Raw genomic sequence first — 115,343 nt, 5'->3', positions numbered from 1 at the left:
GCGCACCCAATCGAAGCCGAACTCGCCGCTCCAATGGCTATGCGGCCTGAAGTTGACCAGACAGCGGGCGGCCAGCTCTTCCGGCGGGCGCAGCGGCGTATCGCCGATCAGAAGGTCGACACCTTTTTCTCCTTTGCTATTGACCCTCCCCGCTGCCTGTAGCTGTGCGTCGCCCTCTTCGGCGATCCAGGTGATGGCCGGCGCCTGCTCTACGATTTTTTTCCCGGCACTGAAAATAATATTACCCATTACGGCATCCTGTCTTTTGCCTAAAAGTAGGATGCCCGGCAAAACCGAGACCGGCGAGATCAATATCCGTCGCCATTCTTTTAAAATCCGCAGGTCATTTGATTTGGCGCCCACGAAGCAAGACTATATTTTCTTATGATGCTACAACATTCGGCTCCTGCTGAGCCTTTATAATATAGATAATAATATGACCATCCGCCAAGCGCGCTGTCTTATTAGGAGCTTGGCACCTGAGTATAAGTCATGCAGTAACCGGTACTGATGGTCCTTCTGATCCTATGATTTCCCTGCCCGGGCATAAACATCCTTTCCAAAAGAAACACAACCAAAAAGGGCTGACCTTATGGTCAGCCCTTTGGATACATTGCAAACAGAAAGTATTTAATTTACTTTGATCGAAAATACATAGTCTCTCATTTTCTTCACCTGTTCGGTACGGTCTATCTTGTTCATCCTGTTGTGCTCGGGCAGGTACAGGCCTGTCGATTTCGGGAGGGATTGTACCAGCTCAATCAGGGCGTCGGCATGTACCGCGAATGTCGTTCCGGTCGTATTGCTTTGCTTGCCGGTAATAAGACCAATCACCGAACCGTATTTATCCAGCACCGGGGAGCCGCTCTGGCCGGGGTTAGCGGTCATTTCCAGCTGGTAAGAGCGTGTATCGCCATCATAGCCATTCTCACAGCTCACATAGCCTTCATTATAGACCACCTCATCCTTGGGATAGCCGATGGTAAACACCCGCTGGCCCAATCCGGCCGCAGGCTTGGCAATATTATAGGGTAAGGGTGTTTTTCCAAAGCGGTAGCTCTTGTCCTCCAGCTTCAGGATCGCGATATCGGCATTGGGTTCCCAGGCAACTTTGTAGGCCCGCATATCGCCCTTCCGGGTTTGCACATAGATTGCATTGGCATCCTTTACCACATGGTAATTGGTAGCAATATAGCCGTCGTTGGACAGCGCAAAACCCGTACCGCCATAAACAGCTATCTCTTCTTCCGTCGTTTCGGCCGGTTTATTCTTGTTCAGGCTATCGATGATCTTGGATTGGGAATGCTTGATATTGTTGATCTCCCTGCGCAGCTCACGGTAAGTATTCTGATCGGTCTTGTTGTCTTTCTTATTGAGGAAAAACATGGTACCCAGGGAAGAAAAAAGTACCAGCGCTGCTGCTGCCGATACGGTACGCAGGTATTTGCCGAAGGGGATGACGCGTACCGGCTTCGTTTCCGGAACGGATTCCCGCCACTCGGAAGGATTGGCCGCCACCGAACCGATCAGGTTACGGATCTCCTTCCTTTGTGCATGCGTATCAAAGGTCCTTAATATATCCAGGGTCTGGGCCCAGTGCCGGTACAGCTGCGGGTCGGCATCCAGCGCCCTGTTCATTTGCGCCAGCTCGGCCTCGCTCAGTTCCTGTTTCAGGTACCGCTCGGCCCACTCGCTTATATTGTGCTCGGTAATCATGATCTTATCCTCCGTTTTCGGGCGGCTATGGAAATAGCCGTGGGTCAGGTTAGTTTTTAATCTTTACGCCGGCGGCAAAGAAAATCTTCCGCAGGCGGGTAAGGCATTTATACTTCTGGGTTTTCGCATTTTCGGCATTGGTATAATGAAAGGCCGCTGCGATCTCCTGCATATTCTTCTTTTCTTCGTAGAAGGCTTTGAGCAAGGCCGCACAGGGTTCCCCCAATTGCGTCATGGCCAGCGCCAGCTGCTCATACTGCTCTTCTTTTTCCAGGTAGAGCCGAAGGTCTTCATCGTAAGTGCCGGGCTCATTGCCCTCATCGTCTTCTGCCAGCTGGTAATAGGTTGCCGACCGCTCCATTTTCTTGAACCACAATCGTTTGCATATCGCGAAAAGGTAAGTGCTCAGCTTACAGGTGAGGCAGAATTCTGTTGAACGCGCTTTTTCAAACAAAACGACCAACGCCTCCTGGAACACATCTTCCGCATCTGCTTCCAAGCCCCCACGGCTCAGTATCCATTTGGTTAGCACCGTATGATATAGCTTATATATCGCCGCTACCGCTTCCCTGTTACCGGCCGCCAGGCCCGTTAGTAATTCCGTATCCGTATAAAACACCTTCGTCACTTATTAATCCGATTAATATGGAAAAGTAACCCAAAATTGCGACAAAAATATTTTTTTGAAAAATCGGGTTACCTTTTTTCCAAACGGGTATAAATGGTCAAATAACTTTTCAAAAAAACTAAAAAATTCAACAAATGAAAGCTGTTAAACTGGGCGTTTTTGCTCTTGCTCTGGGTTTCTTCGCTGCTTCTTGCGGTAATTCTACTGAAAATGCTGCTTCTGGCACTGACACTACTGCTACTCAAGAGGCTCCTGCTGAGACTCCTGCTGCTACAGAAACTCCGGCTACTACTGCCCCCACAGATACTACTGCTACCAGCACTACCACTACTACAACTACTACTGATACAGTAAAAAAATAATTAAAACGGCCAATTGTTTTAATTTTACTACAAGCCGCTTTTCATAAGCGGCTTGTTATTTTCCCCCTTCTTCCGTTTCCTCCTTCGTCCCCCAACAGGAAACTTTCTTCTCGTTTTGCTTTCAGGTCTTTTTTCATATTTCTGCTTCACAGGATCGCTCTATTGATTTGTTAGAAAACATTTAATTTAAAAAATATGAAAACCCTTCCCATCATGGCTGCTACAGCCATCACCCTCCTTATGTCCGGCTGTGCCCGGTACGATGCTCAGAAAGAAGCAGCGGCTCTGTCCGAAACTGCAGCTGCGGAAACCGCCGCTTCTGCAGACAGCGCATTGACGACAGCGCCGCAGCGGCAGTTTATCCGGACTTCCAACATGAAATTCCGGGTGAAAAATGTGGCTCAAACCACCTATCAGATCGAAGAACTGACACGAAAGGCCGGCGGCTTCGTGACGTACACGCACCTCGAGAGCACCACAGACGCAAGAAATGTAAAAGCGGTGAGTGCCGATTCCGCCCTGGAAACCCTGCATTATACAGTAGTCAATAACATGACACTGAGGGTGCCCAATATGCTCCTCGACAGTACGCTCAATGCGATCGCCGCCCTTGTTGATCACCTGGACTACCGAACCATTAAGGCCGATGATGTCGCCTTGCAGATCAAAGCCAACCAGCTGGCCCAGGCCCGTGCCACCAACTATGGCAGCAGAACCAGGACAGCGATCAATAACCGGGGACGTAAGCTGCAGGAAACTGTCGCTGCGGAAGAAGCCGCTACCGTGCGACGCAGGGAAGCTGATGAAGCGGGCCTGGCCAACCTGTCTCTGCAGGACCAGGTCAGCTACAGTACGGTAAGCCTTTCTATTTACCAACGCACCGAAACGAAACGCTGGATCATTCCCAATGATGATAATGCCGACGATTACCGGCCGGGCTTCGGCCTGCGCCTGGCGGAATCACTGAAGGGAGGCTGGCATTTGCTGCAGGATGTAGTGATCCTATTCAGCCGCTTATGGATCTTTCTCTTGCTGGGTAGCATTGCTTATTTCCTGTACCGCCGGTACCGGCCGCGGAAAAGTGGTTGCTAAATAAATCCTATTGCGGTCGCTGTGCATTGGGCTTCTGCTCCAGGTAATCAGTTTGCTGCAGAGAACCGAGCCGCAACCGCAGCGGCACCTTCGTAGCTTTTTCCAGCTTCCATTCAACCTTGCAGGCCGCGCCGAGCTCGCGGTAATAATTGTACTTCAGGCCCGCCGGCCTGGACTGGGGCGCCCGGGTAGCAAGAGAATCGGCATGCTGTATTTTCTGCACAGGCGGTACATACTGCGCCCGGCTGGTATTGACCATGCAGAGGAATAGCAACAGTATAGCATAGATTCTGTATAACATGACCGTTCCGTGACTTCAAAGTTACTTAGAAAAGGCGCTGGGATTTCCTGATGTCTTTTTTAATATCCGGCCATCTTGCTTGCCCTTTCTCAAGAAGCATAGAAAATTTCCATTTGCATTTTTTATGTATTGTTCTTACCTTTAGGCCAATGCGCTTTTGCAGACCATTCTAAATTCAACGACGAATGAAAAAGGTGCTCTTGACTACAGCATTGGTGTTCGGTAGTATATTAAGCACTCTCACTGAGATATCTCTTCCCTATAGCATCTCGGAACAATACGCTTTACCTAACGGTTGTATAATGACACTCTCCGGCAACGGCACGATTACAGTTAATGGAGACAACGTTGCAGTGCAACTGTTTCATTCAGTGACGGCTGTGGTGAGGTTTCAAATGGCTCTATAAATATTACGTAGATGGCATCTGGTGAGAATACCCCCCGATATCAATGGACGAAACGAAGAAAGTAAACGCTATTTGCTAGCTCATGCTGATGTAGTGCAGGCTTGCCAGGAGCTTATAGAGAAAATACACTCCACCTCCGGCCATAATTCATTTCATTCCAGGGATAGAGCTCATCAAGTAGAAATTATTTTCTATACGTTACATTCTCCTTCTCTGCTTTATGGGTTGCCTGACATCGAAAGGCCAGCACTATTACTTCAAATACAGGACCAGCGCGGATTCCACTTATCCTGCAAAGGCAAATGGCATAAGCGATAATTTCACCACGGTTTGGGCCGCTCATTTAAGGGAACGTATTGATACAAATTTGTACGCGGAAGGATACGCTTCTAAAGATACCCTCTTTAATGATATAGATGCAGCTGGATAGAAGGCATCATAAAAAAGCGCCGCAGGAAATTCCCTGCGGCGCTTTTATCTTTTTAACAGATGCGGCTAGCATTTTTCTGTGGCACAGTCCTTGGTCACCGGACCGCAGGCAATATTGGTGCAATGGTTGCTGCCTACGCAGCCGGGATCGGTAGCGGTGGCCCCACCCTGGATGACTTTTTGACGGCTTTGGTCCAGCGCAGCGATCATGTCTTTGTTCAGGAGGAGCTTTTTTCCCAGCGTGATTTTCTTTTTCATCAGCGTGTTTGGTGTTGAAAGTGAAGAAATATTTTATCTCTTCAAAATTAACCGCGGCCCCTGTCTGCGCCAATCCCGCCTTCCCGGTAATTTTCGGCTACCGTCTTTCTTTGAAGAAGCGCTTCATCAGCTGCGCGCACTCTTCGGCCAGCACACCCCAAGTCAGCTGGGTCTTGGGATGAAAAACATGCTCCGGCTCATGGTCGGACTTCTCCTTTACATAACGGCGATAACCGTTCTTATCATCACGCGCGCCGTAAACGATGCGTCCTATTTTGCTCCAGTGCAGCGCGCCGCAGCACATAAGGCAAGGCTCTACGGTTACATAGAGCGTCCCTTCGGGCAGATATTTGCTGCCCAGCTCGCTGAAAGCGGAAGTCAGCGCAATCATTTCGGCATGAGCTGTGCAATCGTTCAGCAGCTCAACCTGGTTATGCCCCCGGGCAATCACCCTGTCGTTCCATACCACTACCGCGCCTACCGGCACTTCGCCTATATCATAGGCCTTTTGTGCTTCCCGCAGCGCCAGCTTCATATAGTGTTCGTCGGTCATGATCTTCGGCTTAAAAGGAGAAGGCCGGCAAGCGGCCGGCCTTCGGTATTCTTCAAAATTACTTATTTCTTTTGTTTCAGCTTTTGTGCCTGGGCCTTCTGCATTTCCTCCAGGCGTTGCTGCCATTTGGAAGTAGAAGCCGGCTTGTTTCGGTTTTCCTGGATCTTCCTGTGGATCTTCTCTTCGTTGATCACAAATTTCTGGATGATAAACTGCTGCAGGATGCTGACCAGGTTGGAGAAGGTATAATAGAAGGTCAGACCGGAAGCCATGCTGTTGAACCAGCCCAGGAAAAGGATGGGCATGATGTAGGGCATATACTTCAGCATTTGCGCATTGGCATCATTAGCGCCCGGCGCACCGGCGGTCATATTCTTGTTGTATACCGCCAGGAACAAGCTGGAAGCGGTCATCAGCAGGGTAAACAGGCTCACGTGATCGCCATAGAAGGGGATATTGAAGCCCAGATTCAGGATAGAATCATAGGTCGAAAGATCCTTGGACCACAGGAAGTGCGACTGGCGCAGCTGGATCGCGGTAGGGATAAAGTAATAGACTGCCAGCAGGAAAGGCATCTGCAACAGCATGGGCAAACAACCGCCGAGCGGGTTAACGCCCGCGGTACGATAGAGCTTCATCTGCTCCATACCCATCTGCTGCTGGTTGTCGCCATACTTGGCCCGCAGCTCGTCCAGCTCGGGTTTCAGCACCCGCATCTTTGCCGAAGACAAATAGCTTTTATAGGTAAAGAAAGAGGTGAACAGGCGAATGATAAGCGTAAGACAGATAATGATAAGGCCGAAGCTGCTGATAAAGCGGCTGAGGATGTCGAAAATAGGAATGATCATCCACTTGCTGATGTACTTCACGAAGAAGAAGATACCAAAGCCGAGGGGAATCATTTCCTCCATATCGATCTTATAGGACTTCAGCACTTTGTAGTCGTTCGGCCCCATATACCAGCGGAAGCCGAATGAGAAATCGTTTGAGGCCTTTACCGGTATGGTGAACCCGCTGGCATTGGTGGCTACGATATTGGTATCGGCTGGCTCTTTGCCATCAAAGCTTCCGGTCTTAAAGCCCTCGTCTGCGATCAGCACCGAACTGAAGAAGTGGCTGCGTACAGCCATCCACTGCACCGGCTGATCCAGGCTCTTGGTGGGCGTACGGGATACGGTAAAATAATCATGATCGCCGTCTTTCATGCGGTAGTGCACCTGCATGTTCATCCGCTCGTTCTTCAGGTCCTTTTCGGTGTGCAGCACTTCGGTATGCCAGCTCACAGGGATGTTCTGTATCCCCGAAAGGTCCTGCTGCAGGCCGATCAGGCGCAGATTGGCGGTCATCATATAACCTTTGGCCGGCAGGGCATAGTCCAACACAATGCTCTGGCCGTTGGCGACGGTGGCGGTCATCCGCAATTGCTTGCCGCCATCGGGCAGGGCGCTGATCTGCGGTGTAAAATAAAGCTGATCGGTCAGCAGCGTTTTGCCGTTGACCGGCACGCTGAAAGAAAGCTTGTTGCCTTTATTGCCTTTAAAAATGGAAAGCTGGCCGCCGCTGTAGGTTTTGAAACTATCGAGACTGGCTTGCACCGGGTAGCCGCCTTTGGTGCTGAACTGCAGGCTCAGCTCACCGTTGGATAAGGTTACCAGCGATTCGCTGCCTCGGAAAGCGGCGGGCAAAGTGCTATCTACCACGCGGGATGCGCTGTCGGCAACTGCTGCTTGTTGCGGCAGGGGGGTAACCGGCTTACGGTTGGCTGCCATTGCTACCGAGTCGGCATGTTTTTGCTCGAGGTATAATTTCTGCTCGTGGTTGTTCCAAAAGATGTAACCGGCGCCCAGGGCAACCAATAACACAAACCCGATAATTGAATTACGATCCATGAAATATTTTACTGCAAATTTGTGCGCAAAGGTAGGTAATATTCGTCAGGCGTACTGTATTTTTCGGTGACCGGCAGGGACATAGAGGCAGACGAGGTCTGCGACCCGGTAAAAAAACAGCCCGCGCGCTGTTTTGAACTACAGCCAAAGCCGGATAGCGGGGCTGCTTTCAGGGCTTTACATTTTTTGCACGCTGCGGCAATACCCCGTGCATATATCAATCCGACGTAGTACCTTTGACCCCGCAACCAAAAAAAAATTAATGGGAAAGATTCATGCAGCCATTACAGCTGTGGGAGGCTATGTGCCGGAGTACATTTTAACCAACCAGGAATTAGAATCTATTGTGGACACCTCCGACGAGTGGATCACCAGCCGCACGGGCATAAAAGAACGCCGCATTCTCAAGGGCGAAGGGCTGGGCACCTCTTATATGGCTACCCAGGCAATAAACAACCTGTTGCAGAAGAAAAATATCGACCCCGCATCTATCGACCTGCTGATCTGTGCTACGACAACACCCGACATGCAGTTTCCTGCAACGGCCAACCTGATCGCGGCCAATTGCGGCATGACCAATGCCTTCAGCTACGATATCAGCGCTGCCTGCAGCGGCTTCCTCTACGCGCTCAATACAGGCGCTCAATTCATTGAAAGCGGAAGAAATAAAAGAGTGATCGTTGTCGGCGCCGATAAAATGAGCTCGATCGTAGACTACCAGGACCGTACCACCTGCATCATCTTCGGCGACGGCGCCGGCGCTGTATTGCTGGAGCCTTCGGAAGAAGAAGTAGGGGTGCTGGATGCTATCCTGAAAAGCGATGGCAATGGCTGGGTACACCTGCACCAGAAAGCAGGCGGCTCTGTAAAACCGGCCTCGATCGAAACAGTGATGGCCAAAGAGCACTATATCTACCAGGAAGGACAGACCGTATTCAAATTCGCGGTGAAGAATATGGCCGATGTATCGGCGCAGATCATGGAGCGCAACGGTCTTAGCGGCGACGATGTGGCCTGGCTGGTACCGCACCAGGCCAACCTGCGCATCATCAGCGCTACGGCAGACCGCATGAACCTGCCCGAAGAAAAGGTAATGCTGAATATCCAGCGCTACGGCAATACGACCAGCGGAACGATACCTTTGTGCCTGTGGGAATGGGAAAGCCAGCTGAAAAAAGGCGACAACCTTATCCTGGCAGCCTTCGGCGGCGGCTTTACCTGGGGCGCCACCTATGTCAAATGGGCCTACAACAGCTAAAAGTATTTTAAACGCATAACAAAGCCGGCATTGATCTGATCAATGCCGGCTTTTGTTATAAAACAAGCTTCCTGTTAATCTTTCTTCATGTCAATCCCCTCCAGTGCACAGAAGAAGGCATAGCGCAGGGCAACATCCTTCAGGTAATCGAAGCGGCCGCTGGCGCCGCCATGACCAAAGTCCATATTGGTCTTCAGCAGGATCACATGCTTGCCGGTATTGTTGACCCGCAGCTTTGCCACCCATTTGGCCGGCTCGAAATACTGGACCTGGCTATCGTGCAGTCCTGTAGTGACCAGCAGGTTGGGATAATCCCTGGGAATCACATTGTCTACCGGCGAATAGCTTTTCATATAATCGTAGGCTTCCTTATTCTTCGGATTACCCCATTCATCAAATTCATTAGTGGTCAGTGGAATGCTTTCATCCAGCATGGTGGTCACCACATCGACAAAGGGCACGTCGGCTACCACACCGTTGAACAGGTCAGGACGCATATTCACGATCGTACCCATCAGCAGCCCCCCTGCGCTGCCACCGCTGGCATACAGGTGCTCCTTGCTGGTATAGCCCTGCGCGATCAGGTATTCGGCGCAGTCGATAAAGTCGGTAAAGGTATTTTTCTTCTTCATCAGCTTCCCGTCCTCATACCATTGACGGCCCATTTCCTGGCCGCCTCTTACGTGAGCAATGGCATAGGCAAATCCCCTGTCGAGCAGGCTGAGGCGTGCGCTGCCAAAGGAAGCATCGAGACTGTTACCATAGCTGCCATAGCCATACAGCAGCAAAGGCTGCGTACCGTCTTTTTTAAATCCTTTTTTATATACCAGCGAGATCGGTACTTTGGAACCATCTTTTGCGGTAGCGATCAACCGCTCCGTTACATATTGTGTCTTGTCGTAACCTCCTAAGACTTCCTGTTCCTTCAGCAATTTCTTTTGCCGGGTATTCATATCGTAATCGAAAACGCTGGTTGGCGTAGTCAGGGAAGTATAATTGTAGCGCAGCACTTCGCTGTTGTAGTCCGGGTTAGTACCGACGTAGGCGGTGTAGGCAGGCTCTCCGAAATCCAGGTAATAGCTGTCATTATTCTTCAGGTTACGGATATTGAGCTGGACGAGGCCGCCTTTCCTTTCGCTGATCACCAGGAAATTGCGGCAAACATCCACACCTTCCAGCAGCACATCTTTCCGGTGCGGGATCAGCTCCTTCCAGTGGCTTACGTCCGTCTGATCCAGGGGCGTTTCCATCAGCCTGAAATTCTGCGCGTCTTTATTGGTCCTTACCAGGAAGTGATCGTTCTGATGACTCACATCATACAGCACATCCTGCATCCTGGGTGCGAATACCTTAAATTCCGGCCGGAACACATCGGCTTCGGCATAGCGTACTTCAGAAGACATTGTCGCTTCCGAAGTGATGAAGATATATCGCTCCGATTTACTTTTACCGACATTGATGTAATTGCTTTTATCCTTTTCCTCATACACCAGCTCATCGGGCGCCATGCTGCCCAGCGTATGTCTCATGATCTTTTCCGACAGCAGGGTCACCGGGTGCTTGGCTGTATAGTAAATAGTCTTATTATCGTTGGCCCATACCCCATAGCCTTCGGTATTGGGTATTGCGTCAGTGTATATTTCTCCGGTCTCCAGGTTCTTGATATGCAGCGTATACTGGCGGCGGCTTACCGTATCGACACCGTACAGCAGCAGCTTATTATCGGGGCTCACCGAGGTGCTGCCTATAGCATAATACGGATGTCCCTTAGCCAGCTCATTCACATTCAGCAGTATTTCTTCCGGTGCGCTCATAGCACCCTTCCTGCGACAGAGAATGTAATATTGCTGTCCTTCTTCAAACCGGGTATAATAGAAATAACCCTTTTTGAAATAGGGCACGCTTTCGTCCTTTTCTTTGATACGGCCTTTCATTTCCTGAAACAGCTTCTCCTGGAAACCACTGGTACCGGCCATCATCGTGTCGGTGTAAGCGTTCTCGGCCTTAAGGTAGTCGACTACTTTGGTACTGTCGGGGCCTTTGAAGAAATAGTCGCCCATCCAATAGTAATCGTCGATTCGTTTGTCGCCGAACCGGCCGACATCTTTAGGTTTTTTTTCGGCTACCGGCGGTTGAACCGACGGCCAATGATAAGGTTCTTTATGCACAGTTGACGTGTTTTTGCAGGATGGAAAAAGCAGCGCTGCAGCGCCGGCCAGGATTAACGATCTCATACATGGGTTCAGTTAAAGATGATAACGAGATAACAATACAAACTGGAGTCAAAAGGGAAAGTTAGGCAAACAACGCGGAATATTGCAGCCCTGGCCGGGGGATAATAAGGGGGAATTTGCCGAAAGTCGCATAAAAAAATGCCCGCCTTTTGAAAGGCGGGCAGGAAGTATCAGGTCAATTGATCAGGCATTGTCCATTTTGGCGGCGATCAGCTTCTCCAGGTAAGTGCGCAGCGCCGGTATCTTTACTTTTTCCGTTACGTCGAAGGCGAAAGCGTTGACCATCATATTTCTGGCCCTCTGCTCGCCGATACCACGGGTCTGCAGGTAGAAGAGCGCATCTTTATTGATCTGCCCTATCGTGGTACCATGGCTGCATTTCACATCGTCGGCAAAGATCTCCAGCTGGGGCTTGGCATTAACCGAGGCCTTTTCGCTGAAGAGAATATTATTGCTTTGCTGGAAGGCGTTGGTCTTCTGCGCATCCTGGTATACATAGATCTTACCGTTGAACACCGCTTTGGACTGGTCCAGCAGCACTCCTTTGTACAGCTGGTTGCTCTCGCCGTGCGGATACTTGTGATGCACTTCGGTATGGTTGTCGACCAGCTGCCGGTCTGCTGAAAGGTACAACCCGTACAGGTGACTTTCCAGTTCAGGTGCGTTCAGGTGCAGCACCAGGTTGTTGCGTACAAGATCGGTGCCCGGCAATGTGAAGGTATAGTTGCTGTAATTGCTGTGCTTTTGCTGAGTGGCTTCCACACGCTGTACAAAGCGCATGCCTTTACGGCCGGTCTGTATATCGTAATGATGGAAGTGTGCATTTTCACCTACCGCGATCTCGGTCACCCCATTTACAAAAAGGGCATGACCGGCGTCATCGGAGATTGTCGTCTCTATGATCTCAACGGATGCATTGGGTTGGATCACCACCAGGTGGCGGGGCTGCACGAAGACAGGGCCGCCGGCCAGCAGCACGTTCACCAGGTGCAGCGGCTTATCCAGCACGCTTCCTTTGGGCGCTTCGATGTAAAGACCGTCGTTATACAGCGCGGTATTGAGCGCAACAAGGGCATTGTCCTTTAAGGTAGCGATCTTTCCGAAATTCGCCAGGAAAGCGGGTTCCTGCTCTGCCTGGGCAAAAGGCAGGATGCGCAGCAGCTCCGGCGCCGGCAGTACCGATAGCTCGGCATTGATCTTCCCGTTTACGGTAACCAGGCGGTAAGCTCCTTTCTGTTCGCCTTTCAGCGATTGCTGCAATTCCTCCAGGTGGTGTGCTACCAGCGCTGCTGTTTTACCAAACTCTTCAGGGGTAAGCTCCTGGGGGATCACGTCCAGTTCATAATCCTCTTTCAGGAAAGGCAATATATTGGTATACTTCCATTCTTCGTTGCGGATAGAAGGGAAGCCCAGCGTTTTGAAAATATTGAAAGCCTCACGGCGCAAAGCCTGCAAAGCTTCGCTGCTGCTTTGCAGCGAGGCAATTTCAAACTTCGCTGCGATGCTCTCGTATAAAGGCGTTTCCAATTGATTGATCATTATCATTATTGAAATTTTTCAGTGCTGCACGAATATCCTGCCCGGGCAGAACCTTCCGGCAAACGCCGCATTTAATGGATGGCTTCTTCCCGGATCCAGTCGTAACCTTTTTCTTCCAGCTCCAGGGCCAGGTTCTTATCGCCGGTCTTGACGATCTTCCCATCGCTCAGCACATGCACAAAGTCGGGTACTATATAGTCGAGCAGGCGCTGATAGTGGGTGATGATGATAAAGGCATTCTTATCACTGCGCAGCTTGTTCACACCGCGGGATACAATACGCAGGGCATCGATATCCAGGCCCGAATCCGTTTCATCGAGGATGGAGAGCTTGGGCTCCAGCATAGCCAGCTGGAAGATCTCGTTGCGCTTCTTCTCGCCTCCGGAAAAGCCTTCGTTCAGGGAACGGTTCACCAGCTTGGCGTCAAACTCCACCAGCTTCTGCTTTTCTTTGGAGAGGGCAAGGAATTCCTTGGCGCTCAACGGCTCCAGGCCTTTATAGGTCCGGATTTCGTTCAGGGCTGTTTTCAGGAAGTTGATATTGGATACACCTGGTATCTCGATAGGATATTGAAAAGCCAGGAATACGCCTTCACGGGCACGATCCTCCGGCGACATGTCGAGCAGATCTTTACCATCAAGCGTAACGCTGCCCTGGGTCACTTCGTAATTGGGTCTGCCGGAGAGCACGGAAGCCAGCGAGCTTTTACCCGCGCCATTGGGTCCCATGATCGCATGCACTTCGCCCGGTTTCACTTCCAGGTTCAGGCCTTTTAAGATTTCTTTTTCTTCGACTCCGGCGTGGAGGTTTTTGATCGATAGCACTTACTTTAATTTATGGATTAAGTTTCAGTTTCAAATTCAGACAGAGGACAGTCTTCCGCAAAATTTAGCCAACACTGCCTTCCAGCGATATCGCCAGCAGCTTTTGCGCTTCCACGGCAAATTCCATGGGCAGCTTGTTCAGCACTTCTTTGGCGAAGCCGTTTACGATCAGTTCTACTGCTTTCTCGGTATCGATACCCCTGGCGTTGAGGTAGAAGATCTGGTCTTCGCCTATCTTGGAGGTGGTGGCCTCATGTTCCAGGGTTGCGGTATTGTTCTTCGATTCGATATAGGGAAAGGTGTGTGCACCACAACGATCGCCGATCAGCATGGAATCGCACTGGGTAAAGTTGCGCGCGTTTTCCGCTTTGGCGCCGATCTGCACCAGGCCACGGTAGCTGTTCTGCCCGTTGCCAGCCGAGATGCCTTTGGATATAATGCGGCTACGGGTGTTGGCGCCCAGGTGGTACATCTTGGTACCGGTATCTGCGATCTGTTTGCCCTTGGCTACGGCCACACTATAGAATTCGCCATAGCTGTTGTCGCCTTGCAGGATCACGCTGGGATATTTCCAGGTAATGGCCGAACCGGTCTCTACCTGGGTCCAGGAGATATGGGAGTTCGCCCCTTTGCACACGCCGCGCTTGGTCACGAAATTATACACGCCGCCTTTACCTTCTTTATCGCCGGGATACCAGTTCTGAACGGTCGAGTATTTCACCTCGGCGTTGTCCAGCGCCACGATCTCTACCACGGCGGCATGCAGCTGGTTCTCATCCCGCATCGGCGCGGTACAGCCTTCCAGGTAGCTGACATAAGCGTCCCTGTCGGCAATGATGAGCGTGCGTTCAAACTGGCCGGTATTGGCCGCGTTGATACGGAAGTAGGTGCTCAGCTCCATAGGTGAGCGTACACCAGGCGGAATGTATACAAAAGAGCCGTCGGAGAACACAGCAGCGTTCAATGCCGCGAAAATATTGTCGGAATGCGGTACTACAGTACCCAGGTATTTCTTTACCAGCTCGGGATGCTCCTGCACCGCTTCGCCGAACGAGCAGAAGATGATGCCCAGCTTTTTCAGCTCTTCCTTATAGGTGGTCGCCACCGATACGCTGTCGAATACTGCATCTACAGCCACACCGGCCAGGGTCTTCTGCTCGGAGAGAGGAATGCCCAGCTTTTTGAAGGTTTCCAGCAGCTCGGGATCTACCTGGTCGAGGCTTTCATATTTGGCTTTCTGCCTGGGTGCAGCATAATACGAGATCGCCTGGAAGTCCATTTCCGGCATCTTGAAATTTTGCCAGGCAGGTAATTCCATCTTCTGGAAGGCGCGAAAAGCCTTCAGCCGCCATTCCAGCAACCACTCGGGTTCATTCTTCTTTTTGGAGATAAAGTGAATGGTTTCCTCGTTGAGGCCGGGCGGCAGGATATCCATCTCAATGTCGGTAATAAAGCCATGTTCGTACTCTTTACCGGCAATTTCCTCTAAAAATTCAGTACTGTTTTCCATAATTACTAAGCCCGAATCAAGGTGTCCCCTGATTTAGTCTGCAAAGGTACGATCAAAAAGCCGCAATGCGAAAGACTAATGATAAAAGGTTTCTATGCGGAAATTAAGATAACAGTAGATATCAAAGAATAAAAGAAACACATCTAATGCAAATAAAAATGAATTAAAATACTTAACATTGTGATCTGTTATCCATATCTATCCCATGAATTACCACCGCTTTCTGCGGCCGTTTCTGTTTGCTTTGGGCTACGGCATTTTGTTTTACGGGCTGCAATTCTTCCTGGTAAGAAGCCGGGTCTTTACGGTAATGCCCGGAGCGTCGAACCTTCTCTCCTGGGATGCCGTGTTCTATGACCGGATACGGCAACATGGGTATCAACCCGGTAATGACAGCGGCGGCTTCTTCTTTCTTTTTCCCCTGTTGTGGCGTATCAGCATGCTGAACACTTGGGGGGTCATATGCCTGAATATCGTCCTGTTCGCTACCGGTTTTTTCCTTCTGACCAACCTTCTGCGTGAGCGCGACAAACAATTCTGGCTTTTATGGCTCACCTTACCTTCCCTTTATTTTGTGTTTGTGCCTTATACAGAGGCTTTATTCTTCCTGCTAGGGGTATCGCTGCTCTATGCGCTGCAACAGCAACGATACAAGCTGCTGGCCTTGCTGCTTGTCCTCATCACGGTGACAAGGGCCGGGGGCTTGTTGTTGCTGCCGGCTTTTTTTATTATGGAAATAGCGCGCCGTCCCCGGCGGGAATGGTGGTGTAGCCTCAGGCTGGCCTTGCTTCGTTACGGATTACCAGGACTTATCGGCCTGTCACTGTTTGTGTGCATTCAATTTTACCAGACGGGTGTCTGGTTTTATTACTTCAAGGTGCAATCTACAGTATGGTACCATGTGCTCTCTCTTCCCCGGCTGCCGTTTAATAATATCGAGCAGGGCGACTGGCGCTACCATTGGCTGAACGCCCTAGCCATGCTGGCCGCCACCACAGGCTTTATATGGCTGCTCGTGCAGGCCCGGCGCTGGTATTGCAATATACCTCCGGCATCGCCGCCGATATTGGTCAGCTGCGGCTACCTGGTCGTCGCCGGACTTACTTTGCTGTTCACCAACCCTAAGTTTGGTAGCGCCGGCACCAATATTATGGGCGCCAATCGCTACATTGTATCCTCACCATTCTTCCTTGTTTTCCTGCATCATTTTGCCCGAAAAACCCGGAAAGCAAGTACTATAGCAGGTTTCCTGGCACTGGCCCAGATCTTCTGGGCTCTGTTCGGCGCTTACGCCGGATGGAGCCGCTTCCTCGTCACTGCTGTCCCCGGCAATATGTTGATCCTTGCGTTTATGCTGTACACCGGCAGGAGGCAGTCTGCCTGGCTATTGACCCTTATCGTGGCTTTTGATATGTTGATGCAGCTATGCCTGTTTCAACAATTCATCGCCCCCTTATACATGGATTGAAGGGCTTAGCCGATCGCGTTAGGCGGCACAGGGGGTAGGTTATCAGGAAAATACAGATCTGACAGCCGGATAAATTCGTCGCCGCGCATAAAGATGCTCATATCCACTTCATCGAAATTCTTCTTACCGCAGGCGGCCAGCAGCTCCATTGCGGCGTGAAGTGTATTGTGATGAAAATGGCGTACGCGGTCCTTCTTCTCTCCGACTACCAAACCCTTCATCAGCATCTTATCCTGGGTAGCTACACCTGTAGGACAAACATTGGTATTGCAGCGCAGGGCTTGTATACAGCCCAGCGAGAACATAAAGCCCCTGGCGCTGTTGCACATATCGGCGCCCAAAGCCAGGGCGCGCAGCAGGGAAACAGCCGAGAGTATTTTACCGCTGCAGATGAGGTGCAGCTTATCCCGTATACCCAGGCGAACGAGGGTTTGCTGCACAAAAATGAGCGCAGGCTCCAACGGCATGCCCACGGCGTCGGAAAATTCGAGCGGCGCCGCACCGGTACCGCCTTCTGCGCCGTCAACCGTGATGAAGTCGGGATAAATACCCACACGGTTCATTTCTTCACACAACTCTGTAAACTCGTCGACCTTACCGATGCACAGCTTAAAGCCCACCGGCTTGCCGCCGCTCAGCTCGCGCAGCCGGGCAATGAAAGCGACCAGGCCTGCGGCATCGGAAAAAGCAGTATGACCTGGAGGAGACAGCACATCCACATGCGGATCGATGCCCCTGATACGGGCAATGGCCTCGGTGTTCTTGGCAGCTGGCAGCACGCCGCCATGGCCGGGCTTGGCGCCCTGCGAGATCTTGAGCTCGATCATTTTCACCTGCGGTAATGCTGCTTTTTCCCGGAATTTTTCGGCATCGAAATTTCCCTCCGCTGTCCGGCAGCCGAAATAGCCGGTGCCGATCTGCCAGACTACATCGCCGCCCTGCAGGTGGTAATCCGTAAGACCACCTTCGCCGGTATTCTGGTAGAAGCCGCCTTCCTGCGCTCCTTTATTAACGGCCATCACAGCATTGGCGCTCAATGAGCCGAAGCTCATTGCCGAAACATTGAACAAGGAGGCGGAATAAGGCTGGCTGCACTGCGGTCCGCCCACAGTAGTGCGGGGCAGCTCCTTCAGCACGGGCGCGGGATAGATGGAATGCCGCAGTCCTTCATAGTCCGCAGTATTAACCTCCAGCTGGGTGCCGAAAGGTGTAGTGGCATCTATGTTCTTGGCGCGTTGATAAGCCAGGGCTCTTTGCTGGCGGGAAAAGGGCCGCCCGTCGGTATTGCGCTCGATAAAATACTGCTGCAGCTCGGGGGAAATAAATTCAAAGAAATACCGGAAATAACCCAGCACCGGGAAGTTGCGCAATATAGTGTGGTGTGGCTGCGAAGCATTGGCAATGCCGATCAGGAGCAGGATACACAGCACCACCGGCAACCACAGCCAGGCGGGATAAAACCAGCACAGCACAACCGATGCCAGGCAGAGCGGGATCATTACCCGGAAAAAGAGCGTTCTCATAGGCCATATCTTTAGCTAAAGATAAAAAATACAATTGCTAACGAAAAGTGATACCACATTTCCTAATAGATTAATACCGGGTTGAGGACATTGACTACGGCATATACCGGGACTATCTTCGTTACAGGCCTGACTGTGTTATGGGATCAAGCGAAAAAGTTGGTGGATTGGGAAAAAGAATCAAGCGTGAAAGTTGGGGGATACAATATAGGTGTGTTCCTGATGAAAATCCGGAGCATCAGTTCAGAACCCAGAGGATGGAACGCTTCAGTGCTTATGGGTGAGCTTGTACTGCAGCTGTGCGGCCAGGCCGGTCGGGACGCGTAGCGACCTGAACGGCGGCTGGATGTATATTCTTAGCAACCCTGGTTTTGCTCCTACGGAGCAATTTATGTTTGTTCCTATTGGCGCTACAAACGTTCGGCTCCTAAGGAGCCCTATATCGCGGGTAGCTACAGGATCACCTGTAAACCTTCCCGATCCTATGGGACCGGGAAAGTTTGAGTATAAGCAGTATGGGCCGGACTGCGCTATCTTGTCCTTTTGTAATGATTGAAGCCCTCATAGTCTCCTTCCCGTACACCTCTTGTAACCCCCAGATTTTCCGCTTGATCCTGCATTATGATTATGCAACATTAAAACGGCATCCAGGAAGAGGAGCCCTTCGTATTAGCCACTCTGATCACGGAATAGGCGAATCGCTCAACATTCCCAAACATAAAAATGCCCGGGCCTATTTCCCGGGCATTTTCAATTTCTTTCGGATGCGGATCAGAGCTTGATCACTTCATCAGTCTTCTTATCGAAGAAGTAGTATTCGGTAAGCTGATAATTGTTGTCTATGTGCAGCTCCAGCCATACCCCATGTTTACGGTACCATTTCCACTGCAGCGAGCGCCAGAAGCCTTTATCCTTCAGGTAGGCGATCAGCATGGGATGCGCGCTCAGGCGCAGCTTGCGGTGCCCCTGGTTAATGAGGTACTGGAAATCCTTTTCCAGCTCATCGGTAATGAGAATGGAAGGTCCGATCTTACCGGTGCCTTTACAGCTGGGACATACCTCAGCAGTGCTGATGTGGATCTCGGGACGCAGCCGCTGGCGGGTGATCTGCATCAGACCAAACTTCGATACCGGCAATATGGTATGCCGGGCCCGGTCATTGACCATGAGCTCGCTCATGGCGTCGAACAGCTTACGCTTGTTGTCGGGCAGCTTCATATCGATAAAGTCGATGATGATGATACCGCCGATATCGCGCAGGCGCAGCTGGCGTGCGATTTCCTCAGCCGCTTCGAGGTTGGTCTTCAGAGCACTCTCTTCCTGGTTACCATCAGCTGCCCGGGTGCCGCTGTTCACGTCGATCACGTGCATAGCCTCGGTATGCTCGATAATAAGGTAAGCGCCGCTGTTCAGGTTTACAGTCTTGCCAAAGGCTGCTTTTACCTGGCGGGTAATGCCATAATGATCAAAAATAGGTTGACCGTTATGATAAAGATTGACGATTTCTTCTTTTTCCGGGGCTATGCGGGAAACATATTCCTTGGTTTCCTGCAGAATACCCTTTTCGTTGACTACAATGCGCTGAAAGCTTTCGTTCAGCAGGTCGCGGAGGATGGAGGTGGTTTTGGCCTGCTCGCTCATAATACGCTTGGGCGGCTTGGCATCTTTAAGATTTTGCTGGATCGTCTTCCACTGGTTAGCCAGGTCGGTAAGATCGGCATGCAGCTCGGCGGTATTTTTGCCTTCGGCTGCAGTACGCACGATAACGCCGAAGTTTTTTGGCTTGATGCTTTCCACGATCTTTTGCAGGCGCTTACGCTCTTCTCCCGAATGGATCTTGCGCGATACCGATACAAAATTATTAAAGGGGGTAAGCACCACGAATCTTCCCGGGAAGGAAAGCTCGCAGCTGAGGCGGGGGCCTTTGGAGGAAATGGGCTCTTTCAGGATCTGGACCACGATCTCCGGCTTCTGGTTGAGCACGTCGGTGATCTTGCCTGTTTTGAGTATCTCCGGCTCGTTTTGAAATTTACCGAAATCAAAGCCTTCAGGGTTATTGTTCCTGATGGCTGTCTGGGTAAACTTCAGCAACGACTTGATGTAGGGACTCAGGTCGGTATAATGTAGAAAAGCATCTTTTTCGTATCCAACGTCTACGAAAGCAGCGTTCAATCCCGGCATCAGCTTTTTTACCTTGCCGAGATACAGATCGCCGACAGCAAATGCCGAATTATTATGTTCGTAATGAAGCTCTACGAGTTTTTTATCTTCAAGAAGCGCAATTTCCACACCATCAGCCGACGCATTGATTATCATTTCTTTGTTCATGATATCTTTTTTGTCGTTCTGTCAAAATACTGTCGCCTGTCTTTACTGGAAAGTAACAGGCGCAGGGTTAGCTATTGGCACGCTACTGCATAACTTTATGGTCTCCCGGCCGGCGTCGGCTTCTGAAGAAGTCTGATCCGCGATAGGCGGCCGGGCAGGTTATGACTAAAAAAATGTAAACCCGACATCAGGCTCGGAAGAGCCGGAAATCCGGGTTAGCATTTTATATTCAGCATAAAACCAGCTGTTGGCAACGGGTTCGTCCCAACAGCGCTTTATGTGGCGTACTTATTTCTTCTTGCTCTTATGGCGGTTCTTCCTCAGGCGCTTCTTGCGTTTGTGCGTTGCGATCTTATGACGTTTCCTTTTTTTACCACTTGGCATAGCTCAAATAATTTTTTGTTGTTAAAAAAATGATTTTTATAAAGTACTTTTTACAGTCTTTCCGTTTTCATACTTCCGGGCACGGGCCTAGAAGGTTTTCATGTACTCATCCACTTCTTTGCTGAAAGCGGGGTTGCTGACAATCCTTTTTGCCTCGGTCAGCAGCTCTTTCGCCTTGGCTACATCGCCTTTACGACGATAGGCTTCGGCCATAAACCAGTAGGCTTCGACGTTCTCCTTGTCTACACCGAGGATGGTTTGTCCTCTTTGTATGGCTTTATCCAGCTGCCCCGATTCTACCGCCATCCGGCCCAGGATCAGGTTGGCAGGAATGTTGGTGGAATCTTTCCGTACGATGGTCAGCAGCTGCTCGATGCCTTTCATCGTTTCTCCGGTACCGGCAATATAAATCTCTGCAAGATCAATGCGGGTGGTATCGTTGTCGGGATTCAGCCCGATCGACTGCTGATAACAGGCGATCGCTTCCTCAGCCATCCATTGTCTTACATGCGGATCGCGTTCTTCATGCAGCTCCTCTGAAAACAAATGGGCGGCAAAGTTCAGCTTTTTCTGTGAATTTTCCAATTTTCCCGATTTTCCGAAGTAATGAGCAGCGATGGCACGGTTTTTATACTGCTGCCACAGCTTGCCCAGGGCCTCGTAAGCCAGGATCTGCTGTTCTTTCACATCACCCCTGGTAACGGCATTTTCCTGGCGGACGATATCGGCTTGCGCTGCGGGCGACAACTTCCGCTTGGCCGCAACAAGCAGACTGTCGAAGTTAGCCGGTGTGGGGATATTGAGACCAGCGGCCTGGCGTTCGCCGGGTGTGCCGCCTTCCGCCATGGGGCCGGCCGACTTTTCTTTTTTGGGGGCAACGGTATTGCCGCCGAAGTAAAGCAGCCCGGTAAGCGCCAGGGCAGCTGCGATAACGATATAATGTAGAGGCTTCAAATGCAGAAATTTGCCGCGAAGTTACGGAAGCAAATCGGTCTGCCGGCGGAGATCAGCCGGTTTAGCTAATTATTTACGGCCGGTATAACCCTATAAGGGTTTGAAACCCTTATAGGGTTATACCGGCTGCCTTCGCTGCCAGGCTCATTTCCTTAATCAGCGAGGGATCCTTTTCGATGGCATTACCGACAACGACTACCTGTGCGCCGGCCTGGCAGTTTTCGTATACTTTCTCCGCCGTACGGATACCGCCGCCGATAATCAAGGGGATATCGATATTGCTGCCGACCTTTCTTATCATTTCGCTGCTGATGGGGTATTGCGCGCCGCTACCGGCATCCATATAGATCACATGCTTGCCTTGCAGCTCCCCGGCCCAGGCGGTGCACAGGGCCACATCGGGCTTATTGGCGGGGATAGGCGCCGAGTGGCTCATATAGGAAACCGTGGTGGGTACGCCGCCGTCAATTACCATATAGCCGGTGGAGATCACTTCGAGGCCGCTGGCCTTGATACTGGGCGCCGACACTACATGCTGGCCGATCAGCAAGTCGGGATTCCGTCCCGAGATCAGCGAGAGGTACAGCAGCGCATCGGCGCTGGGCGATACCTGCGCGGGACTGCCGGGGAACAGTACTACAGGAATGTCGCTTTCCTCTTTGAATTGGCGGATGCATTGATCTACATGCGCCGTAACCATAATGCTGCCACCTACAAAAATGAAATCGACTGCCGCTTCATTGCATAACCCTGCAGTGCGTTTTATGGCATCGGGCGTAATGCTATCCGGATCGATCAGTACGGCAAAGGCATGACGATGGTCTGCTTTTAATTGTTGTAAGCGGGGATAAACCGTACCTGGGCGCATGGGCATAACATATTGAGCAGACCCCGGAGAAATCCCCGGGGTCATTCTTTAAAGATTTACTGCAAACTTAGCTCTTCTTTTTCAACTCATCCCTTATTTCTGTCAGCAGAACATCGGTAGAAGAGGGCGCAGGCGGCGCTGAAGGCTGGGCTTCTTCTTTGCGTTTAAGACTATTGATCCCTTTAATCATAAGGAAGATCACAAAGGCCAGGAGCAGGAAATTGATGGCTACCGTAATAAAATTACCGTAGGCAAAAATCGAGGCATCAGGTACTTTCCGGGCGTCGGCCAGTGCCATTCCGGGCGTTACGCCCGGGGCGCCCTTTCCAAAGGCGAGATACATGTTGCTGAAATCCGGCTTGCCGATAATGGTAGCAACTAACGGCATGACCAGGTCGTTGACCACGCTGTCGATAATTTTGCCGAAGGCGCCGCCGATGATCACACCGACCGCCAGGTCCATAACGTTGCCTTTTACGGCAAACTCTCTAAACTCTTTAAAGAATCCCATAGTTTTTTATTTTTGGCGTCAAAGATAAAATATGCATTGAGAAATAATTTATTCTCAAAGATTTATTTTACGAAGAAACTGCCTTTACCGGGCGTGTCTTCAGTTCCTAAAGATAAAAAATATATCTTCTTCCGCCTCCTATAGGGGTAAAAGCATCAAAAGTTGTCTTGATATAAATGCAAACATTACCGCAAGCGGCTATCTTTGAGGGGCAAAGCGCACAAATGTACATGGATATAAACCCTACCGGAATTTCAGAGGCAGCGTTTGAACAGGTTTTTAAATCTCATTTTAAGGCCCTGCATGCTTATGCCTGCACTATACTCCAGGAAGAGGCCATGGCCGAAGAGATCGTACAGCAGGTCTTCTTCAAGCTATGGGAAAAAAGGGACCAGGTCAACATACAGCAATCGCTGAATGCCTACCTCTATCGCTCGGTGTATAACGAATGCCTGAATTACCTGAAACATAAAAAAGTGAGAAAAGCACATCAATCGCATACCCTGTACACCGCCGGCACCGCTTCGGACCAGGTATCGCGCAAGGTAATTGCCCGTGAGCTGGAAGAGAAGATCGCCGATGCGCTGAACCAGCTGCCGGAACAATGCCGCACCATTTTCCAGATGAGCCGTTTCGAAGAGCTGAAATACCGCGAGATCGCCGACAAGCTGAACCTTTCGGTAAAGACGGTGGAGAATCAGATGGGCAAGGCGCTCAAGATCATGCGCATGCAGCTTGTCGAATATTTACCGGTGTTGCTGCCCCTGATAACGGGTATTGCCATTATGATGAAGACTACCATTGCCTTATAGAAATGAGGATCAAAGTATAAACTGTGAAGGCTGATAATTAATTAATAACATGGATGAACTTTTGGTGAAATATCTTTTGGGTGAAACTTCGGCCGATGAAGAAAGAATGGTGCTGGAGTGGATCAACGCAAAAGAAGAACATAAACGGTACTACGACCATTTCAAAATGATATGGGAGCAGAGCCGGACGCTTGCCGCCACAAGCACCGTAGATGAAGAGCAGGCCTGGATGCGCTTCAAGGCGAAGAGAGAAAGCCTGCAGCGTAACGAGGAGCAGATATACGAGGAGCAGGACAATAATAGCCAGGATAACACCGTTGTCTTTATGCCGGCCAGAAAACGCCGCTGGACAAGCATAGCGGCAGCCGTGGCCTTATTGATCACCGGGAGCCTTGCAGCCTATTACTTTATAGGGTTGCAACCAAAGGAGATCGTGCTGGCCTCGTCCGACAAAGTGCGTACAGACACCTTGCCCGACGGCTCGGTAGTTACCTTAAACAAAAACTCTACATTAGCCTATGCAAAGGACTTCAACACCAATACCAGGGCAGTAAAGCTAACCGGCGAAGCATTTTTCAACGTGGCGCCCAACAAGCAGAAACCTTTTGAAATTAGTGTAGATGAAGTAAAAGTACAGGTAGTGGGCACCACCTTCAATGTGAAGAACGGTGCCGAGCAAACGGAAGTCGTAGTGGAGACCGGCATTGTTAACGTGGGTGTTTCGGATAAAAAAGTAAGGGTGCTCCCGCAGCAGAAAGTGGTCGTGCATAAAAAGGAGAAAGCCCTGGATGTGCAAAAAAGCCAGGACGATCTATACAACTATTACCGGACCAAAGAATTTGTATGCTATAAAACGCCTTTGTACAAGCTCGCGGAAGCGCTCAACAGCGCTTACGATGTGAAGATCGTGATCCCTGAGGAACGGGTACGCAATCTTACGCTGAGCACTACCTACAGGAATATTTCGCTGAACGAGATATTGGGCCTGGTGACCAAACAATTTAACCTTAGCATCGAACAGAAAGACGGGGAGATTATCCTGAAATAAAGGAATACGTGGCGAGAGAAAAAGGATTGGCACAGCGCAAGCGGTGCCCGTCTTTTTGCTGTTATACCGGTGCCCTTTTCCGGCGGCATGTCTGCCCGACGGGAAATTAACAATAGCTTTGCCCCCATGATCAAACCCTACAATGCTTTATTTCTCTTTTTACTTTGCACTATCCTGGCAACAACAACCTACGGACAAGGGATGCTGCAGCGCCGCATCAGCCTTCAGCTGCGGAACAAGCCGGTAGCCGAGGTGCTGAAGCAGGCGGAAAAACAAGCCGGCTTTTATTTTTCCTACAGCAATGATATGGTGAAAAGCGACAGCATGGTTACCGTGTCAATAAAGAACAAACCGATAGCCTCCCTGCTGGAAAGTCTTTTCGGTAATCGTTACCAGTATATTGAAAGTAACGACCATGTGATCATTCAGCCAGCGCTTTCTTACCAGTATTGGTATGTAAGCGGCATGGTCGTCGACAAGAATACAGGAGAACCGGTAAGCTATGCCACGGTATACGAGCGTCAGCAGCTTATTTCCACCATGACCGATGAGCACGGCCGTTTCCGGCTGCAGCTAAAGGAACGCAAACCCATTGCCAGCATCAGCATCAGTAAGGTTTCCTACGCCGATACGCTCATTATGCTTTCCGGCGATCAGCCGCAGGACATACAGATCAGCATCCAGCAGATACAGTACACGCTTGATTCCGTCGTGATCTCGGGTGTCGAAAAAAACTGGCTGGCCAATATCATGCTCTCATCCAAGCAAACGATGAACAGCCTTAACCTCAATAATTTCTTCGCCAAGCAACCCTTCCAGTTCTCGCTTACACCCGGCCTGGGCTCCCATGGCCGCATGGGTGCACAAATGATCAATAAATTTTCCTTCAATGTATTCGGGGGCTATACTGCGGGAGTCAATGGTTTCGAGATCGGTACCTTGTTCAACATTGTCAAGCATGACATGAAATATGTCGAGATCGCCGGCCTGTTCAATATCGTCGGTGGCAGGGCTTCAGGCGTTCAGGTAGCAGGTCTGTACAATTCAGTGCTGGACAGCCTCAGCGGCATACAGGTGGCGGGCCTTTCGAATATCGTGGCCCGCGACGCAAAAGGCATCCAGGTTGCTGGCATCTATAACCATGCCCTGAACAGCAAAGGCATCCAGATCTCCGGCATCGGCAACATTACGGTAAAGCACGCCAGGGGCGTCATGGTGGGCGGTATCTTCAACAGCACGCGGAATATGGATGGTGTGCAGATTGCGGGCATTGCCAATGTGAATGTCAAGCGGAGTTCGGGCGTGCAAATCGCGCCTATAGCCAATGTTACAGCCCGCGAAATGAAAGGCATCCAGATCTCGGCCATGGTCAACCTGGCGCAACGGCTCAAAGGCACCCAGATCGGCATTGTCAATATCGCCGATACTTCCGATGGCTATAGCATCGGCTTTTTCAACTTTATCCTCCATGGCTATCACAAGCTGTCGGTCTCTACCAGCGAGCTGCAGCATGTTACACTGGCTTATAAGTCGGGCAACCGGAAGCTGTACAGCATTCTTATCGGCGGCTTCCAGCTGGACAACAAGCAGAAGGCCTATTCTGTCGGCTATGGGCTGGGCAGCGATATGCCCTTTGGCAAAAAAGGCTTCTTTCTCAATCCCGAACTGACGCACCAATACATCTATGCCGGCAACGATGAACAGCAAAGCCTGCTGGCAAGGCTGCAGATCAACATCAAATACCGCATCGGCAAGCTCTGCTATATTTATGCCGGACCGGCCTTCTCGATCCTATATGCCAAACAAGTGGCCATACCGGAAGGCTACCGGTCGGATTTCATTAACGGCTACCCTTCCGTATCCTTCGGCAGGGAAGTGACGGGATGGCTGGGCTGGAATATAGGCGTGGACTTGTTTTAAGCAACGGCGCGGTTCAGGTTTGTGCTAATCCAAGCTTGATGGCTTTTGCGATAAGAGCAGCTGTGTTCTTGACATTCAGCTTGAGCAAAAGATTGTTACGGTGGTGATCTATGGTCCGCTTGCTCAGGAAAAGGCTTTCCGCTATTTCCTTGCTGGTCAGGTTGCTGGCGATCAGCTGCAGCACTTCCTGCTCTCTTTTGGTGAGCAGCAGCTGGGGATTGCGCTGTACGCCGTCTGTCAACGATGCTTGCAGCACCAGCTCTCTCAGTCCTCCTTCCATGAACCGTTCGCCGTTGTATACCTTCTGTATCGCTTCAACGATCACCTCTTCCGGCGCTGTTTTCAGCACATAGCCCCTGGCGCCCGCCTTGAACATTGACCGGATGTAATACACATTATCCAGGTTGGTGAGCGCAATAACACCGATAGCAGGATGGTCTCTCGATATAAGCCTGGCAAGGGTTTCTCCTGAATGATCGGGTAAGTGGATATCGAGCAGGAGGATATCGGGCTGCTGCTCCTTCAGGCCCTCGAGAAGGCTGCGGCCATCGGCATAGGTTGCCGTAAGCTGTATATTGTCAAGGTACTGGAACATATTATACAGGCCTTTGCGGATCAGCGGATGGTCGTCTACTATGGCTACTCGGATCGGATTCATCGTCTTGTTTTTGGATCAGGGCTATTGCAGCCTGCTTCTGGTATTTCAAGCTCTATATAGACAGAGGCGCCTTTACCGGGCTGGCTGTCGATGGAAAAGGAACCATTAAGATACTTCACACGCTCGGCCATGCTCTTCAGTCCAAGTCCTTTATCCGTCACAGCTTCAGGATCGAAGCCAACGCCGTCATCTTCTATGGTGATGCTCATTACCGGCTGCTGAAACATAAGCTGTACCAGCACCGAGACCGCGTGCGCATGTTTGACCACGTTATGCACCAGCTCCTGCACCATGCGATAAATAGCGATCTTATAGCTGTCGGGCAGCAAAGCAAAATCGCCGTAGCATTGCAGATCGAAATGCAGGCTCTTGTTCTGTCGGATATAATTGCAAAAGATGCTGATAGCCTCCTCCATATTACGCTGCAGCAGTACGGAGGGCATCATGTTATGCGCCGTTTTGCGAAGTTCGCTGCCCACTTCGGTAAAGATACGGCTGGTGCTCAGGTACACTTCCGAATCTTTAAGGTATATATGTTCTTTTTCCAGGGCACGTATATTCAGCTGTGCAGCCGAGACCAGTCCGCCGATCCCGTCGTGCAACTCTCTTGCAATGCGCGCACGTTCCCGCTCTTCCACTTCAGTCTCTGCCTTCAGCCTTTCTATCTCCTTTTGCTGGGCCATATTGTCCATCTGGTGTTTCAGCAATTTTTGCCGGGAGCGGTATCCTTTAACGATCAGCAACAGCAGCAGAAAAGCGATAATAATGGCGCCAACAACGATCGCGATCCATCTGTTCTTGCGCTCCAGGTCTTTTTGCTGCCGCTCGATCTGTACCGTTTTGCGCAGCAAATCCTTGTCCTTCTCTGCCGTACGGAAGCGGACTTCTTCCTGGTTGACATGCCTAATGATCTCATCGCCGCTTAAAGAATTGTTGAGATCTATATAAGCCTGCGCATTTTCATAAGCCTTGCGGTAATCTCCCCTGCTGCCATAAAGCCTGGCCAGGTAATAGCGCGCCGCTCTTACATTACCCGCCTGCTGCTGCCTTTCCGCTTCGCGGTATTGTTCCAGCAAAATCTTTTCCGCCCGTTTGTAATCTTTCAGCAAAAGATAAGCATGTCCCAGTGCCGCCGTATTCAGGTTGCGATTATAGCCGGGCACGCCTGCATGGATGCTATCCGCAGCCAACAAGTAAGGCAGGGCCTCAGCCGGCCGGTTCTGTTCCAGGTAGGTGATGCCGGTATTGGTTAGAGCCAGGTGCTCGGTAAACGGCAGGCGGGCGGTCTGCGACAGCGCGAGCGAAAGGCCAAAATAATAGCGGCTGCTGTCCCATGCTTTACGGGTATTCCAGGCAAAGCCCTTATTGTTGTATACTTTGGCCAGCAGCAGATCATCCTTACGCTGTATAGCCGAATGTTCCGCCTTATCAAGGTAATCCCATACCCCTTCCGTATTGCGGCCGACCTGCGTCAGTATGCCCGCAAGGTTGTTGTAGACATAGTCCATATTAGCTCCCGGCGTAGCGGCTTCGGCCATAGCTATGCTTTTATAGAAATAGCGGATCGCATTCTCATAGTCGGATTTTACCGCGTAGCGCTTGCCCAGTCCTGCAACGGCATGGGGAATATACTGCCGGCCTTCAGGAGCCAGCAGCAGGTAAGCGATAGCTTCCCGCAAGGCCCGTTCGCCCTCCTCCACCCGGCCGCCCAGCGTCAGTATATTTCCTTCTTCCAGCAGGGCCCTTCCATTGACAAGCGCGGACAAGCGGCTCTCATTCCCTGCTCTGACTGTATGGAGTAGCTCCAGCGCCTGGTCCGGCGCCCTGGCGGCAAGGGCTACCGCCGAATCGATCTGCCGCATAGCCGAGGCGGCGCCTGCAGCCGAAGATATACCGCTACGCAGCAAGCCTGTTCTTTCCTGGGCATAGCTGCCGCAGGACAGGAGCAGAAATCCGGTAACGATAAACGGCAGCTTCCACATACTCTCTAAAAATAACAAATTCGCCTCTATAGCCCATAGCGATCCGGTGAAATTGGGTATAAATACCCAATTTCAGAATGGGTATTTGTAACAATATATAGCATCGGTATTGAAAATAGCTTTGTTACTTCATTTTAAAACTTAACTGCGACTATGAAAAGATTTTACATTGCAGGGGCCATGCTACTACTGGTCCTGCTGGCCGAGCAGCTGAAAGCACAGTGTAGTTTTACACCTACCGTCACCCCCAACAATATGGTTCTTTGTGCAACGGACACCGATACTCTGTGGACACAGGTGTACGACAACTATCAATGGTACCGTGATGGCGCTCCTGTTGCCGGTGCAACGCAACAGTATCTCGTAGTGGACGGATCGATGGCAGGCTCCTACTTCAAAGTAAGCGCCACACAAGCTTCCTGTACCGAAATGTCCGACTCTGTGCTGGTGGACGGGTGGATGTACCTGCCGCCTTTCGCAGTGCACGACGGCAACTACCAGATCAATCCCAACGACGGCAGCTCCCTGCTGTGCGAAGGACGTGATACCATGCTCATGCATTTTTCTTATCCCATTTCGGTACAGTGGTATAAAGACGGATCGCCTATACCCGGCGCCAACAGCCCCGACTTCTACATCTACGAGCCGGGCAGCTATTCTGTTAGTGGTGCGCCCGCTATTTGTCCCACACAGATCGCCTTCCTGGGTGTAACGATCGACGTGGCTTTTATCAGAGCGCATATCATTCCCGAAAACCCGATCCTTTGCCCTGGTGCGCTGGACACGCTTAGCGTCGATTCGGGCAGTAATTTCGAATGGTACAAAGACGGCGTTATGATACCCGGCGCCACCGCACAGGAACTGCCCGTATCGCAAGTTGCCGATGCCGGCAGCTGGTTCCATGTTACGGCCACAGTAATGGGCTGTAATACGCGTTCAGACAGTGTGCTGGTCGACAGCTGGGTATTTGCACCGATAAGCGTATCCAGCTCGGGCAATTTCACTACAGGCGAAAATGGTGAGGCCATTCTCTGCACCGGCGATACTCTCTTCCTTGAAGTGCTTTCGCCTTATACGGAATCGGTGCAGTGGTTCCGCAACGGCACAGCTATACCTGGCGCCAACAGCTCTACTTTTACGGCACTTATACCGGGCGAATATACCGTAGAGGCAGCGCCCATGCAGTGTCCCGACTTCCTCCAGAACAATTTCGGATTGCCGCTTACGGTGGCGTTCCGTCCGCAGCCCGATCAGCCCGTGATCGTACAGACTGGCAGCCAGCTTTCGGTAAGCCCGTCAGTACCTACAGTTACTTATCAATGGTATAAAGACGGCGAGTTGGTTCCCGGCGCCACCGGCGCCACTTACGATCCCGCAGGGGTTACCGGCAGCTATACGGTGAAGGCTACCGACGGTTCGGGATGCAGTAACCTGTCCGCAGCGTTCAACTATAATACGACGGCCATTCACGACCCGAACGGTATCGCTTCGCACATACAGGTATATCCCAACCCGGCAAAGGAAACCGTATTCATCCAGTCCCCTGTTAAGCTCAGCCTGCTGCTGCTTGGCGCCGATGGTGCTAAAGTAATGGAGCAACGTAGCGGATCATCGCTCGATATCAGCCGATTGCCCGCAGGCTTGTATATTCTTGAGCTCCGCGATAAGGACAACAATTTTATCAAGGCGGAAAAGCTGATCAAGCTCGATTAACCGCAACCAATAAGTCAGACAATGACCGGATGCCGCCTCCATACAGGGCGGCTTTCCTGTTTGGGCAGGTCTGTTTTTAAAGAACAGCCTGTAGGGGTATCCTTTCTTATCGGTGTCCTATTCGAAAGCACCTTTTATGACACGCAATTTTTTCAGCAGCTTAATTCTTTGGATCCTTTGCAGCTTCCTCGTTTTCTTTTGTTTTATCGTCGCTGCATCGGCCCAGGGTACTAAAGCCCGTCCTGCCCACGTCGGCTTTATCTACCCCTTAAGCACCAACGGCACCGAAGCGCCACAACTGACCAACAACTTCTCTATGCATGTACTGGCGGGCGTTTCCTGGCAGGAGAATGCCTTTTGCCTCTCCGGCATCAGCTCCGTTGTCAAGCATGAAGCCCACGGGGTAATGATCTCCGGCATCCTTAACCACGTACAGCACAAAGCCCGCGGTGCACAGATGGCAGGTGTCCTTAACTATATCAAAGGAAATGCAGAAGGAGCACAGCTAGCAGGCCTGGCGAATATCAGCGGCAGCGCCGACGGCGCGCAGCTGGCCGGCCTGGCCAACATTACGAAGGACGCCCGCGGACTGCAGATGGCGGGCTTCGCCAACAAGGCCGGCAACAGTGATGCACAGGTAGCCGGCTTCGGCAACATCGCCAGGAACAGCGATGCCGTGCAGGTGGCCGGTTTTATCAATGTAGCGAAAGATGCGCATACACAAGTAGCCGGCTTCATTAATGTGGCAAAGAAAGTAAGCGGCGTACAGGTGGCCGGCTTCATCAACATTGCCGAGGAAAGCAATTATCCTATCGGCCTGGTCAACATTATCAAAAACGGGGAGAAGCAGATCGGCGTATCCATTGACGAAAGCGCCAGCACAATGGTCACTTTCCGATCGGGCGGTAAGGTCTTGTACGGCATTCTTGGCGCGGGCTACAACTTCAAGGATGAAGAAGCCCGTTATGTGCTCGAAGGCGGCCTTGGCGCGCATATCGCCATCAGCAAATCCTTCCGCATCAATCTTGAAACCGTTACTATGGCCATGAGCGATCTGCAGCACGATGTGTATATGAAGTCGGCCCTTCGTATATTGGCCGCTTATAAAATAGCCAACCGCCTGGAGTTTTTTGCCGGCCCCAGCTTCAATCACCTCAACTACGAAAGAGGACAGACGGATATCCGCGACGACCATTATTTATGGAAGAATAGGGGTAAAAACCATATCAATGGTCTTTACTTCGGAGCCATCGCCGGTGTACAATTCAACCTGTGACGGCATACCCCTTTATCAATTTATTAACCTAATGAATCCCTGCCGTTCGTCGTCTATATACAATGAAATGGCAGAATACTAAGAAAAATCACGTTTAACAGCGCAACTATTCAATCATCTTAGCCATATGAAAAAGTTAAGTATTCTACTCATTTTCAGCTTATTGATGCTTGCCCTCCTTCCCTCCTGCCGCAAGGTCGACGGAAAAGGGCCGGTAGTATCGGAGACACGGAACATTTCCGGTTTCAGTGAGATCAAATCCGATTTTACCGGCGACGTGTATGTAAGCCAGGGCAATACTTACAACATACGTATCGAAGCGCAACAAAATATTATTGACGTCCTGGAGACAGTGCTCAATGACGGAATCATGACCGTACGGGTCAAAAGCAACACCGTCATCCGTCCCGATTCCCGGGTAAGGGTATATGTGACAGCACCGAGCATAACCGGCTTAAGGGTAAGCGGCTCCGGCAGCATGACGGTCCAGGAGCCCATGAATACTGCTAACTTATATATCAGGGTAAATGGTTCGGGAGACGTCAATATAACCAAACTGACTGCGGGCAGCCTGGATGCCGACATTAGCGGCAGCGGGGAGATCAATATCTTCAACGGTACTGCCGATTTTGAAGATATCGACATCACCGGTAGCGGTTCAGCCGATTGTTCCGGGCTGGCGGCCAATAGTGCGGATGTCAGGATATCCGGATCGGGCGATGCCAGGGTATATGCCCTGAATCACCTGAAGGTGCGGATAAGCGGCAGCGGCAATGTCTATTACAGGGGACTTCCGGCTATAGACGTGAGCATCAGCGGCTCGGGTAAGCTGCGGCCGATGTAGACAATACAAACGTTAAAATCAAGAAGAATATGCCCGGCGCGGAAATAATTCAACAGACAGGCCGTTAATGGATAAACAGACAGGTAGCGCGGGCATATTTTTCCTTTAATTATCTCTTTATGCAACAATGTTGGTTCCTTACTGAATTGATCTATCGTATCCACGACAAAAATTGTCCAACCGTACACCAATTTGATAAACAAATGCGCCTGATCAAAGCCGATTCCGCCCGCGAAGCCTACCAGGCCGCGCTTGTAATGGCCTCTCACGAACTCGATAAGCGCAATACAGCGGACAATCAGGAGCTGACCTGGGAGTTTGCGGGCATCGGTATCCTGCAAACGATCGACAAACCTGAAGAAAGCGTAGACAATATGGAGTTACATTATACTATAGACACGGCAGGCGCGGCAAGAGAGTACATGCACTCGCTGCGTACCCGCCATGCCAGCCTGCAGATGCAGATCGCCCTTACGGCCTGACCTTACTTGTTTTCCGTGCAGCCTGAGCCCCTCGCGGGAGACATTTCTTTTCGCAGCTGTCCAATCTCATGGACAGCTTTTTTATTGTTCCTAACAGAGCGCAGCTACCCCGCCCGACTTGTCCCCGGATGCCATGTTCATTTTATTTCCTAAGTTCGCGCCTGAATTTACGGCAAAACCTGTCTTCAGGGCCGGCTCACTCTCATTGCTTATGCAAACGCTCGCTCACGTTTCCCTGCTTTCCTGCAATACTTTCGGCATGGAAGCCTACGCTGCACACTACTCCGAATTGCACCGGGAAGAAGAACTGCTCTCGCTGAAAGACAATCCTGCCTATAGCTCCGGGCTTTTTATACTGGGTGGCGGCAGCAATATCCTGCTGACGGCCGATGTACCGCAATGGATCCTGCACAATAAGATCGGAGGCATTGAAAGGATAAAAGAAGATGACAGCCATGTATGGATCAGGGCGGGCGCAGGGGAGGTATGGCACCGCTTTGTGCTGTATTGCGTGGAGCAGGGCTATGCCGGGGTAGAGAACTTATCGTTGATACCCGGGACCGTTGGCGCCGCGCCCATACAAAACATCGGCGCTTATGGCGTAGAGGTGAAGGATGTGCTGGAGCAGGTACGCTTCTTTGACCTGGAGCAGCAGGCCTTCCGCAGCTTTACGCAGGCAGAGTGCCGTTTCGGCTACCGTGACAGTATTTTCAAAGGCGCCATGAAAGGTAAGGCAGTAATCACTTCCGTAACTTTCAGGCTGGACAAAGTGCCTGTATTCCACACCAGCTACGGTAATATCCGGCAAGAGCTTGAGGCGATGGGCATAACAGAGCTATCAATAAAGCATATCTCGGATGCCGTGATCCGTATCCGCAGCGCCAAGCTTCCCGATCCCAAAAAGATCGGCAATGCGGGCAGCTTCTTTAAGAACCCCGAAGTGCCCGACGCCGTCTACTTATCGCTCAAAGAGCAATATGCTTCGCTTCCGGGCTATCCCCTGGATAACGGAAAGACCAAGATACCTGCGGGCTGGCTGATCGAGCAATGTGGCTGGAAAGGCTACCGGGAGGGCGACTACGGTGTGCACAAAGATCAGGCCCTGGTGCTGGTGAATTACGGGAAAGCCAGCGGCGCCGATATTGCAGCGCTTTCAGTAAGGATAATGGACTCCGTAAAGCAACGTTTCGGCATACAGCTGGAAAGAGAAGTACAAATTATTCAGCCCGCATAATAATTCCGTCCCGGCAACGTTCATTCCGCGGAATGCGCGCCGGACCGATCGTTGCGCCTGTCAAGCATTTGCAGCAAGCCCCGGCCGGCTACCTGGATATCGGTAGCATTCCACTAAAATCAATGAATTTATAAAGCGAAAATATTCCATAGGGGTATCTTTCATTACCGTTGTCTTACATTTCAGAACGCAAATCGTATTCCTGATTTTTAAATTTTCTCATGAAAAACTATTGTTTCATTCTGCTCCTTACCTGCAGCGCTTTCATGGCATCAGCACAAAAGAAAGTTACCGTAGGCGGTGTAGTCAAATCCAAATCCAACGGCGAAACGGTGATCGGAGCATCCATAAAGGTAGATTCCGTAGCCGGTACCCTCAGCAACGAGTACGGATTTTATTCGCTGACGCTTCCTGAAGGCGAGCACACCATCGAGATCACCTCGGTAGGCATGCAGCCCCAGTACTTCGATGTGGCGCTTCATCGCGATACCACAATGAACCTTACACTTGATGATGAAAGCCACGATCTCAAAGAGGTGACCATTACCGAGAGCACCGGTGGCCGCAGCCTCAGCAGCGCACAGACCAGCGTCGAAAAGCTCACTATGAAAGAAATCTCCAACATCCCCGTGCTGTTCGGCGAAAGGGATGTGCTGAAAGCCATACAGCTGCTGCCCGGTATCAAATCGGCCGGCGACGGCAACAGCGGGATGTTTGTACGCGGCGGCGCAGCCGATCAGAACCTGATCCTGCTCGACGAAGCGCCGGTATACAACGCTTCACACCTGCTGGGCTTCTTTTCTACCTTCAACTCCGATGCGGTAAAAGACATTACCGTATATAAAGGGGGAATGCCTGCACAGTATGGCGGCCGTTTGTCTTCAGTGCTCGATATCAAAATGAACGATGGTAACAACCAGGACTTTAATGTGAGCGGCGGTGTAGGCCTTATCTCTGCCAAGCTGAACGTAGAGGGTCCTATACAGAAAGATAAATCTTCTTTCCTCATTACCGGCCGCCGTACTTATGCCGATATGTTTCTCAAACTTTCGGATAAGTACAAAGACAACTCTCTTTACTTCTACGACCTGAATGCCAAAGTAAATTATATACTGGGTGAAAAAGACAGGCTGTACCTGTCCGGCTATTTCGGAAAAGATAAGCTGGGCGCCAGCCTGGGCGACGGCCAGGGTTTCGGCATGGACTGGGGCAATGCAACAGCGACCTTAAGGTGGAACCACATCTTCAGCAGCAAGCTGTTCTCCAATACCTCTTTTGTCTTCAGCAATTATAACTATAAGATATCGATCAAGACCGGCGCTTACGATTTCCGGATCTTCTCACAGATCCAGGACTTCAACTTCAAGGAAGAGCTGCAATGGTATGCCGGCGACCGCAATACGCTGCGCATCGGTATCAACAGCATTTACCACACCATCCGTCCCGGCGAGGTAACCTCCGGCGACGAAAGCACGATAAGCTCCACAGCGCTGCAGAAACGCTACTCCTGGGAGAATGCTGCCTATGTGACCAACAACTGGAAAGCGCTGGACAACCTGAACATCACTTACGGCCTGCGCCTGTCGGCCTTCACCATCCTCGGCAAAGGAGACTTCTACGACCTTGCGCCCGATGGCACCGTGGCTGATACTACGCACTATAACAGCGGGCAGGTGGTGAAAACTTACATGAACCTGGAACCCCGCATCGCCGCCAGCTGGCAGTTCAACAAGAACTCATCGGTTAAGGCTTCTTATGTGCGCAATGCGCAGAACCTGCACCTGATCTCCAACTCCACTGCTGCAAGCCCTACCGACAAATGGCTGGCGAGCACCAATATCATCAAGCCCGAGATCTCCGACCAGGTATCGCTGGGCTACTACCGCAACCTGGCGGATAACAAATATGAGCTGACCGTTGAAGCCTATTACAAGACCATGCAGAACCAGGTGGATTATCGCGATGGCGCCAATGTGTACTCATCCAACAATGCCATCGAATCCGAGCTGCTGTTCGGCAAAGGCAGATCTTACGGTCTTGAAGTATTGCTGAAGAAAAAAGTAGGCCGCCTCTCCGGCTGGCTGAGCTATACCTTGTCCAAAACAGAACGCCAGATCGACGGCATCAACAACGGCGAATGGTATAACGCCCGCCAGGACAGGACCCATGATATCGCGCTGGTGGCTACCTACCAGCTGAACAAGAAATGGACCCTGAGCGCTAACTGGGTGTACTACACAGGCGATGCCATCACCTTCCCTGCCGGCAAATACCAGGTAGACGGCCAGACCGTATACTACTATACGCAACGTAATGCTTACCGCATGCCTGACTACCACAGGCTCGACTTAGGCGCCACCTGCAAGCTGAAGGAAACCAAAAAATGGAGCCATGAGCTGGCCTTCAGCCTGTACAATGCCTACGGCCGCGAAAACGCTTACACTATCTACTTCCGTGACAACAAGGATGATGCCAGCAAGACTGAGGCCGTTAAGGTGGCCCTGTTCAAATTCATCCCTTCTATTTCCTATAACTTTAAATTCTGATCCCGCTCATGCTCTCCTGTAAAATAAAACATATCAACCGCCTGGGCATTGTTGCCGCCGGACTGCTCCTGCTGACCGGCCTGAGCTCCTGCGAAAAAGTAATCGACGTAAAGCTGAACGAGGCTGATAAAAAGATCGTCGTCGACGCTGTATTGACCGACCAGGAAGGCGGTTGTATGGTGAAGCTGTCCAAGACCAAAAAGTTTGAGGAAGACAACAGCTTTAACGGCCTTGCCGGTGCTGCCGTAAGCATAAGGGACGAGAACGGCGCCGTAACCCAGCTTACGGAATCCCAGGCCGGTGTATATAAGCACGCGACATTGAAAGGAATGCCGGGAAAAACCTATGAGCTGACGATAAGCGTGGAGGGACAAACCATCAAAGGCAGCTCCACCATGCCGGAGCCGGTGCACCTGGACAGCGTTTATATCAAAAAGCAGAAGTTCTTTGATGAAGACGAGATCTTTGCCAATGTCATGTTCGTCGATCCCGGTGGCATCAAAAATTACTACCGCGTGGTGCAGTTCATCAATGGTGTGAAATCCAATGTGAACTTCCTGCTGGACGATGATCTGAGCGATGGCAAGCAGTTTAACTCCACGCTTTACTTCTTGCCCGATGACGACAAGAAAAAGATCAAGCCCGGCGATGTCGTTACCATCGAGATGCAGGGCATCGATGCTGCAGTGTACAAATACTGGTTCAGCCTGGATCAAAGCGCCAGCGGCTCCTCTTCTTCCGCCGCGCCTTCTAATCCTGTAAGCAACCTGTCGGGCGGTGTCCTCGGCTACTTCAGCGCGCAGGTGGTGCAGCGCCAGACCGTTACGGCGCCTTAATGAATTTGTTTTTGTTTGTTTGTTATAGAAATGCCGCGTCACGTCTGTGACGCGGTTATTTTTTCCGCGTGGGCATGACAAAGAAATCAATACAACATGGCGGAATCGCCCGGTCCTGCATCAACAGCAATGGCCGCGAAATGATCGCGGCCATTGCTTGTATTTCTTAAAGCATTTTATCAGCGGTTGTAACCCAGCTCGGTTTTCAGCTGCTGCGGCAGCTCCGGCAGTTCGTGCCGTGGCAACAGGAAGGAGGTCAGCTCAGCAATCTCTTTGAAGATGGCATGACTGTCGGCAGCGGCTTTAAGATAACCGGCGCCAGTGCTGCCGCCGGTACCTACGCGCTTGCCTATCGTGCGCTGCACCATATGGATATGGCGATGACGCCACAACGACAGCAGCTCATCGATCTCAAGCAAGGTGCTCAACAGCTCATAAGGCAGCTGCAGCAAAGGGTAATCGCGGTACAGCATAATGAAGAAAGCGCTACGACTGGCCAGGCTGCTAAGCCGACGGTCGGCAGGATATTCCGCTTCATTCATAAAGATGCGGTCGAAAGTTTCCAGGTTTTGTTGTTCCATGGGAGAAAGGCCCCCGGCGTAGATCTTACGGTAAGCAGCCCAGAAAGGATGCGTTCCGCCCTGCTGCTCCCAGTAGGCCGTTTCCCTGCTGAAAGGCATACGCTCCAGCCAGCGGTTCAGCAGCACCAGCAGCGACTCCTCCGCTTCGGCCTGCTTTACCCTGTCGATATCTTTCTCATTCAATTGCGAGAGGTAATATTCCTGTCCGAACCGTTGCTCGTAGCTCAGGCCCAGCGCCGCTTCGATCATTTTGAACTGGATGCTCTGGAAGCCTGAAGCGGGGCGTAGCAGGTCCCTGAAGTCGAGAAAGTCCAGCGGCGTCATGGTCTCGATCACGCTGATCTGGTCTACCAGCACCTGCAGGATACTGCAGATACGTTTTAGCCGGTGTACGGAATTATAAATATCGGGCGAATTGTCCGGCACATTGGGCTGGCGAAAAACATTACGCACGATATCCAGCTCATGCAGCACCTGCTTGAACCAGAGCTCATAGGTCTGGTGGATGATAACAAACAGCATTTCATCATCGGCCCTGATGCCTTCCTTCGCGCTTTCGGGCTGCTGCGCATTCAGTATTTTGTCGAGCTGCAGATATTCACTGTAATAAACAGGCGGTCTTTGTTTTTTTTCCATATCGAATAATAATATGCAGCGCCGGGCGCTGCTTTGTTTCTATTTACTGGGCGTATTTTTTCTTCCGTACAAAAGAGAAGACGGCGCCGAAAATAAGAATGGCGGCAAGCGGTATGCCGATATTGATGAACTGCCATTTTCCTCTCTCCCGGGCTACAAGCTTGGGGTCCAGGATGCGCGTGTCGAAGCTCTTGGACCGCGCTGCCAGCAGGTTGTCATCGTCATTCATATACTCCATCCCATTCAGCAGGAAGCTTTTATTATCATACTTGATAGCGGGATCGAAGCGGTAAACACCCATATCGGCAGGTCCGTTTGCGTCCGAATATTCATTGGCCAGCATGTCGGCATCGCCTGTCACGATCATTTTACCGGCCCGCACAGCTTTCGTCTTCACCGTAAGCTTCAGGGAATCGATCAGGTTGGCCACGGGTATCGGCCGTCTTTCTGCATAAGCCGAGCTGAAGCTGCCTTCGAGCAATACAGCCGCCATGAGGTTGGCTTTGGGAAAGGCTGCAGGGTTAGGCGGCTCTATCGCTGATTGCAGGATAACGGGCAAGGGCGCAGCTTCGGTCCTGGCGTATTTGCCGGAGGTCAGCAAAGGCGTTTTCCGGATAGCAGGATCATTGGTATTGGTATCAATGCTGGAAACAAAGCGACCCAGCACACCGTTCAGGTGCTTCACCACAGGATGCTCGCTGCCCGCATTCAGTACCGGAAAATAGATCCAGGGCAACATGGTCGCTTCAGCATCGGGACCGGATTGTACCGGGATATAAGCATAGCTCACCGCATCCTCGATCATATTGGCATTGATCCGGACACCATAATGGAACAGCAGGTCGGCGAGGTTCAGGTCCAGGGGCATAGCGTTGAAATGCCCGTTCTGCAAGCTATCCACCGTCCCGGTTACCATGTTGATGCTCCAGAATACGTTGCCGCCGTTCATCACATACTGGTCGATCTTGAATTTATCCTGATCATTGAAAGGTATTGTAGGCCTGTTGATCAGTATGGTCTTATAACGGGTGGGAATAGCTGCTTCTCCTCCCAGATTGAACGTATCTACCTGGTAAAACTGCTGCAGGGTTGCCAGCGCCGTTCCGATATGAGGATCGAATTGTTCGCCGTTGCCCATAAGATAAGCGACAGCCGGCCGTTCTTTCCGGGTCAGCTGGTGAATACCGTTAGCCAGGTTGTATTCCAGGAGCATTTCCGATTTCAAAAGGATCTTTTTATTAAAGATCATCGAATTGACTTCCTGCAGGAATACGGGATAGCCGATGATCCGTCCGCTGTCGCCGGGCGTGGTCGCCAGCGCCCAGGGAAAGATCATTTTCTGCGTCATGCCCTTTTTTCCCGAGCTGATATTGACCGGTATGCCCTGCATGCGGTATTGCTTCAGCACGTTGATCGCAGTGCTGTCGCTGCCGAGGGGATCGATCACGCGGAAGGTCACCTTGTTGTCGCTGATATCGCGAAAGTGCCGCAGCATTTCACGGGTGCTGTTCGACAGCTGCTGGAAGGCTGCCGGCATATCGTCGCCATCCAGGAATACCAGCACCTCAATTTTCCGGTCCAGGTGCTTCAGCATATTGCGCGTGGCATCGGTAATCGTATATCGCTTGTCCCCGGTAAGGTCGGCCTGGGCATGAAAAAACCAGGCGGCGATATTAGCGGCCACAAGTATTGCGATGACCGCTATAAGCCTCCTGGCAGATTGTTTACGGGAATTCTTTACTGTCGGTAAGGTATCAGCCATTTTTACGGTTCAATGACTGCAAAAATATTGAAACGTAAGGGTAAATGCTAATTTTTACTTCGCTGCCAGAAAGCGGACAAGCGCGGCCTGCAGGTCAGGATGAAGGGGCAGGTTGGGCTGGGTATAGCTTACACCATTACCGGCGGCATCAGGTGGCGCCAGCTTTAGCACATGATTCATCCCTTCCACCACCAGCAGCTCGGCCTGGGGCGCTCCCTTCTTCAGTCTTTCGGCATCGGCTACCGGGACCTGCAGATCGGTGGTGCCGCCTACGATCAGCATTGGTATCTTCAGCTTTGCGATCTCCTGCTGAGGCTCGTACTTCATCCAGGAGATAAGGTAGGGCTGCACTGAAGGGCGGAAAACGATCTGCAGGCTGGAAGGTACATTATTGGTGAGGTTGCCCTGCCTCAGTTCGTCCAGTATAGCATTGGCCTCAGGGTTGGCGATCTGCCTCCGGAGTACGTTGGCAATATTCTCACCGGCGCCGCAAAGAGAAACAAAAGCGTCCACCCTGGTCCGCTCCGCCGCCAGTATCCCGATCAGCGAGCCTTCGCTATGCCCGATGATAAACACCTTCTCGTAACCTTTCTGCCGTAGATAACGCACCAGCTGCACAGCATCCTGCACATAGCTGTCAAAGCTGAGCTTCGATTCATCCTGGTCGAAGCCGGTGCTCTCCCCAATGAGGCGCTTGTCGAAGCGCAGGCAGGCAATCCCGCTTGCAGCAAGGGATTCGGATATCATTTTGTAGGCGTTGGTATTCAGCGTAGGACCACCATTCCCGTTACGGTCGGTAGCGCCGCTGCCTGCCAGGATAAGCGCCACAGCCGGGTGTTCGCTCGTTTGATCCGGCAGCATGAGATTACCTTTCAGCATGCCGCCCGCAACCGGTATTGTTTGCGGCTCATCCCTGAAGCGCGAAGAAGGCACTTCTGTTTTTTCCCGGTGTTCTGCCGGCGCAGGCGCCAGCACAAAACCCAGCAGCTGGTGCTGCTCGTTGAAATTACAGGCAAAGCCTTGCGTGCTGTTGGCAAAGCTGACACCCATGGTAATGGAAACAGCATTCTGATCCACGCCCTCCGGGATATAATAGGATTTATAATCGCCGAACATACCGGTAATCTGCTTCCAGCCACTGGCCAGCACCTCCGTGGTTACGGTCGGCATTGAGGGGTCAAATAGCTTTACCGCTTCATCGTAGCGTTCCTGGCTCAGGGCTTTCACGAATTGTCCCGCCACTTCGGCATTGGTCGGCTGGGCCTGGGTCTTGCAGGAAAAAAAGAATAAGGCTACCGCCAGGAAATAGGAAAGTTGTTTCATAGTTTATCGATCGGTTTTAAGAAGAAGACTCAGCTGGCAGCAGCTTTTAGCCGGCGCCATACCACATAGGAATAGATAAAGGGAATAATAGCCATTCCCAGCACCAGTGGCAGGAAGACCCGGTCTATGGGAAACGAGGCCGGCGCAACAAAAGCCAGCAACAGGATCAACAGACCGCCAAATACCCATAACCGTCCACCGAACTGATGCGTCTTTTTCCATACATGCTCATTTTCCAGCGCCCAGGGCGAACGGATACCGATAAAATAATTGGGTTTAAGCGAAGGAAAGAAATTGCCGAGTACGGCAAAGAACAGGCCCAGGAGGGCAAACATGAATTTGTCCAGGTGTTCCATGCTCTGGTTTTTCATCACATACAATAAGAAACAGGATAGTCCTGTCATGAATAAAACAAGAATGAAGCGGATGTGTTCGAATTTACCGGTATTGCGACGCAGCTTTTGTTTGGGATCGATCAGCGGCAACAGCAGCATCAGCAGGTAGAAGAAAAGAGACAATCCGGCCGGGATAAGCCACAGGCTGCCCTTCGCGCTCCAGTCATCCGCTTTACCTTTGACGTTGAAATGGGTCGGAACGATATCAGGCAGGCTGCTGTAGATCAGCGCCAGGTAGGTGTAAGGAACAAGGGCAAGCAACAGGTAGAACAGTTCCCTGGCGATATTTTTTTTCATAGTCAGGTATTAGAAGGTTGAATAGATCCGGGCGGCAGCGTAGCAATGACAGCGGCGAGCTCATCGGGTTGCTGTGTACCGATCAGCAGCTTGCCGCCCTTAGCGAGCACCAGCTGCAGCCCCTGGTCGCCGGCGATATTCAACGCCCGGTTACTGACAGGGCCGCGGATACCCCAACCGCCGTATTCTTTTAAGGGCCTGTATTGCCGGATAAAGATCCGGCTGATGCTTTCCCAGGGATAGTGGCGGTAACGGATCTGGAAGGGATATAGACGAACATAAATACCGTTTATCCTGATTTCCGTATCCAACCGGACAATGAGAAACAGCAGCAGCAAAGCCAATGAAGGCAGGCTTACCAGCACCGGCACATAGTAAGGCGTATCGCTGTCGCACTGTGTCCAAAGCACGATGAGCACAAAGACATTGATCAGGATCAGCATGGCCCAGAGCCACCATTGGCGGAATCGCTGTCTTTCACGGAAAAGAACATTCGGGTTCATCGGTTTAACCTTTTAAAGAAATAATCCATTCCAGCACTTCATCCAGAACGGTGGTATTGATGCTGTACATGATAAATTGCCCCTGCTTCTCCGAACTGACCAATCCCGCATGGCGCAGGATTTCCAGGTGATGGGAGATACTGGGCCTGGAGATATCGAACAGCCCGGCAATCTCACCCGCAGTAAGGTCCTTTTCCCTGAGATGTTTCAGAATATCCCTTCGTATCGGATCGTTCAGCGCTTTGAAGAGGCTATTCACCTGTTAATTTAGATATTTAGACAAATGTCTAAATATTTTTCCAAAAAACAAAGCCGGAACGCTTTAAAAGTGCTCCGGCAAATAGTGCAATCATGATGATGACTCCTGAAAGTCTTTATGCTTATAGTTTACAGCTTGTCGATGCGTACATAGGACATCCCTGCCGCGATAGCCGCCTGCACACCGGGCTCACCATCTTCAAACACCATACAGTGCTCCGGCGCCACATTCAGCGCCGCTGCAGCTTTCAGGAAAGGGTCGGGAAAAGGTTTGCCCTTAAGTGTTTCGCTTGCGCAAACGATCGTATCGATCAGCCCGGCGATACCCAATATATTCAGGGTCCTTTCCACCGTTGCCCGGCGGCCGCCCGAAACAACGCCGATCTTCACGCGGCCGGCATGCTGCTTCAGGTGATCAACCACATAAGATACCGGCTGTGTATGGGCAATGTATTCGTCGAAGAAGATGCGCCCCTTTCTCGAACCGAAAACATCGGGATCGAGGGCGACATTGTAGCGCCGGCCGATCTCGCTCACCACTTCAACAGTCGGCCATCCGGCCAGCTCGTCGATCACCGCCGGGTCCAGTGTAAATCCGAATTCAGCAGCTGTTTTGACATAGCTGTCTTTATGCGCCTGCATATTGTCGGCCAGCGTGCCGTCGCAATCGTATAAAAAGGCTTGGTAGTCGCCCCTGGTCAGTAGGTTGAGCTTATCCAGCTTATGCTCGTCAGTCATTTTTCTTCTTTTCTTGCTCCCGCTCCCATTCTTGCCGATGCTTCCTGAGAGGATGGTCCTTGGATTTATTAAAGATCTTGATCCCGTTTTCCCGGCCTGCACGCAAAGACCGCTGTTCCTCTTCTGGCAGCCGGTATTCTGTTACGCAGGCTTCGCTGCAGCAACCTTCATATTGCGCCGCGCATTCGGTGCATTGTATAAAGAGCAGGTGGCAGCCATCATTTTTGCAATTGGTATGTGTGTCGCAGGGCTTTCCGCATTGATGGCAATGTGCGATCACATCGTCGGTGATCCGTTCGCCCATCCGTTCATCGAACACAAAATTTTTACCGATGAACTTCATAGGCAGCTCCTGCTCCTTTGCTTTCCGGGCATATTCAATAATGCCACCTTCGATATGAAATACGTTTTCAAAACCATGATGCAGCATATAGGCGCTGGCTTTCTCACAGCGGATACCTCCTGTGCAATACATGACAATGTTTTTATCCTTCTTGTCTTTCAGCAAATCAAGCGCCATAGGCAGCTGCTCACGGAAGGTATCGGAAGGCACTTCTATGGCACCGTCAAAATGCCCGACTTCGTATTCGTAGTGATTACGCATATCGACAAACACCGTATCAGGATCGTCGATCATGCGGTTCACCTCAGCCGCTTTCAGGTATTGTCCTACATGTGCCGGGTTGAAGGTAGGATCCTCGATACCGTCGGCCACGATCTGCTGGCGCACTTTCATGCGCAATACCCAAAAGGATTTACCATCGTCTTCAACAGCAATATTGAGGCGGATATCATTGAGCTCGGCAGCCGAGGTGAATAAAGCCGTTTTAAACGCTTCAAAATGGCTCTCGGGCACGCTGGCCTGTGCATTGATCCCTTCGTGGGCAATGTAGATACGGCCAAATACTTTCAGGGGTTCAAATCGGCGGTAAAGCTCATCCCGGAACGCCTGGGGTGCTGCGATGGAAAAATATTTGTAGAAGGAAACTGTAATACGCGGCTCCGTTTCGGCCAGCATACGGGCTTTCAGCTCCTCGTTGGAAATGCGGTTGTGTAACACTGGCATGGTGTACCTTCCTTTTCTTTTTTGAGGTTTGTAAAAAATGCGCCGCAAAGTTACGACAATAAAAAGAAACGACGTGAAGGGGCCTGCATATACTGGCTTCTCCCGTAGGTCCATGGGCATTGCTGTAAACGTCGTAGCGTTATAGCAGTATCACCGGATTACAGGTAGAAACGTAGCACAGCAACATATATGGTAATTTATTTTTTCAGGCGTTTCAGACCTTCAGCCGCATCTTTCAGCCCGGGATCAAAGATCAGCGCCTGCCGGTAGGCCCCTCCTGCGCTGTCTGGCTGCCGCAGTTGCTCCCAGGCGGCTCCTTTCCGGCAATAGGCTTCAGCATAAGAAGGATTGGTGATCACTGCCAGGTTAAACTGCCGCAGGGCTTTCTCTGCCGAATCCTGCTTCAGCAATATTTGCCCTATGTGCAGGTAAGCTTCGCTGAAGTCGCGATCTTTCGAGAGACAGAGGCGATAAGCATTCTTTGCTTGCTGCCAGTCTCCGCGTTGCTCGTAAAGATCACCGATCTCAAACAAAGGATCGGCATAATTCGTATCGAGCATAAAAGTATATTGATACTGGGCAACAGCCTCCTGCTTGCCTGAGGCCTTGTACCAATCGGCCAGCTGGTAGGAAGCATCGTAATTGCGCGGCTCCGTAGTAAGCACTGCTTTCAATGTGGCGACTGCAGCTGCTGTATCCTTAAGCTCAGCTTTGATTTTGGCCTGCATCGTCAGGGCGCCGGTATGGCCGGGCGCAGCGGCCAGCACTTTATTGATCTGCTCCTGGGCTGCTCCTGTGTTGTGCGCTGCCAGGTAAGCCCGGCACAGCAGGATACGTGTATTGACATTGCCCGGAGACTCTTCCAGGTTGCGCAGCAGGGCTTTAGCGGCTTCCCGGGGCTTATTCATTTTGAGCAGCAGGTACCCTATCGTAAAATTGTATCGTGGGTTCCGGGCATCTAGCTGCTGCGCCTGCCTTACATCTTGCAGGGCCAGGCTATCCTTATCCATATCAGCCAGAGCTTCGGCACGTTGAAAATAAAAATCTGCCTGGCCCGGATCGGCGGCAATGGAATCGGTAAGCGCCTGGGTCGTAGGTGTGTGATAGGCAGGATGATCTATCGGCGTATTGCGGTGGCCACAGGAAATGGTCAGTACCATCAGGAAGGCAACAATTACAGCGTATCGGGTCATGAACAAGTGCCGCTTCGGGCGAGTTAAATTTTTTCTTTCTAAAGCAAAAATAAGGCAACTCCGCCTTATAGCGGCGTGGCAATGAGGCGCGGGTCGGGCTTACAGAAAACAATGTATGCTGCACTTCCCTTGAACCGAGCGTTGGCATTGGTCTCTGAAATCCTGCAGATAGTGACTGATGAACTTATGTCCCTTAAATGGCGTATTATAAGCAAAGGGGATGAAAAGCAGGGCTGGTTTTACCGGCCGGAGAAAGGATTTTAGCGTTTCCTTTTGCTCCGTTTCCTCTTCTTAATTAATAACTTAGCACGATAAATCAATTGAAAGAATGGAAAGGGTAAAAAATGTAATGCAACGATTGCATGATCTATATTTCGCCAGGCATCAGAAGTCAGCTATTGATGTGGATCTTATGCTGGACTATACGCGGGTGATGTATGCCGACCTCCTGGAATGGCGCAAAACCTTTGGCGAAGCGCCTCCGACAACAGAAAAGGCTGACGTGAATACGGAAGTAACAACCTCTGAGACACCCGGTACAGCAAAACAGGAAGCACAAGCCGGCAAACCTGCTGCTGAACCGGCGACAGCACCTGCAGCCGCAGCACCACAGCTAGAAGCCACAAAAGAATCTGCTGCACCAGAAGCACAGCCCGAACCGGAGCCTGCCGCTCAGACGACCCAATCTCCACCGGCAGATAAGCCACAAGATAAGGTCTACCAGCCCATGGTACGCGATGAACCTGCGCCGAAACCCGCGCCGGAAGCAGAAACAGCGCCCATAATACAAACAGCGCCTGAAAAAGAACCGATGAACGCTTTGCAGCAAGAAGCTTCAGGCATCAGCTTTGAGCCGCCATCCCCTCCCGATGTCAGGAACGAGGTTAATGAAGAGTTGCTTGTAGAAGAACCGGCAGTTAACCCCGTAGTAGAAGAAAAACCGGCTCCGCCTCCGGCTGAGATACCCCTGCCGGAACCGGCGCAGGCTGCTAAACCAGCAGCAACCAAACCCCAGGGCCATTTATTCCATACCGAAAAGGCGCCTCGGGATATCCGCAGCCTCATCGGTATTAACGACAAATACCTGTTTCTGAACGAGCTGTTTAGCAACCACAAAAGCAATTATGAAGAAACGCTGGATCAGCTGAATCTGCTCTCTAATGCACAACAGGCAGAAGACTGGATCAGGACCAAGGTGGCGCAGGCCCGTAAATGGGATAAGGAAGATGCGACCGTAGAGAGTTTCTATTCAGTGATCAGAAGACACTTTTCAGAGATGTAGCGCATGATCTTTTCCGTTGCACCCAACTGGCTTTGCACATAAGCCGATGCCCTGTTACCCATCCGCAGCAGGGCATCTTCGTCAGACAAGGCCTGCAGCAAGGCTTCCGGCCGCTCCAGGCTTGCGGCAGCGCCGGCGGCGATCAATTCTGCAGCTTCCCGGTAACGTGCATAGACAGGTCCCCAGAAGAGTGGCTTTCCGAACACTGCCGGCTCTATGGCATTGTGGATGCCGCTGCGGGTAAAGCCTCCGCCCACCCATACCACATCGGCATACCGATACAGGTAAGCCAGCTGGCCTACTGTATGCACAATCGCAACGCGGCTTTGAGCAAGGCGCTCCTCGTCATCGGTCCAGAGGCAATGCTCGGGGAATAGCTCCTTCACCTTATTGATGTCACTCTCGCCCGTATTGTGCGGCGCAATCAGCAGCTTATAGTGTGGTGGCAGATTACGTAAAACACCCGCCAGGAGCACTGCATCTTCCTGCCAGGTGCTGCCGGCAACAATCAGCCGGCTGTTCGCGCCGAATCGTTCAACGGAAGGAAAGCGTTTGTCTTGTCCGAGCACACGGGCAGCCCTGTCAAAGCGGGTATCGCCGGCAATCTGTACCTTGCGGATCTGCAGTTTTTCCAGCAGGCGCATCGAAGCTTCGTCCTGTACAAACAGCTGCCGGTAAAAGGTCAGCATTTTCCGATATAACCCGCCATACCATTTAAAAAAAGGATGACGCGGCTGAAAAATGGCCGAGAACAGGATTGCCGGGATCGCTCTTTTGTGCAATGCTGCAAGGTAATGGTACCAGAATTCATATTTCACGAACAAAGCGCAACGAGGCTGCACGATATCCAGGAAAAGCCGGGCGTGACGCCTGCTGTCGAGCGGCAGATAAAAGACGTGGTCGGCGCAGCTGTCATTTTTTTTCACTTCATAGCCTGAAGGGGAAAAGAAAGTGAGCACCAGGCTCAGCGAAGGATATTGCTGCCGGAAGGCTTCCATTACCGGCCGTCCCTGCTCAAACTCGCCCAGAGAGGCGCAGTGTATCCATACTTTCGGGCGCGGATCCCCGGCCAGCTGATGCTTTATTTTGTCAAGAAGCTGCTTCCTGCCGGTAACGAACAGCCGCGCCTTGGCATGAAAAGGCACAGCCAGGCGAAGAACAAGGCCGTACAGGAATAGACCGGTATCGTAAAGCAGCAGGTTAATAATATTATTGTTTTAAGGTCAGTAACGGGCATCTACGACCAATCCGTCGTAGGCCATATGCATCCCCTCTGGCAGCTCCCCTTCCAGCTCTTCATGCAATCCCAGCTGATGGCTGGCATGGGTGAAGAAAGTCTGCGCTGCACCGATCTCTTTCGCTAATGCTATGGCTTCCGGCAGGCTGAAGTGAGAGATATGCGGCTCACGCCGCAAAGCATTCAGCACCAGGATACGGCTGCCTTTGATCTTTTCCATCTCTTCGGGTGCAATATAATTGGCATCGGTGATATAGGTAAAGTCGCCGATGCGATAACCATAGACCTGCAGCTTATAGTGCATCACTTTTATAGGCTGAAAGGGAATATCGCCAATGGTGAAAGGCTGTCCGTCCAGGGGAATGATATTCAGGACCGGGATGCCGGGGTATTGAACATCGCTGAAGGCATAACGGAATTCCCGGCGCAATACTTCTTCCGTAAAGGCGTCGGCATAAAGATCGATCGCGCTGTTTTGCCAGTAATTATAAGCCCGTACATCGTCCAGCCCTGCGACATGGTCCTTGTGTCCATGGGTAAATACCACACTATTAAGTGCGGGCACTTTGGCACGAAGCATCTGGTAACGGAAGTCGGGACCGGTATCAATCACTACGCTGGTCGTTTCGCTTTGTACCCAGAGCGCCGTACGCAGCCGTTTGTCTTTGGTATTGGTCGAGGTGCATACCCGGCAGCTGCAACCGATAAAGGGTACTCCTTGCGAAGTGCCGGTGCCGAGAAAGGTTATTGTTGCCACGTGCTATAGATCCATTTGGGTTTGAACGGATTGATTGCCCCCTCCGTTGGGATTATCCAAAAGCTGCTTATACCATTTCAGCATATCGCCGCTCAGCTCCTCTTCGTTCACCCCGATGGTAGGCAATATCTCCAGCAAGGCGTTGATCCGGCCTTCCACATTGAGAAAGCGGTTGATCACGGCAATGCGTTTATCTTCCAGAACACAAAAACCGGAATTGAAGTTCCCTTTTTCGTAGCGGACCCTGTAACGGGCCTCTTCAAAGAGCTGTTCCAGTTTTTTTAGCGTGTTTGGTGTATATTTGAAGCTCATTTTTAACGTTATTCAGTTGGATACTCTGCCGGCAAAGGTACCGGGTTACGCAGATATTCCGATTTAGAAAATTCTTTCAGCTGTAAAACTATGATGTTGTGCTTCCCCAGGCGCGGACAGACCGGGCAAGGTCGGCTAAAGCCGGCTAAAGTTAAGCAAATCGTGACAATCCTTACGGGGCTGCTCTCTTTATGGGTCTCCGGGGCGCGGGCGCAGGAGTACAACGACGAGTTCCATGTGCTTACCGGCGGGCTGGTCGGCGGGATCAACTTCTCCCAGGTAGACGGCGATGGCTACAAGGGCTATGATAAGATGGGCTATGGCGGCGGCGGCGTGCTGTTCCTGCCTTTCGGCGATATGGAAATGCCCATCAAAGATGCTACCATTGCGTTGAGCATGGAAGTATTGTTTACCCAAAAAGGCTCTAAAGGCCGCGGCGACATCGGCGGCCTGGTTAGCCAGGACATGAAGCTGCAATATGGTGAAGTGCCCATACAGATCAACCTGTACCGGGGTACCCGCAAAAGCGGTTTCGGCGCGGGGTTCTCCATCGGCTACCTGGCTTCCAGCGAAGAGACCATAGATTATGGCAATGGTACACCGGTATTGAAAAACGGCTATCCTTTCAAGAAATTCGACCTCAATTTCGTGCTTACCGGCAACCTGCATCTCTGGAACGGCTTTTTCCTCAGTCCCCGCTTCCAGTATTCTATGCTGTCGATAAGAGATAACAACAGCCGCTTCGGTGGCCGCGACCAGCAGTTCAACAATGTCGTTTCCCTGCGGCTGATGTACCTGTTCCGGAGGACGATGCGCTGATCCTCTTCCGGCGCTCATTTGTTAAGCGCTTGCTGTTTTCCATTTTCTTAGGAATATAAGGGTTTAATTTTAAGGATTAGTCATTCCTAAACAAACCAAACTGATGAAAAGGAAACAACAAAGCACCCCAAGGCTATTGCTGAAAAAAACGGCTATCGCGGCCCTGGACAGCGCCAGCATTAAAGGCGGCGCTACATTTGCCGGCTGTGTGCAGCCGACCACTACGGTACAGCATACTTACATCTGCCCCTCGGTACGCATGGTATGTCCCACTACGGAAACGCTGCACTGCACAACAGAATAGCCCACTATCAACTTGTCCATTGTTATTGAAGCTACCCGCCAGACGGGTAGCTTCTGCTTTTGGCTTGTCTGCGTGATTGTTAAACTCTTTGCAAGAATCGGATCAGGGCTGCCGGGAAGGGTTAACTTTAGATCACCAAACTCATTTTTTCATTTTTAATAACCAGCTTATGAAAAAGAAAAACGGAAAACAAAAGCTATTGCTGCAGAAGACGGCGATCGCCAGACTAAGCACTGATGCTGCCGGCCATATCAAGGGCGGGCTCACTACCTTTAACCAGGGCTGCCCTACCATCCCCCAGACCTTCCACACCTGCGCCAGCTTCGATCGCAGCTGCTGACAAAACAATAGACTTCTCTCCGGGCGGAAGAGCTTATGCTTTTCCGCTCTTTTTTGTCCTGCATGATGCCATCGCAACAAGTTAATAGCGGTTCTTAAGCATTTGCCTAACTTTGCAATGCCTTTCGCTGGAGAAGGCTTAAACAAGGAAGAAATGCAAGATTACGCGGCATCGCTGACGCAATATAAACGACTGAAGACAAGGGAAGTAAATGTGGGAGGGCTGCTGCTCGGCAATTACCACCCGATACGGCTGCAGACCATGACGACCACAGATACCATGGATACAGAGGCTACCGTAGCGCAAACGATCCGCTGTATCGAAGCCGGGGCCGAGCTGGTGCGCATTACCGCGCCCTCAAAGAAGGAGGCCGAAAACCTGCTTCATATCAAGAACGAGCTGAACCGTCGTGGCTACCATGTACCCCTGGTGGCCGATATCCATTTCACGCCCAATGCTGCGGAGATCGCTGCCCGTATTATTGAAAAAGTACGGGTCAACCCGGGCAATTATGTCGACAAAAAGAAGTTTGAACAGATCGATTATACCGATGCGGAATACCGCGAGGAGATTGACCGTATACGGGAACGTTTCACGCCGCTGATAAAGATCTGTAAAGAATATGGAACAGCCATGCGGATCGGTACCAATCATGGTTCACTCAGCGACCGTATCATGAGCCGCTACGGCGATACGCCTATCGGCATGGTGGAAAGCGCCATGGAATTTCTACGCATTGCACGTGACGAGGATTATCACAATATCGTGCTGAGCATGAAGGCCAGTAATCCACAGGTGATGGTACAGGCCTACCGCCTGCTGACCAGGACCATGTTCCAGGAGTTTGGCGAATGCTACCCCCTGCACCTCGGGGTAACTGAAGCCGGCGACGGCGAAGACGGCCGCGTCAAAAGCGCTGTGGGTATGGGCACTCTGCTCGAAGATGGGATCGGCGATACCGTACGGGTAAGCCTTACGGAAGAGCCCGAAGCCGAAATCCCTGTTTGCCGCGACCTGGTAAAACGTTACCCCCTGGCAATGGTGGTACCGGAGGAAACAACAGAGACGCCCGTACGCATACCTGCAGCCGGCAAGGCTTTTGCTATAGGCAATATCGGCGGAGGACAGGTACCGGTAGTGATAGCAGACCTGAGCAAGCTGCCGGAGATCACCCCGCAAACACTGGAAAGCATTGGCTATACTTATGATGAGATCACCGACAAATGGACCATCAGCGACATGGCTGCCGATTATATTTTTACCAATAAACCGGAATTGCCTTTTGCATTGCCCGGCATGCTGAAAGTGATTACCAACCCTTCTTTTTGGGAACAGGCAACTGACAAGACCAAGTATTTCCCTATATGGAGCGCTGACGAATACAGCAAAGCACAGGAAAAGAGCATCACGCAAAACTTCGTGATGCTGGACTGCTATAACGGAGACACGCTTCCGGATGCAGGTCTGCTACAACAGCTGGGCGCCGACAATACGGTGATCCTTTGCCTCAGCTCCACCAATACCAATGCTTTACAAAGCGTACGCCGCATGTATGCTACCCTCGCCGAGACAGGCGTGCATAATCCTTCGGTAATCATAGTCGATAGCCGCTGGTCCACCGCCGATGAGCACCTGATACACTATGCGACCGAGGCCGGCGGCCTCCTGCTCGACGGCCGGGGCAACGGGGTATGCCTGGGTATGGATAGCAAGGCTTACACGCATTTTCAAACGACATTTTCCAATAAAGAGACGCTGTCGGGCCGTAACTACAATACCAATACGAGCATCGAGCAGTTTGTGAACACAACGGCATTTTCCATATTACAGGCCACCCGCACCCGTATTTCCAAAACCGAATACATCAGCTGTCCTTCCTGCGGTCGTACGCTTTTCGACCTGCAGGAAACCACAGCCATGATCCGCAGCCGGACGCATCACCTGAAAGGCGTGAAGATCGCGATCATGGGCTGTATCGTTAATGGTCCGGGAGAAATGGCCGATGCCGATTTCGGTTATGTGGGCAGTGGCGTGGGTAAGATCACGCTGTATAAAGGTAAAGAGGTGGTGAAGAAAGGGGTTGACAGCGAAGTAGCCGTAGACGAGCTGATCAACCTCCTGAAAGAGAGCGATGCCTGGGTAGAGCCGTAGGTTTCCCTTCCTTAACTCTTATAAGGTTTGAAACCCTATAAGAGTTAAGGAGAAGCGAGAAAATAATAAAATATGCACACCTTAAGAATGAATTACTTATTTTGGTGCTAAACACCAGGATATGGCACGACCTCCCTTTACGGATCTTTTTCAGCCCGGCCGGTTCTATCATATCTACAATCATGCGGTTGGTATGGAAAATCTATTCCGGCGCCGGGATAATTATTGCTACTTCCTCAACCGTTTCCGGGATTACGTTACTGATGTTTGCCATTGCTTCGCCTATTGTCTGATGCCCAATCATTTTCATTTCCTGATCCGGGTAAAGGAAAAAGCAGAGATCGAACGCTTCTGGGCCGGCTACAAACCAGGCTATACTGATCATCCGGGCCATCATCATATCGTCATGAATCCCTTCAGCCGTATGCTGAATGGCTATACACAGGCCTACAACAAGATGTTTAACCGGAAAGGCGCGTTATTCCTAGATTACATGAGAAGGAAGCAGGTTAGCAGCCAGGCTTACCTGATCAACCTAGTGTCTTATATTCATTACAATCCGGTACATCATGGAATTTGTTGCGATATTGCAGATTGGGAATTCTCCTCTTACCGCTCCCTCTTCAGCGCATCGCCCACGCATATTGCGCGTGATGCGCCGCTTGAACTGATAGGACCTGTGGACCGTTTACATAAAACCAACCGGCACTATGCCGGCCTGAACACCGAATTTGAATTTTAAAATGCTGAAGATCGCCCATTTTCTTTTTGTCGATGAAACACCCGGAAAGGGCCGCGGTGTTTTTACGCGGGAGGATATTCCCCCAATGAAAACGATTGAAATCTCGTCTGTACTGGTGATGGATGCTGCGGCACGGCAACACCTGGATCAGACAACGCTCCATGATTATATTTTTGAATGGGGGAGTAACGAGGATCAATGCTGCGTAGCCTGGGGTTACATTTCCTTGTACAACCATAGCTATCGGGCTAACTGTGAGTACTTTATGGACTTTGAAAAGCAGGTCATTCAAGTAAAAACAGTACGCAGGGTCTTACAGGGAGAGGAGCTGACCATTAACTATAACGGCGACTGGGATGACCCCAAACCGGTTTGGTTCGAAACCGTTTAACGCTGGCAATGCAATAAGTAAATCATTTATTCAGTTATATTATTTGTATGTTCAAGAAGTTTGGAGCAGTAGCCCTGGCCTTATGCCTTTATGCAGGTCCCGTTCTGGCCCAGAACGGCGATCAGCCTGCTACCGATCCCTTACCCGATCAGCAATATAGGACCAATATCGCCCGCATTGCCCCTACGACCGCTATGGATGTAGGTGTCGGCTTCGGCATTGGCTACGAAAAGATCCTGGGTAAGGCTCAGATGATCGGGATCGTATTGCCGGTATATATGCTGCTCGAAAAAAAGAACAACTATACCTTCGACGTTCCCTACAAAGGCTCCAAGTACTACACCTACGTTTATTTTACACCCGGGATCAAGATCTACCCGATGGGGCAGCATAAGGTAACCTACGCGGTAGGGCCTAACCTGATGCTCGGCTACGGCGGCGGCAACGACTGGCAATACCAGGTAGAGGCGGATGGCAGCGAACATCTTTACAGCGTGAAAACCACCCGCTGGCGGCTCGGCTTCCTGATCAATAATTATGTCAATTTCCAGGTGAGCAAATCGTTCAACCTCGGCCTGGAGGGTGGCCTGGGCATCCGTTATATGGACCGCGTTACCTATAGCGGGTCTAATGCTTACGCCGCCTACGCCGGCAACGGGGAGTTCAACTATGGCCTCGACATCACCGGCCAGTTTTCCCTTACCCTGGGCTACCGGTTTTAGCCATTTATACTTTCCGCTTATTGCCGGCGCTGCCCGGGCGGTACGGGAATCTACACATTGATAAAATAAAATATACAAAGACTATGTTGAAAAAGATTTGTTCCGTGGCTTTCCTTGCATTCCTGGCTACCACATCGGTAACGGCGCAGCAAAGACGGGATTTTCGCAAGGAGCGGCAGGAGTTGGCCAGGGAAGAAAGAGAAGAAAGACGCAGGATGAGAGACGAACGCACGGAACGGCCTGCTATCGCCTATGGCACCAATATCCTGCGGCTGGCGCCCCTGACCATCATGGATGTAGGCGTGGGTTTCGGGTTGAGCTATGAAAAGATCCTGGACAAGCACCAGATGATCGGCCTCATCCTTCCGGCTCATTTTCTCATCAGCAACAGCAACGACGATTTCTTTTCCGGCAGCAACGGCTATATGTCCAATACCCAGACGTATTTCTATTTTACACCGGGCTTAAAGGTTTATCCCTTTGGCCAGCGCAGGGTGACTTACGCTGTAGGCCCCAGCCTGATGCTGGGCTATGGCGGCGGCCAGGACTATCAATACGATTACCGCACCGGCTATACCACCAATGTAGATGTGCGCAGATTCCGCCTGGGCATGCTGGTCAACAACTATGTCAATTTCCAGCTGGGACCTTCTTTCAATCTGGGCCTGGAGCTCGGCCTGGGTGTACGCTACCTGGACAGGGAGCGTGTTGAATTCAGCAGCTACACACGCACCGACAACAAAGACCTGGATGCTACCGGCCAGTTTTCCCTTACCTTGGGCTACCGTTTTTAACCTTCCCTCATCAGCATAAAAACAACGGGTATTTGCAGCGATGCAGATGCCCGTTTTTTCTAATTTCACGGCGATGAAAACGCTATACCTCTACCAGGAGCAGCCGGAGTGACCGACGCAGCTATGATCAGACCAGCAACACAAACCCATTCTATCGGCTCGCTACACGCCATTTCTTCATCATCATAGCGCTTTGCGGCGTACAGCTTATCTTTTGTTCCCTATTTTGTCCGGCATTTTACGCCGGATTCGCCGCAGAAGATAGTACATTTGTGACCCGGCAACCTATTTTTAATGTTAAGCATTTACTTTAAAGAACTCCGATCCTTTTTCAGCTCCATAGCAGGCTATGTTGTGCTGCTGGTGTTTCTTACTGCCTGCGGTGTATTCCTTTGGGTACTGACCGATACCAGCATTCCCGATTATGGCTATGCATCGATGGAACAATTTTTCAGCATTGCTCCCTGGCTCCTGCTGTTCCTGATACCGGCCATCACGATGCGGTCTTTTGCAGATGAGTATCGTGGCGGTACTATCGAATGGTTATCAACCAAACCGGTCACGCCGGGGCAGATCATCTTTGGTAAGTTTCTCGCGTCCTTTACCCTGGTATGCATTGCCCTGCTGCCCACGTTGATCTACGTGTTCAGCATTCATTATCTCGCTATGGACGATGCTGCGCTGGATGCCGGCGGCATTTTAGGATCCTATATCGGCCTGCTCTTCCTGGTAGCTACATTTACCGCCATCGGCATCTTCGGTTCTACCCTTACCGATAACCAGATCGTAAGCTTCCTGGTGGCGCTGTTTCTCTGTTTCCTGCTGTATTCAGGGTTTGAAGCCCTCAGCCGCGTACCTGCTTTCAGCGGTGGCGCCGACTACTACCTCGGCCTCCTCGGCGTGGACGAGCACTACCAGAGCATGAGCCGCGGCGTGATCGATACCCGCGATGTGATCTATTTCAGCAGCCTGGTCGCCCTGTTTATTGCCCTTACCCGCTTTACCCTTGTCAGGAAAAAAGCCTGATCTGTTTCAATCATTTTACTTGACAGCAACTATATACAAATCCACCGGCAGCTTTTACCTGGCATACGATGATGCCGGCATCAAATGGAATTGCCGTATCCGCGGACGCCTGAAGATTGACGAAGAGATCTCTTCCACCAACCCTATTGCCGTAGGCGACAAGGTAACCTTGCTGACCGAATCAGCAGAAGACCGCACCGCTGTGATCACGGGCATAGGAGACCGCCACAACTACATGGTGCGTACTTCGCCGCACAACAAGCACCAGAAGCATATTGTAGCAGCCAATATCGACCTCGCGCTGCTGGTGGCTACCATCAAGGAGCCCAGGACCTCCAACGGCTTTATCGACCGCTTCCTTATCACCTCGGAGGCTTATCATATACCTGCCCTTATCCTGTTCAACAAAGCCGACCTGCTCCAGGGGCGGCACCAGGAAGAATGGCTGCAACGGAAAGCGGTTTATGAAGCTGCCGGCTACGAAACCATAACGGCAACGGCCATCAATGGCGAAGGACTGGAAGCGCTCAAAGACAAGCTGAAGGATAAGACAACTTTGTTCAGCGGGCATTCGGGCGTAGGCAAAAGCACACTGATCAATTACCTGATCCCCGAGAAGAACCTGAAAGTGCAGGAAGTATCGGGCTGGAGCGGCAAAGGCCAGCACACCACCACCTTTGCCGAGATGTTCGATCTGCCCGGCGGCGGACGTATTATTGATACCCCTGGCGTTAAAGAGTTCGGGATCGTAGATATGGAGCGGGAAGAGCTCTCGCATTATTTCCCTGAAATGAGAACACTCATCGGCGATTGCCGCTTCAACAACTGCATTCACATCAACGAGCCGGGCTGTGCGGTGAAAGCCGCTGTGGCTGCTGGAACCGTAAGCCTGGAGCGCTATGAAAGCTATATCGCCATCCTTTCCAGTCTCGACGAGGGTTTCGCTTAACATTCACTTACCAAATTTATCCTTACCCCGCTTGTAACTTTGCGCTTTCATCTCATTCTTTCTATGAAGCGTCAAAGGATCACCGTTATTCTGGTCACCTTTTTTATCCTGTTGTCTGCCGGCTTTTCATTTTACTATTACTCCCTCAGTAAAAAAATGAAGCAGCCCGACCTGGCTATCGTGGGTGAAGCAGGGCAAAGCATTCGCCCCTTTGCCTTTCTCAACCAGGAAGGCGATACCATTACTAATAAGCATATCAAGGACAAGATCGTCGTGGTAGAGTATTTCTTTACCACATGCAAAGGCATCTGCCCTAAAATGAACGAGAACATGTCGAAGGTGTACCAGGCTTATCGCAACGACAATGATGTGCTGATCCTGTCGCATACCGTAGACCCGCAGCGGGACTCCGTACCGGCGATGAAGGCTTACAGCCTGCGTTTCGACGCGGACCCCAAGCACTGGATGTTCCTTACCGGCGACAAGCAGGCCCTGTACGACCAGGCTTATTACAGCTACCTGGTAACAGCTGTGGAACAACGCAATCCCAATATAGACGAGGATTTCATTCATACCGAAAAATTTGTGCTGGTCGACAAACAGGGACGGCTGCGGATGCGGCTCGATAAAGAAGGTAAACCTGAAGCTTACGACGGCACCAACGAAAGATCAGTAGCCCAGCTGATCAGCGATATCAAAACACTCGAAGACGAAAGCAACCCTTAGGCCATGCCGGAACTAACACTAAAAGCCGCCCAAAAACAGGTGGACGAATGGATACAGACGCTGGGCGTCCGCTATTTTGCTCCGCTCACCAATCTCGGTATCCTGATGGAAGAAACCGGCGAGCTGGCCCGGCTGATGGTGCGCCAATACGGAGAGCAATCCTTTAAACCATCGGATGAAGGCCGCAACCTGGGCGACGAAATGGCCGATGTGCTGTGGGTGCTGCTATGCCTGGCCAACCAATGCGATATAGACCTGACCGAAGCGCTGCGGAAAAATTTTGCAAAGAAAACAGGAAGGGATGCCGCAAGACATCAGCAAAATGAAAAACTGAAAGGCCCTTCGGGTAGCTGATTCTCCCATACAGACGAAAGATATCCGGTACCTGCCTGTTCCAACAGCGCAGGTATCGTTATTTTTGCAGGAATCCAATTTCTCAGATTCATGATGCCTACTTATCCGCGCCTTTTTTCATTTATCCTTTCCTTCGTTTTACTCGCCTGTACGACCGTCCGCGCGCAGAACCGCCTGCATACCCACAATACGATTGTCTGGCTCAATACTTTTCACACCATCAATCTTAACAACCACTGGGCCGTGCTGGCCGAATACCAGTGGCGCCGCACCGAAGGCCTTAAATCCTGGCAGCAGAGCCTGCTGCGCGGTGGCATTCAGTATAAATTCAATAACGGGGTGAGCGTGCTGGCCGGCTACGGCTGGATCGAAACCTTTCCCTATGGCGACTATCCGCCTGCGGCGCCCCAACCCTTTCCCGAGCATCGCATTTATGAGCAGGTGATCTGGAACGACAATATCGGCCGGCTGCAGCTCAACCACAGGGGCCGTCTGGAACAACGTTTCCTGGGTGTGCTGGATCCGCAAAGCGACGGCGGCCGTGTGATCACCCGCTGGAATTACCTGAACCGTTTCCGTTACCAACTACGCGCCACGCTTCCGCTTAATCATCCGGGGATGACAGACAAAACGGTGTATGCCGCTGCTTTCGACGAGATCTTCATCGGCTTCGGCAAGAATGTCAACGCCAATATCTTTGATCAGAACCGGCTGGGCATCCTGCTGGGCTATAAGCTCAACAAAAGACTGAGTCTCGAGGCCGGCTATCTCAACCAGACCCTGCAGCAACCTCAACCAGTTGGTGGCAAGCCGGTATTCCAGGCCAACAACGGCTTTATCCTCAATTTGCTCTGCAACTGGAACTAGGCATATGCTTTATAAAAAACATTATACCTTAGCGTTCTAAACTAAAAACACGTTATGAAAACAAAATTAATGACCTTGTTTGCCCTGCTGAGCCTGGCAGTATTGCAGCCGGCATTTGCCCAGAAGATCAAAGTAACGGAAGGCAGCACCGATGTGCTGAAAGGTGTGAGCAAGCTCAACCTTACCTTCGACTACAGCGATATGAGCGTGGGTAAATTCAAAACGGAAGCGGAATACATCGACAAAAAGAAAGGAGAGTATAACAAAAAGGAAGCCGGCAAAGGCGATCAGTGGGAAAAAGACTGGAAGTCCGACCGCACCGAGCGCTACGCGCCGCAGTTCACCGAGCTGTTCAATAAAAGCAGCGACAACCTTAAGGTAGGCGAATATTCCTCAGAGAAGTATACCATGACCGTAAAGACCACTAGGACAGAACCTGGCTTCAACATTGCTATTGCACGCAAAAATGCAGAGATAGCGGGAGAGATACTGATTACCGAGACCGCCAATCCTTCGCATGTTGTGCTGCGCCTCAGCTTTGAAAAAGCACTCGGACGCAGCTTTGGCGGATATGACTACGATACCGGTTTCCGCATACAGGAAGCTTACGCCGACCTGGGTAAGGCTTTGGGCAAGTATCTCAATAAATAAATTCAGTATCTTGATCACTTATTAAAGCCCCCGGCAATCCCGCCAGGGCTTTTCCTATAATTGCATACGATCAAATTTATAGGGGGCCGCGTTTGTCCTGGCCATCACTGAAAACGATTTGCAGTAGCAGGATCTACCTTTGCTGTTCACATAAAAAGCAGATCAATTATGAAAAAGAAGAAAATTTCATTGGAGAGGAAGCTATTGCTCAACAAAGAGATTGTAACAGGATTGGGCACGGTGCAGGGCGGAGGCGCAACCGATACTTGCCCCGTTAATAGTAACCCATGCAATTGCGTGAATACACTTCACGTTACCTGCGGCAACTCCTGCTTTTGCACAGATCTTACTTTGTGCGCACCCGGAGAGACGAACTGCTAAACGAATAAAGCAGCAAGCACTTCAAGCCGCCCTTAAAGGGCGGCTTTTTAAAAGGCTCCGAAAGAAATTCGCAGCAGCGGGTGTTGGATTTGTAGTTCATCAAAATTTATCTTTACATTGCTCAATGCCCGGTAAACCTCCAGCCCTCGGAATGGAGAAAAGGATTATAGCAAAAGCCGCCACGGGGGCGGCTTTCTGTGGATGGACGGAGGTCCCCCCGGATGCTCCTGTCCACTATCTTAACAGGGTCACCTGCCCTTTCCGGAACAGTTCGTCTGCCTGCCCGCTGGCTTGTATGCTCACCGTATAATGATAAACACCGGTCTCTGTAGGACGGCCGTTCATGCTGCCGTCCCAGCCCTGGTCCAGGTGATGACTGATAAACACTTCCTGGCCCCAGCGGTTATAGACCCTCAGCTCATACATCAGCAGTTCTTTTGTGCAGGGATAACGCGGCAGAAAGATATCGTTGGTACCATCGGCGTTGGGGCTAAACGCAGTCGGTACAAAAAGGTAATCACAGGCACAGGCGCCGTAAGCCACAAGCATGGAATCAATTGCGTCTTCACAGGCATTTTGCGCCCTTACCGTTATGGCGCCGGCCTCCCTTACCGTATAACGATTACCCCGGCTGCCATCGCTCCAGGTATAGCTGACGCCCGGGATTGGCGGCAGATCAACAGTCCATTGCTGGCCACGGCAAATGCTGGTATCGCCCGGTAACGGATGAAGCGGCAACGGCGCCGGCGCTGCCAGCTGGAAGGTATCGGTATGCCTGCCGCAGGCTTCGATGATCTGTACCCAGTAAGTGCCGGCATTGCCGGCCGTAATTGCAGAATCGGTTGCACCATTATTCCACAAATAGCTTCCGCTGCGGCTGGCGCCGATCAGCAGCGGTGTCCCGCACCAGGGCAGGTCCGTCGCTGCGGCTGTAGCCGGGTCCTGGAATTCAGGATTGGGTACGGGAAACAAGACCGGGAATCCGCTTTGCATCAATGGCGAAGCGATATCGGTTTCCATATCTGCAGCCGCACCGGGAGCGTTAGGGATATTGATTCGCGCCAGGGGGATAGCATCACCCGAAGACAACGGGAAAATATCGCCGGCGGCCAGGTAGATCCTGCCGTCCGGCCCCAGGCGCATATCGGAGAGAAAGGGCGAGCTGATAGCTCCTGCCGGCGGTATGGCACCCACCAGGGCTTCTGATGCACGTATCGCCGCAATGGAAGGCAGGCCGAGGTCATACTGCACCACCTTATTCCAGGTAGCAACATCATAGTCCTCACGCCGCACCATGTAGAGCCTCCGGCTATCGGGCGAAAAGCTCATAGGGAAGAAGCCATACATAAAAGGGCTGAAGTCCAGGTTCTCGTACAAGCTAACAGCATTGGAGAAGCGGCCGGTCGCCCGGTCAAAATCAAGCAGCTCCAGCGAAGCATAGCTTCCCGGATCGACAGGCATCGCCAGGGACCGCCGCCAGGAAAACAAAGCCATACGGCGGGCATCGGGCGATAGCTTGCCATAGTAAAACCCATAGCCCGGACGGTTATCGCCCAGGTAATCCGCACCGGCGACCGAATGCACCGGCGCACCCACGCCGGCAGCGGTAACGGGATAGCTGAGCAAAGCAGGGCTGGTCGCTTCATGCACAGCCACCCACATATCCGAGCAGCCGGGGCCAGGGGCCGCCAGGAGAAAGCAACGCATCAGCCCGCTCTTCAGCAGAATCTTCTTCTGACCCGGGACGATATCGCCGTTGCCGCCGTTCAGGTTCATATCGATCACGGAATAGTACAGCGAAGGCTGGATCATGGTATCGGCTGCACCGGGCGGCAGATTGACAGCCTGGCTGTCGGGCAGCAGCGAGAACAGGTAATATTGCCCTCCGCCTTTCGGTACCGCCACTGCACTGCAGGGCTGCCGGTCGAAGCGTACCGGGTCGCCGTTCAGCAGCACACCACCAGGCATAGGCAGGTGATCACGGCCATAAACGATGTTTCCATTGCTATAAAAAAGCAAAGCGCCGGCAGCATCGCAAACGGATACCGGCTGCCCGTTGGCCGGCATAGCCGGCGGCGCCAGGAAAGCGGGCCCCGGGCCGGTATTGAAGTCCAGCGACAAAAAAGGCGCCATCCAGATATGGTTGCGGCCATCCTGGGCCCGGCCGAAGACGGGAAGCAGCAGGATGCAGCAGAGAACAAACACGAATACTTTCCGCAGCATAATTGTCGTCTCCCGGCGGGCAAAGTTCAGCGTCGGAGACTTGTATTAACAGACGTTGGCACTCCCGGTCATTCTTAGAGCGGCGGCAAAATTCCGGGTATTCCGGTAGCCTGACCGGACCGCCGCTTTTTGCATCAGGATTCGTGATAGCACTATTGCCGGCAGGGAAGCTGCTTTGAAGCAAAAACCGAAAAAAGGTGCCTGCAATGTTTAAATCTTGTTTTACTTTTACGGCCTTAAATAATTGATTGTAATATGATGAGTAACCATCCTGAAGGATATGTACATACCTCCATCGAAAATGGAATAGGCAAGATCGAGTTCTATCACCCTGCGAGCAACTCCCTGCCGGGTGCGATCCTTACCGACCTGGCTCATGCCATCAACGACGTGGGAACAGACGATCGCGCCAAAGTGATCGTGCTGCAAAGCGGAGGAGAACGTTCCTTCTGCGCCGGTGCTTCGTTCGACGAGCTGCTGGCCATCAGCAACGAAACGGAAGGCAAAACCTTTTTCAACGGCTTTGCTCTCGTGATCAATGCTATGCGTAAATGCCATAAGTTCATCATTGCCCGCGTACAGGGTAAGGCCGTAGGCGGTGGTGTGGGCATTATCTCTGCAGCCGATTATGCAATTGCGGTAGAAAGCGCTTCCATCAAGCTGAGCGAGCTGGCTGTAGGTATCGGGCCTTTTGTCGTAGGACCGGCCGTACAAAGGAAGATCGGCGTAGCCGGCTTCTCGCAGCTGGCCATCGACGCTACCGAGTGGCGCAGCGCCGACTGGGCCCGCAAGCACGGCCTGTATTCTGAAATACATGCGGATATTCCTTCCGTAAACGAGGCCGTAGCAGCGCTGGCTACCAAGCTGGCGCATTCCAACCCGGAAGCCATGACCCAGCTGAAGAAGATCTTCTGGGAGGGCACTGAAAACTGGGACGAGCTGCTGACCAAACGCGCCGCCATCAGCGGTAAGCTGGTGCTGAGCGAGTTCAGCCACAACGCCATTCATTCATTTAAGAGAAAAAGCTAATTTTTATATTTTGATTTTAGTTTAAAGCCTATCTTTGCTTACTATCTAACACTAAAAGATTTAATGCAGAAAAGAGTAAAACCCAGATTACCTCTTAAAAAGGAACCGGAACACCGGATCAACCAATTTATCAAGGCACAGCAGGTACGTGTCGTCGGCGAGAACATTGAGCCTGGTGTCTATTCGCTGGAAGAGGCCCGCAGAATGGCTGCCGATCTCGAAGTAGACCTTGTAGAGATATCCCCCAATGCAGATCCCCCCGTTTGCCGCCTGGTAGACTACAATAAATTCCTTTACGAGAAAAAGAAAAAGGATAAAGAACAAAAGGCAAAGGCCAAACAAACGGAAGTGAAAGAGATCCGTTTTACGCCCAACACCGACGATCACGATTTCGATTTCAAAGCCAAACATGCTGAAAAATTCCTGCAGGAAGGCAACAAAGTAAAATGCTTTGTGCAGTTCAAAGGACGCTCCATCCTGTTCCAGGATCGCGGGCAGCTGCTGCTGCTGAAATTTGCGGAACGTTTGTCTGAGTGGGGCACGCTGGAAGCCATGCCGAAGATGGAAGGCCGCAGAATGCTGGCCATGTTCACCCCTAAAAAGAAGAAGTAAGTAAGGCCTGGATGAATTCAATTTATCCTTAACATTACCTTATTAAAATATTTTTTGCGGATAATTTTTTTGCCGTAATTTTACACTTTGTTTTCATGGTGATAGGGTTTATAGGGGCTGGCTCATTCTTGGGCCGGCTTTCCTTTTTTAGCCCTGTCTCTTTTTGTTAAGTTGCTGCAACTATGCTGCTTTCCTGCATGGCTTTAAAAAGCAATGCTTATTTTTAGGACTTTGATGGTCCTGCACTCCAGCAATCGCCTGCCGCCATCAGCATCATTTACCGGAAAAATATCCTCATGAAATTAAAACAGCTACTCTTTTTTTCCTTTTTACTCGCTGCTACTCCCGGTCATGCGCAGCTTTCGGCTTACACCAGCTTCCAGAACCAGTTTATGGTATGGGATAACGGCATGATCCGCAAGATCGAATACCTGGTACCCCTGCAATACAAGATCGGCCGGGCAGCAATCCCCTACCTGGACAATTCACGCAGCTTTAAGATCTACGCCAATGGCGGCGCCACCAAGATCAATGACGGCTTTACGCAGAATTTCCAGGTGACGGATAACCTGATCACCTACCAGAACGCCCGCGCCTTAAATGTATGGGACCAGGGCAAGATCACCAACCTGTCCAAGTACTGCGAACAGTTTTTTACCGGCGATAGCCTGGTAGTGTATTTTGAAGGCGTCCAAAAGGAATTCCGGGCTTACTACAATGGTGAAGTACACCAGATCGAAGGCTTCCTGGCTGCCACCAATACGACTAACCTGTTCAATACCGACCAGAACACGATCCGTATTTCCAGCGAAATGGATATCGCTTCGGGGGCTTTGCCCAGCGTGAAGGTCTCCGATAATATTGCCGCCTACGTCAACTATGCCAATCAGTTCCGTATCTTTTACCGGGGCAGTATCATCGAGCAGGAAAACTACCTGGTGACCAGCTTCGATGTAGGCCGCAACAATGTCGCCTATGTGGATGTCAACCGGGAGTTCAAGGTCTTTCATGATGGCGTCACCCGCCAGCTCGACAATTTTCCGCCCTATAGCTATGCTGCCGGCGACAACCTGGTGGCTTTTGTCGGCTATGACAACTATTTTAAGGTCTTTTACCAGGACTCCGTGTACAATATCGGCTTCTTTCAACCCGACTTCGTGGTGAAAGATAATGTTGTGGCCTTCCAGGATGCCACCGGCTACTTCAAGGTTTTTTATAAAGGACAGATCTACACCTTGGAAAGCTATTATCCTGACAACTTCCAGGTGGCCTACAATTCTGTAGCTTATGTGAACCGCGCCAAAGTCCTGCGCCTGTTCAGCGAAGGCGATACTTACGATGTGACCAATGCCGATATCGCCGACTGGCGGCTCGACTATGATGTGATTCAGTACCGCTTCGGCGCCAATATGTTCAAGGTATTTTACAAGGGGAAGACCTACTAGCTCTCATGCGCTTCAAGCGCCTTGCTGATAAAGGCCAGCAAGGCTTCGGATTCCCATGGCGAGTACCAATGATAGTCCTTATCCTTCCGGAACCAGGTGAGCTGCCGCTTGGCATAATTGCGGCTATGCTGTTTAATGAGCGCTATAGCTTCCGACTTGCTGATGCGGCCGTCGAAGCAATCGAAGAGCTCGCTGTAGCCTACGGTCTGCAGGTTTTTCAGGCGCCGCATCGGGTAGAGCGTCTCCGCTTCTTCCCATAACCCATCGATCATCATCTGGTCTACCCTCCGGTCGATCCGGTGATACAATTCCTGCCGGGGCAGCTCCAGGGCAATTTTCAGGATACCGAAAGGCCGTTCTTTGATTGTTCCGCTGCGGTAATGCACGATAGAGCTGCCGGTGCTGCGCCTGAAGGCCAGCGCACGGATCAGCCGCGCGGGGTTCTGCTGCTCGGCTATGGCAAAGAATTCCGGATCTTCAGCCGCTGTTACCTGCTGCAGCCAGCCGATACCTTTTTGCTCATATTCCTGCTGCAAGGCTTGCTCGATAACACGATCCGTTGCCGGCATGCTGTCAATGCCTTCGCAAAGCGCCCTGATGTACAATCCTGTACCGCCGCAAACGACAGCTACATCCTTATCTTCAAAAATGGCGGCGCAGTAACCCAGCGCCAATTGCTCGTAATCGGCAGCGTTCAGCTCCTCGGCAACACTATGTGAATCGATGAAATAGTGCTTCACCCTTGCCTGTTCTTCTTTCGTAGGCTTGGCCGTACCGATGCTCATTTCACGATAGCATTGCCGCGAATCGGCCGATATGATCTCCGTACCGAAATGCTCCGCCACACGGATAGCTATATTCGTTTTACCCACAGCCGTGGGCCCCGCAATAATCACCAGCTGTTTTTGTGCCATAGCTTTTCCTTCAAAAAAAACCTGGCAGACGGGATGCTGCCAGGTCTGTATTACAGGTTGCTGTTTCTTTTTAAAAATCGTCCGATCCTTCTGCCTCGGTGCCATAGCTTTCTTCCTCTGAAGAGGAGCCGCCATCGTCATCACCTTCTTTCCCATAGCCTTCGCTCATATCTTCCGAGCTCAGGTCGTATTTTTCCTCGATCTCCATCAGGCGTTCGTTGGCCAGGCCTTTGATGCCGGTTTGCGCCGGCGCCACACCCTCTTTCTTCACACACAAAGGATATTCTTTTTTGCTGTCCTCTTCCTTATCAATACCGATCAGCTCTACCAGGAAGGTCCATTTTTTTGCGGGATCGTAGGTATAAACAAATTTCTCATCCGGCTTTTCCACCAGGGCCGATACGGGCGTTTTGATCATGGATAAAGCAGGCGCATCTTTTTTATTGACCAGCACGTCGGAAGCGATTTCGCGACCACGTCCCCAGTTATCGTTGCTCGCAAAAAACGAGGCTTTATGTTTATGATCGAACTCAAAAGCAGTCAGTATCGCTTCGTGAAACGAGTGAAAGGTCTGGCCTGTTTTCAGCACAATATCACGATAAATATTATCATCATCCTCCCAATAGACCCTGAACTTAAATAACGGCATAGGTTTAATTTTTTCCGGAACAAAAGTAATTAATAATCAGTACAGCGAAAAACCGCCGGGCACATGTTTTGCCCTCGTTAAATTATTTGCTACTCAGTTGCATTTACAAAAAAAGGCTACCTTTGTGGTTTCCACTATGCTGAAACGTGTGCTGCATATAAGCCTGTCCCTTACAATAGCTGCCCTGCTATTGCTGAACGGCATTTCGCACGAATTCCTGCATAGCTTTACAGGACACGAGGATACCATCGACTGCGTCCATCACGAAAAGGGTGACCATGCTTCCTTTGAGCAGATGCACCATCACTGCGATTTTCTTGATCTGCAGACGCCTGTGTTCCTGACCAGCACTTTACATTTTCACTTCTATACCCCTTTTACGCACAACGACTTTTTTGTGCTGCAAACGCAGAAAGGCCTGAGCCCGGAAGCCGGGCATACAGCGCTGCGTGGTCCGCCTGCCTGCTGATGACTCATTGATCGAACAGTGCAGCTCCATAGTGGAGCGGCGCTATATGTCATTGTTTACAGCAATTTTTTATCCATGTATTTTTTGAAGCAAGCAGGCTTGTGCTGCCTTGCCCTATGCTGTACCGTATCCTTGAAAGTGCGGGCGCAGCAGGATTGCCGTGATGTCCTGCCGCTGATCATTACCGACGAAAAAACAGGCGAAGGCATTCCCGGCGCAGCAATCGGTACCGGATCGCTGCAGGCCCTCACTGATGCCGATGGCCATGGGCTGCTGGAAGGCCTTTGCACCGGTAAGCTGCACCTGCACGTCGAGGCCCTGGGCTTCGTTCCTCTCGACAAAGACCTTGCTTTCAGCAAGGGCGATACGCTGCGGCTCAGCCTAAAGACGGCCGACCAGACCCTGGATGCAGTTGAGATCACAGGCCATAAGCAGGTCCTGAATACGACCACTTCTGTAACCACCTTGCACCAGGAGGAGCTGGACCGGCTCAAAGGCGGCAACCTGGCAACCATACTTACCGCCATACCCGGCGTGAATATGCTGCAGACCGGCGCTACCATCGGCAAGCCCGTTGTGAACGGCATGCACAGCAACCGCCTGCTGGTGCTCAACAACGGCATCCGGCAGGAAGGTCAGCAATGGGGTTCGGAGCATGCGCCCGAGATCGACCCTTTTATTGCACAAAGCATTACCGTGGTCAAAGGCGCCGAAGCGATCCGTTATGGCGCAGAGGCTATAGGTGGTGTAGTGCTGATAGAGCCGCCGGCCTTGCCCACAGATAAAAGCATCCATGGCGAGCTGAATCTTGTCGGCGCCAGCAATGGCCGTGCGGGTACCGTATCGGGTATGCTGAGCGGCAACCTGGCCAAATTGCCTGCACTCTCCTGGCGCGTGCAGGGTACGCTGAAACGCAGCGGCAACCTGGAAACTGCCGATTATTTTCTCGACAATACCGGCAGCAAAGAGCTCAACTACTCGGCCGCACTGGGCTACAGCAAGGAGCATTTCGGCTTCGACCTGTTCTACAGTCATTTCGACACAGAGCTGGGCATCTTCAAAGAATCACATATCGGCAGCATCGAAGATCTGCAGGCACATATCGCCAATGGCCGGCCCTTCGACAACGGCTCCTTTTATTATTCGATCGACGCCCCCCGGCAGCAGGTGAAGCACAACCTGCTTAAGGCCAACGGCCATGTCCACCTGAACGATTACCTGCATATCAATATGCAGTACGGATTCCAGACGGATAACCGCCGGGAGTACGATATCCGTCGTGGCGGCCGCAGCAGCATCCCTTCGCTTAACCTCACCCTGTACACACATACGCTGAATGCTTACCTGGAATACTTCAACGGCAGGCAGTGGAAAGCGATGTTCGGCGTAGACGGCATCTACCAGCAAAACAGCTACGACGGCGCCAGCGCCACCCGCCAGCTGATCCCCGACTACAACACCAACGGGCTCGGCGTCTATGCCATCGGCAAGCTGATCAAAGAGGCTTACCAGGTGGAAGCTGGATTACGCTACGATTACAAATACCTGACCGCGCTGGGCTATCGCGACAAGCAGCTGTACGGCGGCCGGCACACCTTCGGCAGCTTGAGCGGCAGCCTGGGTATTGTGCTGCCCTTCAGCGACAAGTGGAACCTGCGCTCCAACATTGGCACCGCCTGGCGGCCGCCCACAGTGAATGAGCTGTACAGCGACGGCCTGCACCATGGTGCAGCGGCTATCGAATATGGCGACAGCACGCTAAACCCGGAGCGCAGCGTTAAATGGATCAACTCCCTGGCGGCGACACCCTTGCCCTGGCTCAATGTGAATCTTGATGTGTATGCCCACTATTTCAAGGATTATATTTACCTGTATCCTACCGGGCAGTTTGAAGACCGGCTCACCGGCGCTTTCCCCACTTTCGTAACCAAGCATACCGATGCCCGTTTCCTGGGCGCCGATCTGAGCGCCGGCATACATTTCCTGAAACATGCCGACTATACGATCAAAGGTTCGATGGTGCGGGCGAAGGACATCAGCGCCGGCAAGTACCTGCCGATGATCCCGGCCGACAGGCTGTCCAATGCATTGAAATGGTCCTTTAACCCAGGCAAGGTGGCACAGGAAACTTATGTTCAGCTGGAGCATGTGTATGTGGCCAAACAAACACGCTACGAACCGGGCAGCGACTATGCACCACCGCCCGACGCTTACCAGCTGCTGAACCTGAGCGCCGGCACACAGCTGCAATGGAAACGCCACCAGCTGGGCATCAACTTTGCCGTCGATAACCTCACCAATACTTTGTACAAAGATTACATGAACCGCTTCCGCTACTATGCCCATGACATAGGCCGGAACTTTATCCTGAGGCTGACCTACAGGATATAGGCGGCCGACTACTATTTCATCTCTTTTAAAAAAACAACAAGCAAAAACATATGAAAAAAGCCATCTACAGCCTAGCGCTGCTCGCACTCACTACTGGTATCGTTACTTTTAGCTCCTGCTCCAAAGATCCTACACCCGACCCTGTAGTAGAGCAGGAAGAGTTTGACCACGCCCTCATCCAGTTCATCAAGCTGAATGCAGACGGCAGCCAGACCATCGATACCACTTCGGTCAACTTCGACAAAAGCGGCACCCCTACGCCGCAGCAGACGATCCTGAGCAACGGGGCACATTACCGCATGCTCATTACTTTGTCCCTGAAAGGGGAGTCGATCAATAACGAGATTGTTGAAGAAGGCACCGAGCATAAATTCTTCCTTAACCCCAGCCAATCGGGTATGCTGGATTACACCTACAGCGACGCCGATGCCAATGGCAGGGGTATTGGTCTGGACGGCAAGCTGAAGGTAACCGGCGCCGGTACTTTCGACCTTAAAGTAGTGCTGCGTCATGCGCTGGACAAAAGCAAACCTGAAGCGCAGGACTGGAACAGCACCACTTATCAATCTGCCGGCGGTGAAGATGATCTCAATATCACCTTCGGGATGAAAACACAGTAACAGCAAATTGCTATGGTGTGAATAGAGGGGGCTGCCGGGAAACCGGTGGCCCTTTCGCTTTTGAGCGCCAGGACACACATTCTATTTTTTAACATTATTCTGTTTGAAAAATGAAAAACGGGCTATCTGCATCATTATATTTGTAATATAAAAACAGATTCCGGCGCTGAACAATCACTCCAGGGCGCTAAAGACAGGAGTGCTAACCGCTTAATGTAACCAAACATGAAAAAGAAGAAAGTGGCCCTCGGCAGGAAGCTGACCCTGACCAAAGAAATGATTACAGGCCTTAACGACAAATTGCAGGACGCCATTCTCGGCGGAGCTACAGGCAAGGGATGCGCCGTATCCGGGACCGGCTGCGGCTGCGATCCGCAGGCTTCCTGCGGCATCGTGCTCTGCACTGCTTATGCCGGCTGCCAGAGCAAAGAATGTCCCGAGATGTGATCGTAAGCAGGCGAATACAATAAAGCCAGGCGCAGCGCCTGGCTTTGTTTATGCTAAGATCGTGAGGCTAAAGCAGCCTTCAGGCATGTGCCTTGTTTAAGCTGTCTGCCGTACGGTGAAGGAAATCTTCGATCATTTTGCTTACTGCGATGGCTGCCGTTTCCCTGGGGAATTTTACGGTGACCCGCTCCTCGCTGAGCAGCCACTGGTGCACTGCCCTGAACGACCTGGCCGAAAGGGAATCGATCACCGGCACGCCCAGACGATGGATAGCAGCCGCATTGCATTGCTGCTCATATTGCCGCTTCATCGGGACCACCATCAGCTTCTTATTGAGATAAAGCGCTTCTGCCGGGCCTTCAAAACCCGCTCCCAGCAAGGCGCCTGTACATGAAGCCAGGCTCTTCAGAAAGGTGTCGTTCTCAATAGGTGATATCTGTATCTGTTCGAAAGTAAAAGCTTCCTTATTGTGCTTGGAAAAGACTTCCCAGGTCACACCTTTGAAGCGATGCAGGAAACGGATGAGCGCTGCATCGTCGTAAGCAGGAAGATAAACGGTATAATGGCTTCCTTTTTCGGGCACCAGCGCCTGCACTTCCCTACGGATAACCGGTGTAAAGATCCTTGCATTGTACCGCTCGAAATGGAAGCCGAAGTAAGTCGAAAAAGGGGCATAATAGCGCAGGATGAATCGCCCGAACCAACCCGATACCACCGGCTTAGGCGTGCAGGGCTGCACTACGGCCGACTGATGGCTTAAGGCGATGCAAGGCACTTTGCGCAGCTTGCAGGCCCAGGCCGATACGGGTTCAAAATCGTTAACGACCAGGTCATATTCTTCGACCGGCAAATGATAGATATCTCTGAAAAAGCGCCAGGGATGCAACTTACGGAAGGTTTGCCACAGCGAAACGCCGCCATGTCTGCCGAAGATAAAGCTCAGGCCTTTGAACCGGTACTTTACCGGGTAGGGCAGGCTGAGATCGGCCTGGTAGCCGCTGACCAGCAAGTCGACCTCACCGTATTTCTTCAGTTCGGGATATACATCCTTCGCCCGGCTTAGATGGCCGTTGCCTGTACCTTGTACCGCAAAAAGTATTCTCATCTGGGATGCTGATGTGGGAATGGTCAGTAATGTAACATGAAGCAAAAGGTCATTTCTGAACCAGCTTCATTTCGGCAAGCAGGCTATCGAACAGTTCTTTGGTCGATTCCTTGCGGATCTGGCTGCTCTTCAGCACCACCGATTGCGCTACAGGATCGTCCTGGTAGCGGTAGAGCTTCCAGTCTCCATCGGTATATTCCAGCGAAGACAGGTTCTCGATCCAATCGCCGGAGTTGAGGTAGCGGATTGGGCCTTTCTCGGTGACCATAGTCTTCATGGCGGGTTCGTGTATATGCCCGCAGATCACATATTTGTAATCGTTCGAGGCCGCGATCTCACAAACGGTAGACTCAAATTTATTGATAAAGGCTACAGCGCTTTTCACACCGTTCTTGATCTTTTTAGAAAAGGAGATCTTACCTCTGCCCATTTTCTCACTGATGAAATTGACAAAGCGGTTGATCAGTATCAGCGTATCATAACCGATAGCCCCCAGCCTGGCCAGCCATTTGGAATGCTGCATTACCACATCGAAAACATCTCCGTGGAAGATCCATACTTTTTCCCCGCCCAGCTTTATGGAGAGCTTATTGCAGATCTTCAGCGTACCCAGCTGAAATCCTTTGAACTTCCGCAGCATCTCATCGTGGTTGCCGGGAATATAATAGAGCGGCACTCCTTTGGTGATAAGTCCTATCAGGTGCTTGATCACCATCATATGCGTGGGTGGCCAGTAGCGCTTGCTGAATTGCCATACGTCGATAATATCGCCGTTAAGAATCACTGCCTTGGGCTTAATGCTTTTCAGGTACTGGAGCAGCTCTTTGGCATGGCAGCCATAAGTGCCCAGGTGTATATCAGAAAGTACAAGCAGGTCTATTTCTCTTTTTGCCATGGCAGGAGCATAATGATTGGTTCATGCGTTTCTTTTACGCTTCCTGCAAAAAGAAGAAACAGACATTGCTTAATTATTAAATGGAAGTAAACTAATTATTAAAAACCGCACTATACATGGCATTTCATAAGCCAGAACCGACCGGGTAAGGGATCAATTACACTCCGGCATGCCATTAAAAAGCGGCTGCTCTTATAAGAACAGCCGCCGGCTACCGGAACGATCCGGTTTAAAGATTATAGCTCAGCCCGATCGTAAGCGTGCTGAAAGCGTCCTTGCTTTTGTTGGGATAGCCCACAGGATTATAGCCGTCAAGCTTTTCGGAGAAAGAAAGGTTGTGACGGTAATTGATATTGAGCGAGAGCTGGGATCTGCCATATACCCGCCCCGTATAGGCTTTGTTGAGGTGTGCTACAGGCAGGTAATAACCCACCTCGGCGGGGATTGCGATCTCGGCGCCGTCGGGATCGGGTATCACACCGGCATCGGGGCTTGCCGTTGCCTTCGCTTTTACCTTATTGATGATAAATCCCGCGCCCACACCGGCGTACAGGCCGCCAAGGTATTTGATATTGGTCTGTACATCAGCATCGGTCTTGCCGGTCAAGGCGAGCCTCAGGGGATAAAAACGTGCCGTTACTGTGCCATAGAAAAAGCTGTTGCTGAATTCCATGTTGTAAACGCTGGCGTCGTTCCGGTCACCGGCCTTCAGCTTGCCCATCTGCAGCTCGAGGTTCACGCCCAGCCAGGGCAATGCGGCATACTGCGCGCCAATGCCGAACACAGGCTGCTTCGACTTTTTCTTTACATCGGTAAAGGGAAAGGTAATGCCGCCATTAACGGCAATGCTGAACTGGTTGGGCTGATTGGGCGTTTCATCCTTAGGCAGGGTTTCAGCCTGGTCTTGCGCCATTGCCCATAAGGGGCAGAGGAGGAGTACAGTCGATATCGTTTTACGTATCATAGGGTGCTTATTTACTGGGACTAAAATATACAATAAAGGATTTCTAAAGAAGCCGGGGCAGAAATTTTCGGACAAATTTGGCAGCAGCCGCTAAAGAATGCTTAATCTTCCTGCCGCGGCCTCAAGCGTCGCTTCTTTCTTTGCAAAGCAGAACCGCACCAGGCGTTGATTGTCCGGCGCCGAGCCATAGAAGGAGCTGAGGGGAATGGTGGCAACACCGTGCTCCTGCGTCAGCCATCGCGCAAACTCCTGGTCGGGCAGGTCGGACAAGGCCTCATAGCTCATGACCTGGAAATAGCTGCCGCTGGCGGGCCGGCGGTACCGGAACCGGGTATCCTTCATCTGCTCCAGGAAAAAATCGCGCTTGTCCTGCAGCAGCCGGGTCGTGGCGGCAAGCCTGCCCAGATCTTCCAGGTAAAGCGCCAGCGCCTGCTGCATGGGTGTATTGACGCTGAAGGCCAGGTACTGGTGCAGTGCTCTGAAGGCATCGGTCAGCGACGGAGGGGCAATGCAATATCCCAATTTCCATCCCGTACTGTGAAAAGCCTTTCCGAAAGAATATACCGCAAAGCTACGGTCGCGCAGTTCGGGAAAGCGCAGTACGGAAAGGTGCGCTTCATTATCGAAGACCAGGTGCTCATACACCTCGTCGGCGACCACATACAAATCGTACTCCTGCACCAGCTTGATCAATTGCTGAAAATCTTCCGGCGCCCAGGTGCTGCCACAGGGATTATGCGGGTTGTTGATAATGATCGCTTTGGTACGCTGCGATGCTGCGGCAAAGACCCTTTCCCAGTCGACGCCGAAGTCTTCCTTATTTAACGGAACCCGTACAGGAACCGCTCCATTGGCATAGATATTGGGTACATAGCTGTCGTAGGCGGGCTCCAGCACGATCACTTCGTCGCCGGGCTGTAGTATGGTGGCAAAAGCAGTGTAGATGGCATAAGTAGCGCCGGGGGTGATGGTGACCTCGGTAACGGGATCGATCGCTACCTGCTGAAAGTGTTCCACTTTGCGGCTGATGGCCTCCCGCAGCACCAGCAGACCCGGCATAGGGGCATACTGGTTGTAGCCTTCCTTTATCGCCTTCGCCACCAGGTCGCCCAGCGCTTCATCTATCGGGAAATCGGGAAAGCCCTGCGACAGGTTGATCGCCTGGTGCTCCTGGGCCAGGGCGCTCATGACACTGAAAATGGTGACACCGGTTGAGGGGTATTTAGGGATGATCATGGCTGTAATTTACTAAGGAAATAATATCGGTGTATACCGGGGCGCCTTCATTGGCAAAGATTTCACTGCCGAGCTTGCTTATGCGCGCTAAAATGAGATGGCCGGCGCTGTATGCACCGGCCATCTCATTTCTTTTTCGCACCGCTTTAATCGATGCCGAAATAATCGAGGATATATTCTTTAAGCAGGATCTCCTGTGCGGCCAGCGTATTCTGGTCGGTCTCTACTTTCTTCAGCTCCCTGAAATGCGGCCAGCCCTCGTCGTCATAACCTTCCGGCGCATAATAACCGCCGCGGCTCAGCAAGGTACATACCGCGATATGCATCAGCTCCTGCTTCTGCTCTTTCGAGAACTTGATCTTCGGGATCCGTCCACGGTATTCGTTCACACCGATGAGGAACAGTATCGCTTCCATGTTCGGTTTCTTGCCGAAGCGCTCCACCAGGTCTGCCTCTAATATGATCCAGCGCTCAAAGAGCGACTTTTTTTCTTCCATTACCATTGATCTGCTATTTAGCTGCCGGCAGCAATATCGATACCAGCCTGCTGCAAAGGTATGTCAAGATCTGCTTACAGCATTCTGCCGATCACTTCGCTGATCGCGATCCCCTCGGCTTCGGCCTTATAGCTTCCGACCACACGATGCAGCAATACGGGCAAAGCCATCGCTTTTACATCTTCGATATCGGGTGAAAATTTACCGTGCAGCAGCGCATAGCATTTGGCAGCCAGGATCAGGTTCTGGGATGCGCGCGGCCCCGCACCCCAGGCCAGGTATTGTGTTGCCAGGCTGTCCTTGTTCTTCTTATCGGGGCGGGTTTGCTGCACCAGGTGTACAGCGTATTCCAGCACATTGTCGGGTACCGGCACCTTGCGCACCAGCTGCTGGAAGTACAGGATCTCTTCGGCGTGCAGCACCTTGGGCAGATCGATCTGCTGCGGGCTGGTCGTCTGACGTACGATCTGCACTTCTTCGGCGAAGGCGGGATAGCTCACAATGATCTGGAACATAAAGCGGTCCAGCTGTGCCTCGGGCAAGGGATACGTACCTTCCTGCTCGATGGGGTTCTGCGTAGCCAGTACGAAAAAAGGCGCCGGCAGCTTGTATTCTTCGCCTGCAGCGGTAATGTTCCGTTCCTGCATGGCTTCCAGCAGGGCCGCCTGTGTCTTGGGCGGTGTACGGTTGATCTCATCGGCCAGCACAATATTGGCGAACACCGGTCCTTTCATAAATTTGAACTTCCGGTTTTCGTCCAGTATTTCCGCGCCGGTAATATCGCCGGGCATCAGGTCGGGCGTAAATTGTATCCGTTTGAAAGAAAGATCGAGCGCATCCGCCACCGTCTTTACCAGCAGCGTTTTGGCCAGGCCGGGAACACCCACCAGCAGGCTGTGGCCGTTGCACAAAATAGAGATCACAAGCTTTTCCACCACATCCATCTGCCCTACGATCACCTGTCCGACCGCCTTGCGCAGCTCGTCGTATTTCTGTTGTAAAGCTTTTACCGCTTCTACATCCGATGCGTAATGTACCATAATGTCAAAGTAAGGAGATAATTGCCACATCTGCAAATGAATTCAGGGATAGATGAACGGGCGCTTACCGAATTGGCAAACTCCCTGAAAAGACATACATTCGTAAAAATATTCATTCGTATCCGCCTTTCCTGAAGATGAAGCTACCTTATCTACCATCGCGGGGACCGCAGGATGCCAATGATCTTTTTACCCCAAACCCAAACATTTATCATGAACACAAAAGCAGCGCTGACCTGGTTCAGGCAGCAATTCGGCGCACAGCTCGACGCCGCCGCACAAGACACCCCATACACTACCGACCTGCTTTGTGCAGTCGCTTACCAGGAAACCGGCCACATCTGGAGTCGCATGGTGAACAAGCTTCCGCTCCCCGATATTGTGCGTCTCTGCGTCGGCGATATTATTGATGCTCCCGGCCGGACGGCCTTTCCCAAAAACAAAGCCGATCTGCTGAGCGCGCCCAACGGCCAGCAGATGTTTACGATTGCACGGCAATGTTTCGAGGAGATGGCGGTCTACATTACGGAATACAAACCTTACCTCAGCAACAAGAATAAATTCTGTCGTGGCTATGGTATTTTCCAGTACGACCTGCAGCACTTCAAAAGCGATCCGCAATACTTCCTGCAGCAAGGCTGGACGGATTTCGGCCTTTGCCTGTCGAAATGCCTCGGCGAGCTGGAAGCTGCACAGCAACGGCAGGGTTGGAGCAGCAAGAAGAAGCTGAACGATGAGGAGCTGGTATATGTCGCCATTGCCTACAACAAAGGCAAAGCCGATCTCAGCAAAGGATTCAAGCAGGGCTTTTACGATAAGGACAGCAAAAAATATTATGGCGAATACATCTTCGAATACCTGATGCTGGCGCGCTCGCTGAAGGGCAGCGACAGCCCGGGCGCACCGTTGTCCGATCCCACACCGGTGGCTACCGGCAGCCGCGTGTATCGCGTTAACGTAACCGACAGCACGCTCAACCTGAGGCGCGAACCTGCGATCCCTGCGCAAGGCAAGCCTTCGAATGTGCTGACCCGTATGCCTTCCGGGCAATTGGTCAACTGGCTTGGGGGCAAAAAGACGGACGGCTGGTACCTGGTGGAAACAACCATCAACGGCGCTTACTTCAAGGGCTATGCTTCGGCACAATACCTGGCGCCGGTAAAGGAATCGCTGCCCGACGTGCTCGAGCCCTCGGCACCCGATCCGGTGAGCGGCATCACCGCGGCACATCTGCCTCCAAAGCCGGGGCTGGTTACCCGGAGAGCCGATCCGGCCAATGCCCGATCGCTCAATGAAGCAGGGCAGCCGCAGCGTAGCAGCCATGGAACGCCCTCTGAACTATCGGCGTCCTTGCTGCAGATCATCAGCTGGCTCGATGTGACCAACCCGAAACATACGCGTTATCAGCCGGCAGATGGAAAGACTTTCTGCAACATCTATGTGCACGACTACTGTCACCTGGCAGGTGTATATATGCCCCGGGTATGGTGGACGCCGGGCACTATAGCGCGCCTGGCTTCAGGCGAGCAGATATCGCCGGTATATGGCAATACTGTGATGGAAATGCAGGCCAATGCGCTGCTGGTATGGTTCCGTGATTTTGGCCCACGCTTCGGCTGGCGCCAGACAGCCACGCTGAACGAGCTGCAGCATGCTGCCAACCTTGGCGGCGTGGCAATCATTGTGGGCAGGCGCATTGCTGATAGCGGACCGGGACATATGACGGCCATCGCACCGGAGGCCTCTGTTAAAGCGAAACGGGATACCAATGGCGTGGTAACGCTGCCGGTACAAAGCCAGGCTGGCGCCAGCAATATCAAGCTCGGCAACGGTACGGCCTGGTGGCTCAACAGCACGAAGTTTGCGGAATATGCTTTCTGGATACATGCCTGATTCCTGCGGCCATCACCAGCGACCCACGGCCTTTGTAGAGAGACGTGCATCCTTGCGGAGACGTTGCATTGCCTTGTAGAGACGTTGCATGCAGCGTCTCTACAAGGCAATGCAGGTTTAATAGTTGATCACTTGCTGTTCCAGCTCGGGCATCTCCCTGAACTCGTATTGCTGGTTGCGCAGCTGCGGCTCAAAGCCCGCTTCCCGTATGGCTTCCTGTATGCCGGCGGCGGTGAAACGATGCGGAGCTCCGGCGGCGCTCACTACATTTTCTTCGATCATGATAGAGCCGAAATCATTGGCGCCGGCATGCAGGCACAACTGTGCTGTTTGCTTACCTACCGTAAGCCAGCTGGCTTGTATGTTCTTCACATTGGGCAGCATAATACGGCTCATGGCGATCATGCGGATGTATTCTTCGGGCGTGGTGTCGTTCTTGGCCCTGCGGATGCGGCGCAGCAGCGTATCCACATCCTGGAAGGTCCAGGGAATAAAGGCGACGAAGCCTTTAGCCTGCTCCGGCTTTTTGGCTTGCACGGTGCGCAGCTTCACCAGGTGCTCGAAACGTTCCAGGATGGTCTCTACATGACCGAACATCATCGTGGCGCTGGTCGTAAGCCCTATCTGGTGAGCCACTTCCATAATGTCGAGCCATTCCTGCGCGCCGCATTTACCTTTGGAGATCAGACGGCGCACCCTGTCATCGAGTATCTCTGCACCCGGGCCGGGCATACTGTCCATACCGGCTTCCTTCAACGCCAGCAGAGCTTCCTTATGGCTGACGCCGCTTACCTTGCAGATATGTGCTACCTCGGGAGGGCCCAGGGCATGCAGCTTAAGGCGCGGGAACAATTGCTTCAGCTCGCGGAACAAGCCGGTATAATAATCCAGGCCCAGATCGGGATGATGACCACCCTGCAGCAACAATTGCTCGCCGCCATAGCGAAAGGTCTCTTCAATCTTGCGCTTATAGGTTTCAATATCGGTCGTATAGCCTTCGGCGTGGCCGGGAATACGATAGAAATTGCAGAATTTACAGTTGGCCGTGCACACATTGGTCGTGTTCATGTTCCGGTCAATGATCCAGGTTACCTTGTTATAAGGCACCTGTATTTTGCGCAGCTCATTCGCTACATAGGCCAGCTCCGAAAGGGGTGCATTTTCAAAAAGAAAGACGCCTTCTTCAGCCGAAAGGAACTCGAAGTTCAGCGCGCGGTCATACAGTTGGGAAAGATTCATCGTTTACACTATCAGGATCCGAAATCAGGCGGCTATCGCCGCTTATCAACAAGCAAAGTTAGCACAAAATGATACCCCAACCTTTGGCCATACTATCTTTTCGCACAGGAGGGCCTGCTGGGAAAACAAGGCTTCCGCCTTCGCTCCTGTTCCATCAAACAATAGCAACAATAAAAAATAAAAATTCTCTAAAAACAGCCACCAGGCTGCGTTACGACGGCTTCATATTTATGTGTTATACCTGGCTTTTAAAAATAAATTTGGTAATTTAAAAAAGAGGATTCTATCTTTGCAACGCAAAAAATAATTCTTAACAACTAACGATATGCAACGTTACGCAACACATCTCATCAACGAAGCAGGCTTCAGTCCCTTGTGGAGAAGTCGCGCGTGCGGGGCATACGCACAGTTGTCTTAAAACGATCAGAAAAAGACGAATCATACAGGCCCCGCAACAAAGCGGGGCTTTTTTAGGTAACAAACGAAACGAAAGAAAACACAGCATGTACCAACCGTCACAACCCCAGGGATACTTATGGACCGCACCGCGACCTGCGCTGCTGCCCGGGATAGGTATGCCCGTCCATAGCGGTATCATTGGCAATAGTGGGGAAAGTGTGTGCCTGTTTAGCAGCCAATACAAATATTTCCGACTGAGGAGCGTCGTCTGGCAGGATTGATCCTGCGCACGAGTGTAAAGCCCTGCAGTCTGTCCTGCGGGGCTTTTTTATTACCCCTGTCGGACCCTGATTATTGAAAAGGAAAGAACGATGAACACAGCCCCTTACCCTATGCTGTTGCGGCTTTATGGCCGGCCGCAGCGGCGCCCTGAATGATCTGTAACAGGATCATTCCTCTTATCGGATGGTGCAACGGCAGCACACCGGTTTTTGACACCGGCGATACAGGTTCGAGCCCTGTTCCGATAACCTTACGTTGTCTTTAGCTTACCAGGTAGAGCGCCACACTGTGACTGTGGAGAACAGGGTTCGAGTCCCGGAGACAACCAGTATACTCCTGCCTTCAGGGGCTGGGCGGTACTCAGGCAAGGAAGCATCACCCATGCGCCGGCTATGCCGGTTACGCGGTTCGAGTCCGCGGAGTACCCCAAATGGTAGATTACTCAAGAGGTCTAAGAGAGCCGCCCGCTAAGCGGCCAGGGTGTAACAGCCGCATTGGTTCGAATCCAATATCTACCGCAGCAAAAACAAAGGTATCCTGGCAGAGCTGGTCTATGCACCGGATTGAAGATCCGGCAAACGCGGTTCGAGTCCGCGGGATACCACAGGAACACAATCACCGGATAAAAACAAACCATGGAAACACAGACTTTACATTGGAGAAAGCTTGCCGGACACCAGGTCCGGCGGCCCATTGAAGAAGAAGTGCGGCAAGCCATCCTACGGGAGCATGCCGCCGGACACAAGCTCAAGGCCTGTATCGGAACCGATAGCCAGGTCAAGGGAAAGCATATCGAATGCGCTACCGTGATCGTGCTGCTGCGTGAAGGCCGGGGCGGCTTCATGTACATTCAGAAAGAGATCCTGCAGCAAAGCATGAGCATCAGGGAAAGGATGCTGCACGAAGTATCGCGGAGCGTCGAGGTTGCCTACCGCTTATGCGATCTTTTCACCGAGCACGATGTGGCGATGGAGGTGCATGCCGATATCAATACTGATCCCGGCTTTAAAAGCCATGTAGCGCTGAAGGATGCTATGGGCTATATCACCGGCATGGGCTTTGCCTTCAGGGCCAAGCCGTACGCCTTTGCCAGCACCAGCTGCGCCAATAAGATCGTACACTAAGGTTTATAATGTAAAGCCCCATTGTCTTCACAACGGGGCTTTACATTTAATGGCGATTGTTACACTTTCTTTTTCTTCCAGCGTCCTCTCTTGAATAAGATAAAAGCCGCAATGGTGATGGCCGTCTCGGCAACCGGTATCGCTACAAAAACGCCCCGGGGTCCCCATTCCAGGTATTTGGCCAGCAGGTAAGCCAGTGGCACCTGCAGTGCCCAGAAGCCGAAAAGGTTGACCCAGGTTGGCGTCCAGGTATCCCCCGAACCGTTGAAGGCATTGATCATGACCATACCGATGCCATAAAAGATAAAGCCGGTGCTCATGATCATCAAAGCGGTTCGGGCCACCGAACGGATCGCCTCGTCATTGGAGAAAAAGGACACGAGCCAGCCGCCGAGCAAAAAGAAAATAATGCTCACAGCCAGCATAAAGAGCACATTGTACTTAACGGTCTTCATCACCGATTCTTCCGCGCGTTGCACATTCTGCGCGCCCAGATTCTGTCCTACCAGGGTAGAAGCCGCGTTGCTGAGGCCCCAGGCGGGTAGCATAAAGAACATCATCAGGCGCAGGGCCGTCTGGTAGCCAGCCGAACCCGCATCGCCGCCGGTGGTAGCCACCAGCTCGGCCAGGAAGATCCAGCTGCAGGAGGCGATTACAAACTGGAAGATGCCCGGTGTGGCGATACCGACCAGCGCACGAATCACCTTGAAGTCCGGCAGGAAATGCGACAGCCTGATCTTCAGCTGATGCTTGCCTTTAAACAGGTGATACACCTGGTACAGCACGCCTATGCTTCGTCCCGTAGCGGTAGCCATAGCCGCTCCGGTAAGGCCGAAGGCCGGCACAAAGGCAAAGCCGTTAATAAACACAGGGCAAAGGATAATGTTACAGATATTAGCGATCCACAGGCTTTTCATGGCAATGGCCGCATTGCCTGCGCCACGGAAGATACCATTGATCAGGAACAGCAACATGATCGCCATGCTGCTGCCCATCATGATACGGGTAAAAGTGCCACCTTGTGCGGTAGCTTCCGCCGAAGCGCCCATGAGACGCAGGATGTCCGGCGCAAAGATGACGCCGGCTATGCTGAGCGCCAGTGTAACCACCGACGCAATCAATATGGCCTGAACGCCGCTATGGCCGGCCTCTTCTGGATTCTTCTCCCCTATACGGCGGGCAACGACGGCGGTAGCAGCCATACTCATGCCTATAGCAATAGAATACATAATGGTGAGCACCGATTCCGTAAGGCCTACGGTCTGTATGGCTTCACGGCTGTTTTCCAGGTGGCCCACGAAATAGAGATCCACAAGGGCGAAAACCGACTCCATGGCCATTTCCAGCATCATAGGGATCGCCAGCATGATCACGGCTTTGCGGATGCTGCCTTGCGTATAGTCCATTTCTTCGCCACGCAGGGCTTGCTTCAATAAAGTGAAGTAACTGGTCGCCTTGGAGGCGCCATTTATAGTAGAGGGCATAAAAGGGGTTGTAAAAGATGAAAAATAGACCAACAGGACGGCTGGCGTCCATCCATTTGTTTATTGTCTGTTCGGGAGTATTGGCCAGATCCGTACTAGTGTACGAGGATCATAGCCCCATAGATTTTCATCGTTCGGAGATTGAGGGCTCAAAGGTATTGCTTTTTTATCAATGAAAAGTTAGGATTTTCAGAAAGCTCAATGCTGGTATATTTTCTCGGCGCGGTTATAAATCTCGTTCAGCGTCTTTCGCAGCGAAGCCGGCTGCAGCACGGTCACATCGGCGCCATGGGACAGCAGTTCCATGATAAGGTCATGTGTAATGTACAGCTCCAGCGCTACCTGGAGACCTTCCTCGTCATCTTTAAGGATGCGCTGCGATTCATGCAGGGGAAGACTTTTGATGTATTTGCCTTTACCGGGCACAAATTGCAGCACAATGTCCTGCGGTTTGCTTTCAGGCACCGAGGGACGGATAATACCAAAGCAGTGCCGGAAATACTCGTTCACATTAAAGCCTTTGTCCGCCTTGTATTTCTGGCGGCTGGCCTCCAGCGATGTGATGCGATCCAGCGCAAAGGTTTTTAAAGAGTGGTCTTTCAGGTCTTTGGCCAGCAGGTACCAGCGGCTTTGAAACTCTTTCAATGCCAGCGGCTCCACCCTCCGCTCGCTGATGTGCTCATCCAGGTATTTTTCATACTGAAAGGTAACCACCAGCCGCGAACGGATGGCATGCAGCAAGGGATGAAAATGCTCCATGCCCTGCGGCCGGCGCTTTTCCAGGTAGACGAAGTCGGAGAGACCGTCGGCCAGATTCAGCGCCTGGTAAGTATTGTACGCGTCGGCAATTCTTTCGCCCAGGTCGTCGGGCATATGATCTTCTTCCAGATAGTACTTGCGCAGCGAAGGATTGTACTGGATATCCTTCTTGTGCAGGGAAAGAATCTCTTCTTTATCCCTGAGGAAAGTACGCTGTGAAAAAATGAAGCTGTAATCGTGGGTCTCGCATTCCAGCTCATAGTAATCTTTTAGCTCCTGCAGACTGGCCGGGGCTTTCAGCAGCCTTCTGATAATGCATTGGTGACGAAAGTAAGTATCGGAGAGCGACATGATGAGGGTGTTTGTATGCAAATATAAAATTTATCCATAGGGGGAAGGAACAAGTAAGGCAGCTTTAAAAGGCCTTGTTCTTATCTCCCTACCTTGGCGAAGGTAAGGGAGATTTAAAAGCCGGCACCCCCTCCTCAGGTACCGGCTTTATGGTGACAGGGATATACAGGGGCCGTCAGAAGGGTTTGGAAAAAACACCCTTCCGGATCAGGTCCGAAGGATTTTCCAGGCCGCCCAGCTCTTTATACTTCTCTTTAAAATGATTGCTGTTCCAGAATAGCCGTACCCAGTTCTGAAACAGCTCTGCCTTTTCCGGATCAAGGTGTGCCGGTGCAGTGTGCTTGTTTTCCTGCTCGAACTGAAACCCGATCTTCTCATCGAAGAAGAGCGCATGCAGGCAATATTTGTGCAAGGCCTCATGATCATTGGTGGCATTGAAATGGAAGAGCGCCGTATGCCGCAGCTGGTTGCCGGGTATATACACGGCTTCGGTATAGTACAGCACTTTGCAGGCATTCCTGTTCTCGTACAGGTGTATGGTAAGCGCCAGCGGCTCTCCGTTCCGCACACATTTATAAATACGGGGTTGCTCTAGCTCTCGGTATCCTAGCCGGCCGATAAGCGCAGCCTGGTCCCGTGCAGGTTCAGCATTGATTGTCGTTTCCATAAGTCTGGTATTTGGGTGTTGGGAAATGGTTCCCGGATAACAGCTGTTTCTCCGTTGTTTGATAAAGCAAAGGTATCGGGACACTACGCCAGAACGCGGCGCAGGGTCCTGCTTTGGGTGCAAAAATTTTATAGATGGGAATATCACATGCACAACTATTTCTCCGTTTATTTGTAGTGTGAGCGGCAACAGCGCATTATGTATGCAGCAGGTCGAAACAACAACAACCACACACATCATAAAAATTATGGGATTGTTTTTTAACCGGAAAAAGAACAAGCGGGGCAATAACACTGGAGAGCAGGAGATACTGCATGCACGGCAGAGCTTTCCTTTTTACATCAAAGCCCCGATGGTCGTCATCGGTATTTACCTCTTCTTTTATATCCTGTGGCTGTTGCAGGATATTATTGTACCCTTTGCGTTTGCCGGGCTCATTGCTATCCTGCTGAACCCGGTATACAACAGGCTGCAGAAATGGAAAGTGCCCAAGATCCCGGCGATACTGCTAACGATATTGCTGGCAGTGCTGGTGCTGGCCGGCATCCTCTTTTTCCTGTCCTCGCAGATCGTACAGTTCGGCGATATGATCCCCCAGCTGAAAGAGAAGACATTGTCGCTGCTTCACCAGCTGCAGCAATGGCTTAGCGAAAGCTTCGGCATCTCTACCGAAAAACAGATGAATATGGTGAATGAAGCCATGAACAACAGTAAGGCCTATGTCGGTCGTACACTCAATACCGTGTTCGGAATGCTCAGCTTTTTTGTCCTCATCCCCCTGTATGTTTTCCTGCTGCTGTTCTACAAGCCACTTATCCTGAATTTCATTTATGAAGTGTTTGAAGAAGACAATGAAGAGCAGGTAGCGGAGATACTAAAGGAGACCAAGGGCGCCGTACAAAGCTATATTGTGGGTCTCATGATCGAGACCTCTATTATTGCAGTGTTGAATTCAGCAGCCTTGCTGATCCTCGGCGTACAATATGCCATACTGCTGGGTGTTATCGGCGCCATACTCAACCTTATTCCTTATATCGGCGGTGTCGTAGCGATACTGCTGCCGGTACTGATGTCTTTTATTACCAAGGACGGGTTTACCACACCCATACTTATAGTAGCAGCTTATTCCGTGATCCAGTTCCTGGACAACAACATTATCGTGCCGCGGGTCGTGTCTTCCAAGGTATCTGTCAATGCGCTGATCTCGATCATCGTGGTCCTGCTGGGCGGAACCTTATGGGGCTTCAGCGGCATGTTCCTTTCCATTCCTTTTGTGGCCGTGCTGAAGATCATCTTCGACCGTATCGATGAGCTGAAGCCCTGGGGTAAGCTGCTCGGCGATAAGATGCCTGCTAAGGCTCCACGCCAGGTGGTTAATCCCGAAGAAACCGACGATACGCCAGAAGGCAGAGCCGCCCAGGCCGCGGGCGAGGACGAAGTTTCGTAAAGGTTTGCTGCGTATTCGTCTTTATATCTCCCGGATCGGCGCTGCAGCCAGAGACTGGACCTTTCGCAGGCTGTCGCATGCTATAAGATTAACCCTAGTATTTCTTTGTAGCAAGCGGGCCTGCATTACCCTGATCGACTCAGTCTGATGCACAAGGAGAGGCTCATCGCACAATATGACTACGGAAAGCTTTCCGTAGTCAAGGCACAGCGGCGCAGCGGCAAGCTGGACACCAGCACCAGATCAGCAAGCCAATGACCATCGCCGAGATCGCTCATCCGCAGGAGGCAGGAACGCCCGTACCGCAGGCCGGATGATCGGCTTCCGGCGGGAAGAGGCCAGATAAGCTTATCATTACTGTCACAGGCAAGTCCTGTACTACGGGCGCTACAAAGATTGTAGCGCCTGTATTTATATGGACCGCTCCGGCGCCGCCGGCAATGGTTCTTCACTACCGGCGCTTACCTGCTAATCCAATTATTTTTCGGACTTGCACCGGGCATCGCGGAGTTTGGCACTATCCTTGATAGAGTACCTAGGTTCAATAACATGCTTAAACTCCCTTTACTTTCAAAAAACATTCCTATGGTTTTTCTGCAAATCGATGAAACAATCAAAGCCGGCGCCGACGCGCTGAACTCGGGCCAGGTATGGCTGATCAAGATCAAGGCTATGGCCATTGATTATGCGCCCAAGCTGATCGGCGCCATCCTTGTCTACATTATCGGGCAATGGATTATCGGCCGTATCGGCCGCCTGTCGAAGAAAGTGCTTTCCACGCGGAATTTCGACGTCTCTCTGCAAAAGTTCCTGCTTTCCCTCATTAAAGTTACCCTCAGCATCTTATTGTTCCTGGCCATCGCCGGTATGATCGGTGTGGACATTACCGGCTTTGCCGCCATCCTTGCCGGTGCCGGCATTGCCATCGGCGCGGCGCTCAACGGCTCGCTGGGCAACCTTGCGGGCGGGGTCATGCTGATGATCTTCAAACCCTTCAAAGTACACGACATGATCGAGGCTCAGGGCGCTATCGGTATTGTACAGGAGATCGGTATTTTCAACACAACTATTCTTACGCCTGAAAACAAAACTGTGATCCTGCCCAACGGCGCTTTATCCACCGGCGTGATCACCAACTATACGACGCATGGCAATCTCAGGGTGGACCTTACCATGGCCATTGCTCTGGATGTCGCTATCGACACTGCCCGCAAAGTGGCCATGGACGCCATGCTCCAGCATCCCAAAGTGTTGAAGGCGCCGGCTCCGGAGGTGAGCGTGCTGAAGGTAGGCGACGGTATGACCTCCCTGGCGATACGTCCTTATACTACACAAGCCGATTACTGGGATGTCTATTTTGGTGTACAGGAACTGGTTAAAAAGGCTTTCGATGCCAATGGTGTCGCCGGCCCTATCCCGACACGGCTGCTCATCAATAAACAATAATAGCAAACAACTATTGCAAACGAAGGCCGGCTGCTCACGCAGCCGGCCTTCGTTTATTTTCTGATTATCCCGGAGTCTTTTAATTCCGCCGCCAATATGATCAAAGAATGCCTTCCTTAATTTCCGTCCAGAGATCGCGGTAGCAAGTCGCGGCCCGGCCCGAAGGCGCAAAAGCGGTTACCGGCGCCTGGTGCAGGCCCATCTTCTCTACCTCTGAGAGATAAGGGATGTAGTGCTCAAAAAAACGGCGGTCGGCGCTGAGGGTATGCATAACCTCGGTATGCAGGCTCTTGCGCGCATCGACCATTGTAAAAAAGCACATCAGCTTTCCGAGGTCGAGATGTTTATCTTCAAAATATTCTTTAACGATATCATAGGTACGTACCGATAGTGTAGTGGGAATAGCCGGCATCAGCACGATATCGGCGGCTTCAAAGACATTGTCGGCCAATACGGAAAAGCCGGGCGGGCAATCGATAAAGACAAAATCGTAGCTATGCTCTGCCTGTTTCAGCAGCTGCCGCATCTGTTTCTTGGAGCCCTTTTGCTCGTCGAGCAGGATATCCAGCTTACGCGCTGATTTGTCGGCGGGTATCACGTCGAGCCCATCGTACCGGCTGTATTGCACCAGTTCGTCGAGCGACAGCTCTTTTTCCAGCAGCTTGCGCACACCGCCTTTGGTCGGCGGCTGGGTTTGATAATAGTAACCGGCGGCGCCCTGCGGATCAAGATCCCATAGCAGCGTACGGTAGCCATCAGCAGAAGAAAGGTGCGCCAGGTTTACACAAGAAGCGGTCTTACCTACGCCGCCTTTCAGGTTATACAAAGCAATAACGATCATAAAGCAGGTGTTTGTCGTTGCCCGCAGCAGCCTTGCGGCGGATCCGTACTACAGATGTCCGGATAGGTTTATTCCAGGTGGCCCATGCACGTGATTGTGCGAAGCCTACTGCAATATAAGGTATTGCCGCGATATGCGTGGAAGCCGGTTTCGGGACCGGCCTCCCACGGCGTTTACTTAATGAACAGCGACCGTCGCTCGAAAGTCTCTCCCGATTCCAGGAAATCCGTCAGCTGCGCGAAATGCTCCGCTTTATTAAAATCGGTCCATGTGGTATCGATCATCAGTATAGGTCCTTCCTCGTGGCTGAGGTATTGCATATAGGCCTCCTGGATCTCCTGCAGGTATTCATCGGCGATCTGCGCCTCGTACGGCCGGCCTCTCTGGTGGATCTGCTGCTGCAGCTTGGCTATAGGGCTGTGCAGGTAGATCAGCAGATCGGGCCGGGGCAGCTGGGTGCGGATAATCTCAGCCATACGCTGGAACAGCTCATACTCATCGGGGCCCAGGTTGTTGCGGGCAAAGAGCTGGCTTTTGATAATGGTGTAGTCGGCTACGATCATCTGCTGGAACAGCTCCCTGTTTAGTAGGGTATCCTTCAGCTGGCTGTACCGCTCGGCCAGGAAAGACAATTCCACGGGAAAGGCGTACCGCTCTTTATCCTCATAAAATCTGGGAAGGAAGGGATTATCGGCAAACTGCTCCAGGATGAGCCTTGCATTGTAGTGCTGTGCCAGCTTGTGAGCCAATGTGGTTTTCCCTGCGCCGATATTCCCTTCTATTGCGATAAAGTGGTACTCCATGCGGTAAAGATAAACACGCTTTTTAAATCCCTGCTGATCCGGTGCCTGTTTCTCCTTTACAACAGCAGGCACAACAAAAAGTTAAGTTTATGTAAGCAAATTTAAGTTACATAAATTATGATTTAACTTTACAGTGCTTGAGGCCCATACGCCGGGCAAAGCGCTTGTAACCCTCTGTCATCAAGAATATTGACCCAAGACGGTTAAGACGGGATTCTTCATAATTCCGCACGTAAAATGAATAAAGTTGCATTGGAAACGCTTATAATCTGACAGGTTTAGGAAGACAGCAGTCGCCCCTGAGATGGCGTTATGTCTATATCCTAAGCATAAACTACGACTTCTAAAGCACACAGGCCTTTAGCATGTCACCGGTAGTAATACACCTTATTGTATATCCGGAATACAACACAGGAAAAGCGTCTATAACCTGAATAAATAAGGCGTACGCTGAAATCTTCCCAACGGCGGTAAGACATGGGACTAAACTCAAGTTCAATGAAACGTCAGAATCTGAATGCCACGCTCGAAAGCCTCAATGGTGAAAAGTTTCAGCCATTAGATGCTAATTACACACAACATGTGCTGGGAGGTACCCCAACCGCAGGAGGCGACGGAAAATTAAATGGTAAACCGATAACCTTTGCTTCTGATTGTACTGAAATGCTGGAAACCGGTGTGTACTATGCGGAATTTTATGACAGTGATGGAAGATTAATCGGAGCGTATACTTCTCCGTCATAGCTATTGAGGAGCGTAGCTCAGAACTATTTCTGGGCTCCGCTCTGATTTACATTTCTACTCCGAAATACCCTTCTTTAATTTGGCTTAATCCTCACTCATGAAGCTTATTGTTCTGCTATTGGGCTTACTTTATACGAATGCTGCTCTCGGGAACAGCATTGATTCTGTAAGACGATACTATGAGCTAAAAAACAAGGCTGAACTGTCCATCATGGACGGTGCGTATTCCGATGCCCTGAAAAATTATGTGGCAGCGTTTGCGTACAAATCGCCCAACTCCCTGGATTTATACAACGCATTTACTACTGCTTTTTTAGTTGGTGATTCCGTACAATCCAGACGCTTCTTCAATTTGATGGCGCTACATGGCCAGCCAAAGGGGAATTTAGAGAAATTGAATAAAGATCTGCGGGGGAAGCCTTTTTACAACTGGCTTAGCCAGGACTATGATTCGATAAGGGCGTTATCTCTTAAAAGCAGTATGCCCGTATTTTCCAGGCTACTGGATTCAATCTATCATATTGATGCCGGCTACCGGCAGGAACTGAAAACCCAGCAGCAAATAAAAGAGATGATCGATGCAGACAAAGTAAACCTGCAATATATAAAGAGTTACATCAAACAATATGGCTTTCCGGGATACACGCAAGTTGGGCTGTTTGAAGAATTGCTAAACGGATGGCCCCACGCCTATAATACTTTTTGGCTGTTGATGTGGCATACCCGGCACATCAGCAAAGATCTCAACCAGGTAGCCCTGGATGCTGTAATGGCTGGAGATATGTCGCCCGATGACTATGCCATTGCAATAGATGCACAGGACAGTATAAAAACCTACTTTGCCATTCTGCCCAAAGGCAAGCAGCTGCCGAACGAGCGCTTCGATAAAATATTCAATGCCGCCGAGGTAGATAGAAAACGAGCACAAATATTTCTGGAGCCTATAGCAGCATACCAGCGGAAACTGGTGTTTCAGAATAGCAGAACCACTCATTTCATATTCAAGCCGGCCATGCAAATGGCCCTCAACTTTGCGACAGCAGATTTAAGTAATTTTTGATCAAATGCTATTGATACAGAGTGATCATCATGATGCTTCAACCACCGAGGTAATAGATTGGCTGCTTTATTTTGGTCATACAGCTTACGAGCGCCTGAACAACAAAACAGCGGTTAATATTTGCTCCCTTCGTATTGGTGGTAATGGCAAACCCTCTGTAAAGATCGGGTCTACCAATGTAAACGCGGTTTCAGGCTACTGGTATCGTAGGGGATATTTTGCTCCAGCTATTGCCACAGGAATTGAAACGCATTTAAAGGGCGCCTATACTTACCTGGACAAAGAATATGCGTATTATACGTTTGCGCTTAGCGATGTAATAGCGCAATATGATCACATCAACAGTTTCAACGATAACCAGGTTAACAAGCTTGCCGTGCTTATGGAAGCACAAAAAGCGGGACTGGAGATTCCGGATACTTTAGTCACCGGCAACCCAGAAGAGCTGGAAGCATTTATGAAGGAACATCCCCGGATCATTACAAAAGCGCTGGCCTGCAGCCGCTTTAAACTAAGCATTCAAGACAATTTTTATTTCAATGTTTCGCTCGATACTGCCCCTTTTGAACAAAGTGACCTGGAGCAGATTAAGCGCATCAACCAAGGACAGTTTTTACCTTCCCTATTCCAGGCCTATGTCGATAAGAAGTACGAACTACGTGTATTTTACCTTAACGGGGCGTGTTACAGCATGGCAATTTTTTCCCAGCAAAATGAAAAAACAAAAATAGATTTCAGGAATTATGATCAGCACTGTCCCAATCGTTGTGTACCATACAATCTTCCCGGACAGCTCCAACGTCGTATAAGGAGATTAATGCAAAAAATGCGTCTGAACTGCGGTTCGCTCGATCTGATTTATACGCCTGAAGGAAAGTACGTCTTTCTTGAAGTTAACCCCGTAGGCCAATTTCAATGGCTTTCGCACTACTGCAACTTCGATATTGAAAGATCAATTGCTCAAACACTTTTATGCAGCCATCACAAGATAATTTAATGGAAAGGTATACGACCTGGCTAAGTGCTAACCGACCGTATTTGCCGCTCAATGCACATCTATGGAAAGCAAAAATTGTAGTACTTAAGCAAATGCCTTTCCATAATATAACCCTGGGTACATACAATGCTTCCGGCGCGCTTGAAGTAAGATTTTACAAACCCTACTCACGAATAATTTGCCAGTGAAACAAGAACTATTAATGCTGTTCAGCCATTGCATGATAGTGCAAGGCGCCAGTCGCGCGGCCATTTGCGACCTTCAACGTAATGCGATACATTTTATTCCCAATAGTTTTGCGAGTCTTTTTAACGAGGGAAGGTACCTTGATCTATCCCGGCTCAACAAAGACATTGCTCCTGCGAGTCTGCCTACATTAAAAGAATACATTGATTTCCTATACAAGCATGAGCTGGGCTTTTCATGTAAACACAAAGACAAGGCGTTGTTTTCACCGCTCTCGCAAGAATGGATTTTTCCAGGTCATATTACAAACTGCATATTAGACGCTGAGAAAGCACTATACTATTTCGATGGGACCTTCTGTGAGCAGCTGGCATCACTTTGCTGCAACTTTATAGAAATCCGTTTCTTTGATCAACCTTCTCTCACCCACATCCGGGAGTTATTTGAATTGATCAATCAAACTCAGATAAAGTCAGTAGAACTCCTTATTCCCGGCTATGATGCAGGCTTCCAGAATAACATGCTCGATATCGCAAAAAGGAATCCTAAGCTAAGCTACGTTACATTTTATGGTGCATCGGAAAACACACAATACCGATCAGAAACTGCAGTAATTGTTAAGTGTACGGAGATCATGACGAGCGCAATATGCTGCGGGATAATTGCCAAAAACCTCTTTGTCGTCAATATTCCTCATTACACCGAATCACTGAAATATAATACTTGTTTGAACAAAAAGCTTTCTATCGACATTCAGGGCAACATTAAAAATTGCCCCTCTATGCAACAAAGCTTTGGCAATGTAGCTGACACAGCTCTTGCCGATGTAATAAACAAACCTGGCTTTAAAAAGTACTGGAATATTACCAAAGATCAGATCAATGTATGCAAAGACTGCGAGTTACGGCATATCTGCACGGACTGCCGCGCTTACCTGGAAGACCCGGGCAATCTTCACAGCAAGCCGCTTAAGTGCGGCTATGATCCTTATACCTGCAGCTGGGAAGACTGGAGCACTCATCCGCTTAAACAACAAGCAATCGATTTTTATGGAATGCGCGAGCTTTTTGTCCGGCGCGGGTAAAGAACACTTTCCCGGCTTCATTTATACTCCTGATGAACTGCGGCGCTTCCACGAGGCTGCCGGGATTTTCACACTATTGCTCTGCGATGATCGTATTATCCACTTCGAACCGGAGGAGCCCTGTCTGTTCCGCAGCTGGCTATACAGCTATGGTGTGGCAGTAGTAGAAGTAACGATGGGACCAGAAGCGCTTTAAAGACCGGAAGCGGCATTGGCCGCATCATCGCATGGCCATACCGATAGCTTATCGGCGCTTTGCTGCAGCAAGGCGGCATTGGTCTGGTGCAATATGGGATGTATGCCATCCGGCGCCAGCTCGCTAAGCGGCGCCAGCACAAAATTGCGTTCCTGCATTAACGGGTGCGGTATGCTGAGCTGCGGCAAGTTCAGCACCAGGTCGTCGTAATAGATGATGTCAATGTCGATGGCCCTTACACCCCATCGCTGCTGGCGCACACGCCCCAGCCGGTGCTCTATCTCCTGCAATACGCTCAGTAGCGGCAGGGGCTCCAGCCTCGTATGCAGCAGCAGGGCCTGGTTCAGGTGCGCAGGCAGACCTTCCAGTCCCCAGGCTTCGGTTTCATAGATACGCGAGGTACGTACGATACTACCGGCATGCTGCTCCAGTTCAGCAACCGCCAGGGCCAGCTGTTCGCGTCGGTCGCCCAGGTTGCTCCCGGTAAGGAGATATACGTCGTGTAGCTGCGGGGAGGACATTAATAGTGGGGAACGGCTTTCCTTGGATATTTCTCTTCCAGCTCGGCAACCATTGCTGTCGACTTTCCTTCCAGGTGCATCCGGAACAAAGTCGCGCAGGCACGGGCGTCGGACAAAGCATTGTGATGCTTCAGTTCGATGCCATAGGTATTGCAGAGCAGCGCCAGGTTGCGCTTGTATATTTTTACGGTGCAATGCTGCTGAAAGTGGGGCTGTGAAATATGGTAGTAATCCAGGCTTTGCCGCAGACAGGCGCAGTCAAAGTCGGCGTTGTGCGCCACCACATGCTGTCCTGCGATATAGGGAAGCATTTGTTCCCATATTTCGCTGAATACAGGCGCATGGGCGGTATCTTTGCGCGACAGGCCATGTACACGGGAATTGCCCCAGTGGTACTCGTTTTTCGGTGGTTGAACCAGCAGTTCCAACTCCTTCACAATTACTCCATTTTCCACTCTCACCAGCCCCACCTGACAGATGCTCCACATTTTGGCGTGGGCAGTCTCAAAATCAATAGCAGTATAGCTGGCAAAGGAACGTAACTCGCTCAATTCCATAAGGATTCTATTTCTTTTTGTACACGGGTACGGTAGAGCAGGGCTCTCCGTACATCAGGCTCTTCACAACGGGCTGCAGTTTAGCGGTGATGGCGATAAAAGCAGCTTCAGGCATTATTTTGTCGCCGCAGCCTTTGATCACGACCCGCTTGTCGGCATAATCCAGGGGATCGATGGCCCCGATCCTTTCCAGGATCTTTTTTTCGGTGAGGGTTTCCAGGGTTCCGAAAGCCAGGGAAGCGGCTACCGGCGACAGGGCTGTCGCCACCAGCATATAAGCCCATTGCGGAATGATGGCATCGGCCGAGCAGGTAACGGTTACCTGCTTGTCGCGGTACTGTTCCCAGTCGTGCAGGGGCAATGCTGCCCGGAAGTCTTTTTCCCGGAGGATCATTTCCCGGAACAGGAAAGGCTTCAGGTCAAAAACGGCCAGCTGAGCGGGATCGGGGAGAAAATCTTCCAGGTTCAGGGTAATGATCCCGCTTTCCGCTACTTTATTCACAATCATTTCGTCCATGTCAGGCTTAAGCTCCTTGCTTATCGAATTCGGGCACAAAATTACATATAATCGGGGAGGGAACATCATAAAAATCCCGTTATTGCTAAAAGCTATGCATCCGGGCCCCTGGCCTGATTTACCGCTGCCTTGCCCGGAGGAACGGGATTTATCGCTTTTTGATGAGGGAAGATAAAGGATAGCGCAGGTTGCTGTAGCCCATCATATCTACTTTAATGCTGCCGACCAATATGGGACTATCGACCCGGACAGGGATGTGATTGTCGTCATCGCTTACCCATACGGTCATCTTTTCGCCGCCCTCAAATATGGTCCCTTTGATGAGCAAAGGCGCGATCTTAATAGCATTGAAAGTACCGTACTTGGTCTTGACCTTTTCTTTGCCTACATAGCGGATGTACAGGTTGTAGACCTGGTCGTCGAGAAACATGCTGAAGGGGATCTTTGCACCGGGCTTATACTTGCTGTAGTCGATATTGCGGGCGTAGTAAATGGTCGACAATACGTCCTGCACACATTTCGGCACATCAAAGGTTTTTTTGTTGGAATAGGCTTTGCGCTGTTCCTGGTCGAAAGTAACATTGTTGGTGAACTTATAGCCGCCCTCGTCGACATTGCGTATAAATTTCAGGGGTAAAAGTGTTTCCACGTCGACATAGGTCTCGTACTTGTCCCGTACCCTGAAGATCCAGTCGTAGGAGGTATAGGTAGCGCCCTCTCCGGTGATATGAAATACCGGCTTCCCGTTAAGGGATTCCTGTTTGGTGGTAAAATTGGCCTCCCCCGCCGCGACCCATATCGCGCTCAGGTTATAGTATACTTTAAAATTAAGCTTCTCGCCGGCCTGCACGCATTTGTTGCCGGTGCTGCAAAAATCATTCTGGGCCGCTACGCCCATGGCCCGGCCTGTCATCCACAGTATGGTAAGCACAACGATCCAGTTTCGCATATAGGTCTTAGACAATGGAGGACGTAAATAGTTTAGGTCAGGAGGAGGGCTCTTTCCCGGCCTTCAGCTTCTGGAAGCGGCTCCGGGCGGCCTGGATATAGGTACTACCGGGATAACGGGTAATGAGGATCTCGTAATACTGCAGCGCTTTTGCTTTATCCTTCAGCCGTTCTTCGTAAAGTACGGCCAGCCGGTAGGCAGCGTCATCACCCAGTACATCGTCGCCATATTTTTCCAGTATTTTTTCCAGGAAGGTAACGGCGTCGTTATTGCGGCCTTCCTCCTCTGCGATACGTGAGCGTAGCAAATAGATGTCGTCCATCAGGGCTGTTTCAGGAAAGGCCGTTGCAATGCTGTCGAGCAACTGGTCCGAAGCCTGGGTCCGATTCTGAAAAAGGAGCTGATCAGCAGCTGCAAAGCGCAGTAAAGGTGTCAGGTTGCTGTCTGGCGGAATATTCTCAGTGATCAGCACGGAAAGGTAAAGCGCATCATTGGCGATCAGCTCGCTGGTAGAGGCTTTCAGCACAGAGAGCTGCGTTTGGGCCCATTTAAAATCGCCGCGGTAATAGGCCAGCTTGGCATTGCGGAACCGGGCTTCTTCGCCCAGCTGATCTTCTTTAAAGGATTTGTCTACCTGCGAATAGAGCAGGGTTGCATCCCAAACCTTTTCCTTCAGCAAATAATAGTCTCCCAGGTCGAGCTTACAATAGCCGATAAAATCCCTGCGTGCATTGGGCGCAGCGATCGCCCGTTCCAGCAGCGCGATCGCGGTATCCACCTGCAAGGCATAGCGTGCCTCCACCTTAGCATAGTCGCGCATCAGCGGGGAAGTAACATATTGCGGGTATTCGTCAAAAAAGGTCTTATATTCCTGCTGCAGGCTAACAAGTAATGGCTTGTCCACAGGCCTTTTCTGCTCAAGCTGCCGTAAAAGCACTTGTATTTTCCCGTCCCAGGCTTCTTCGTACATAGGTGCTGAGGAGTCTTTGCCCATGACATAGCGAAATCCCTCCAGGGCAACCGGGTATTGGCCGGCAGCAGTCGCGGTCTTGCAGAAGGCAACAACACGTTCACCCTCTTCCTTCAGCTTTTTATCCAGAGTGACAATCTGGGCATAGGCGCCGTTGAAGTCGCCTTTTTGTATATAGATCCAGGTCATCAGCTCGGCCCAATAGGGATTGTCGGGCTGCTGCGCAATACGCTTGCTGAGCTGCTTTTGCAATACGGCCATTTTCTTCTCATCTTCGCCTACCATTTGCAGCAGGGCGCTTTTGACATCATCGAGCACATTGGGTTGTACCACCAACTGGTCCATCATCGCCTTGATCGCCTCTTCCGTATTGCCTTCCTTGCTGTACAACAGTCCCAGCTCGGTGGCATACACATAGGGGTTCTGGATCATTGTACGCGCCCGCTCGTAGACTTTGATGGCATAGTCGTTCTTTCCCATGCGGGCAAAGGCATCGGCCAACTGCCTGGTGCGGAAATCTTCCCCGCTTACCTGGCTCAGCGCCTTATCGTACTGTTCCTCCGCTTTCTTCTTCTTTCCCGATGCATCCAGCACCCTGCCCATATCAAGCAGCATCACCGGGTCTTCACGGCGGATCTTGCTCATGTAGCCGACCAGGGAAGCGGCTTCCTCATAACGGGCAGCCAGCATTAAGGCATCGAGGTACTCATCATATACGCTCTTGTCAAAAGGAGCCTGCTCGTATACCGTTTTGAACAGCGGTATGGCCTTCTCATAATCCTTATCGCTCATGAACTGGCGCGCCAGCGCAATTTCCTTTCCGGGAGGCCGCTGGGCATGGAGCGGCGTACCGGCCAGCAATATGCCGGCCAGCAGCAAAGCTGCGCCTGTTCTTTTAAAATCAATTCCTGTCTTCATATAGCGGCCCCGTTTAATCATCGCGGCCCTGGATTGGCTAATGTACGAATAATCGGCGACCAGGCCCCGCTTATACAACGAAAAAAGCCCCCGGAGTATTGCTCCGGGGGCTCTCATAAAGGATCTGTTCTAAATCTTAGTAAGCAGTTTTCTCAGCATCCCAGGTGGTCCAACCGGCAGTCCAGTCAGCAGAACCGTCGAAGGCGCCGATGTAAGGTACTTGCTGGAAGGAAGGCATACCGGTGAAGTTCGCACCTGTAAGCGCAGGAGAGGTAGCAGTCAGCAGGAAGCTGGGACGACCAGCCTGGGAAGACAGGGCAGGCGTGAACTTGAAGGGATCTGCCAGACCTACCTGCTGGGTGCTGTCCAGCAGCTGGTTGTTCTGAGCGGCAACCCATGCACCGATAGCGGCGTCATAAGGAGCGGTAGCTTTCAGCTTAACAGGGCAGCCGGCGATAATGTTGTTCGCAAATTTCAGGGTACCGGCAACAGCGTTGGCGGAAGTGAAAGTACCTTTGGTATCGTCGATATACAGGCCAGCCAGGGGGAAGCCCATAATGATAGAGTTCATGATAGAGATAGAAGAGTTACGACGGATCTGTGCACCATGCTGGAAGTTGTTGTTGATACCGCTGGCAGATTTGCCCTGGATCGGTCCCACTACAGTCATGTTAGAGAATACCGCTTTCGTCTGGGGAGTGTTGTTAGAACCGTTGGCATCGTTGTCAGATTCGAAGCCGTTGGAACCGCTCTGATCAGCTACGGTTTTTACACGCAGGGCAACACCGAACTGTACATTACCGGAAAAGCCGTTGTCGGTATCGAAGTCGTCGTCCCAGCTGTAAGAAGCCACCAGGTGATCGCAGTTTACCGTACCGCCGAACCACTCGAAAGCGTCATCGCCTGAACGGTAAACCTGTACATAGCTGATCTTGGTACCGGCGCCTACACCACCCATAGTCAGACCGTTGATCTCGTTATCGGGAGAGTAAGCAATACCGGCAAACTCGATACGCACATATTTCAGGGTACCGGAGTTATCGTTGGCATCGGTACCACCAAACCAGATATAATCTTTCTCTTTGTCGGTTTGGGTAGGCACGAGCCCACCTTCGATCTTAGCTTCGCCGCCGCTGGGGTTGACGGGTGCTTTACCCAGCAGGATCAAACCGCCCCAATCGCCTTCGCGACGGGCGTTGGCTTCCTGTGCAGAGGTAAAGATGATAGGCTTGTCTACAGTACCTTCGGCAGTGATCTTGCCACCGCGGGTTACGGTCAGTGTACCTTTAGACGCTTTATCACCCATGATAACCGTACCGGGCTGGATCGTCAGGTTGGCGCCGTTGGTTACATATACGAAGCCTTTGAGAATATATTTCTTGTCAGCAGTCCAGGTCTGGTTGCCCGTGATGTCGCCGCTAATGGTGATCACATTGGAAGGATCAGGACCCGGATCGGGGTTATTATCGTTGCTGCTGCAGGAAGCGAAAAACAGCGCCAGCGCACTAAAGCCAAGCAATACAAGCTTTTTCATAAATTTTGTTTTCGTTGTTGTTTTATTTGCCGCAAAAGTATCCGGACGATGTAACCGGAATGTTACGCCAACATTATGCCTTTGTAAACTTTGAAATCCTTTAACAGTAAGGCAATATAAAAAGCGGCCCTCCCCGGGGCCGCTTTCTCTGTGTGCTTGTTTGCTTTATTTTAGAACTTATAGCTGTAAGTCAGGCTGAAGCTACGGCCAGGCTTATATTGTTGCAGCAGCCAATCTTTGTCGGGATTGATCTTGCCGTCAGCAAAACCCACGGTTCCGAATTTTTCATCGCTATCCTGGTCAAAGTAAAAACGAACGGGATTGTTGATCAGATCTTTAATGTTCAGGCGGAATTCGCTGTGCTTGCTTACAGCATAGCTGGCCTGGAAGTCGAGCAGGTTGCGCGGAGACTCATACACGTTACCTACGCGGCCGCCGCCAACAAGGTACAGGCGCTGACCGATGAGATTGTACAGCAGGTTCAGGCTCAGCTTACCATCGGTAGAAGTGTAGCCGAGGCTGGTGTTCACCACATAAGGCGATTGCCCGCTTAACGGACGGCTGTCGACCAGTTTGGTCCGTACATAGTAAGGATCGGTATTTACTTTGGAGTTGATGTAAGCCAGATTCATGTAGAAGCTCAGGTTACGCAGTAAGGCTTTATCGGCGATAAAGTCCAGCTTCTTGCGGATCTCCAGCTCGGCGCCGATGTTCTGCGCAGACTTGTAATTTTTGGTGGTGATATCGTAAGCGCTGCCGTCACCGTATACAAAGTTCTCAAGCGTATTGTTGAAGTGCTTATAGAAGACTGAAACAGAGATGATCTCACCAGCCCTGGGGTACCATTCGTAGCGCAGATCCGCATTGTCGATCTGGCTGCGCTTCAGGCCGGAGTTACCGGTGATCTGGGCCGACAACTCATAATCGTAATAGCCGAGATTGGCCATTTCACGCAGCTCGGGGCGGGCTACGCTTCTGAAGTAAGAAGCCCTGAGGTTGCTCTTTTCGCTGAGCGCATAAGTAAGGTTAGCCGAGGGAAGGATGTCGGTCCAGGTCTGGTCCACTTCTTTTTTCTCGGGTGTGCTCAGGTCGATGTGATAAGATTCCAGGCGAGCGCCCCAAACGATACGGAACTTATCGGTAATCTTGTTGTCCAGCATCAGGTAACCGCCGGTAGTCATCGCTTTAGCTTTGTACTGGTCCGCATCGCCGGTAAGGTCGGCCAGGGTATAATAGTTCTGTGAGACCACATCGCTGGCAAACAGCGTAGACAGCGGGCGCTGCAGCACATCCAGGTAGTTGGGCTGCTGTGTATTGATCAGGGCGCCAATGTAACGGTTGGCAAAATCGCGGTGACGGTAAGTAGCGAAAGCGCCAAGCTTCAGGCTGCTTTTGTTCAGAAATTTGAACGGCATGGCGTAATTCACACCACCATTCAGCACCGTTTCGTTCAGGCTGCCGAACAGGCGGTTATTGGCCTTACCCAGGGAGTACAGCTGCGCCATGAAAGGCTCGGTGGTACCTTCGGATTGCGTATAGGCTACTTTACGCTGATCGGGCTGGTTATTGGTAATGTAGTTGTAAGACAGCAACCAGTTCAGCTTACCTTGCTTGCCACCAATCTGGTGGTCGCCGCTCAGGGTGGTTTTGAACAGGGATTTCTGGATCAGGTCGTAGGCATAGTACTTAACGTTCTGGGAAGAACCCGCGTTTACACCTTCACGCTCGAGATAGTTGTCGTCGAAGATACGGTTGTAGAAGGTCTTCAGGTTGATCTTGCTTTTACCGGTATAATAGCCCAGATTCAGCAGGGCGCCCAGGTTGGTAGAATAGTTGTAGATATTGTCTTTGTAATCGTAGTTATCGTACTGGCGCAGCAGCTCGGGCTTGATGTTCTCGCTGTGGTTATAAGTAACTGCAGCAGTAACGCCGAAACGGGAATTACCTTTCAGGTTAAACACACGGCCCAGCGAAGCCTGCAGGTTCATTGCCGGCAGCGCTGTATGCTCTTTGGTAGAGAAGTCGTTGTTCAGCATCTTCAGGTAAGATACCGATTGCTCGGGCGTCAGGTTCTTACCGGCTATCGATTTCTGCGAAGGGAAGCTCTTGGGCAGCTGGCGGTCGCCGTTGTCGAAGCCCAGGAAATCGGTAGAGGTACGATATCCCGATTTAAATGTCTTGAAAGTAGAAGCAGTGTTGAAGCCTGTACCGATAGAGATATTGGTAAAGTTGTCATCGGGCACTTCCTTGGAGAGGATATTGATCACACCACCGGCGAAGTCGCCGGGCAGATCGGGTGTTCCGGCCTTGGTGATGATGATATTATCGATCATGCTGGAAGGGATGATGTCGAAAGAGAAGGCCTTCCTGTTGGGCTCTGTGCTGGGCAGCACGGCGTCGTCCACCAGGGCCGTATTGTAACGGTCGCTGAGACCGCGTACGATCACGAACTTATTGTCCTGGATAGTAGTACCGCTCACACGCTTCAGCGCTTCCCCGGTGCTCCTGTCCGGAGAACGGCGTATGGCCTCGGCAGAGATACCATCGGATACAGCCACTGCATTTTTCTGCATGGTGTAGAGCGCATTCACGGTTTCTTTTTTCACGGTACCCTGGATCACCACTTCGTCCAGCTGGGTGTTCTTGGGTTCGCTCATGGCTACGGAAGCTTTGGTGGTATTGCCTTCAGTAACATTGATATCTGTTATTCTCTTGGTTTGATAACCTACATATTGTACTTCGATTTCATAGTCGCCGGGGGCTACCTCAAAAATATAATTACCGTCGATATCGGTAATGGTTCCCGACATAGGAGTTTCACCTCCCTTCTGGAATAGGGATACGGATACACCGATCAGGGTTTCGGACGAGCCGCCATCGGTAACGGTACCCAGGATCTTTCCACCTGCAAACACCTGCCCTGCAACCAGTAAAGAGAGCAATAACGTGAATAAATTACGCATAACTATCAAGTATAGAATTTGTGCGCAAAATTGGAATTCCAATGTTACCCTTGGATTACGCCAATGTTACGGATAGGTAAACTTAATGTTACCGCAACATTACCAATCACTTAGGATCAAGGTTATCAAATTATTAAGTATTGCTGACAGCTACCATTTCCTAGTACATACAAGTAATTTTGCGCCCACACAATTTCATCAAATCTTATATAGATTATGGGTCTGAATTCTTTCATTAAATTGTTTCTCCCCAAGGATAAAGTATTCTATAGCATTTTCGAACAGGTAGGAGCCAACCTGAAAGAGATGGGCGCCGCTTTCCGTGCGGCTATCGAACAAACCGATGTGACCAAGAGGACCCAGATGCTGCGCGCGCTGGAAGATGCCGAGCACAAAAACGACGAGCTGACCCACAAGATATTTGTTGAGCTGGGCCAGAATTTCATCACGCCGTTTGACCGTGAAGACATTCACTACCTCGCCACTTCCCTCGACGATGTTGCTGACTTTATTTATGCTTCTTCCAAGAAGATGGTGAACTACCAGGTAAAAGAGATCGACAGCTTCATGAAAGAAATGGTCGTTGTGATCGAAAATGCCATTGTCGCGCTGGACAAAGCCCTGCATGAGCTGCGCAACATGAAGAACCTGCGGGCAATCACCGAAGCTTGTGTGCAGATCAACAGCCTGGAAAACCAGGCCGACGACCTCCTGGACAATGCGATCATCAAAATGTTCGCTTCCAGCACCGATCCCATCGAGCTGGTCAAGCTGAAGGACATCTACCAGGATATGGAGATCATCACCGACAAATGCGAAGACGCTGCCAACGTGATCGAATCCATCATTATCAAATACGCTTAATTTACCGGCACTGCCCTGCCCCGGAAAGAAGCTCCGGCTTCAACCGGCGGACCGGCCTGCTGCGTTTTAAATGAAGAGCCTTCTCTTATGACTTTATTAATCATCATTATCATACTGGCGCTTGTATTTGATTACATCAATGGCTTCCACGATGCCGCCAATGCGATCGCCACCGTAGTATCGACCAAAGTGCTGACGCCCTTCCAGGCGGTGCTGTGGGCGGCGCTTTTCAACTTTGTCGCCTACTTCATCTTTACCGATCATGGCGTGGCCAATACGATCGCAAAGACCGTACATAAGGAGTTCATCACCTTGCCGGTGATCCTCGCAGGGCTGGTGGCGGCCATTACCTGGAACCTGATCACCTGGTGGTTCGGTATTCCGTCCAGCTCTTCGCATACGCTTATCGGCGGCTTTGCGGGTGCGGCTATCGCGCATGCCGGCTTTAGCTCTATCGATACGCCCACCATCCTTACTATTGTTTCCTTTATCTTCCTGGCGCCTGTTATCGGTATGCTGGTCGCCTTTATTATTTCCATCTGGTTCCTCAATTCCTTCAGAAAAAGCTTTGGCCCCAAAATCATTTCTTTCCTGGTGATCCTGGGAGTAGTGGTCTTCCTTTCCAAGATGATCGAGACCGATGCGACCAAAATAGCCGGTATCAAAGGTTTTGAGAAAACCGAGCAGGGTACTGCCGTCAAAGGCATTGCAGGCAGCAATACCAATGCCTATAAAATGGGACTCCGCGATAAGGATGTGATCCTTAAGATCAACCAGGCGCCTGTAAACGATAAAGAGGCTGTAGTCAAAGCCTTTTCCGGCTTCCGGAACGATCAGCCCGTAACTTTGGAAGTGATGCGTAAGGATGAGGTAAAGACCATCAGCGGTATTAACCGTCCGCGCTTCGATGCCAGGTTTCTGAACGTCATTTTTTATGGAGAGAATTTCAAATGGGTGCTGATGTGCTTTATTCTTACTGTAATGAGCCTGTTCACGCTCTTCCTCAGCAACCTCAACTACGCACAGTCCGAGCGCTGGTTCAAGCGGATGCAGCTGGTTTCTTCCGCGGCATTCAGCATCGGCCACGGCGGCAACGACTCCCAGAAAGTAATGGGTATCATTATGGCGGCGCTTATCGCTTTCGATCCCGCCCGGTATCACCTCGACCATATGGAATGGTGGGTACCGCTGGCCTGCTATACCGTGATCGCGCTGGGTACCATGAGCGGCGGCTGGAAGATCATCAAGACTATGGGTACCCGCATCACCAAGGTAACGCCCTTTGAAGGTGTTGCTGCCGAGACAGCCGGTGCGCTTACCCTGTTCATTACCGAAATGCTGAAGATACCGGTGAGCACGACGCACACCATTACCGGCTCCATCATCGGTGTAGGCGCCACCAAAAGGCTTTCCGCAGTACGCTGGGGCGTAACCATCAACCTGCTCTGGGCCTGGATCATTACCATCCCTGTGAGCGCGCTCATGGCCGCCATCATCTACTTCGTGTTCAAGATCACCGGCCTGGGTAACTAAGCGGATCCAAACCTTCTTTTTTGTATTTTTTGTTTATCGGGGGCAGCTTTTCAGCTGCCCTTTTTTGCAATCGACCTCATAAAAAAAACGCCGCCCGGAGGCAGCGTTTTTTTTATGCTTTTATTGCGGTTACCTGCGTTTCAGCTCATGCGCTTCCTGTTCCAGGTGCAGCACCTCGGCGGCTAAGCCATACTTATCTTTCAGGTGCTGCGCCAGAGCTTCGGCTGCAAATACCGAACGATGCTGGCCGCCGGTACAGCCGAAGGAAACGCTGAGGTGGTCAAAGCCGCGACGGATATAATCGTCGACGGATATATCCACCACCGCAAAGACATGCTCCAGGAATTGCGGCATCAGGGTCTTCGTCTGCAGGAATTCCTTCACTGCAGCATCTTTCCCGGTAATGCTCTTGTATTCTTCAAAGCGCCCGGGATTCAGGATACCGCGGCAATCGAATACAAAGCCGCCGCCATGGCCGGTTACATCTTCGGGCATTCCTTTTTTGTAGGAAAAGCTATACACTTTGATCTTTAAAGGCATATCGGCCAGCAAAGCTTCGTCCAGCCCCTCAAACTGCGCGGTGATCTCCGGCTTGACAAGCTGCTCGAGCACGTGGCGAAGCTCGCTGAACGCAGGAATATGGCCATAGGTATCGAGGAAGAACTTCAGCTGCTGCAGGGCCGGCTTGATGCTCTTGATAAAATGCGGCTTGCGTTCCAGCAGGCCCCTGAAGCCATAAGCGCCCAATGTCTGCAGAATGCGCAGCAGCACACATTCCAGGTATACTTTCCGGAACTCCGTTTCATTAAATGATGGAATTTCGGGGAGGTTCTTCAACGCCTGGAAATAATAGTTGACCAGCTCATTCTTCCATTCTACCGGTAGCTGTGCTCTCGCCTGCCACAGCAGCGAGGCCAGGTCGTACTGGGGCAGACCCATCATGCCGCCCTGGTAATCGATAAAGTACACCTCATCGTGCTGCACCTGTATGTTACGGCTCTGGAAGTCGCGGTACATAAAGGTTTGCGGCCTTGCAGAAGAAAGGCTGACGCTCCATTCCTCCAGCTCTTCCAGCAGCGCCGGCTTGTTGTAATGGATCTTCAGCAGGTCAGCGAAGTAATATTTGAAATACAGCAGGTCGGCCAGCACCTGCTTCCGGTCGAAGACGGAGGCCGAGAAGCAAAGCGAGTAATCGATCTCCTTGCCGGCTTCCCAATGGAAGCGTACCAGGTTGTCGATGCTTTTCCGGAACAGGCTTTTAATACGGTCAGTATGCCCTTCCTCTTCCATCAGCTGGAACAGGGAAGTGGTGCCCAGGTCCTGCAGGAGGTAATATTGCTTGTCGCGGCTCTTGGCAATGATCTCAGGTACCGGCAGCTTATACTTGCTGAATACCTGGGTAAAATAGAAAAAGGTGTTGTTCTCTTTCTTATCCGGGTTAAAGGCGCCGACCACCGTATTTTGTCCGTCGCTGAGGCGAAGGTAACGGCGATCCGATCCGGCTAAGGGAATAGAGGAAATGTCCTGGGGGCTATTGCCGAACTGTTTGGTGAAAAGATCTGTCAGTGTGGTCGTAAAATCAGCTTTAGGCACGAAAAAATTATTGGTTTTTAGGATAATCAAAAAACAGCAAGGTGTGCGATTGGCTAGCGAAGTCGCTCCAGTGCTTTGCTTCAAAGCTCAGCGCCACCATGCCGCAGGTGGGTATGTTGTCTATATTCAGTCCTGGTGCGGTCTCATTAGCGAAATGGGTGATGCCGGGATTGTGGGCAAAGATGAAAACTGTCTTTACCGCATCGTCGATATTGCTTTCCCCGATCACCTCTTCAAAAACGGAGGCAGGGCAATGGTACAGCCGGTCAACCCATTGTATGCGGCTGGTGTCGTAATCTACCGCACCGGCAACCAGCTTTGCGGTAGCAGCAGCTCTTTTGGCGGGACTGGCCAGGATAAGGTCGGGCACTAATCCTTTTGCTTTTAAACGCCGCCCCATTTCAGGAGCATCTTTTTTGCCCCTCTTGTTCAATGGCCGGTCGAAATCGGCCTGACCCGCTGTGCTCCAGTCAGACTTGGCATGCCGTACCAGGATCAATGTTCTTTTCATGATGTCTATTCAGGATTAACGGTTTGCGGTGCAAAATATTTCAGCTCCAGCTGCGTGCCGTCAAATACGGCATAGCTGTTGAAGCTGATCCAGTCGCCAAGGTTAACATAAAGGCTCTGTTCGCTCAGCGGATGTACGACGGCCAGGTGCCGGTGACCAAAGATGAAATAATCGTAGTGCTTTTCTTTCAGCTTTTCCTTGCTGTACAGGATCAGCCATTCTTTCTCCTCACCCAGGAACTGCTTTTCCGAGTTGACATGCTTCGGCCCTTTGCGGCTGAAGTAATTGGCAACGCCGACCCCTGTATCGGGATGAAGCCGCCGGTACAGCCATTGGGCAAAGGGGTTGCGCAGCACGTTCTTCAGCAGCTTGTAGCCATGATCGCCGGGGCCCAGGCCATCGCCGTGGGCAACCAGGAACCGTTTCCCTCTGGCTTCAAACTCCAGGGGCTGATGGTGCACCTTAATGTTCAGCTCCTCTTCAAAGTAGCCGCGCATCCATAAGTCATGATTGCCTGTAAATGCTTCGATCCGCAGGCCAGCATCGCTCAGCTCGGCCAGCTTGCCCAGGAAACGGGTATAGCCTTTCGGGATCACATTTTTATACTCAAACCATACGTCGAAAATATCGCCGACAAGAAACAGGCATTCCGCATCTTCCCTGATGGTATCAAGCCAGCGGCAAAGCAGCTGCTCCCGCTTCCTGCTGGTTGCCTTATCGGGAATGCCCAGATGAAAATCGGAAGCGAAATATATTTTTTTACCGGCAGGCAATTGCATTATCCAGGATAACAATATGTGAATTTAATCTGCAAAAATACAGAAGTTAAACGGAATGAAGGCCGCCTTCGCTATACGCCGCCCGGCGGGCAACTCTGTTCTGCAGAAAGGGCTGCCCTGAAGAGCAGCCCTGTTTATCCCGATATGGTTCTAAGATCAATGAATATTCCACCAGTTCTTTGTCGCTTTGGTATCGCCGCCGATACGCTGCGCTGCGGCAGTAGCATTGGCTGCATTGGCGCTGCGGGTTGCGGCAGGATAAGTAAGCCGCTGGGGCACATCGGCTACCTGGGGATCCAGCGAGCCCGATACGGGCTTGATGAACAAAGGTGTACCATCGGGCTGGCTGAAATCGAGCCGGAGGCGCTCCATCCAGGACTGCAGCCCCTGCATATACAGCGCGATCCACTTTTGGGTACCAATCACGTTTTTCCAGTCGCCGGCAGTATAAGGCACTCTCCTGGTATAGTTAGCTACCGAGGTATCGTCCGGCTTAATTCCCCATTGCGCCATCGAGGCCTTAATGCCGTCTTCATATAGTGAGGCGGCGTTGCCGCCAACATTCATCCCGCGGGCTGCCGCTTCGGCCTTGATAAAGGCTACTTCAGCATAAGTAATGATATAACCTTTCATAGCAGCGCTGTAGGGCAGCACACCGGGCCTGGACAAAGAATCCAGGGCCGGCTTGTTATCAGCGGTACCATAAGCCTTGCCACGGAACATGCCGGTATTGGCATCGGGACGGGCATATACGGGCAAGCGGGGGTCGCCTACTTTCTTCAGGTAATCGATCAGGGTGCTGGTGACCGCAAATTCTACCAATGGCCTGTCGGCATCGTTGTAGGGGAAGCGACTGGTCACTGCATTACCATTGTAAGGGAAAAAGACATCCTCGCTGACGTCGGTCAGGGTCTTGCCGGCAGCCTCTTCTACGACTTCCCGGGCGACATCCGGCTGCACATCGGCCATGCGCATAGCGATACGCAGGCGAAGCGCATTGGCAAACCGCACCCAGTATTCTTTATCACCGCCGCCCAGGATATCGCCTTTTACCGGGTCGCCGTCGGTCTCCTGCAGGATATTGATCTGGCTCTGAAGCGAAGCCAGCAGGTTGTTGTAGATGTCCTGCGCTTTATCGAATGCCGGCTGCGGGTTGGCATTGCCTTTGAGGGCCTGGCTGTAAGGCACGTCGATATAGACATCGGTAAGCACATGAAAAATCCAGCTCTTCAGTATTTCGGCCATAGCCAGCACGTGGGGGTTACGCTCCGAAGGGTGGCGATCGTAATAGTTGCCGATCTCCTGGAGATCCATCAGGGGCCCGGTATACAGCCCGGCCCACAGCGCTTCATCCGTGAGCAGGTTGCGGCTTTCCGATGTTTTATCGGTACCGGTCCAGTATTGGGCAAAGTGCATACCGATACGGCCGTTGTAATAAGGGTGATACATCAGATCGGACGCCCTTTTCTCTGCACTGGACAAGAGGTATTGCGGGTTGGCTTCTTCCGGTTTGGCCGGGTCAGTATTCAGCTCCTCAAACTTACGGCAGCCCGTGAACAATATCAGTGCTGTGCCCAACAGTATCCATACTTTACTTTTCATGATGCTTCATTTTTTGAACGATATGCTTTCTTCCGCTCTGTTAAAAGGTAATATTCAGGTTAACGCCATAGCTGCGTACAGGAGGCAAGGCGCCTCCTTCGAGACCGGGCGTATTGCCGATGGAATTGTTGATAAAGGACGGATCCACATTCGGCGCATTGCTGTGCATCAGCCACAGGTTGCGGCCTACCAGCGACAGCCTCGCGCTCTGCATTTTTGTCTTGCTCAGCCATTTCTGGGGCAGGTTCCAGCCCAGCCGCAGCTCGCGCAGGTAAATAAAGCCGCCGTCATACAAGTTGGCTTTGCTGATGCGGTTGCCGCCATCGCTGTTAAAATGATCCCTGGCGGAGATCAGCTTATCGTTGGGGCTGCCATCCGCCTTTACACCAGGGTTGATCACCCCATTCTCCCGTATACCGCCGGCAGCGGTCTCTTCCAGCAAACCCGATTTATTACCGTACAGGTTAGTATAGGAAAAGAAATCGCCGCCCTTCTGGAAATCGATGAGACCTGAAAGATAAATGCCTTTATAGGAGAACGTATTGGTGAAGCCGCCGATGAAGTCGGGATTGGCATCGCCGATCACTACCGGCTTATCGGTTACGGCATAGTAGCCGTCAGCCGTAACTACACGATTGCCATTGGCGTCGTAGACATAATCGGTACCGATAATAGTGCCCAGCGATTGCCCCTTCATGGCTACAACCGATACTTTTTGCGTTCTTCTTTCCGTACCGATAATGAAGGTTTCAATACCGCCGATGCTGCCGTCATTGGTATTCAGGTCAAGCACTTTGTTCTTATTCTTCGAAAAATTGATACCAGTTTCCCAGCGGAAGTCGCCGATTATCAGCGGCGTGGCATTCAGGCTGAGCTCGATACCCCTGTTCTGCACATTACCGCCGTTGACGATCTTGGAGCCATAGCCCATCTCGGGCGGCAGCTGCACTACCCATATCTGGTTCTTTGTTTTACGGTCGTAGTACGTAACGCTGAGGCCGAGGCGATCGCTCAGGAAACGAAGATCGAGGCCGCCTTCTACTTCATAAGACTTCTCCGGCTTCAGCTGGGCGTTGTACAGCTGATCGGGTGTGGTCAACAGGGGGAAGCTGCCGAAAGGCGCGCTGAAATCGAAGTTCCGTGCTACCTGGTAAGGCGTTGTGGCATTGCCCACCTGGGCATATGACAGGCGCGCCTTGCCGAAGGTCATCCACTTGTTCTTGGGGATCAGCTCGGAAAAGACAAAGGCGCTGCCTGCAGAAGGATAGAAAAAAGAATAGTTGCCGGTCTGCTTCAGGGGCGAGGCCCAATCGTTACGCCCTGTCAGTGTCAGGTATACCAGCTTGTCCCATCCGAGCGTTGCCGTGGCGAACAGGGAGTTGGTCTGGTAGTTGCCATACGCATTGATTACTGTAGCGGGCAGCACGGAATTCTGCAGCACATATACGCCGGGGCTCATCAGGCCGCCGTTGGTTGTACCGGTTTCGGTCTGCATCCTCACACTGAGGATATTGCCGCCCACAATACCTTCCAGGCTCAGCCGGTCGTGTACAAAGCTCTTATTGAAGCTTAAAGTGCCCTGGTAATTATTTTCATTGTAATTGATCGTACGCCGGCCATAGCTGCCCAGGAAATAATCCCTGGCGCTCCTCGTCTCATCGATATGATCCAGGAAATCGGAGAATACCCTGGCATCGGCTGTCAGCCAGTCGGTGATCTTATAGCTCAGCCCTGCGTTACCGAAGTAGCGGTCGTTGCGGTCGGTATTATAACTTTCGTATTGGTTCCAGTAGGGGTTTTCGGCCGATACCGGCATCGGGTTGTTCCATGCAGTACGGTTCCAGGTCTGCTCGGTACCGTCGGCATACTTATAGTTCTTCAGGTAATTGTTGTCCAGCTGGCGCTGCCCGTACATCACGAACTGCAGCATAGGATTGAAGCCGTTGAAACCTGTACCGGGCCTGTTCTTCGACTTGTCCATAATGTAATTGATACCGCCGCTGAAAGACAGCCTGTCGGTAAAATTATAGCTGGTGTTCAACCCGAAGAATACACGGTCGAGCTTGCTGCCAGGATAGATGAAGTCCTGGTGCGTCTGCCCCAGGGAGAAGCGGATGGTCCCTTTATCATTGCCGCTTGAGATCGACAGGTTGTTGGAAACCGTTACGCCGGTTTTGAAGAAGTCGCGTACATTATCCGGTTGTGGCGACCAGGGAGCCGATTGTCCGAAGTAGGGATTATTTTTACCGGGATCCCAGGACCAGTAGTGCCTTACCAGGCGGCCATCGAGGCGTGGTCCCCAGGATTCGTCGGTAGCATACTGCGGCAGGAGATCGTAGCTGCCCTTGCCGTCATTATCATTATAGGTACCTCCGTTGGGGCCGAAACCTTCAGGGTGCTCATTGGCATACAGTTTGGTAAAGTCGCCGCTGCCACCGCCGTATTCGTTCTGGTATTTGGGCAGCAACGATACTTTGTCCATCTGCAGGTTAAAGTCGTAATTGACGGTAAGCTTGCCCGCGCCCTTGCCCGACTTGGTGGTAATATAGATCACGCCATTCTGGCCGCGGCTGCCATACAGCGCTGTAGCTGCCGCGCCTTTAAGCACTGCAATATTTTCTACATCGTTGGGATTGATCAGCTGTGCCGGGTTGCCGTAGTCGAAGCCGCCGCCGCCGGTACCTTGTCCTCCTGCATTCAGGTTCATATTGGCCATGGGCACCCCGTCGACGATGAACATGGCGTTGTTATCCCCTGAGATGGATTTAATGCCGCGGATTACCACCTTCGCCGATCCGCCCATAGAACCGGCATTACCGCTGATCTGTACTCCCGCCAGCTTACCTTGAAGCGCATTGATATAGTTCACCTCTTTCGCTTCCTGTATATCGCGGCCTTCCAGCTGCTGTACCGAATAGCCCAGCGTGCGGGTATTGCGCTGCGCGCCCAGCGCCGTGATCACGACCTCGTCGATCTTGGTGCCGGCGTTGAGTCCCATGGTGATCTTAAGATCGTTTTGTCCCGGCTCCACCTTGATCTTCTGCGTCGTAAATCCTACCGAAGATACCTGGAGCACTCCCCCTTCTTTACGGTATTCGATCGCAAATTTTCCGTCGACATCGGTTTGGGTGCTTACGGTATTGCCCACCCATTGCACAGTAGCGCCGGGTAGTGTCGTCACGCCGTCTTTTTCAAAAACAACGCCATTGAGCTGCTGCTGGTTGACTGCAGCCTGCTCGCCTACTTCCACCTTACCGGTGGTATCGACCACAACAGCGGTGTCCGTAACCTTTACAGAGGAGTCGATGCTAAGCTTTGCTGCAGAATCGGGCTTTTGTCCTACTGTGGCAGAATCGGCAGCGCCAACCTTCGACAGGTCAACCGGCGCCTGTGCATTTGGCGGAGCGATACCGGGAGTAGCGGCGGTATCCTGCATTTCTGGTGCGACGGATTTCAGGGTGTCCTGCTGCTGAGCATTGAGAGAAAAAGCTTGTAGGAAAAAACCAGTAACCAGGGTAAATAAGGTCCTCATCTTCATGTCAGTATATTGTTTTTTGGTGGGGCCGGGAAACCATTTCAGGCCGCAATATTAACATCTATCTCGTTAATGCACCGTTAACGGGCGTTGGGACCGCTGAGACTTTGTTCTGCGCTTAACATAAATAAATCTTAACCGGAGGGGGAAAAACCTGGCTTTTAAAACAGTATTAACGTCCGGATTGTTTAAAAGAAATTTTATGATTTCAATAAAATTCGTACTTTTGCGACCCTCAAATCAAGGAGACGTGTCCGAGTGGTTGAAGGAGCACGCCTGGAAAGTGTGTATACGGGAAACTGTATCGCGAGTTCGAATCTCGCCGTCTCCGCCAGCAAAGAATGAAGCCCGACGAAAGTCGGGTTTTTGTTTTTTTATGATTTGTGAATATCATGGATCAATCGTAAAATCTGGGGGATTAGTAAAAAAGCGTTTGCTTTGCGAGCTAAAAAATAACTGTTTTGTCCGATCCGTATTTGGAGCTCATCTCCCTGACCCTACCCGAAGGCCTTCTT

Annotated in this window: 105 protein-coding genes and 5 tRNA genes (1 of these 110 running past the window's edge); 53 read left to right on the top strand and 57 right to left on the bottom strand. The window is 51.4% G+C overall.

The window, feature by feature from the left end; all coding sequences use genetic code 11:
- The 3 genes from DZC79_RS05895 to DZC79_RS05885 form a co-directional block, all read right to left on the bottom strand.
- A protein-coding gene (locus DZC79_RS05895; protein ID WP_118950632.1) for a zinc metalloprotease crosses the window boundary here: on the bottom strand, positions 1 to 249 show its 5' portion. 1,128 nt of this gene lie to the left of the window's left edge; only the first 249 of its 1,377 coding nucleotides appear in the window; the start codon lies at positions 247 to 249; the stop codon falls past the left edge of the window.
- Between the two features lie 381 nt (positions 250 to 630).
- Entirely contained in the window at positions 631 to 1,716 is a 1,086-nt protein-coding gene (locus tag DZC79_RS05890) for a S1 family peptidase (protein WP_118950631.1), read from the bottom strand.
- Positions 1,717 to 1,765: 49 nt separating this feature from the next.
- Entirely contained in the window at positions 1,766 to 2,344 is a 579-nt protein-coding gene (locus DZC79_RS05885) for an RNA polymerase sigma factor (RefSeq protein ID WP_118950630.1), read from the bottom strand.
- A 134-nt stretch (positions 2,345 to 2,478) separates the two neighbouring features.
- On the opposite strand from DZC79_RS05885, the gene DZC79_RS05880 reads away from it, so the two are divergent.
- Positions 2,479 to 2,706, top strand: coding sequence for a hypothetical protein (locus DZC79_RS05880; RefSeq protein ID WP_118950629.1), 228 nt, complete (start codon positions 2,479 to 2,481; stop codon positions 2,704 to 2,706).
- A 195-nt stretch (positions 2,707 to 2,901) separates the two neighbouring features.
- Positions 2,902 to 3,798, top strand: coding sequence for a DUF4349 domain-containing protein (locus DZC79_RS05875; RefSeq protein ID WP_118950628.1), 897 nt, complete (start codon positions 2,902 to 2,904; stop codon positions 3,796 to 3,798).
- Positions 3,799 to 3,805: 7 nt separating this feature from the next.
- Here the strand turns inward: DZC79_RS05875 and DZC79_RS05870 are convergent, their stop codons facing one another.
- The 4 genes from DZC79_RS05870 to yidC form a co-directional block, all read right to left on the bottom strand.
- Entirely contained in the window at positions 3,806 to 4,099 is a 294-nt protein-coding gene (locus tag DZC79_RS05870; RefSeq protein ID WP_118950627.1) for a hypothetical protein, read from the bottom strand.
- A gap of 902 nt (positions 4,100 to 5,001) precedes the next feature.
- Positions 5,002 to 5,193 (bottom strand): class I lanthipeptide, encoded by a 192-nt coding sequence (locus DZC79_RS05855; RefSeq protein ID WP_118950624.1) that lies wholly within the window; start codon positions 5,191 to 5,193, stop codon positions 5,002 to 5,004.
- Between the two features lie 97 nt (positions 5,194 to 5,290).
- Positions 5,291 to 5,746: a nucleoside deaminase gene (locus DZC79_RS05850; RefSeq protein ID WP_118950623.1), complete on the bottom strand. Its 456-nt coding sequence runs from the start codon at positions 5,744 to 5,746 to the stop codon at positions 5,291 to 5,293.
- A 62-nt stretch (positions 5,747 to 5,808) separates the two neighbouring features.
- The gene (yidC, locus tag DZC79_RS05845) at positions 5,809 to 7,635 is read right to left on the bottom strand and encodes a membrane protein insertase YidC (protein ID WP_118950622.1); all 1,827 of its coding nucleotides are present in this window, start codon (positions 7,633 to 7,635) and stop codon (positions 5,809 to 5,811) included.
- A 262-nt stretch (positions 7,636 to 7,897) separates the two neighbouring features.
- On the opposite strand from yidC, the gene DZC79_RS05840 reads away from it, so the two are divergent.
- Entirely contained in the window at positions 7,898 to 8,893 is a 996-nt protein-coding gene (locus tag DZC79_RS05840) for a beta-ketoacyl-ACP synthase III (protein ID WP_118950621.1), read from the top strand.
- A 74-nt stretch (positions 8,894 to 8,967) separates the two neighbouring features.
- Here the strand turns inward: DZC79_RS05840 and DZC79_RS05835 are convergent, their stop codons facing one another.
- From DZC79_RS05835 to sufB, 4 genes are all read right to left on the bottom strand, one after another.
- A complete protein-coding gene (locus DZC79_RS05835; protein WP_118950620.1) occupies positions 8,968 to 11,127 on the bottom strand; it encodes a S9 family peptidase in 2,160 nt (719 codons plus the stop codon).
- Between the two features lie 183 nt (positions 11,128 to 11,310).
- On the bottom strand, positions 11,311 to 12,666 hold the full coding sequence (gene sufD / locus DZC79_RS05830; RefSeq protein WP_157976954.1) for a Fe-S cluster assembly protein SufD: 1,356 nt from the start codon (positions 12,664 to 12,666) through the stop codon (positions 11,311 to 11,313).
- Between the two features lie 71 nt (positions 12,667 to 12,737).
- Positions 12,738 to 13,490 carry a Fe-S cluster assembly ATPase SufC gene (sufC, locus tag DZC79_RS05825; protein WP_118950618.1) on the bottom strand — a complete coding sequence of 251 codons (753 nt, stop codon included), beginning with the start codon at positions 13,488 to 13,490 and terminating at the stop codon, positions 12,738 to 12,740.
- Between the two features lie 64 nt (positions 13,491 to 13,554).
- Positions 13,555 to 15,000, bottom strand: coding sequence for a Fe-S cluster assembly protein SufB (gene sufB / locus DZC79_RS05820; RefSeq protein ID WP_118950617.1), 1,446 nt, complete (start codon positions 14,998 to 15,000; stop codon positions 13,555 to 13,557).
- A 205-nt stretch (positions 15,001 to 15,205) separates the two neighbouring features.
- Between sufB and DZC79_RS05815 the strand changes: the two genes are divergently transcribed.
- Positions 15,206 to 16,468 carry a hypothetical protein gene (locus tag DZC79_RS05815; RefSeq protein WP_118950616.1) on the top strand — a complete coding sequence of 421 codons (1,263 nt, stop codon included), beginning with the start codon at positions 15,206 to 15,208 and terminating at the stop codon, positions 16,466 to 16,468.
- 5 nt (positions 16,469 to 16,473) lie between these two features.
- Here DZC79_RS05815 and DZC79_RS05810 read toward each other — a convergent pair whose 3' ends face one another.
- The 5 genes from DZC79_RS05810 to mscL form a co-directional block, all read right to left on the bottom strand.
- On the bottom strand, positions 16,474 to 17,991 hold the full coding sequence (locus tag DZC79_RS05810; RefSeq protein WP_118950615.1) for an FMN-binding glutamate synthase family protein: 1,518 nt from the start codon (positions 17,989 to 17,991) through the stop codon (positions 16,474 to 16,476).
- Positions 17,992 to 18,762: 771 nt separating this feature from the next.
- Complete coding sequence (locus tag DZC79_RS05800) at positions 18,763 to 20,319, bottom strand: Rne/Rng family ribonuclease (protein WP_118950613.1); 1,557 nt, start codon at positions 20,317 to 20,319, stop codon at positions 18,763 to 18,765.
- 471 nt (positions 20,320 to 20,790) lie between these two features.
- Positions 20,791 to 21,657, bottom strand: a complete 867-nt coding sequence (locus DZC79_RS05795) for a tetratricopeptide repeat protein (protein ID WP_118950612.1) — start codon at positions 21,655 to 21,657, stop codon at positions 20,791 to 20,793.
- Between the two features lie 109 nt (positions 21,658 to 21,766).
- The gene (locus tag DZC79_RS05790; RefSeq protein ID WP_118950611.1) at positions 21,767 to 22,525 is read right to left on the bottom strand and encodes a geranylgeranylglyceryl/heptaprenylglyceryl phosphate synthase; all 759 of its coding nucleotides are present in this window, start codon (positions 22,523 to 22,525) and stop codon (positions 21,767 to 21,769) included.
- A gap of 67 nt (positions 22,526 to 22,592) precedes the next feature.
- A complete protein-coding gene (gene mscL / locus DZC79_RS05785) occupies positions 22,593 to 23,036 on the bottom strand; it encodes a large conductance mechanosensitive channel protein MscL (protein WP_118950610.1) in 444 nt (147 codons plus the stop codon).
- 230 nt (positions 23,037 to 23,266) lie between these two features.
- Here mscL and DZC79_RS05780 point away from each other — a divergent pair, with 230 nt between their 5' ends.
- The 3 genes from DZC79_RS05780 (at position 23,267) to DZC79_RS05770 (ending at position 26,816) form a co-directional block, all read left to right on the top strand.
- Complete coding sequence (locus DZC79_RS05780; RefSeq protein ID WP_232831765.1) at positions 23,267 to 23,848, top strand: RNA polymerase sigma-70 factor; 582 nt, start codon at positions 23,267 to 23,269, stop codon at positions 23,846 to 23,848.
- A 49-nt stretch (positions 23,849 to 23,897) separates the two neighbouring features.
- Positions 23,898 to 24,896, top strand: coding sequence for a FecR domain-containing protein (locus DZC79_RS05775; protein WP_118950608.1), 999 nt, complete (start codon positions 23,898 to 23,900; stop codon positions 24,894 to 24,896).
- A 126-nt stretch (positions 24,897 to 25,022) separates the two neighbouring features.
- Entirely contained in the window at positions 25,023 to 26,816 is a 1,794-nt protein-coding gene (locus tag DZC79_RS05770; RefSeq protein ID WP_157976953.1) for an STN and carboxypeptidase regulatory-like domain-containing protein, read from the top strand.
- A gap of 13 nt (positions 26,817 to 26,829) precedes the next feature.
- Here the strand turns inward: DZC79_RS05770 and DZC79_RS05765 are convergent, their stop codons facing one another.
- Entirely contained in the window at positions 26,830 to 27,474 is a 645-nt protein-coding gene (locus DZC79_RS05765; protein ID WP_118950606.1) for a response regulator, read from the bottom strand.
- Positions 27,471 to 29,456: an ATP-binding protein gene (locus DZC79_RS05760; protein WP_118950605.1), complete on the bottom strand. Its 1,986-nt coding sequence runs from the start codon at positions 29,454 to 29,456 to the stop codon at positions 27,471 to 27,473. The genes DZC79_RS05765 and DZC79_RS05760 overlap by 4 nt, the downstream gene beginning before the upstream one ends.
- A 153-nt stretch (positions 29,457 to 29,609) precedes the next feature.
- Here DZC79_RS05760 and DZC79_RS05755 point away from each other — a divergent pair, with 153 nt between their 5' ends.
- The 7 genes from DZC79_RS05755 (at position 29,610) to DZC79_RS05725 (ending at position 38,387) form a co-directional block, all read left to right on the top strand.
- A complete protein-coding gene (locus DZC79_RS05755) occupies positions 29,610 to 31,169 on the top strand; it encodes a T9SS type A sorting domain-containing protein (protein ID WP_118950604.1) in 1,560 nt (519 codons plus the stop codon).
- Positions 31,170 to 31,305: 136 nt separating this feature from the next.
- The gene (locus DZC79_RS05750; RefSeq protein WP_118950603.1) at positions 31,306 to 32,445 is read left to right on the top strand and encodes a hypothetical protein; all 1,140 of its coding nucleotides are present in this window, start codon (positions 31,306 to 31,308) and stop codon (positions 32,443 to 32,445) included.
- Positions 32,446 to 32,572: 127 nt separating this feature from the next.
- Positions 32,573 to 33,289, top strand: a complete 717-nt coding sequence (locus DZC79_RS05745; RefSeq protein WP_118950602.1) for a head GIN domain-containing protein — start codon at positions 32,573 to 32,575, stop codon at positions 33,287 to 33,289.
- Positions 33,290 to 33,408: 119 nt separating this feature from the next.
- On the top strand, positions 33,409 to 33,771 hold the full coding sequence (locus DZC79_RS05740; RefSeq protein ID WP_118950601.1) for a DUF4288 domain-containing protein: 363 nt from the start codon (positions 33,409 to 33,411) through the stop codon (positions 33,769 to 33,771).
- Positions 33,772 to 33,982: 211 nt separating this feature from the next.
- The gene (murB, locus tag DZC79_RS05735; RefSeq protein ID WP_118950600.1) at positions 33,983 to 35,005 is read left to right on the top strand and encodes a UDP-N-acetylmuramate dehydrogenase; all 1,023 of its coding nucleotides are present in this window, start codon (positions 33,983 to 33,985) and stop codon (positions 35,003 to 35,005) included.
- 221 nt (positions 35,006 to 35,226) lie between these two features.
- Positions 35,227 to 37,551, top strand: a complete 2,325-nt coding sequence (locus tag DZC79_RS05730) for a TonB-dependent receptor (protein WP_118950599.1) — start codon at positions 35,227 to 35,229, stop codon at positions 37,549 to 37,551.
- An 8-nt stretch (positions 37,552 to 37,559) separates the two neighbouring features.
- Entirely contained in the window at positions 37,560 to 38,387 is an 828-nt protein-coding gene (locus DZC79_RS05725) for a DUF4249 domain-containing protein (RefSeq protein WP_118950598.1), read from the top strand.
- Between the two features lie 179 nt (positions 38,388 to 38,566).
- On the opposite strand, the gene DZC79_RS05720 is transcribed toward DZC79_RS05725, so the two are convergent.
- From DZC79_RS05720 to DZC79_RS05680, 9 genes are all read right to left on the bottom strand, one after another.
- Positions 38,567 to 39,604, bottom strand: a complete 1,038-nt coding sequence (locus DZC79_RS05720) for a tryptophan 2,3-dioxygenase family protein (protein ID WP_118950597.1) — start codon at positions 39,602 to 39,604, stop codon at positions 38,567 to 38,569.
- A gap of 43 nt (positions 39,605 to 39,647) precedes the next feature.
- Positions 39,648 to 41,366 carry a gliding motility-associated ABC transporter substrate-binding protein GldG gene (gene gldG, locus DZC79_RS05715; RefSeq protein WP_118950596.1) on the bottom strand — a complete coding sequence of 573 codons (1,719 nt, stop codon included), beginning with the start codon at positions 41,364 to 41,366 and terminating at the stop codon, positions 39,648 to 39,650.
- Between the two features lie 54 nt (positions 41,367 to 41,420).
- Positions 41,421 to 42,689, bottom strand: coding sequence for an alpha/beta fold hydrolase (locus DZC79_RS05710; protein ID WP_118950595.1), 1,269 nt, complete (start codon positions 42,687 to 42,689; stop codon positions 41,421 to 41,423).
- Between the two features lie 29 nt (positions 42,690 to 42,718).
- Positions 42,719 to 43,381, bottom strand: coding sequence for an SdpI family protein (locus DZC79_RS05705; protein ID WP_118950594.1), 663 nt, complete (start codon positions 43,379 to 43,381; stop codon positions 42,719 to 42,721).
- A gap of 2 nt (positions 43,382 to 43,383) precedes the next feature.
- Entirely contained in the window at positions 43,384 to 43,884 is a 501-nt protein-coding gene (locus DZC79_RS05700) for a hypothetical protein (RefSeq protein ID WP_118950593.1), read from the bottom strand.
- Between the two features lie 4 nt (positions 43,885 to 43,888).
- On the bottom strand, positions 43,889 to 44,143 hold the full coding sequence (locus tag DZC79_RS05695) for an autorepressor SdpR family transcription factor (RefSeq protein WP_118950592.1): 255 nt from the start codon (positions 44,141 to 44,143) through the stop codon (positions 43,889 to 43,891).
- A gap of 128 nt (positions 44,144 to 44,271) precedes the next feature.
- Positions 44,272 to 44,880, bottom strand: coding sequence for an HAD family hydrolase (locus DZC79_RS05690; protein WP_118950591.1), 609 nt, complete (start codon positions 44,878 to 44,880; stop codon positions 44,272 to 44,274).
- Entirely contained in the window at positions 44,873 to 45,946 is a 1,074-nt protein-coding gene (gene trhO, locus DZC79_RS05685) for an oxygen-dependent tRNA uridine(34) hydroxylase TrhO (RefSeq protein ID WP_118950590.1), read from the bottom strand. The genes DZC79_RS05690 and trhO overlap by 8 nt, the downstream gene beginning before the upstream one ends.
- Positions 45,947 to 46,143: 197 nt before the next feature.
- Positions 46,144 to 47,139 (bottom strand): tetratricopeptide repeat protein, encoded by a 996-nt coding sequence (locus DZC79_RS05680; protein WP_118950589.1) that lies wholly within the window; start codon positions 47,137 to 47,139, stop codon positions 46,144 to 46,146.
- 349 nt (positions 47,140 to 47,488) lie between these two features.
- On the opposite strand from DZC79_RS05680, the gene DZC79_RS05670 reads away from it, so the two are divergent.
- Entirely contained in the window at positions 47,489 to 48,421 is a 933-nt protein-coding gene (locus tag DZC79_RS05670; RefSeq protein ID WP_157976952.1) for a hypothetical protein, read from the top strand.
- On the opposite strand, the gene DZC79_RS05665 is transcribed toward DZC79_RS05670, so the two are convergent.
- The 3 genes from DZC79_RS05665 to DZC79_RS05655 form a co-directional block, all read right to left on the bottom strand.
- On the bottom strand, positions 48,385 to 49,566 hold the full coding sequence (locus DZC79_RS05665) for a 3-deoxy-D-manno-octulosonic acid transferase (protein WP_157976951.1): 1,182 nt from the start codon (positions 49,564 to 49,566) through the stop codon (positions 48,385 to 48,387). The genes DZC79_RS05670 and DZC79_RS05665 overlap by 37 nt on opposite strands.
- A 78-nt stretch (positions 49,567 to 49,644) precedes the next feature.
- Complete coding sequence (locus tag DZC79_RS05660; protein WP_118950585.1) at positions 49,645 to 50,415, bottom strand: MBL fold metallo-hydrolase; 771 nt, start codon at positions 50,413 to 50,415, stop codon at positions 49,645 to 49,647.
- Positions 50,416 to 50,418: 3 nt separating this feature from the next.
- Positions 50,419 to 50,727: a hypothetical protein gene (locus DZC79_RS05655; RefSeq protein ID WP_118950584.1), complete on the bottom strand. Its 309-nt coding sequence runs from the start codon at positions 50,725 to 50,727 to the stop codon at positions 50,419 to 50,421.
- 162 nt (positions 50,728 to 50,889) lie between these two features.
- Here DZC79_RS05655 and DZC79_RS05650 point away from each other — a divergent pair, with 162 nt between their 5' ends.
- The 15 genes from DZC79_RS05650 (at position 50,890) to DZC79_RS21820 (ending at position 61,944) form a co-directional block, all read left to right on the top strand.
- Complete coding sequence (locus DZC79_RS05650) at positions 50,890 to 51,546, top strand: outer membrane beta-barrel protein (protein WP_157976950.1); 657 nt, start codon at positions 50,890 to 50,892, stop codon at positions 51,544 to 51,546.
- A 103-nt stretch (positions 51,547 to 51,649) separates the two neighbouring features.
- Entirely contained in the window at positions 51,650 to 51,850 is a 201-nt protein-coding gene (locus DZC79_RS05645; protein WP_118950582.1) for a hypothetical protein, read from the top strand.
- 169 nt (positions 51,851 to 52,019) lie between these two features.
- Positions 52,020 to 52,190: a class I lanthipeptide gene (locus tag DZC79_RS21120; protein ID WP_157976949.1), complete on the top strand. Its 171-nt coding sequence runs from the start codon at positions 52,020 to 52,022 to the stop codon at positions 52,188 to 52,190.
- A 153-nt stretch (positions 52,191 to 52,343) separates the two neighbouring features.
- Positions 52,344 to 54,341, top strand: a complete 1,998-nt coding sequence (ispG, locus tag DZC79_RS05640) for a (E)-4-hydroxy-3-methylbut-2-enyl-diphosphate synthase (protein WP_118950981.1) — start codon at positions 52,344 to 52,346, stop codon at positions 54,339 to 54,341.
- 121 nt (positions 54,342 to 54,462) lie between these two features.
- The gene (locus DZC79_RS05635) at positions 54,463 to 55,083 is read left to right on the top strand and encodes a hypothetical protein (protein ID WP_157976948.1); all 621 of its coding nucleotides are present in this window, start codon (positions 54,463 to 54,465) and stop codon (positions 55,081 to 55,083) included.
- 1 nt (position 55,084) lies between these two features.
- On the top strand, positions 55,085 to 55,474 hold the full coding sequence (locus DZC79_RS05630; protein ID WP_118950580.1) for an SET domain-containing protein: 390 nt from the start codon (positions 55,085 to 55,087) through the stop codon (positions 55,472 to 55,474).
- Between the two features lie 47 nt (positions 55,475 to 55,521).
- Positions 55,522 to 56,196 (top strand): hypothetical protein, encoded by a 675-nt coding sequence (locus DZC79_RS05625; RefSeq protein ID WP_118950579.1) that lies wholly within the window; start codon positions 55,522 to 55,524, stop codon positions 56,194 to 56,196.
- 83 nt (positions 56,197 to 56,279) lie between these two features.
- Positions 56,280 to 56,990, top strand: a complete 711-nt coding sequence (locus DZC79_RS05620) for a hypothetical protein (RefSeq protein WP_118950578.1) — start codon at positions 56,280 to 56,282, stop codon at positions 56,988 to 56,990.
- 294 nt (positions 56,991 to 57,284) lie between these two features.
- Positions 57,285 to 58,016 (top strand): gliding motility-associated ABC transporter permease subunit GldF, encoded by a 732-nt coding sequence (gldF, locus tag DZC79_RS05615; protein ID WP_118950577.1) that lies wholly within the window; start codon positions 57,285 to 57,287, stop codon positions 58,014 to 58,016.
- A 19-nt stretch (positions 58,017 to 58,035) separates the two neighbouring features.
- Positions 58,036 to 58,965, top strand: a complete 930-nt coding sequence (gene rsgA, locus DZC79_RS05610) for a ribosome small subunit-dependent GTPase A (RefSeq protein WP_118950576.1) — start codon at positions 58,036 to 58,038, stop codon at positions 58,963 to 58,965.
- Positions 58,966 to 59,028: 63 nt separating this feature from the next.
- Positions 59,029 to 59,691 carry an SCO family protein gene (locus DZC79_RS05605; RefSeq protein ID WP_118950575.1) on the top strand — a complete coding sequence of 221 codons (663 nt, stop codon included), beginning with the start codon at positions 59,029 to 59,031 and terminating at the stop codon, positions 59,689 to 59,691.
- 3 nt (positions 59,692 to 59,694) lie between these two features.
- Positions 59,695 to 60,045, top strand: a complete 351-nt coding sequence (locus tag DZC79_RS05600; RefSeq protein WP_118950574.1) for a nucleotide pyrophosphohydrolase — start codon at positions 59,695 to 59,697, stop codon at positions 60,043 to 60,045.
- 90 nt (positions 60,046 to 60,135) lie between these two features.
- Entirely contained in the window at positions 60,136 to 60,912 is a 777-nt protein-coding gene (locus DZC79_RS05595) for a DUF2490 domain-containing protein (protein ID WP_118950573.1), read from the top strand.
- Positions 60,913 to 60,966: 54 nt separating this feature from the next.
- A complete protein-coding gene (locus DZC79_RS05590) occupies positions 60,967 to 61,563 on the top strand; it encodes a hypothetical protein (protein ID WP_232831764.1) in 597 nt (198 codons plus the stop codon).
- A gap of 168 nt (positions 61,564 to 61,731) precedes the next feature.
- Positions 61,732 to 61,944: a class I lanthipeptide gene (locus DZC79_RS21820; protein WP_198666800.1), complete on the top strand. Its 213-nt coding sequence runs from the start codon at positions 61,732 to 61,734 to the stop codon at positions 61,942 to 61,944.
- A 234-nt stretch (positions 61,945 to 62,178) separates the two neighbouring features.
- Here the strand turns inward: DZC79_RS21820 and DZC79_RS05585 are convergent, their stop codons facing one another.
- A complete protein-coding gene (locus DZC79_RS05585) occupies positions 62,179 to 64,167 on the bottom strand; it encodes a T9SS type B sorting domain-containing protein (RefSeq protein WP_118950572.1) in 1,989 nt (662 codons plus the stop codon).
- 255 nt (positions 64,168 to 64,422) lie between these two features.
- On the opposite strand from DZC79_RS05585, the gene DZC79_RS05580 reads away from it, so the two are divergent.
- The 3 genes from DZC79_RS05580 (at position 64,423) to DZC79_RS05570 (ending at position 67,253) form a co-directional block, all read left to right on the top strand.
- Positions 64,423 to 65,196: an enoyl-CoA hydratase/isomerase family protein gene (locus DZC79_RS05580; RefSeq protein ID WP_118950571.1), complete on the top strand. Its 774-nt coding sequence runs from the start codon at positions 64,423 to 64,425 to the stop codon at positions 65,194 to 65,196.
- 63 nt (positions 65,197 to 65,259) lie between these two features.
- Positions 65,260 to 65,808 carry a translation initiation factor IF-3 gene (gene infC / locus DZC79_RS05575; protein WP_118950570.1) on the top strand — a complete coding sequence of 183 codons (549 nt, stop codon included), beginning with the start codon at positions 65,260 to 65,262 and terminating at the stop codon, positions 65,806 to 65,808.
- A gap of 296 nt (positions 65,809 to 66,104) precedes the next feature.
- Positions 66,105 to 67,253 (top strand): hypothetical protein, encoded by a 1,149-nt coding sequence (locus DZC79_RS05570; RefSeq protein WP_118950569.1) that lies wholly within the window; start codon positions 66,105 to 66,107, stop codon positions 67,251 to 67,253.
- Here the strand turns inward: DZC79_RS05570 and miaA are convergent.
- Together miaA and DZC79_RS05560 are read right to left on the bottom strand one after the other, a co-directional pair.
- Positions 67,250 to 68,167 (bottom strand): tRNA (adenosine(37)-N6)-dimethylallyltransferase MiaA, encoded by a 918-nt coding sequence (gene miaA / locus DZC79_RS05565; RefSeq protein WP_118950568.1) that lies wholly within the window; start codon positions 68,165 to 68,167, stop codon positions 67,250 to 67,252. The genes DZC79_RS05570 and miaA overlap by 4 nt on opposite strands.
- A 70-nt stretch (positions 68,168 to 68,237) precedes the next feature.
- Positions 68,238 to 68,816, bottom strand: a complete 579-nt coding sequence (locus tag DZC79_RS05560; RefSeq protein ID WP_118950567.1) for an IS1096 element passenger TnpR family protein — start codon at positions 68,814 to 68,816, stop codon at positions 68,238 to 68,240.
- Positions 68,817 to 68,913: 97 nt separating this feature from the next.
- On the opposite strand from DZC79_RS05560, the gene DZC79_RS05555 reads away from it, so the two are divergent.
- The 4 genes from DZC79_RS05555 (at position 68,914) to DZC79_RS05540 (ending at position 72,743) form a co-directional block, all read left to right on the top strand.
- Positions 68,914 to 69,285 carry a hypothetical protein gene (locus DZC79_RS05555; protein ID WP_118950566.1) on the top strand — a complete coding sequence of 124 codons (372 nt, stop codon included), beginning with the start codon at positions 68,914 to 68,916 and terminating at the stop codon, positions 69,283 to 69,285.
- 84 nt (positions 69,286 to 69,369) lie between these two features.
- On the top strand, positions 69,370 to 71,676 hold the full coding sequence (locus DZC79_RS05550; protein WP_198666799.1) for a TonB-dependent receptor: 2,307 nt from the start codon (positions 69,370 to 69,372) through the stop codon (positions 71,674 to 71,676).
- 50 nt (positions 71,677 to 71,726) lie between these two features.
- Positions 71,727 to 72,296 (top strand): hypothetical protein, encoded by a 570-nt coding sequence (locus tag DZC79_RS05545; RefSeq protein WP_118950564.1) that lies wholly within the window; start codon positions 71,727 to 71,729, stop codon positions 72,294 to 72,296.
- Positions 72,297 to 72,521: 225 nt separating this feature from the next.
- Complete coding sequence (locus DZC79_RS05540; RefSeq protein ID WP_118950563.1) at positions 72,522 to 72,743, top strand: class I lanthipeptide; 222 nt, start codon at positions 72,522 to 72,524, stop codon at positions 72,741 to 72,743.
- Positions 72,744 to 72,822: 79 nt separating this feature from the next.
- Here DZC79_RS05540 and DZC79_RS05535 read toward each other — a convergent pair whose 3' ends face one another.
- The 6 genes from DZC79_RS05535 to DZC79_RS05510 all read right to left on the bottom strand — a co-directional run bounded on the left by DZC79_RS05535 (position 72,823) and on the right by DZC79_RS05510 (position 78,510).
- A complete protein-coding gene (locus tag DZC79_RS05535) occupies positions 72,823 to 73,848 on the bottom strand; it encodes a glycosyltransferase family protein (RefSeq protein WP_118950562.1) in 1,026 nt (341 codons plus the stop codon).
- Positions 73,849 to 73,897: 49 nt separating this feature from the next.
- On the bottom strand, positions 73,898 to 74,743 hold the full coding sequence (locus DZC79_RS05530; RefSeq protein WP_118950561.1) for a UDP-2,3-diacylglucosamine diphosphatase: 846 nt from the start codon (positions 74,741 to 74,743) through the stop codon (positions 73,898 to 73,900).
- A 229-nt stretch (positions 74,744 to 74,972) separates the two neighbouring features.
- A complete protein-coding gene (locus tag DZC79_RS05525; protein ID WP_157976947.1) occupies positions 74,973 to 75,707 on the bottom strand; it encodes a hypothetical protein in 735 nt (244 codons plus the stop codon).
- Between the two features lie 90 nt (positions 75,708 to 75,797).
- The gene (locus DZC79_RS05520; protein WP_118950559.1) at positions 75,798 to 76,943 is read right to left on the bottom strand and encodes a methionine aminotransferase; all 1,146 of its coding nucleotides are present in this window, start codon (positions 76,941 to 76,943) and stop codon (positions 75,798 to 75,800) included.
- Between the two features lie 146 nt (positions 76,944 to 77,089).
- On the bottom strand, positions 77,090 to 77,440 hold the full coding sequence (locus tag DZC79_RS05515) for a hypothetical protein (protein ID WP_118950979.1): 351 nt from the start codon (positions 77,438 to 77,440) through the stop codon (positions 77,090 to 77,092).
- A gap of 74 nt (positions 77,441 to 77,514) precedes the next feature.
- On the bottom strand, positions 77,515 to 78,510 hold the full coding sequence (locus tag DZC79_RS05510) for an AAA family ATPase (RefSeq protein WP_198666798.1): 996 nt from the start codon (positions 78,508 to 78,510) through the stop codon (positions 77,515 to 77,517).
- A gap of 183 nt (positions 78,511 to 78,693) precedes the next feature.
- On the opposite strand from DZC79_RS05510, the gene DZC79_RS05505 reads away from it, so the two are divergent.
- A complete protein-coding gene (locus tag DZC79_RS05505) occupies positions 78,694 to 80,373 on the top strand; it encodes an SH3 domain-containing protein (RefSeq protein WP_118950557.1) in 1,680 nt (559 codons plus the stop codon).
- 117 nt (positions 80,374 to 80,490) lie between these two features.
- Here the strand turns inward: DZC79_RS05505 and mqnC are convergent, their stop codons facing one another.
- Positions 80,491 to 81,612, bottom strand: a complete 1,122-nt coding sequence (gene mqnC, locus DZC79_RS05500; RefSeq protein ID WP_118950556.1) for a cyclic dehypoxanthinyl futalosine synthase — start codon at positions 81,610 to 81,612, stop codon at positions 80,491 to 80,493.
- Positions 81,613 to 82,470: 858 nt separating this feature from the next.
- Between mqnC and DZC79_RS05495 the strand changes: the two genes are divergently transcribed.
- The 5 genes from DZC79_RS05495 (at position 82,471) to DZC79_RS05480 (ending at position 83,417) form a co-directional block, all read left to right on the top strand.
- Positions 82,471 to 82,541, top strand: a tRNA-Gln gene (locus DZC79_RS05495).
- 6 nt (positions 82,542 to 82,547) lie between these two features.
- A tRNA-His gene (locus tag DZC79_RS05490) sits at positions 82,548 to 82,620 on the top strand.
- Between the two features lie 105 nt (positions 82,621 to 82,725).
- Positions 82,726 to 82,811 (top strand) — tRNA-Ser (locus DZC79_RS21115).
- Between the two features lie 13 nt (positions 82,812 to 82,824).
- Positions 82,825 to 82,897 (top strand) — tRNA-Phe (locus DZC79_RS05485).
- A gap of 31 nt (positions 82,898 to 82,928) precedes the next feature.
- Positions 82,929 to 83,417, top strand: a complete 489-nt coding sequence (locus tag DZC79_RS05480; protein ID WP_118950555.1) for a ribonuclease H-like YkuK family protein — start codon at positions 82,929 to 82,931, stop codon at positions 83,415 to 83,417.
- A gap of 59 nt (positions 83,418 to 83,476) precedes the next feature.
- Here the strand turns inward: DZC79_RS05480 and DZC79_RS05475 are convergent, their stop codons facing one another.
- From DZC79_RS05475 to DZC79_RS05465, 3 genes are all read right to left on the bottom strand, one after another.
- Positions 83,477 to 84,901 (bottom strand): MATE family efflux transporter, encoded by a 1,425-nt coding sequence (locus DZC79_RS05475; protein ID WP_118950554.1) that lies wholly within the window; start codon positions 84,899 to 84,901, stop codon positions 83,477 to 83,479.
- 198 nt (positions 84,902 to 85,099) lie between these two features.
- On the bottom strand, positions 85,100 to 86,032 hold the full coding sequence (locus tag DZC79_RS05470) for a helix-turn-helix transcriptional regulator (protein ID WP_157976946.1): 933 nt from the start codon (positions 86,030 to 86,032) through the stop codon (positions 85,100 to 85,102).
- 154 nt (positions 86,033 to 86,186) lie between these two features.
- Entirely contained in the window at positions 86,187 to 86,678 is a 492-nt protein-coding gene (locus DZC79_RS05465; RefSeq protein WP_118950552.1) for a hypothetical protein, read from the bottom strand.
- Between the two features lie 247 nt (positions 86,679 to 86,925).
- Between DZC79_RS05465 and DZC79_RS05460 the strand changes: the two genes are divergently transcribed.
- Positions 86,926 to 88,125 (top strand): AI-2E family transporter, encoded by a 1,200-nt coding sequence (locus tag DZC79_RS05460; protein ID WP_118950978.1) that lies wholly within the window; start codon positions 86,926 to 86,928, stop codon positions 88,123 to 88,125.
- A 585-nt stretch (positions 88,126 to 88,710) separates the two neighbouring features.
- Complete coding sequence (locus DZC79_RS05455) at positions 88,711 to 89,571, top strand: mechanosensitive ion channel family protein (RefSeq protein WP_198666797.1); 861 nt, start codon at positions 88,711 to 88,713, stop codon at positions 89,569 to 89,571.
- 100 nt (positions 89,572 to 89,671) lie between these two features.
- On the opposite strand, the gene DZC79_RS05450 is transcribed toward DZC79_RS05455, so the two are convergent.
- On the bottom strand, positions 89,672 to 90,412 hold the full coding sequence (locus DZC79_RS05450) for a ParA family protein (RefSeq protein ID WP_118950551.1): 741 nt from the start codon (positions 90,410 to 90,412) through the stop codon (positions 89,672 to 89,674).
- Between the two features lie 173 nt (positions 90,413 to 90,585).
- Positions 90,586 to 91,287: a deoxynucleoside kinase gene (locus DZC79_RS05445; protein WP_118950550.1), complete on the bottom strand. Its 702-nt coding sequence runs from the start codon at positions 91,285 to 91,287 to the stop codon at positions 90,586 to 90,588.
- A gap of 426 nt (positions 91,288 to 91,713) precedes the next feature.
- Between DZC79_RS05445 and DZC79_RS21110 the strand changes: the two genes are divergently transcribed.
- The 5 genes from DZC79_RS21110 to DZC79_RS05425 all read left to right on the top strand — a co-directional run bounded on the left by DZC79_RS21110 (position 91,714) and on the right by DZC79_RS05425 (position 95,482).
- Positions 91,714 to 91,959: a hypothetical protein gene (locus tag DZC79_RS21110; RefSeq protein WP_157976945.1), complete on the top strand. Its 246-nt coding sequence runs from the start codon at positions 91,714 to 91,716 to the stop codon at positions 91,957 to 91,959.
- Positions 91,960 to 92,056: 97 nt separating this feature from the next.
- Positions 92,057 to 93,019, top strand: a complete 963-nt coding sequence (locus tag DZC79_RS05440; RefSeq protein ID WP_118950549.1) for a hypothetical protein — start codon at positions 92,057 to 92,059, stop codon at positions 93,017 to 93,019.
- A 4-nt stretch (positions 93,020 to 93,023) separates the two neighbouring features.
- Positions 93,024 to 94,016 carry a grasp-with-spasm system ATP-grasp peptide maturase gene (gene gwsG / locus DZC79_RS05435; protein ID WP_118950548.1) on the top strand — a complete coding sequence of 331 codons (993 nt, stop codon included), beginning with the start codon at positions 93,024 to 93,026 and terminating at the stop codon, positions 94,014 to 94,016.
- Between the two features lie 184 nt (positions 94,017 to 94,200).
- Complete coding sequence (gene gwsS, locus DZC79_RS05430) at positions 94,201 to 95,286, top strand: grasp-with-spasm system SPASM domain peptide maturase (RefSeq protein WP_157976944.1); 1,086 nt, start codon at positions 94,201 to 94,203, stop codon at positions 95,284 to 95,286.
- Positions 95,252 to 95,482, top strand: a complete 231-nt coding sequence (locus DZC79_RS05425; protein ID WP_157976943.1) for a hypothetical protein — start codon at positions 95,252 to 95,254, stop codon at positions 95,480 to 95,482. Before gwsS ends, DZC79_RS05425 begins: the two co-directional genes overlap by 35 nt.
- On the opposite strand, the gene folK is transcribed toward DZC79_RS05425, so the two are convergent.
- From folK to DZC79_RS05390, 7 genes are all read right to left on the bottom strand, one after another.
- Positions 95,479 to 96,003, bottom strand: a complete 525-nt coding sequence (folK, locus tag DZC79_RS05420) for a 2-amino-4-hydroxy-6-hydroxymethyldihydropteridine diphosphokinase (RefSeq protein ID WP_118950545.1) — start codon at positions 96,001 to 96,003, stop codon at positions 95,479 to 95,481. The genes DZC79_RS05425 and folK overlap by 4 nt on opposite strands.
- Positions 96,003 to 96,560: a 3'-5' exonuclease gene (locus DZC79_RS05415; RefSeq protein ID WP_118950544.1), complete on the bottom strand. Its 558-nt coding sequence runs from the start codon at positions 96,558 to 96,560 to the stop codon at positions 96,003 to 96,005. Before DZC79_RS05415 ends, folK begins: the two co-directional genes overlap by 1 nt.
- A gap of 7 nt (positions 96,561 to 96,567) precedes the next feature.
- A complete protein-coding gene (locus DZC79_RS05410) occupies positions 96,568 to 97,077 on the bottom strand; it encodes a DUF2480 family protein (RefSeq protein ID WP_118950976.1) in 510 nt (169 codons plus the stop codon).
- 148 nt (positions 97,078 to 97,225) lie between these two features.
- Positions 97,226 to 98,041: a DUF3108 domain-containing protein gene (locus DZC79_RS05405; protein ID WP_232831763.1), complete on the bottom strand. Its 816-nt coding sequence runs from the start codon at positions 98,039 to 98,041 to the stop codon at positions 97,226 to 97,228.
- A 22-nt stretch (positions 98,042 to 98,063) separates the two neighbouring features.
- Positions 98,064 to 99,914 carry a tetratricopeptide repeat protein gene (locus DZC79_RS05400; protein ID WP_157976942.1) on the bottom strand — a complete coding sequence of 617 codons (1,851 nt, stop codon included), beginning with the start codon at positions 99,912 to 99,914 and terminating at the stop codon, positions 98,064 to 98,066.
- Between the two features lie 136 nt (positions 99,915 to 100,050).
- Positions 100,051 to 101,448, bottom strand: a complete 1,398-nt coding sequence (locus DZC79_RS05395) for a hypothetical protein (RefSeq protein ID WP_118950542.1) — start codon at positions 101,446 to 101,448, stop codon at positions 100,051 to 100,053.
- 170 nt (positions 101,449 to 101,618) lie between these two features.
- On the bottom strand, positions 101,619 to 104,411 hold the full coding sequence (locus DZC79_RS05390) for a TonB-dependent receptor (RefSeq protein WP_118950541.1): 2,793 nt from the start codon (positions 104,409 to 104,411) through the stop codon (positions 101,619 to 101,621).
- A 216-nt stretch (positions 104,412 to 104,627) separates the two neighbouring features.
- Here DZC79_RS05390 and DZC79_RS05385 point away from each other — a divergent pair, with 216 nt between their 5' ends.
- Positions 104,628 to 105,275 (top strand): DUF47 domain-containing protein, encoded by a 648-nt coding sequence (locus tag DZC79_RS05385; protein WP_118950540.1) that lies wholly within the window; start codon positions 104,628 to 104,630, stop codon positions 105,273 to 105,275.
- Positions 105,276 to 105,362: 87 nt separating this feature from the next.
- Complete coding sequence (locus tag DZC79_RS05380; RefSeq protein WP_118950539.1) at positions 105,363 to 106,808, top strand: inorganic phosphate transporter; 1,446 nt, start codon at positions 105,363 to 105,365, stop codon at positions 106,806 to 106,808.
- A gap of 129 nt (positions 106,809 to 106,937) precedes the next feature.
- On the opposite strand, the gene DZC79_RS05375 is transcribed toward DZC79_RS05380, so the two are convergent.
- The 5 genes from DZC79_RS05375 to DZC79_RS05355 form a co-directional block, all read right to left on the bottom strand.
- Entirely contained in the window at positions 106,938 to 108,401 is a 1,464-nt protein-coding gene (locus tag DZC79_RS05375) for a RapZ C-terminal domain-containing protein (RefSeq protein WP_198666796.1), read from the bottom strand.
- 7 nt (positions 108,402 to 108,408) lie between these two features.
- Entirely contained in the window at positions 108,409 to 108,912 is a 504-nt protein-coding gene (locus tag DZC79_RS05370) for a SixA phosphatase family protein (protein ID WP_118950537.1), read from the bottom strand.
- A 5-nt stretch (positions 108,913 to 108,917) separates the two neighbouring features.
- Entirely contained in the window at positions 108,918 to 109,706 is a 789-nt protein-coding gene (locus tag DZC79_RS05365; RefSeq protein ID WP_232831762.1) for a UDP-2,3-diacylglucosamine diphosphatase, read from the bottom strand.
- A 141-nt stretch (positions 109,707 to 109,847) separates the two neighbouring features.
- Positions 109,848 to 111,293 (bottom strand): SusD/RagB family nutrient-binding outer membrane lipoprotein, encoded by a 1,446-nt coding sequence (locus DZC79_RS05360; RefSeq protein WP_118950535.1) that lies wholly within the window; start codon positions 111,291 to 111,293, stop codon positions 109,848 to 109,850.
- A gap of 40 nt (positions 111,294 to 111,333) precedes the next feature.
- Positions 111,334 to 114,825, bottom strand: a complete 3,492-nt coding sequence (locus DZC79_RS05355; protein WP_198666795.1) for a SusC/RagA family TonB-linked outer membrane protein — start codon at positions 114,823 to 114,825, stop codon at positions 111,334 to 111,336.
- 247 nt (positions 114,826 to 115,072) lie between these two features.
- On the opposite strand from DZC79_RS05355, the gene DZC79_RS05350 reads away from it, so the two are divergent.
- Positions 115,073 to 115,162, top strand: a tRNA-Ser gene (locus DZC79_RS05350).
- Positions 115,163 to 115,343 lie beyond the last annotated feature (181 nt).

Origin of the sequence: Taibaiella helva (assembly GCF_003545695.1) — a bacterium.
In the GTDB taxonomy this organism is placed as follows: domain Bacteria; phylum Bacteroidota; class Bacteroidia; order Chitinophagales; family Chitinophagaceae; genus Taibaiella; species Taibaiella helva.
This window is presented reverse-complemented; position numbering and strand designations above follow the sequence as displayed.

Coding starts and splice junctions, on each gene's coding strand:
- DZC79_RS05890 (WP_118950631.1), bottom strand. CDS start 1,716: ATGATTACCGAGCACAATATAAGCGAGTGGGCCGAGCGGTACCTGAAA.
- DZC79_RS05880 (WP_118950629.1), top strand. CDS start 2,479: ATGAAAGCTGTTAAACTGGGCGTTTTTGCTCTTGCTCTGGGTTTCTTC.
- DZC79_RS05875 (WP_118950628.1), top strand. CDS start 2,902: ATGAAAACCCTTCCCATCATGGCTGCTACAGCCATCACCCTCCTTATG.
- DZC79_RS05870 (WP_118950627.1), bottom strand. CDS start 4,099: ATGTTATACAGAATCTATGCTATACTGTTGCTATTCCTCTGCATGGTC.
- DZC79_RS05855 (WP_118950624.1), bottom strand. CDS start 5,193: ATGAAAAAGAAAATCACGCTGGGAAAAAAGCTCCTCCTGAACAAAGAC.
- DZC79_RS05850 (WP_118950623.1), bottom strand. CDS start 5,746: ATGACCGACGAACACTATATGAAGCTGGCGCTGCGGGAAGCACAAAAG.
- yidC (WP_118950622.1), bottom strand. CDS start 7,635: ATGGATCGTAATTCAATTATCGGGTTTGTGTTATTGGTTGCCCTGGGC.
- DZC79_RS05840 (WP_118950621.1), top strand. CDS start 7,898: ATGGGAAAGATTCATGCAGCCATTACAGCTGTGGGAGGCTATGTGCCG.
- DZC79_RS05835 (WP_118950620.1), bottom strand. CDS start 11,127: ATGAGATCGTTAATCCTGGCCGGCGCTGCAGCGCTGCTTTTTCCATCC.
- sufD (WP_157976954.1), bottom strand. CDS start 12,666: ATGATCAATCAATTGGAAACGCCTTTATACGAGAGCATCGCAGCGAAG.
- sufB (WP_118950617.1), bottom strand. CDS start 15,000: ATGGAAAACAGTACTGAATTTTTAGAGGAAATTGCCGGTAAAGAGTAC.
- DZC79_RS05815 (WP_118950616.1), top strand. CDS start 15,206: ATGAATTACCACCGCTTTCTGCGGCCGTTTCTGTTTGCTTTGGGCTAC.
- DZC79_RS05810 (WP_118950615.1), bottom strand. CDS start 17,991: ATGAGAACGCTCTTTTTCCGGGTAATGATCCCGCTCTGCCTGGCATCG.
- DZC79_RS05800 (WP_118950613.1), bottom strand. CDS start 20,319: ATGAACAAAGAAATGATAATCAATGCGTCGGCTGATGGTGTGGAAATT.
- DZC79_RS05790 (WP_118950611.1), bottom strand. CDS start 22,525: ATGCGCCCAGGTACGGTTTATCCCCGCTTACAACAATTAAAAGCAGAC.
- mscL (WP_118950610.1), bottom strand. CDS start 23,036: ATGGGATTCTTTAAAGAGTTTAGAGAGTTTGCCGTAAAAGGCAACGTT.
- DZC79_RS05780 (WP_232831765.1), top strand. CDS start 23,267: ATGGATATAAACCCTACCGGAATTTCAGAGGCAGCGTTTGAACAGGTT.
- DZC79_RS05775 (WP_118950608.1), top strand. CDS start 23,898: ATGGATGAACTTTTGGTGAAATATCTTTTGGGTGAAACTTCGGCCGAT.
- DZC79_RS05770 (WP_157976953.1), top strand. CDS start 25,023: ATGATCAAACCCTACAATGCTTTATTTCTCTTTTTACTTTGCACTATC.
- DZC79_RS05765 (WP_118950606.1), bottom strand. CDS start 27,474: ATGAATCCGATCCGAGTAGCCATAGTAGACGACCATCCGCTGATCCGC.
- DZC79_RS05760 (WP_118950605.1), bottom strand. CDS start 29,456: ATGTGGAAGCTGCCGTTTATCGTTACCGGATTTCTGCTCCTGTCCTGC.
- DZC79_RS05755 (WP_118950604.1), top strand. CDS start 29,610: ATGAAAAGATTTTACATTGCAGGGGCCATGCTACTACTGGTCCTGCTG.
- DZC79_RS05750 (WP_118950603.1), top strand. CDS start 31,306: ATGACACGCAATTTTTTCAGCAGCTTAATTCTTTGGATCCTTTGCAGC.
- DZC79_RS05745 (WP_118950602.1), top strand. CDS start 32,573: ATGAAAAAGTTAAGTATTCTACTCATTTTCAGCTTATTGATGCTTGCC.
- DZC79_RS05740 (WP_118950601.1), top strand. CDS start 33,409: ATGCAACAATGTTGGTTCCTTACTGAATTGATCTATCGTATCCACGAC.
- murB (WP_118950600.1), top strand. CDS start 33,983: ATGCAAACGCTCGCTCACGTTTCCCTGCTTTCCTGCAATACTTTCGGC.
- DZC79_RS05730 (WP_118950599.1), top strand. CDS start 35,227: ATGAAAAACTATTGTTTCATTCTGCTCCTTACCTGCAGCGCTTTCATG.
- DZC79_RS05725 (WP_118950598.1), top strand. CDS start 37,560: ATGCTCTCCTGTAAAATAAAACATATCAACCGCCTGGGCATTGTTGCC.
- DZC79_RS05720 (WP_118950597.1), bottom strand. CDS start 39,604: ATGGAAAAAAAACAAAGACCGCCTGTTTATTACAGTGAATATCTGCAG.
- gldG (WP_118950596.1), bottom strand. CDS start 41,366: ATGGCTGATACCTTACCGACAGTAAAGAATTCCCGTAAACAATCTGCC.
- DZC79_RS05710 (WP_118950595.1), bottom strand. CDS start 42,689: ATGAAACAACTTTCCTATTTCCTGGCGGTAGCCTTATTCTTTTTTTCC.
- DZC79_RS05705 (WP_118950594.1), bottom strand. CDS start 43,381: ATGAAAAAAAATATCGCCAGGGAACTGTTCTACCTGTTGCTTGCCCTT.
- DZC79_RS05700 (WP_118950593.1), bottom strand. CDS start 43,884: ATGAACCCGAATGTTCTTTTCCGTGAAAGACAGCGATTCCGCCAATGG.
- DZC79_RS05690 (WP_118950591.1), bottom strand. CDS start 44,880: ATGACTGACGAGCATAAGCTGGATAAGCTCAACCTACTGACCAGGGGC.
- trhO (WP_118950590.1), bottom strand. CDS start 45,946: ATGCCAGTGTTACACAACCGCATTTCCAACGAGGAGCTGAAAGCCCGT.
- DZC79_RS05680 (WP_118950589.1), bottom strand. CDS start 47,139: ATGACCCGATACGCTGTAATTGTTGCCTTCCTGATGGTACTGACCATT.
- DZC79_RS05670 (WP_157976952.1), top strand. CDS start 47,489: ATGCAACGATTGCATGATCTATATTTCGCCAGGCATCAGAAGTCAGCT.
- DZC79_RS05655 (WP_118950584.1), bottom strand. CDS start 50,727: ATGAGCTTCAAATATACACCAAACACGCTAAAAAAACTGGAACAGCTC.
- DZC79_RS05645 (WP_118950582.1), top strand. CDS start 51,650: ATGAAAAGGAAACAACAAAGCACCCCAAGGCTATTGCTGAAAAAAACG.
- DZC79_RS21120 (WP_157976949.1), top strand. CDS start 52,020: ATGAAAAAGAAAAACGGAAAACAAAAGCTATTGCTGCAGAAGACGGCG.
- ispG (WP_118950981.1), top strand. CDS start 52,344: ATGCAAGATTACGCGGCATCGCTGACGCAATATAAACGACTGAAGACA.
- DZC79_RS05635 (WP_157976948.1), top strand. CDS start 54,463: ATGGCACGACCTCCCTTTACGGATCTTTTTCAGCCCGGCCGGTTCTAT.
- DZC79_RS05630 (WP_118950580.1), top strand. CDS start 55,085: ATGCTGAAGATCGCCCATTTTCTTTTTGTCGATGAAACACCCGGAAAG.
- DZC79_RS05625 (WP_118950579.1), top strand. CDS start 55,522: ATGTTCAAGAAGTTTGGAGCAGTAGCCCTGGCCTTATGCCTTTATGCA.
- DZC79_RS05620 (WP_118950578.1), top strand. CDS start 56,280: ATGTTGAAAAAGATTTGTTCCGTGGCTTTCCTTGCATTCCTGGCTACC.
- gldF (WP_118950577.1), top strand. CDS start 57,285: ATGTTAAGCATTTACTTTAAAGAACTCCGATCCTTTTTCAGCTCCATA.
- DZC79_RS05605 (WP_118950575.1), top strand. CDS start 59,029: ATGAAGCGTCAAAGGATCACCGTTATTCTGGTCACCTTTTTTATCCTG.
- DZC79_RS05600 (WP_118950574.1), top strand. CDS start 59,695: ATGCCGGAACTAACACTAAAAGCCGCCCAAAAACAGGTGGACGAATGG.
- DZC79_RS05595 (WP_118950573.1), top strand. CDS start 60,136: ATGATGCCTACTTATCCGCGCCTTTTTTCATTTATCCTTTCCTTCGTT.
- DZC79_RS05590 (WP_232831764.1), top strand. CDS start 60,967: ATGAAAACAAAATTAATGACCTTGTTTGCCCTGCTGAGCCTGGCAGTA.
- DZC79_RS21820 (WP_198666800.1), top strand. CDS start 61,732: ATGAAAAAGAAGAAAATTTCATTGGAGAGGAAGCTATTGCTCAACAAA.
- DZC79_RS05585 (WP_118950572.1), bottom strand. CDS start 64,167: ATGCTGCGGAAAGTATTCGTGTTTGTTCTCTGCTGCATCCTGCTGCTT.
- DZC79_RS05580 (WP_118950571.1), top strand. CDS start 64,423: ATGATGAGTAACCATCCTGAAGGATATGTACATACCTCCATCGAAAAT.
- infC (WP_118950570.1), top strand. CDS start 65,260: ATGCAGAAAAGAGTAAAACCCAGATTACCTCTTAAAAAGGAACCGGAA.
- DZC79_RS05570 (WP_118950569.1), top strand. CDS start 66,105: ATGAAATTAAAACAGCTACTCTTTTTTTCCTTTTTACTCGCTGCTACT.
- miaA (WP_118950568.1), bottom strand. CDS start 68,167: ATGGCACAAAAACAGCTGGTGATTATTGCGGGGCCCACGGCTGTGGGT.
- DZC79_RS05560 (WP_118950567.1), bottom strand. CDS start 68,816: ATGCCGTTATTTAAGTTCAGGGTCTATTGGGAGGATGATGATAATATT.
- DZC79_RS05545 (WP_118950564.1), top strand. CDS start 71,727: ATGAAAAAAGCCATCTACAGCCTAGCGCTGCTCGCACTCACTACTGGT.
- DZC79_RS05540 (WP_118950563.1), top strand. CDS start 72,522: ATGAAAAAGAAGAAAGTGGCCCTCGGCAGGAAGCTGACCCTGACCAAA.
- DZC79_RS05535 (WP_118950562.1), bottom strand. CDS start 73,848: ATGAGAATACTTTTTGCGGTACAAGGTACAGGCAACGGCCATCTAAGC.
- DZC79_RS05530 (WP_118950561.1), bottom strand. CDS start 74,743: ATGGCAAAAAGAGAAATAGACCTGCTTGTACTTTCTGATATACACCTG.
- DZC79_RS05525 (WP_157976947.1), bottom strand. CDS start 75,707: ATGATACGTAAAACGATATCGACTGTACTCCTCCTCTGCCCCTTATGG.
- DZC79_RS05520 (WP_118950559.1), bottom strand. CDS start 76,943: ATGATCATCCCTAAATACCCCTCAACCGGTGTCACCATTTTCAGTGTC.
- DZC79_RS05515 (WP_118950979.1), bottom strand. CDS start 77,440: ATGGAAGAAAAAAAGTCGCTCTTTGAGCGCTGGATCATATTAGAGGCA.
- DZC79_RS05510 (WP_198666798.1), bottom strand. CDS start 78,510: ATGTGGCAATTATCTCCTTACTTTGACATTATGGTACATTACGCATCG.
- DZC79_RS05505 (WP_118950557.1), top strand. CDS start 78,694: ATGAACACAAAAGCAGCGCTGACCTGGTTCAGGCAGCAATTCGGCGCA.
- mqnC (WP_118950556.1), bottom strand. CDS start 81,612: ATGAATCTTTCCCAACTGTATGACCGCGCGCTGAACTTCGAGTTCCTT.
- DZC79_RS05480 (WP_118950555.1), top strand. CDS start 82,929: ATGGAAACACAGACTTTACATTGGAGAAAGCTTGCCGGACACCAGGTC.
- DZC79_RS05475 (WP_118950554.1), bottom strand. CDS start 84,901: ATGCCCTCTACTATAAATGGCGCCTCCAAGGCGACCAGTTACTTCACT.
- DZC79_RS05465 (WP_118950552.1), bottom strand. CDS start 86,678: ATGGAAACGACAATCAATGCTGAACCTGCACGGGACCAGGCTGCGCTT.
- DZC79_RS05460 (WP_118950978.1), top strand. CDS start 86,926: ATGGGATTGTTTTTTAACCGGAAAAAGAACAAGCGGGGCAATAACACT.
- DZC79_RS05455 (WP_198666797.1), top strand. CDS start 88,711: ATGGTTTTTCTGCAAATCGATGAAACAATCAAAGCCGGCGCCGACGCG.
- DZC79_RS05450 (WP_118950551.1), bottom strand. CDS start 90,412: ATGATCGTTATTGCTTTGTATAACCTGAAAGGCGGCGTAGGTAAGACC.
- DZC79_RS21110 (WP_157976945.1), top strand. CDS start 91,714: ATGAAACGTCAGAATCTGAATGCCACGCTCGAAAGCCTCAATGGTGAA.
- DZC79_RS05440 (WP_118950549.1), top strand. CDS start 92,057: ATGAAGCTTATTGTTCTGCTATTGGGCTTACTTTATACGAATGCTGCT.
- gwsG (WP_118950548.1), top strand. CDS start 93,024: ATGCTATTGATACAGAGTGATCATCATGATGCTTCAACCACCGAGGTA.
- DZC79_RS05425 (WP_157976943.1), top strand. CDS start 95,252: ATGGAATGCGCGAGCTTTTTGTCCGGCGCGGGTAAAGAACACTTTCCC.
- folK (WP_118950545.1), bottom strand. CDS start 96,003: ATGTCCTCCCCGCAGCTACACGACGTATATCTCCTTACCGGGAGCAAC.
- DZC79_RS05415 (WP_118950544.1), bottom strand. CDS start 96,560: ATGGAATTGAGCGAGTTACGTTCCTTTGCCAGCTATACTGCTATTGAT.
- DZC79_RS05410 (WP_118950976.1), bottom strand. CDS start 97,077: ATGGACGAAATGATTGTGAATAAAGTAGCGGAAAGCGGGATCATTACC.
- DZC79_RS05400 (WP_157976942.1), bottom strand. CDS start 99,914: ATGAAGACAGGAATTGATTTTAAAAGAACAGGCGCAGCTTTGCTGCTG.
- DZC79_RS05395 (WP_118950542.1), bottom strand. CDS start 101,448: ATGAAAAAGCTTGTATTGCTTGGCTTTAGTGCGCTGGCGCTGTTTTTC.
- DZC79_RS05390 (WP_118950541.1), bottom strand. CDS start 104,411: ATGCGTAATTTATTCACGTTATTGCTCTCTTTACTGGTTGCAGGGCAG.
- DZC79_RS05385 (WP_118950540.1), top strand. CDS start 104,628: ATGGGTCTGAATTCTTTCATTAAATTGTTTCTCCCCAAGGATAAAGTA.
- DZC79_RS05380 (WP_118950539.1), top strand. CDS start 105,363: ATGACTTTATTAATCATCATTATCATACTGGCGCTTGTATTTGATTAC.
- DZC79_RS05370 (WP_118950537.1), bottom strand. CDS start 108,912: ATGAAAAGAACATTGATCCTGGTACGGCATGCCAAGTCTGACTGGAGC.
- DZC79_RS05360 (WP_118950535.1), bottom strand. CDS start 111,293: ATGAAAAGTAAAGTATGGATACTGTTGGGCACAGCACTGATATTGTTC.
- DZC79_RS05355 (WP_198666795.1), bottom strand. CDS start 114,825: ATGAGGACCTTATTTACCCTGGTTACTGGTTTTTTCCTACAAGCTTTT.